Raw genomic sequence first — 112114 nt, forward strand, 5'->3', positions numbered from 1 at the left:
TGATCACGGTCTTCTCCGCCAAGGGCGGCAGCGGCAAGAGCACGCTCGCGACGAACCTCGCGGTGGCGCTGGCGCAGGGTACGAAGGCCGGCGGCCCCCGCCGCGTGTGCCTGATGGACCTCGACCTCGCCTTCGGCGACGTGGCGATCCTGCTCCAGCTGTCGCCCGACCGGACCATCGCCGACGCGGTGCCGGTGGCCGACCGGATCGACGAGACCGGCCTGCGCACGCTGCTCACCCGGTGGGCCGGGGCCAAGGACACCCAGGTGGACGTGCTGCTCGCGCCGGTGCAGCCGGCCCAGGCCGAGGACGTCACCCGGGACCTGGTCACCGAGCTGATCCACCTGGCCCGCGCCGCCTACGACTACGTGGTGGTCGACACCGCCAGCGCCTTCAGCGAGCAGATGCTCGCCGCGCTGGACGCCACCCACCAGTACGTCCTCGTCGGCACGCCCGAGCTGCCCTCGCTGAAGAACCTGCGCGTGGTGCTCGACATGTTCGAGCTGCTCGACTACCGCCGCGAGGCCCGCACGATCGTGCTCAACCGGGCCGACTCGAAGGTCGGGCTGACCCTGGCCGACGTGGAGCGGGTGCTCCGCGTGCCGGTCGGCGCCTTCGTGCCCAGCAGCCGGGACGTGCCGCTGTCGGCCAACCGCGGCGTGCCGCTGGCCGTGTCCCACCCGCAGCACCCGGTCAGCGCCGCGATCCGCGAGCTGGCCGCCGACCGTTTCCTGGGCACCGCGGCGCCGGCCCGGCGCGGACTGTTCGCACGGAAGAAGGGCTGACCGAGATGTCCCTACAGGATCGGCTGGGCCAGCGCGGCAGCGCCGGCACCGGCTCCGGTGTGCTCACCGAGCGCATCGCCGGCGCGAACGAGGCGTCGGGCGCGTCCGCCGGGCACGCGGCACCGGTCTCCGCGGTGCCCGTCAGCGGCATCCAGTTCGCCCGCCGCAGCACGCGCCGGGCCTACGACCCGCTCGCCGCCGTGCGCAAGCGCGCCCACCAGGCGCTGCTGGAGCAGCTCGGCCCGCAGCTGTACGACACCGTCGCCGACGACGTCGAGCTGGAGCGCCGGGTCCGCGAGGCGCTGCCCGAGGTCCTGGCCAAGGAGGAGGGCAACCTCACCGCGGGCGACCGCGCGACGGCGTACCGGCAGATCCTCGACGAGATCCTGGGACACGGGCCGATCGAGCCGCTGCTGCGGGACCCGGAGATCACCGAGATCATGGTGAACGCCTGGGACCGGATCTACGTGGAGCGGTTCGGCCACATCCATCCGGTCGAGGCCGCCTTCATGGACGAGGCGCACCTGCGGCGCGTCATCGACAAGATCGTGTCGCGGATCGGCCGCCGGGTGGACGAGTCGTCCCCGATGGTCGACGCGCGCCTGCCCGACGGGAGCCGGGTCAACGCGGTGGTGCCGCCGATCGCCCTGGACGGCGCGGCGCTGACCGTCCGCAAGTTCGCCGCCGACCCGTACGGCGTCGAGGACCTGATCAAGTTCGGCACCATGAGCGAGCGCGTCGCCGAGCTGCTGCGGGCCTGCGTACAGGGCCGGCTGGACATCCTGATCTCCGGCGGCACCGGCACCGGCAAGACGACGCTGCTCAACGTCGTCTCCTCGTTCCTGCCCGCCGACGAGCGGATCATCACCATCGAGGACTCGGCCGAGCTGCGGCTGGCCCAGGAGCACGTGCTCCGGCTGGAGTACCGCCCGCCCAACATCGAGGGCCGCGGCGAGGTGTCCATCCGGGACCTGGTCCGCAACGCGCTGCGGATGCGGCCCGACCGCATCGTCGTCGGCGAGGTCCGCGACGGGGCGGCCCTGGACATGCTCCAGGCCATGAACACCGGCCACGACGGCTCGCTGACCACCGTGCACGCCAACACGCCCCGCGACTCGCTGGCCCGCCTGGAGACGATGGTGCTGATGGCCGGCATGGACCTGCCCGTACGCGCCATCCGCGAGCAGATCGCCAGCGCCGTGGACGTGGTCGTGCAGCTGGCGCGGCTGCGCGACGGCACCCGTCGGATCACCCACATCACCGAGGTGACCGGGATGGAGGGCGACGTCATCACCATGCAGGACCTGTTCACCTTCGACTTCCGGGCCGGCGTCGACCAGTACGGCCGCCACCAGGGCGCGCTGCTCTCCACCGGCCTGCGCCCGAGGTTCCTGGACCAGCTCGCCGACCACAACATCACGGTCCGGCCCGACGTCTTCGGCAGGAGCGCCTGATGCGCCGCGCCCTCACCGCCGGTATGGCCGCCGTCCTGGCGCTGGCCGCCGCGATCTGCCCGAACGCCGCCTGGGCGGCGGGCGGCGAGCTGACCCTCTCCGGCCTGCGCCAGGAGGCCGGCCTGGTGGAGTTCTACCTGTCGGCGCGCGGCCTGCCCGCCGGCACCCGGCTCGACCGGGTCGAGGTTACGGCCGCCGGCCAGCCGCTCGCGGCGCAGGTGCAGCAGCTCGCGGCGGGGCGCGACGACCGGGTGCCGCGCCGGGCGGTGGTGCTGGTGCTGGACACGTCCGGCTCCATGAACGGCGCGCCGCTGCGGGCGGCCCGGTCGGCGGCCAGCCGCTACCTGCGGGACCTGCCCGCCGATGTCGAGGTCGGCATCGTCGCCGCCGGTGCCCCCGCCGCGCTCGCGCTGGCGCCCACTGCGGACCGGTCCGCCGCCGACCGGGCCCTGGCGGCGCTGGCAGCCAAGGGCGAGACCGCACTGTACGACGGAGTCAAGCTCGCCGGTGGTGCGCTGACCGGCGGCGGCTTCTCGTACCGGCGGATCGTCGCCCTGTCTGACGGCGCCGACACCGCCTCGACCGCCACCGCCGACGCGGCCCGGCAAGGCGCCGGCCAGGCCGGGATCGCGGTCGACACCATCGCGTTCCGCACCCCGGACGACGGCGCGGCCGCCCTGGCGGGCCTGGCGACCGGCACCGGCGGCACCGCGTACCAGGCGGCGGACACGCAGGCGCTGGCCGAGGCGTTCGTACGGGCCTCCTCGTCCCTGTCCATGCAGGTCCTGGTCCGGGTCACCGTGCCCGCGGCGCTGTCGGGCCAGCACGTCAAGCTCGCGGTGGCCGTCGGTGGCGCGGTCACCGAGCTGCCGCTCGACCTGGCCGTGAACACCAGCGTGAGCGAGCCGCTGACCGGCGTCGCCGCCCCGCCCCCCGGCGGGACCTGGCTGCTCGTGCTGCTGGTCCTGGTCTTCCTCGGGCTGCTGGGCCTGGCCCTGCTGGTGATCTCGCCGGTCTTCTCGACCGCCGAGCGCAGGCGGCGCCTGGCCCAGGTGGACCGGTTCGTCGCGCCGCAGCGCCGCGCCGCGCAGGCCGCGACGGACGGGTCGAGCCAGGTGACCGCCGCCGCGCTGGCCCTGTCGGCGCAGGTGGTGAAGTCCACCAAGGCCGAGGGTCGGCTCGCGACCCAGCTGGACCGGGCCGGGCTGCGGCTGCGGCCGCACGAGTGGCTGCTGCTGCGCGCGCTGGCCTGCTTCACGGCGGCGATGCTGCTCACCCTGATGGCGAACCTGGCGGTCGGGCTGTTCTTCGGGCCGGTCCTCGGCTGGGCCGCGACCTCGCTCTACCACCGGCGCCGGTCGGCCGGGCGGATGAACGCGTTCCGCGACGCGCTGCCCGACGCGCTGCAGCTGGTGGTGGGTTCGCTGCGGTCCGGCTTCTCGCTCGCCCAGGCGATCGACGCCATGGTGCGCGAGCTGCCGGACCCGATCTCGACCGAGTTCGGCCGGGCGCTGGGCGAGACCCGGCTCGGGGCCGATCTGGAGGACGCCCTCGACCGGCTGGCGACCCGGATGGGCAGCAAGGACCTCGCCTGGGCGGTGGTCGCCGTCCGGGTGCAGCGGGAGGTCGGCGGCAACCTGGCCGAGGTGCTGGCGAACACGATCGAGTCGATGCGGGAGCGGGAGCAGCTGTACCGGGAGGTGCGGTCGCTGTCGGCCGAGGGCCGGCTCAGCGCCTGGGTGCTGCTGGCGCTGCCGGTCGGGGTGGGCGCGTTCATGCTGCTGATCCGCGGCGAGTACATCCGGCCGCTGTACACCGAGCCGCTCGGGATCATGATGAGCGTCATCGGGGTGGCCCTGGTGGTCGTAGGCGCGTTCTGGCTCAACCGACTCGTCAAGATCGAGGTATGACATGAGCGACCGACTCGTCCTCGGCCTCGGCGCCGGAGCGATCTTCCTGGCGATCGGCCTGGTGGTGGTCACCCTGCTGGCGGGCAGCGTCGGCCGGTCCGGCGTGGCGCGGGCACTGGAGACGATCGACATCCGGTACGCGCCCGGCAGCGCCTCCCCGGCCGACGAGAGCCTGGCCGAGCGGATCGGCCCGACCGTGCGGCAGTTCTCCGCGCTGGGCCGCGCCGTCGCCCCCCGCGGTGCCGCGGCGGCGATGCAGCGCCGCCTCGACCACGCCGGCAACCCGCCCGGCTGGCCGGCCGAGCGGGTCGTCGAGCTGCAGGGCCTGGGCCTGCTGGTGCTCGCCTTCGCGGGCGCGGTGCTGGGCTGGCTGCTCGGGCTGTCGCCCGGCGGCATGGTCGTCGCCGTGCTGCTCGGCGCGGCGCTGGGCTTCGCCGCGCCGTTCCTGGCCGTCTACGACCGGGGGGTACGCCGCCAGCAGCTGATCCGCCGCCAGCTGCCCGACGCGCTGGACCTGCTCACGCTGTCGGTCGAGGCCGGGCTCGGCTTCGACGCGGCCCTGGCCCAGGTGGCCACGGCCATGCCCGGCCCGCTGGCGCGCGAGTTCGCCCGGATGCTGCAGGAGATGCAGATGGGCCAGCGCCGGGCCGAGGCGCTGCGGGCACTGGTCGCCCGGACGACCGTGACCGAGCTGAAGACCATCGGCCTGGCCCTGGTCCAGGCGGGCGAGCTGGGCATCCCGATCGCCGGCGTGCTGCGCGAGCAGGCGCGGCAGATGCGGGTCAAGCGGCGCCAGCGGGCCGAGGAGACCGCCCGCAAGCTGCCGGTGAAGGTCATCTTCCCGCTGGTGCTGTGCCTGTTCCCGGCCCTGTTCATCGTGGTGATCGGGCCGGGGGTGCTGAACGTGATGGCGGCGTTCAGCCGCTGACTCAGCGCCGGGTGGCGGCCAGGGCCTGCTCGCGGCTGTGCACGCCGAGCTTGTCGTACAGGCGGCTGACATAGGTGCGGACCGTCGACTCGGCCAGCCGCATGCGCAGCGCGATCGCGGCCAGGCTGCCCCCGGCGTGCAGCTCCCGCAGGATCTCCTCCTCGCGGGGGCTGAGCTGCTGGGTCGAGCTGCGGCGCCGGGCCAGCACGGCGGCCAGGTCCGGGGCGGTGAACGAGGCCGGGGCGACGGCGGCGTGGCGTACGGCGGCCATCAGCAGCTCGACCGGCCCGGTGCGCGGCAGGTACGCCGACAGCCCCGCCTGCAGCGAGCGCAGCAGCAGGCTGTCCTCGGCCGGGCCGGTGAGCACCACGCCGAGCCGGGGCCGCTCCTCCCGCAGCTCGGCGGCGAGCGGCAGCGCGCCGGGGACCGCCGCGTCGACGGTGACCACGTCCGGCTCGTACCCCCGGACCAGCTCGCGCAGCCTGACTTCGCCGGAGGCCTGGCCGACCAGTTCGATGCCGGGGTCGGCGGCGCAGGCGGCCGCGTATCCGAACTGGACCATGGTCACCGGGTCCACCGTCACCAGCTTGATCGACATCGCCCGCTCCTCGACGCTGAGTTACCTCTTCCTACGTAGCGTCCGACTGCGGTCCGGTGTCACTGCCGCGACAGGCGGGCCACCCCCTCAGGTGACGAACCGGTCCGTTCGTCGCCCGGCGGCGGCCGATCAGATCAGGCGCAGCTGCTGGTCACGGGGTCGGCGCGGGCCCTGCTCGTTGAGCTGCTCGAGCAGCCCGGGGTCGATCGACTGCAGGAACGGGGTCGGCCGGCAGTCGCGCTCGCTGCCGAACCGGGCCCGGCGCGCGGAGTGGCTGACGTACAGCCGGCGCTGCGCGCGGGTCAGGCCGACGAAGAACAGCCGCCGCTCCTCGGCGACGTCGGCCTCGGTCGGGGTGCTGCCGGGCATCCGCAGCGGCAGCAGGCCGTCCTCGCAGCCGGCCAGGAACACCACCGGGAACTCCAGCCCCTTGGCCGCGTGCAGGGTCAGCAGCGTCACCGCCTCGGCCCGCGGGTCGAGCGCGTCGACCTCGGCCCCGGTGGTCACGTCGGCCAGGAACCGGCCCAGGTCCGCGCCGCACCGCTGGGCCAGCGGCATGAGCAGGTCGACGGCCGACCACACCTCGTCCGGCTCGGGCGTGGCCCGGCCGAGCGCCGGGCGCTCGATGAGCACCTTGGCGGTCAGCGTCAGCCGCGCCGCGACCGAGCCGTTCAGGCCGGTGGCCAGGCGCATCTCGGCGACCAGGGCGTTGACCCCGGCGCGGTCGCGCAGCCGGTCGTGCGAGCGCTTCTGCACCGGCACCCCGGCCCGCGACAGCACGTCGACGATCACGGCGGCCTGCGCGTCGGTGCGGTACAGCACCGCGATGTCGTTGAACGACACCGTCGCCCCGGTCATGCCCCGGGTGTCGGCCCGGGTCCGGTGCGACACCCCGCCGACCAGCTCGTCGACCTTGCGCGCGATGAACCCGGCCTCGTCGGCGGGGCTGTCGGCGGCGTACCGGCCGATGAGCGGGGCGTCCGGGTCGACCCGGGCCGGGTCCAGCCGGCGGCCCGGCACCAGCGACGTCGGCGCGATGGCCTGCACCGCCGCCGCCAGGATCGGCGCGGCCGAGCGGTAGTTGCGGGTCAGCCGCACCACCCGCGCGTCCACGAAGTCCCGGGAGAAGTCCATGAAGAACGAGACGTCGGCGCCCCGGAACGAGTAGATCGCCTGGTCGGGGTCGCCGATCGCGCACAGGTTGCCGTCGCTGGGCACCAGCAGCCGCAGCAGCGCGTACTGGTCCGGGTCGACGTCCTGGTACTCGTCCACGAAGACCCACGGCCAGCGCGCGCGCAGCTTGTCGACCAGCGACGGCTGCGCCCGCAGCAGTGCGACGAGTCGCGGCACCAGCTCGTCCAGCAGGATCCCGTCGGGGCAGCCGGGCTCGTCGACCACCATCAGGTTCGGCTCCTGCTCACGCAGGACCGCCAGGGCCAGCGCGTGGAACGTCGACACGGTGACGTCGTCGGCGACCGGGCCGAGCAGCCCGGCGAGCCGGTGGCGCAGCTCGTCGGCGGCCCGGCGGGTGAACGTGATCGCCAGGCACTCCTCCGGGTACACGTTCATCTCGGCGCACAGGTACGCCAGGCGGTGCGTCAGCGTGCGGGTCTTGCCGGTGCCCGGACCGGCCACGATCAGCAGCGGGCCGCCCGGGGCGGAGGCGGCGACGCGCTGCATCGCGTCGAGTCGGTCCAGCAGCCCGGTGCCGACCTCCTCCATCCCGGCCAGCATCGGCTCGAACGGCTCGTGCGGCGACGGCTCCGGCGGCAGCGGCGGCGCGCTGACCGGGCGGCGCGGCGTGGTCCGCCGCACCACCGGCTTGGCCGGGGCGGCCGCCTTCGGCTTGCGCGGCGCGGGCACCGCGGCGACGGGCAGGTCGAACAGGGTGTCCGGGGCGGCGCTGAGTGGGCGCAGCTCGTCGGGCTCGAACAGGCGGATCACGCCGTACTCCCCGTCGTAGCCGGGGACGCGGTGCACGGCACCGGCGCGCAGGCGGCGCACCGACTCGCCGAGCAGCTCGCCCCCGACCGCCGCGACCTCGTCCAGCGGCACCTCGGTGAGGATCGACAGCTCCGGGCCCAGGGCCGCGACCAGGGCATTCACCCTGCCCTCGACGGTACGGGTCTTCGGGCCGACGCCCTCGATCTCGCCCACGAGCTCGGGCAGCTGCACCAGGTGCGTCACCGGCTTGGCGTTGGCGGGGGCGACCCCCTCCGCCCGGTCGGCCAGCGCCTCGACCCGGGCCAGCACGCCGATGGTCAGCGGCCGCGAGCACACCGGGCAGAGGCCGCCGGTCTCGCGCGACTGCGCGGGCGTCCAGTTGACGCCGCAGTCGCGGTGCCCGTCCCCGTGGTACTTGCCCTCTTCCGGGAAGAACTCGATGGTTCCGGCCATGCCCGGGCCCCCGGCCAGGGCGTTCTTGACCGCGTAGTAGTCCAGCGCGCAGTCGAAGCGGGTCGCCTCGCGGGCCAGGGCCTGCGGCGAGTGGGCGTCGGAATTGGACACCAGCGTGTAGGCGTCCAGGCTGGACACCCGGTGGTTCATCGCCGGGTCGCTGGACAGGCCGGTCTCCACCGCCGTGATGTGCCCGGCCAGGTCGGCGTAGCAGTCGGCGATGGCGTCGAAGCCCGATTTAGAACCCAGTGCGGAGAACCAGGGCGTCCAGATGTGCGCGGGCACCAGGTACGCGTCCGGGCTGGCCTCAAGTGTGATCTCCAGCAGGTCGCGGGAGTCCAGGCCGAGGATCGGCCGACCGTCGCTGGCCAGATTGCCCACCCGGCCCAGGCGCTCGCGGAACCGCTGCGCGGCGTCCAGATCGGGCAGGTAGATGAGGTGATGCACCTTTCGGGTGCGGTCGCCCCGCTTGTAGATCGTGGAGATCTCGACGCTCAGCATGAACCGGGCCGGTTCCCCTGATGCCAGGCGCGGCGGCAGCTTCTGCGCCACGTCCCGCTCGGTCTCGGCGTTCAGCCGGTAGAGCCCCGGCTCCGCCTCGCGCAGATGGGTGCGCAGATGCTCGAACCAGGCCGGGTGGGTGACGTCACCGGTGCCCAGCAGCGCGATGCCCTTGCGCCGCGCCCACCAGGCGAGCACGGGCAGCTCAAGGTCCTTGCTGCACGCACGCGAGTACCGCGAGTGGATATGCAGATCAGCAGTCCAGACGGGGGGCACACGGAATCCTGACACGCCCGCTGCCCCCGTCCCCACCCGCCACGCACATCCGTGACAGTTCTAACGGAAATCCCTGACATTTACGGGGCGCGCAACTCCACCAGGGTCACGTCCGGCGGGGCGCCGACCCGGACGGGCGGTCCCCAGTAGCCGGCGCCGTTGGTGACGTACACCTTGGTGCCGTCGACGTCGCCGAGCCCTGAGATCACCGGCTGCTGCAGGGCCGCGATCAGGTTGAACGGCACCAGCTGGCCACCGTGAGTGTGGCCGGACAGCTGCAGGTCGACGCCGTGCTTCGCCGCCTCGTGGGCCTGGACGGGCTGGTGGGCCAGCAGCACCACCGGGCGGCTCAGGTCGCGGCCGTCCAGCGTACGGGCGAAATCAGGCCCCTTGCCCGGTCCCTCGCTCACGCCCGTCACGTCGTTGACCCCGGCCAGGTCCAGCCCGTGGATGGCCAGGCGCTCGTTGCGCAGCGCCCGCAGCCCCAGCCGCTCCACCTCGGCTACCCATTCCTCCGCGCCGGAGAAGTACTCGTGGTTGCCCGTGACGAAGTAGGCGCCGTTGCGCGAGCGCAGGTCACGCAGGGGCGCGGCCTCGTCGGCCAGCTCGGCGACGCTGCCGTCGACCAGGTCGCCGACGATCGCGACGATGTCGGCGTCCAGGCCGTTGAGCGCGTTCACGATGCGGCGGGTGTGGTCGATCCCGGTCAGCGGGCCGAGGTGGATGTCGCTGGCCAGCGCGATCCGGTAGCCGTCCATGCTGCGCGGCAGCTTCGCCAGCGGGATCTGGACCCGCTTGACGACCGGCCCGGACAGGGCGGTCCTCGCACCGTACGCGGTGATCCCGGTCGCGGTGAGCCCGGCGAAGATCGCCGCCCCCCGGGCCAGGAACAACCGCCTGCTCTCCGCGTCCCGCTCCGCCGACGCGTCCCGCTGGGGCCCTGGTTGGGGTTCGGGTTCAGGTTCGGGTGAGCTTGATCGTTCAAGTTGCCCCGCAATCGGGGGAATGACGGGCTCGGTTTCGCCCGATTGCCCGGCAACTTCGCTGATCTTGGGGAGTCCGACGGACTCCGCGACCAGGGTGGGCTGGGCGGGGGCGGGGGCGAAGGCGGCCCGGCGGCGGAGGGCGCGGTTGGCCAGGGCGCGGGGCAGCTCCAGCACCAGCAGGATCAGCAGCAGGTAGAACATGACCGCCAGCCACAGGTACCCGGCCAGCGGAATGATCGTGCTCGTCTTGGCGCCGATCGCGCGGGGCAGGATGAACGCGCCGAGCAGCAGCGCCACCAGCGCGAACATGATGGCGTTGCCGATCTTGCGGGCCCGGCCGGGCCGGGTGGTGTCGCGGACCATCCGCTTCCACAGGTACCAGTGGATCGGTCCGACGACGAGCAGCACGATGCTGAAGAAGACCAGCGCCTGGAGCACGGCAGTCCTTCGGGTTCGGGGGTCAGCCGCCGGCGAACGGCGGAAGGACGTCCACTGTCGCACCGGCGGGGATCGGCGCGTGACGGTCGTGCCACGCTAGCCCGTCAACCAGGAAGCTGGCTGAAAGCAGCACCCGGGCGAGACCGTCGCCACGGTCCGCCCCCAGCTCCTTGATCAGCTGCCCCAGGTCCAGCCCGGCCGGGTACGACCCCTCGGGAACCCCGGCCGCCGCCCGGGCTCCGGCGAAGAAGCGCACAGTGATCACGTCATCCTCCGATGGCGGACATGGGTCGGGTGGGCTGCAGGAAGTCCGGGTTGTCGATGCCGTGGCCGGGCAGCTTGCCCCACATCGCCTCGCGCCAGCGCTGCGCGATCTCCTCGTCCCCGGCCCCGCCGCGCAGCAGACCCCGCAGGTCGGTCTCGCCGCGCGCGAACAGGCAGTTGCGCACCTGCCCGTCGGCGGTCAGCCGGGTCCGGTCGCAGTCGCCGCAGAACGGCCTGGTCACCGAGGCGATCACGCCGACCTTCGCCGGTCCGCCGCCGACCAGCCAGGTCTCGGCGGGGGCGCCCGCGCGCTCGGCCGGGTCGGGCGACAGCTCGAACTCGGCGTGCAGCGCGGCCAGGATCTCCTCGGCGGTGACCATGTCGGTCCGGCTCCAGCCGTGCTGGGCGTCCAGCGGCATCTGCTCGATGAAGCGCAGCTCGTACCCGTGCTTCAGGGCGAAGCGCAGCAGCGCCGGGGCCTCGTCGTCGTTGACGCCCCGCAGCAGCACCGTGTTCAGCTTGACCGGGGTCAGCCCCGCCTGCGCCGCGGCGGCGAGCCCCGCGACGACGTCGTCGAGGCGGCGGCGGTGTGCGATGGTCGCGAAGCGGTCGGGGTCGAGGGTGTCCAGCGAGACGTTGACCCGGTCGAGCCCGGCCTCGCGCAGGGGCGCGGCCAGGCGGTGCAGGCCGATCGCGTTGGTGGTCACCGACAGCTTCGGCCGGGGGCGCAGCGCGGCCGCCCCGGCGACGATGCCGACCAGGCCGGGGCGCAGCAGCGGCTCACCGCCGGTGAAGCGCACCTCGGTGACGCCGAGCCGGGTCACCGCGATCTCGACCAGGCGTAGCACCTCGTCGTCGGTGAGCACGTCGGCGTTGGGCAGCCAGGGCAGCCCTTCCGGTGGCATACAGTACGAACAGCGCAGATTGCACCGATCGGTCAGGGACACCCGCAGATCGACGGCACGCCGCCCGAAGCGGTCGACGAGCGCGGATCGTGTGGAGGTCACGTTCACGACGTTAGCGCGCGTAACCGGAATGCGTGCGCACGGTCTACCTGGCAGGACGCCCGGTCGCCTCCAAGATCGCTATTTCCGGTCGAAAGCTGCAGCCGGGCGGCAGGTCCGGACCGGAAACAGCGATCAACTCGCTCCCGGGGGACGGGAACGTGAGGAGGCGGGCGACCGGTGCGGGTCGGCGGGCGGGATGGGTGTCAGGCGGTCAGGCCGAGGCAGGCGGTGGTCGTTTCGCGTACGCCCGGGGCGAAGGCGGCGCCGAACAGGGCCGTGTGCAGCAGGTACATCGACAGCTGGTGCAGCGGGACGCGCTCGCGCCAGCCCTCGGCCAGCGGCGAGACCTCCGCGTACGCGGCGAGGATGCGGTCCAGGTGCGGCGCCCCGCCCCACAGCCCCAGGTAGGCCAGGTCCGTCTCGCGGTGGCCGCCGTGCGCGGCCGGGTCGACCAGCCAGCAGCGGCCGTCGGCGTCCCACAGCAGGTTGCCGGTCCACAGGTCGCCGTGGATGCGCGCGGGCGGCTCGTCCGCGCCGATCCGGTCCAAGCCCGCCAGCACCCGCTCCACCCGGGCGGTGTCGGCGGCCTCCAGCGCCCCCCGGTCCACCGACAGCTTCAGGTACGCCGCCAGCCGCCGCCGGCCGTACCACTCGTGCCAGGCGCCCTCGACCTGCGTGTTGTCCATCGGCGCCGACCCGTGGAAGCCTGGCCACGGCGCCCCGAACGCCGGTGCCCCGGCCCGGTGCAGCGCCGCGAGCCCGCGCCCGAACTCCTCCGCACCGCGCGCGGTCGGCGAACCGTGCTCGACCCACGCCATGCCCAGCAGCTCCGGCGTCTCCACCAGCACCTCCGGCACCGGCACCGCCTCCGGCTCGGCGAGCCAGCGCAGCCCGTGCGCCTCGGCGGCGAAGAACCCGTCCGGGGCCGCGCCGGTGTTCTCCGGCCACGACTTGGCGAAGACCGATTCGCCGTCGTCGAAGGTCAGCCGACTGGTGTGGCAGATCGAGCCGCCGTCCACCGGCGTCTCCCGGATGCGCTGATGGTGCAGGAACGTCGGCAGCAGATGCGGGTGGGCCCGCAGGTAGGCCAGATCCATGGCACCGATTGTCCGGCCCGCGCAGACCGGCCCACCGACTGGCCCTCGTTGCGGCGCCGACCGGCATCACCTGGCCCGTGACCGCGCCGTTCGCGCCTGAGCCATCCGGCTTGCCCGCGCATCCGGCTTACCCGCGCCGGTGGGGCGGGAGTTCGGCTGCGATAAGAAGGGGCCCTTCTGCTACGGAATGCGATAAGAAGGGTCCCTTCCTTACCGCCGGGGGCGGGTGCGGTGGCGGTGGAGGGGGGCGTTCGGGTCGGCGGGCCAGGGGCTGATGGTGTGCGGGGGCAGTCCCTGGGCGAGCGCGCCGGTCAGCAGGTGGGCGAGGCTGTAGTCGGGGTCGGTCCGCAGGGCCCGCTCCAGGGCCGCCCCGGCGAGCACGCCGTTCCCGCCGCGCCAGGCGCACCAGCCGAGCAGGGTGGCGATCGGGGCGACCAGGCCGGGCTCGCTGCGGCGGGTCAGGTCGAGCCAGAAGTCGAGCTGCCAGTCGGCGTCGTCGGTACGCGACCAGGCGTGGTCCCGGCAGGGCAGGTCGTGCAGCACGAGGCTGAGCCAGGCCGCCTCGTCGTCGTCGAGCCGCCCGCCCGCCGCGAACCCGTCCATCGCCCGGTCGATCGCGGCGGTCCCGGCCGTACGCAGCGCCTCGTGCTCGTCGTCGGCCTCCGCCAGCAGCGTGATCAGCCGCAGCTCGGCCCGGTCCACGGCCTGGGCCATGGCGATCGCGGCCAGGTTGCCGACCGGCTCCACCAGCCGCAGCACCGACTCGCGGTCGGGCAGCACGGTCATGCCCTCGAACGTCGCGGCGGCGGCCGCCGCGGTGGTGCTGAGGTCGAACAGCTCCCCCTCGGGCGGCGTGCAGTCGGCGCAGCGCAGGCAGTGGAAGCGGTCGCCGTCGCGGTGCAGCGCCTCGGCGATGTGGTATCCGCGCTGCTCCAGGCCCTGCGCCAGCTCGCGGGTGCGCTCGGCCGCCGCGGTGTGCGGACCGTACCCGACGAGCATGGCGGTGGTGACCGGGGCGCCCCGGCGCCCGGCACGGGTGAGCAGCCGGGCGAAGTCCCCCAGCGTCTCCGGCGCCGGGGTGGTGACGTCGGCGCGGGCGCCCACGCTGATGCGCCGGCCGCGCAGTCCGATCACGACGACGCTGTCGGCGGGGTGGAAGCCGAGCATGTACGGCACGTACGCGATGAGGTCGGCGCGGTCGGTGAAGGTGTAGGTCGGGATCGAGGCGCTCATACGGCCAGCGTCGTGGCGGCGCCGTGCGGGAGCCAGCGATGATCGTTAACCTGTGGACGACACGCCGGTTCATCCACAGGCGGAAGGGGGAGCACTTGCTGCCGTACGCGGCGTTGGTGCTGGCCGGAGGCGCGGCCCGCCGGATGGGCGGGGCGCCCAAACCGCTGCTGCCCGTCGGCGGCGTACCGCTGCTGGCGCGGGTGCTCGCCGCGGTGCGCGGCGCCGACCCGATCGTGGTCGTCGGCCCGCCCGACCTGGACCCGCTGCTGCCGCCGGGCGTCCTGCGCACCCGCGAGCAGCCGCCCGGCGGCGGACCGGTGGCGGCCGTCGCGGCCGGGCTGGCGCTGTGCCCGCCCACCGGCCGGGTGCTCGTGGCCGGCGCCGACCTGCCGTTCCTGACCGCCGGCGGGATCGCGGACCTGCTCGCCGTCGACGCGCCGGTGGTCATGTACGCCGACGAGCAGGGCCGGGCGCAGCACATGCTCTCGGTGTGGCGGGTGGAGGCGCTGCGCGCGGCAGTGCCGGAGGAGCCCGCCGGGGCCTCCATGCGCGGCCTGCTGCGCGACCTGGCACCCCACCTGGCCGCCTGGACCGGCACCGGACCGCCGCCGTGGTATGACTGCGACACCGTGCCCGACCTGCGCGCGGCGAACGACCTGAGCGAGACGGAGGGGCCCGATGGCCGTCGACCTGCCTGACTTCACCGCCGCTGCCTGCGCCGAACTGGGCCTGCCCGCCGACGCCGTGGACACCGGCCTGGTGCTGGACCTGGCCCGTGAGGTGGCCCACAACGCGGTACGCCCGGGTGCGCCGGTCAGCGCTTATCTGCTGGGCTTGGCCGTGGGCCGGGGTGGCGATGCGGACGAGCTCGCGGCACGTCTCATCGCGCTCGCGCAACGGCTCGGTCAGTCCAATCCCTGACTACGCGAATACCGCTCCGGTCGGTAATGTCTGCGTGACAGGGGACCGGGCTTTCTGACGTATGCCGCGGCAGCGGTGGCTTGCCTGCACGGGGGCCACGCCCCAGGAGGAGGCGAGCGATGACGGAACTGTCGAAACCCGGCCTGGCCGAGGCCGAGCTGCTGGACGAGCCCACCACGGCCGACCTGCACGAGAAGGTCACCGAGGCGTGGCGCGAGTTCGCCCGGGCCCTGGCCGCCGCCCTGCCCGAGCTGCCGCCCGGCAGCGAGCTGGAGCTGGCCCTGGACCCGACCGCGTCGGGCACCGGCAACGCGGTGTACGGCGTGAGCGTGGAGCGCCTGGAGGACGGCGCCCTGCAGGCCCGAGCGGTCAGCAACGCGAACCTGCCCGAGGGCTTCCGGTTGGAGCGCCCCGCGATCGCGGCCATGGTCGCGCTCGGCTGGTCGCCGCCCGGCGTCATCGCCGGGGCGAAGGAGAACTTCGGCCTGTCGGCGCAGCCCGAGGCGCTCGCCACGATCATCACGCGCACCCTGCGCGACGTGTACGGCGCCCCGCACCCGGCCTTCCTCGTATACGAGGCGCACGACGCCCAGGAGGAGCCCGTCACCGTCGCTCCGCTGGGCACCGCTCGGCACGAGTCCACTCTGGACGCCTTCCTGCCCGCGATCGATTCGCTGGACGCCAGCGGGCTCGACCTCGCCGTCCGGGTGCGCATCGTGGTCGCGGCACTGCTGAAGTCCGATCCGGACGAGCTGCAGGTCGACGGCGACGGGGACATCGGCATCCGGGCCGGCTCGGCGATGGTGTTCGTGCGGGTGCGCGAGAACCCGGCGCTGATCGACGTCTTCTCGCCGGTGCTGACCGAGATCGAGCCGACGGAGAAGCTGTTCGCCAAGCTGTCCGACCTGACCAACCGGATGCCGATCGGCCGCCTGTACTGCACCTCCGGCACGGTGTGGGCGTCGATCCCGGTGTTCGGCCGCGACTTCCAGGCCAGCCACCTGGCGCTGGCCATCCAGGTCATGACCGGCCTGGCCGACGAGCTGGACGACCGCCTGCACGGCGAGTTCGGCGGCAAGCGCTTCTTCGGCGAGGGCGACAAGCCGGCCCCGATCGAGGAACCCCGCTTCGGCCAGTACCTCTGACCAGCCCTACCCCGGCCCTGCACCATCTCGGCTCCTGCTCCACCCCCTGTTTCGCATGGACGTTGGCCTATTACATCGAAGACGATCTACGAAAAGTCGATGTAATAGGCCAACGTCTATTTAAAGCGCGGGCGCCGGGCGCCGGGCGCCGAGGGCGGTGGGCGGTGGGGCGGGCCCGGGGCCGTGAGGGGTCAGTCGACCAGGCGGGAGAGGACGATCATGCTGCGGGTCGACGTGATGAAGGGTTCGGCGCGCAGCCGCTCCAGCGCCTGCTCCAGGTGGCTGATGTCGGCGGCGCGCAGGTGGACCAGCGCGTCCGCCTCGCCCGAGACCGTGTAGGCGCCGACCACCTCGGGGTGGCGGCGGGTGACCTGGGTGATCTGGGCCGGGGTGGTGCGGCCGGTGCAGAAGAGTTCGACGAAGGCCTCGGTGCCGCCGCCCACCGCCGCCGGATCGACCACGGCGGTGAAGCCTTTGATCACGCCACCGGAGCGCAGCCGGTCGACGCGACGCTTCACCGCCGGGGCCGACAGCGACACCGCGGTGCCGATCTCGGCGTACGTGGTGCGCGCGTCGGACAGCAGGGCCGCGATTATCCGCTGGTCAACGTCGTCCAACTTCACGCACCGAGCGTAGCGAGGTCGCTGATCAACACGTTCGACGGGATGGGACCGTCCATGGCGACGCGGCGCAGGTACCACTTCTGCTGCGGCGCACGGCCCTGCGTGAACTGCCAGTTGCCGCGCGGGCTGATGATCTGGCCGACGTTGCCGAGCGACTGGTTGATCTTGTCGGGCGTGGGCACGCTCGACCCGGCCAGGGTGAGCGCCTGGTCCAGCACCGCCGCCGCGTCGTACGAGGCGACCGCGTACGCCGTGGGTGTGCGCTGGTGCTGCGCCTGGAACTCCGACGAGAACGTGTGGTTGGACAGGTTGCTCAGGTCGGCCGAGTACTGCATCGCCGTGTACAGGCCCATGGCGTTCTTGCCGAGCTGCTCCAGGGCCGGGCCCTCGGAGGACACGCCGGGGGCGTAGACGGCGCCCTTGTAGCCCGCCTCGGTCAGCGCCGCCATGAACGGGCCGATGTGCGAGGTGGGCAGGTTGCAGAAGATCGCGCCGGGGTTCCGGTTGGCGGCCTGGTCGGCGTACTGCGCGTAGGCGGCGGTGCTGGCCTTGGTGTTGGTGGGGACGCTGATCGGGTCGTTGGCGCCCGAACCGTACTCGCTGATGAAAGCGTCCATCAGCTCGCCGGTGGCGGCGTTGTCGATGCCGACCAGCGCGACCTTGCCCATCACCCGGCGCCGCAGGTACGACGCGACCGCCTTGGCGGGCTCGTCGCTGAGGAACGCGGTGCGCCAGATGTGGATCGCGCTGGGCATCTTGGCGGGCGCGGTGTGCGTCGCCAGCAGCGGGATCTTCGCGGCCTCGACCGTGTCGCGGACGTGCGGCAGCAGATCGGGGTTGGCCACGCCCACGACGGCGAGCACCTGCTTCTCGTGCAGCCGCTTGAGCGCGTCCAGGCCGCTCTTGGGGGTGTCGCCCTCGTCCTCGGTGATGATCTCGACCGGGTGCCCGTCGAGGACGCTGCCGTGCAGCTGGAGGTAGAGCTTGAAGCCGATCTCGAGGTCGACGCCGATGGCCTTGTTGGCGCCCGTCTGCGGCGTCAGCAGGCCGATGCGGACGGCGCTCTTGGGGCTGTCGTCGGGCGTGGTCGTGCAGCCGGAGAGTGCGCCGGTGAGACCCGCGACGCCCGCGCCGGTCAGCAGCCCGAGCAGCCTGCGACGGTCGAGGCCGTCCAATGTGTCCTCCAGAGTGATCCTGCCGACGTTCGTGGAACGCCCTGGCGTCGCCGATGTGCGTTGCAATCATGAGGTCTTTCGACCCACTGTGGCGTTCTACCGCGTCCCGCCACGTACGTCAATGATCAACATCGGTCGGGCTCTCAGGATCTAGGATGGGTGGGTTCCTGACGGAGGAGGTCGGCGTGACCCAGCAGCACCCTGATGAGAAGAGTGTGGTGGTCGTGGGCCCGGACGGGCGCCCGATCGGCACGGTGGAGGTCGGCGGGGACGGATCTGCCGCCGGAATCGGCGAGGAAGACCCGGGACGCCTGATCGAGCAGCCCGCGAAGGTCATGCGGATCGGGAGCATGATCAAGCAGTTGCTGGAGGAGGTGCGCGCCGCGCCGCTGGACGAGGCGGGCCGCCAGCGGCTGGTCGAGATCCACCGCCGGTCGATCATCGAGCTGGAGGACGGGCTGTCGCCCGAGCTGCGCGACGAGCTGGAGCGGATCTCGGTCGACTTCACCGAGGGCGCGACCCCGTCGGAGTCCGAGCTGCGGATCGCCCAGGCCCAGCTGGTCGGCTGGCTGGAGGGCCTGTTCCACGGCATCCAGGCCGCGCTGGTGGCGCAGCAGATGGCCGCCCGCATGCAGCTGGAGCAGATGCGCAACATCCCCGCCCTGCCCCCCGGCGCCACCGGCGCGGACCCGAACAAGCCGGGCCGCGGCGGCCTGGGCCAGTACCTCTGACGTGCTGCGGTTTCGGGGAAACTGCACGAATCACGCCGCGGGTTCCAGCACTTTCCCCGAAACCGCACCATCGCCACCGCCGCGCGGGCGGCCCGCGGTCAGCGGGTGCGTTTGAGGAGTTCGTCGAGGTAGACGGCGACGCCGTCGCGGTCGTTGGAGAGGGTCGTCTCGTCGGCCAGGGCGATCACCTCGGGGTGCGCGTTCGCCACCGCGACCCGGTGCCCGGCCCACTCGAACATCGGGATGTCGTTGGGCATGTCCCCGAAGACCAGCACCTCGGCCGGGTCGATGCCCAGCTCCGCTGCGACGACCGCCAGGCCGCTGGCCTTGTCCACGTTCGGCGGGGTGATCTCCACCCAGCCGAGGCCGGAGTGGGTGAACGCGGCCGTCTCCGGCCCCACCAGACCCCGCGCGGTACGCAGCAGCGCGTCGGAGTCGTCGTCCCCGCCGACCCGGACGAACGCCTTGATGATGTCGTGCGACAGCGACTGCGCCCGGTCCTGGACCTGCACGTCGTCCGGGTACGGCCAGTCCGTCACGTCGTCGCCCCAGATCGGCGAACTCGGCGTGTCCAGCGCCTCGATCAGCAGCTTGACCGGCCCCAGCCGCCGCTCCAGTGCCTCCACCAGCGCGGTCAGCGTCGCGCCGGGCAGCCGGGCGTCGCGCAGGATGCGCGGGGCACCTGGATCGCGCAGGTCGAGCACCCGGCCGCCGCCGCCCAGCACCAGCAGGTCGGCGTGTGGCAGGTCGATGCGGCTCAGCTCCTCCAGCCGCGGGCCGCGGCCGGTGGCGCCGACGATGGGGATCCCGGCCGCACGCACCCGGTCGAAGACCGAGTGCGTGAAGCCGCTGACCGTGGCGTCGGACCGGACGACCGTGCCGTCCAGGTCCGTCGCGACGAGTTTCGGTAGACCTTGCCGCAGCACGCGCTCAGGACCCAGCCTTGACGGGCTCCAGCACGTCACGGCCGCCGACGAAGGGCTGCAGCGCCTTGGGTACGCGCACCGAGCCGTCCGGCTGCTGGTGCTGCTCCAGCAGCGCCACCATCATGCGGGTGGTGGCCAGGGTGCCGTTGAGCGTCGCCACGGTCTGCGGCTTGCCGTCGGCGTCGCGGTAGCGGGTGTTCAGGCGGCGCGCCTGGAACGTGGTGCAGTTCGAGGTCGAGGTGACCTCCATGTAGCGGTTCTGCGTCGGCAGCCAGGCCTCGCAGTCGAACTTGCGCGCGGCCGACGAGCCGAGGTCGCCGGCGGCCACGTCGATGACGCGGTAGGCGAGCTCGAGCTTGCCGAGCATCTCCTCCTCCCACGCCAGCAGCCGCTGGTGCTCCTGCGCGGCCTCCTCCGGCGGGCAGTACGAGAACATCTCGACCTTGTCGAACTGGTGCACCCGGATGATGCCCCGGGTGTCCTTGCCGTACGACCCCGCCTCGCGGCGGAAGCAGCTCGACCAGCCGGCGTACCGCAGCGGCCCGTTCAGCGCCAGGATCTCGTCCTTGTGGTACGCCGCCAGCGGCACCTCGCTGGTGCCCACCAGGTACAGGTCGTCGGCGGGCAGGTGGTAGACCTCGGCGGCGTGCGAGCCGAGGAACCCGGTGCCCTCCATCGACTCCGGCTTCACCAGCACCGGCGGGATGACCGGGGTGAACCCGGCCTCGACCGCCTGCCACAGGCCGAGCTGCAGCAGCCCGAGCTGCAGCAGCGCGCCCACGCCGGTCAGGTAGTAGAACCGGGCACCGGAGACCTTCGCGCCGCGCTCGGTGTCGATCGCGCCGAGCAGCTCGCCGAGGGCCAGGTGGTCGCGGGCGTCGGCCGGCTCGGGGCGGGTGCCGACCTCGCGCAGCACGACGTAGTCGTCCTCGCCGCCGCCGGGCGCGCCGTCCTGCACCACGTTGGCGATGGCGAACTGCGCCGCACGCAGCACCTGCTCGGCTTCGGTCACCGCGGCCTGGGCCGCCTTGACGTCGGCGGCCAGGGTCTTGGTGCGGGCGAGCAGGGCGGCCTTCTCGTCCCCGGCCGCCTTGGGCATGAGCTTGCCGAGCTGGTTCTGCTCCGCTCGCAGCGCCTCGAAGGCGGACACCGCGGAGCGGCGGGCCTCGTCAGCGTGCAGCAGGGCGTCCACAGCTTCGACAGCGTCTCCGCGCAGCCGCTGGCTGGCGCGTACCGCCTCGGGGTCCTCCCGGACCAGGCGCAGATCAATCACGTCGAAAAGCGTACCGGCCGAGGGTCTGGCTTCTCGCGTCAGTATTCCCGCACGAACGGCGCGGCGGTGGCGACCGTCAATTCGATCTCGCCCGGCCCGGTCTGCGTGGGCGGTGTGCTGGCGGCGTCCCGGGCGGCCGGGGTCCGTTCGAGCGCACCGCGCAGGTGCATGCTCACGAAGGCCAGGCCCAGCAGCAGCGGGGCGGCCAGCGCCGCCCACAGGCCCCGCTCGAGCGAGACGGTGACCTTCACCGTCATCTCCTGCGGGAACAGGGCCAGCTGCGGCACGCCGGACAGGTCGGTCATCTTGTACGCGGCGGCCCCGAGCAGCACCAGCAGCACGGCGCACAGCCCCAGCCCGGCCGCCCGCGCCGCCGCGCGGGCCGCCACCGGGCCGGCGAGCACGACCGCGACCAGCGCGCCGAGCAGCCCCAGCGAGACCAGGTAGGTGTCGCCGACCCCGCTGGACCACACGTCGTTGGCCACGGACCCGATGCCGGAGAACGAGGACTCCATCGGCTCCGGCGGCGAGGCGGCGATCTGCCATTCGCCGAACAGGGAGGCCGCGGCGGCCGCCCCGCCCAGCACCAGCAGCGTGTTCGCCGTGCGGGGGTCCGCGACGAGCTGTCGCCAGCCGCGCGGGGGCAGCTCCGGGCCGTCGAAGTCGTCGTCGAACTCCACCACGTCGAGGTGCTCGTCCATGGGCCGCATCATCGCACGTGGACGCATACGCGCGGACCCCCTGCGACGGGAGTGCCGCAAGGGGTCCGCGATCTGGCGGTACGGGGCGGGTCAGCCGCCGAGCAGGCCGCCGAGCAGGCCGCCCTGCTGCTGGTTGCCGCCGGAGCCGCCGGCCACGGCGCCACCGGGGAACTCCTCCGACGGCTGCACGACCACGAAGCCCTGGCCGGCGAAGCTCATCGTGAACGCCTCACCGGTGGTGCGGCCCAGCAGCGTGCCGATGCCGAGCTGGTCGGCGCGGTGGTAGCCGGTCTGCAGGTTGGCCGACCAGCAGATGGCCGCCTGCGGGTCGGCGTAGGTGGGCTGGTCCACCGTCAGCACGACCGGCGTGCCCTTGGTGGTGATGGCCAGACGGCCCTGGCCGCTGAAGACGCAGTTGAACATGCCGGCGGCCGAGAACATGCCCATGCCCTGGACCATCTTGATGTCGTAGTTCAGCGTCGACTCGAACGCCAGCACGTTGGAGCCGTTCACGCTCAGCGAGTCGCCGGGGGCGAGGTCGACCAGGTGCACGTCGGCGGCCCGGTCGGCCAGGAACACGTCGCCGCGGCCGGAGAGCTTCATCAGCGGCACACCCTCACCGGTGAGCTTGCTCTTGAGCCACTTGGCGGCACCGCCCGAGCCCAGCGCCTGGAACTGCACCTGGCCCTGGTAGGCGACCATGGCGCCGGTACGGGCCATGACCTCGCCGTTGAGCTCGATCTTCAGCATCTTGGAGTTCTGCAGCCGCAGACCCGGAGTGGCGGACTCCTTCTCCAGGTTCTCAGCGGCGAAGAGAGCACTCTGCATGTCGTCATCCTTCGGAGGGGGACGGGGCACCTTAAACGCTACGAGCGTAGGTGACCTGCACAAGAATCGGCCGTCAGCTTGCCGACTCAGCCCCAGCCGAGATCGTGCAGGCGGTGGTCGTCGATGCCGAAGTGATGGGCGATCTCGTGTACGACGGTGACGGCGACCTCCTCGACGACGTCGTCCTCGGTGTCGCAGATGCGCAGGATCGGATGCCGGTAGATGGTGATCCGGTCGGGCAGCACCCCGGCGTAGTCCCAGCCCCGGTCGGTGAGGGCGTAGCCCTCGTACAGGCCGAGCAGCTCCGGTTCGCCGGGGGGTGAGTCGTCCTCGACCAGGATGACGACGTTGCGCATCAGGTCGAGCAGTTCCTGCGGCACCTCGTCGAGCGCGTCGGAGACCAGCTCCTCGAACCGCTCGCGGCTCATCTCGACCGGCATGCTCAGGACAGTTCGCCGTGCCGCAGCCGCCCGAGCCAGGCGGCCGAGTCGGCGTAGTCCGGGTCGGACAGCCCCGCCGGCGGCGGCACCGGGCGCTCGGGCATGCCGCCGGGCAGGCCCGCGCGGGGGTACGACCCGAGGAAGCGCACGCCCGCGCAGAGCCGCCGCAGTCCCTGCAGCGCCTCGCCGACCCGCGCCTCGGCGACGTGGCCGGTGCAGTCGAGGAAGAAGACGTAGCGGCCCAGGCGCTCGCCGGTGGGGCGCGACTCGATGCGGGTCAGGTTGACCCCGCGCACCGCCAGCTCGGTGAGCACGGCCAGCAGCGCGCCGACCCGGTCGTGCGAGATCCACACGGCCAGCGAGGTGACGTCGTTGCCGGTGGGCTCGGGCGGCACGCCGGGGCGGGACAGCAGCACGAAGCGGGTGGCCGCGTCGGGGTGGTCGGCGATCTTGTCGGCGAGCTGCTGCAGCCCGAACCGCGGCACGGCGATCGGGGCGCAGATGGCGGCGTCGAACTCGCCGGCGGCCGCGGCGGCGGCGGCGGCGCCGTTGGACAGCACATCGGACACGGTGGCCTCGGCCGCGTACGTCCGCAGCCAGGCGCGGCACTGGGTGGACGCCTGCGGGTGCGCCGCGATGGTGCGCACCCGCGCCAGGGTCGTCTCCTGCCGGGCGGCGAGCACGAACTCGACCGGGATGACCACCTCGCGGGTGATGACCAGCGGTTCGCCGTCGGCGAGCTCGTCGAAGGTGACGCCGACGGCGCCGCCGATCGAGTTCTCCCACGGCACCAGGGCCGCGTCGGCGTCACCGGTGCGCACCGCCTCCAGCGCCTCGGGCACGCTGCGGGCGGGGGTCCGGATGCCCTTGAGCGCGGCGGGCAGGGTCAGCAGCGCCTGCTCGGCGAAGGTGCTCTCCGGGCCCAGGTAGACGAACCGGGTGGGCGGGACTCCAGGCATGTGATCAGCGTACGCCGCGCGCCGGGTCAGCAGCCCGCGGTGAGGCGGATGCCGGCCGGGGCGAAGTTGCGGACCTCGATGGTGCAGATGTCGGTGCCCGCGGTGACCACGGTCAGCTTGTCCGGGGCGCCCTTGGTCACCACCTGCAGCGGCTCGCGGCCGGTCACCGACAGCACCGTGTACTGCCAGGTTCCGGCGCACATCGGCGGCCCGACGACGTTGACCTTGCCTTTCGCGGGCAGGATGCGGCTGGTGCGCCGCAGCGCGGCGATGACCTGGTCGGCGCCGGGCCGCCCGAGGCACTCGGTCGCGGTGATCTCGGGAAAGGCAACGGACGTGGCGGTCGCGGGCGGGGCGGTGGGGGGCGGGCTGAATCCCGGCGGTAGGCCCGCCGAGGTGGCCGGAGTGGACGGACTGGGCACCGGTGCGCCGGGCTTGGGCTGCAACTCGGGCGGCACACCGCAGCCGCCGAGCAGGGCCGTCCCGGTCAGCCCGGCGGCGACGAGCACGGCGAGGATTCGCGTCGGACGCAGGGGCATGGGGATGGAGAGTAGCGCGGATCGGGCCGTTCGGCTCACACCGCGGCGAAGAAGCTGAGCGAACCGACCACGGTGCCGCCCTGCCACAGTGGAGTGGCGACGGCGTCGAGGGTGCGGCTGGCCGCGCCTTCCTCGGTGCGTACGCGCATCAGGCCGCGGGCCGGGCCTTTAGAGGCGAGCGCGAGCAGCGGGGGGATCTGCTCGCGCTCCGCTTCACCGAGCTCCTTGCCGGCCGCGGTGAAATCGATGAGGCACAGCACGCCCGGTTCGAGGATGTGGCGTCCCGTGAGTTCGCTGGGACGCTCGGCGCCCACCAGCCGCGTCCACGCGGTGGAGGTGGCGACGATGAATCCTTCGGAGTTGACGACCAGACACGACTCCTCCGCCGAGGAGACCGGCGCCGACCACGTGGTGAGCGGATCGGCTGCGATCGGCTCCAGGGGGGAGAGCGAGAGCTCGATGTGGGTCATCGCTGCTCACGTTACCCGCGCTGGGTGCCCTTGTCACCGGGTGCGCTGCCCTCGGGGTGCCACGTGTATCCGCTGGCCCCGGGGTAGGGCTGGTTGACCCAGATCGCTGGGTTGCGGGCCACTTGGGACAGTTTGGCGGCGGTGGCGTGGCTGATCCGGCTCCCGGTCGACTCGAGCACCCGGTCCAGCTCGCGGAACGAGGTGACGATGCACTCCTTGGGCAGCCCGTTCACGCTGATGGGTCCACTGCCGAGGAAGGCGAGCACCGCGAAGACCTTGACGTCCTGGCCGATCGCGGCGGAGATCGCCTTGGCCACCCGCTTGGCGTCGCGCCGGGCCTGGGAGATGTAGGGCGGGCGCCGGCCGCCGATCTGCACCACGTCGCCGGCGATGAGCACCCGGCTGCGGCCGTGCTGCGCCAGCGAGACGCTGAAGATGCCGCCGGGGCCGATGGCCATGAAGCCCATCGCGGGCGGCTGCTTGGGCTTGCCGGGCTCACCGCCGCTGGTGCGGGCCAGTTCGGGCAGGTGCGGCCACTCGATGACGTGCCAGTCGCGGCCGAGCCGGTGGATGGCGCGGTCCTCGGTAGCCGACATGAGGCGCAGCGCGCGGTCGGTGCGGCGCTGACGGGCCCAGGCGAGCGGTGAGACGCGTGGCGCGGGGGCGACGTCCGTGGAGGGCGACACCGGCTGAGCGGGACGGCCGAAGGTCGGACGTCCGAGCGGCGCGCGATCGGGGTAGACGGTCATGGTGTGCCTCCGTGAGGGGCGGGACGCCACGCATTGAGTTAGGTGTCCCTTACCGTACGTGTCGAAACGTCGATGCGTTAAGGGGTTGGGACGGGACTGTGCGCGAGTGAATTGATGAATGTCCGGTTCAACTTCATTCCTCGCGCTCCTCCGCGCCGGTACGCGGGACATCCTCGCACGACGCCCCGGCTCCCTTCATCTCCGTCGATGCCGACGTGAATCGGGAGCCGGGGCGGCGGTGCTCAGCGCAGGTTGAGCTGGCGGCCCAGCAGGCCCTGCTTGGCGCGGCGCTGGTCAGCGGTGAGCGGCTCGTCGACCGCCTTCGCGGCGGCGTACCGGGCGGCCGTGGCGGCCAGCGGCTCCTCCCACGCGTCCGCCTCGTCGCCGTGCGGCAGGTCCCACACGGGGACGAGCAGGCCGTGCGCGCGGAACATGCCCGCGAACTTGGTCTGCTCGGTGAGCTTGAGCTCGCCCGCCGCGCTCAGCCGGGCCAGCGCGTTCATCGCCACGTCCTCGGCGTCGGGCAGCACCCAGCGCACGTGCGCCTTCTCCGGCACCCGGCACCAGTACGCCGCCGGTGCCGCGCTCAGCGCGACCGTCGGGTACACCGAGGAGTTGGCCGCCTCCAGCGAGGCGTTGACCTCGGCGTCGCGCTCCTGGTCGGCGTCGAGCCAGAAGTCGAAGCCGTCGTGCACCGTGATCTCCAGCGGCGCGTCGACCAGGATGTCGCCCAGGCGCGGGCCCTCGCCGGGCAGCGGCGGCACCGCCACCGGAGCGCCGGGCTCGGCCTCCAGCGCCGACAGCAGCGCCACCGCGAGGTCGCGGTTGACGTCGCCGGAGCGCTCGTGCCGCTGCAGGCCGAGCAGCACCCGGCCGTCGGTCTTGGTCAGCGCGGGCCAGGCCATGGGCAGGATGGTGGCGAGCGTGATCTGGCGGTCGCCGTACTTCTCCGCGTACTGCGGGGCCAGGGTCAGCGGCGCGGTGGCGGCCGGGACCAGCTCGCGCAGCGCCACCCACTCGGCCTCGTCGGCCAGCCCTTCGAACGGGCGGGCGACGAAGATGTCGCGGACCTTGGGCTGCTTGGGCTCCTTGCGGCTCTCCAGCCGACTCTTCTTACTCACGCGGTCAGCTTAGTTCCGCCCAAACGCTCTGCCCGAGACCGTCCCGCTCGACACCCCACCGGATGGCGAGCGCGTCGACGATGGTCAGGCCGCGCCCGTCCGGGTCCTCGACCCCGGCCACGCGCGGGCGCGGCACCTGGGTCGCCCCGCCGTCGGTGACGCGGACCTCGATCACGGCGTTGCCGTCGATCGAGCGCAGCCGCCAGGCCAGCCGGACCACGCCGCCGGGCAGGGGATCGGCGTGCCGGACCGCGTTGCCGACCAGCTCGGCCGCGACCGAGACCACGTCGTCGAGCAGGCCCGGGGGGACCGCGTCGGCCAGGGCGGCGGCGAGGCGGTGCCGGGCCTGCTGCGCACCCCGGGCATGGTGCGGAACCACCACGCACCAGGCCCGCTCAGCGACAGCCATCGACACGATCATGCCTCCCTGGATGCGGCCGCATCCCTCTTTCCGTCACCTCGCGGCAGCCGTACCTCTGCGACCGTACCTCCCCCATCCCGGGGACGTAAGGACACCCAACCGTTTTGTCGCTCAATAGTCTTTCGGACGAGATAAAGACCCAGTCCGGCACCACCGTACCGCCGACCGTCGCCACTGTCCGCCTGCCAGAAGCGATCGAACACCCGATGGGACTGGTCCGGTGGGATGCCGATGCCTCGATCGAGCACCCGGAAGAGCACGGTGCGCCCCTCCTCGGCCGCGGTGACCACCACCGGTTCGTCGCCGGGCGAGTACTTCTCGGCGTTGGTGACCAGCTCGGTGAGGACGGTCGGGATGGTGGTCCGGTCGCCGTGCGCCGGTGCCAGCGCGGGCGGCAGCTCCAGCCACAGCCGGCGGCGCAGGTCTGCGGGCAGCCCGGCCGCGGCGTGGCGCAGCGCGGCGAGCAGGTCGAACGGGGCGGGCCGCAGCGTGCCGACGGCGGTGCCGGTGCTGGCGGCGAGCAGCCGGTCGACCAGCCGGGCCAGCTCGTCGGTGCGCTGGCCGATGACCCGGGCGGCGTCGTGGCGGGCCTCGTCGTCCAGCTGGTCCCAGTGGTCGCGCAGCGTGTCGGCGTACCCCTTGATCACGGTGACCGGGGTGCGCAGCTCGTGGCTGGTGACCGCGATGAACAGGTCCCGGTCGGCCAGCTCCGGGGCCTCCACCGCGGCCTGCACCGGCAGGCCGGCGCCCTCCCGGTAGAACTGCGCGACCGTCGTGCCGAGCAGCGTCATCACGGCGAGCCGGTCCGGGTCGGCCGCGCCGTCCTCGGTGAAGAACGCCGCCAGCAGCGCCACCGGCGCACCCGCCACGTCGACGCGGTGCACCAGGACCCAGGGCGAGCCCACCTCGGCGAGCTGCTCGGCCGTGTCGGGATCGACCTCGCTGAGTTCCAGCCGGTAGTTGGCCGCGCCGGGGCGGCAGGCGGTGGTGACCACGTGCGGGCGCAGGGGCCGCCCGATGGCCCAGGCGGCGCTCCCGGCTGCCGCGATGATCCGGCCGCCCTCGCCGTGCAGCTCGGCCAGCGCCATCCCGGGCACGCCGAGCGCGTACTGGCCGAGGTGGACCAGGCGGTCGACGGCGGCCAGGCCGCCGGAGCGCGTCCGCGGGTCGTCGAAGAGCGCGGCGATACCCAGCGTCAGCTCGCGGTACGCCACCTCCACAGACAGGAATCCTGCCGGTTGGAAGCAATCCGCGCCAGAGTCCGGTCGTGCCGATAGTTGCGGATTCACCGACCGAGGTGGGACAGCACCTCCGCGGGCCGGTCGGTGATCAGCCCGTCGACGCCCAGCTTCAGCAGCAGATCGACGTCGTCGAGCTCGTTGACGGTCCAGACGTACACCTGGTGGCCACCGGCCTTGAGCCGCCGGACCAGGTCCGGGCGGCGGCGCACCAGCTCCAGGCCCGGCCCGGCGATGCGGGTGCCGAACGGCAGCCGCCGGATGCGCAGACCGGGCGGGAGCAGGTCCATCAGCTGCACCGTGGGCAGCGACGGCAGCAGCTCCCGGGACCGCCGCACCGCCAGCGGCGAGAACGACATCACGGTCACCTTCAGCCGCGGCTGCGCGCCGCTGGTCAGCCCGTGCCGGTTGAGCTGCGCGCGCAGCCGGTACTCGACGGCCTTGCCGTACCGGTTGGGGTGCTTGGTCTCGACCAGCAGGCGCACCGGGCGGCCTGCCTCGCGCAGCGTGTCGAGCAGGTCGTCCAGGGTCAGCACCTCGGCCGGCGACCCGCCCGGGTGCCAGGACCCGAAGTCGTACGCGCGCAGCTGGGCCAGCGTCAACCCGGCCATCGGGCCCCGGCCGTCGCTGACCCGGTCGAGCCGGCGGTCGTGCAGGCAGACCAGGTGGCCGTCGCGGGTCAGCCGCACGTCGCACTCGACCCCGTCGGCCCCGTCCGCCAGCGCCCGCCGGTACGCGGCCAGCGTGTGCTCGGGCAGCGCGAAGGAGGCGCCGCGGTGGGCGAAGACCAGCGGCGCCGGGTCGGGGTAACCGGCCATGCTCAGACGATCTGCGGCCGGCCGCCGTCGGCGACCAGCGGGCGGCCCGCCGCGGCCCAGCCCATCATGCCGCCGTCGAGGTTGGTGACGTTGTCCCAGCCCTGCTGGCGCAGGTACGCCACGACCTGGCCGGACCGGCCGCCCACCCGGCACACCACGACGACCGCGCGGTCCTGCGGGACCTCGGTCATCCGGGCCGGGATCTCCATCATCGGCAGGTGCACGGCACCCGGGGCGTGCCCGGCGTTCCACTCTTCGTCCTCGCGGACGTCGAGCAGGTACGCGTCGGCGGGCACTTCGGCAACGGTCACGGTGGGGATCTGCGCAGCGAACACGCCTGCCAGTGTAGAGGTCAGATCGAATTGACCCAGTGCGGATGCTCCCGGGCCCAGGCGGTGACCGTCCCGTCGCGCATCGCCTGGAACAGGCCGCCCGCCTCGTCGTCCAGCACCACGTACGACACCCCGTCGATGTTGGTGATGTGCGAGGGCACCCGGATGCCCACCAGGCCGTCGGGCCGGATGTTGCGCAGGGCCAGGACCAGCTCGGTGATGCTGGCCGCGCCCGTGTCGACGGTGAGCGACCGGCCGATGCCGCGGATCAGCAGGTCCAGCTTGATCGGGTTGCGGGCCACTCCGCTGGCCAGCGCCTTGTCCAGCACCGCCTTGACGAGCTGCTGCTGGTGGCGCTGGCGGTCGTAGTCGCCGTTGGGCAGGCCGTACCGCTGGCGGGAGAAGTCCAGCGCCTCGGCGCCGGTCATGTCGCGGCAGCCGACGGCGAACACGCGGCCGGTGTGGATCGAGGTGATCGGGGCGTCGACGCACATGTTGATGCCGCCGAGGGTGTCGATCACCTTCACGAACCCGCCGAAGTCGATCACGGCGGCGCCGTCGAACCTGATCCCGGTCAGGTCGGTCAGCGTCGCCGAGAGCAGCTGCACGCCGCCGCTGCCGGCGCCGCCGTACTCGAAGGCGGCGTTGATCTTGTCTTTGGCGCCCCGGTAGCCGGTGATCGGGAACGCGGGTATCTCCACCCGCAGGTCGCGCGGGATGGAGATCAGGTGGGCCTGGGTGAGCGCGGAGTTGACCTGGACGATCAGGATCGTGTCCGAGCGCTGCCCGGCGGCCGGATTGGCGGCCCGCAGATCCGAGCCGATGAGCAGGTAGTTGAGCGGCCCGGCGACGTTGCGCCAGCCGACGGAGGAGTCCAGGTCGCGGGCTCGCTCGTCGAGCAGCACGTCGTGGCCGACGGCCGACTCGTACCGGTGCAGCAGGGCGCGGCCGGCGAGCAGCCCGCCGCCGACCATCAGCACCAGCACCACCATCAGCACCGCGGTGAGCCGGCGCCAGCTCCGGCGCCGCACCGGCGGCGCGGCGGCCGGGCCGGTGCGGCTCGCGACCGGAGGGGGCCCCTGGCGCGGCGGTTCGGGCCAGCCCAGGCCGGACGGGGGCTGGTCGGAGCGGACGGGTGCGGCACCCGGCCAGCCGACACCGCTGGGCCGCGTCCCGCTCGCACCGGCGCCAGGTCGTTCTCGCCGCCATGCGGGCACGGACATGACGCCCTCCTTGGAAGCGAGAAACCCTCACTGCCCAGGGTATGGACGCCAGCCCCCCACTTCCCGGCAATGGAAACTATTTCTCGTTATTGACCAGTTCCGGGTTCATCAGCACGAACTGACCGAGATTGTCAGTTTTAGCGGCCTGGAACATCTGCATCGTGAGCTGGTCCAGCCCTTCGCCGCCCTCGGCGGTGTTGTAGTTGCCGCCGTTGGTCTTGAGCAGCACCAGGTCGGCCCCGGCCAGGTCCTTCATGGTGAACAGGAAGTCGATCGGCTCGCTGGCACCGGTGTCCAGCAGCATCGACTTGCCGACCGCCTTGATCAGGTTGTTCACCTTGCCGAAGTCGCGCAGCATCTCCGCCGACGCCGCCTTCTTGGCCATCGCCTTGATGAGCTGCTGCTGGTGCCGCTGGCGGGCGTAGTCGCCGGTGCCGTCGGCGGCGTGCTTGCGGATCCGGGAGAAGTCCAGCGCCTCCCAGCCCGACATGCTGCGGCAGCCCTTCCGGTGCACGAACTCCTTGCCCAGCAGGCCGCGGTCCTTCTCGACCTTCAGGTTGTCGTTGCCCGAGCCCGCCACATACTGCGGCCTGCCGTCGATCATGAAGTAGTGCGAGGACTTGGTGTCGGCCTCGACGCAGAGGTAGACCGAGCCGAGCGCCTCGATGACCTGCTTGAACCCGGCGAAGTCGATGACCGCGGCGCCGTCGAACTGGATGCCGGTCAGGTTGCGCACCGTCTCGTACGTCAGCTTCAGGCCGCCCGTCCAGCCGCCGCCCTTCTGCGCCCCGAAGAAGAAGGCCGCGTTGGCCTTGTCCTTGTGCCCGCCGTACCCGTTGCCCGCCGCCGGGATGTCCACCAGCGCGTCACGCGGGATGGACATCAGGTACGCCTGGTCGTGGGTGGCCGGGATGTGCAGCAGCATGATGGTGTCGGCTCGGGCGTCGTCGGCCCGCTGGCCGGCCCGGGTGTCGATGCCCAGCAGCAGCATGTCGATCGCGCCCTTGAGCGCCTCGCCCTCGGGCGCGGCCGCGTCGTCGATCACGTTCGCGGTCTGCAGGTTGTCCTCGACGCTGCCCACGAACGACCGGACGCCGACGATCGCCCCGCCCGCTGCCAGCATCAGCAGGGCACCGAAGGTGACGGCGAGCTTGGACCACAGTGGCGCGCGCCCGCGCCTGCCCCGTTTGCGGGAAGCGGCCGTGCCGCCCGCTCCCCCGGGCCGCGTGCGCTGCCTCGGCACGCCGCCCGTCGTCCTCTTGCTGCCCTTCGGTGCCTTCTTCGCCACGTGACCTCCTAGGTCCGTGCGGTGCCGGTCAGCGGGGATGCGCTACTTCTCGTTGTTGACGAACTCCGGGTTGAGCAGGGTGAACTGGCCGAGCGTGTCGGTCTTGGCGGCGTTGAACATCTGCATGGTGCCCTCGTTCAGCGCCTCGCCGCCCGAGCCGGTGCTGTTGAACCAGCCCGCGTTGGTCTTGAGCAGCACCAGGTCCGCGCTGGCGAGGTCCTTCAGCGAGAACAGGAAGTCGATCAGCGGGCGGCCCTTGGTGTCCAGGATCAGCGAGCTGCCGACGGCGCTGGTCAGCGCCGTGATCTTGTTGACGTCGGTCAGCACGCCGCTGCTGGCGGCCTTCTTGGCCATCGCCTTGATGAGCTGCTGCTGGTGCCGCTGGCGGCCGTAGTCGCCGTCGTCCAGCGACTTGCGGATGCGCGAGTAGTCCAGGGCCTCCCAGCCCTGCATCTCGCGGCAGCCCTTCTTGTGCACGTACGCCTTGAGCCCCTGCGAGTGGGCCTTCTGCTCGTTGACGTAGGTCACCTTGCCGTTGACGTGGTAGTAGTGCAGCGACTCCGAGTCGCTCTCCACGCAGATGTTCACGGTGCCCAGCGCGTTGATGATCTTGGAGAAGCCGCCGAAGTCGATGACCGCGGCCCCGTCGAACTGGATGCCGGTCAGCTTGGTGACGGTCTTGGCGGTCAGCGCCATGCCGCCCTCCCAGCCGCCGCCGTTCTGCGCGCCGAAGTAGAAGGCCGCGTTGATGCGGTCGGTGCCGCCGTTGTAGCGGGTCTTGCTGTTGGCCGGGATCTCGACCATCGAGTCGCGCGGGATCGACATCAGGTATGCCTGGTCGTGGCTGGCCGGGATGTGCAGCAGCAGGATCGTGTCGGCGCGGGCGTTGTTGCGCTCCTGGGTGGCGCGCACGTCGATGCCCAGCAGCAGCAGGTCGATCGCGCCGGTCAGGGCGTCGCCCTCGGGGCCGGTGTCCTTGCCCGCCTCGTCGAGCACGTTGACGACCTGGACGCTGTCCTCCAGCTTGCCGACGAACGTCTTCACCCCGACGATGGCGCCGCCGGCGACCATCATCAGCAGCGCGCCGAAGGTGAGCGTCAGCTTGGCCCACAGCGGGCTGCGCTCACGCTTCTTCTTCTTGCCCGAGCCCTTCTTCTTGCCGCTCGGCTTCTTCAGCGAGTGACCGGCGGCGCGGGGCGCAGGGTCGTCGTACTCGTCATACGCGTCGGGGGCCTGCCCCCGGCTGCGCTGCTTGGGAACAGCGTTTTTCGCACCGCCTCGCCGAGCCTTGCTTGCCACCAGATCCCCCGGTCCCTATGCCGTAGACCGGGCCACTGTAATAGGTGCACCTGCGAGGCGGCGAGGGGTGCATAGAGCAATCTGAATCGATTTGCCCTATTTGCGGAGAAAGTCATTGCGTCAGCTTTTGTTCGGCGGCGCAGGTGACGGGCTCGTGTGAGCTGCGACCCATTCCTTCACCTTGTCGTTGGCGACCGCCTGGTAGAGCTCGATCGCCTTGGCGCGGTCGGAGACCACGACGCTCTCCCCGTTGACCATCTGGCTGCCCAGGTGAGGGCTGGTCATGAAGGTCAGGTCCTGGCTGCGGATGCCGCGGAACTGCACCGCCATGTCGACCAGGTGGAAGTCGTTGTCCACGGTGACCGCGCTGGTCATCGCCTCCAGGAAGCCGTGCAGCTTGCTGGGGTTGGTCAGGGTGCCGCCGCTGGCCGCCTTGTCCAGCAGGGCCTTGAGCAGTTGCTGCTGGTGGCGCATCCGGGCGAAGTCGCCGTCGGGGAACTGCTTGCGCTGCCGTGCGTAGTCGAGCGCCTCCTCGCCGTTGAGGTGCATCGTGCCCTTGGTGAAGACGCGCTTCGGCTTGTGGATCGAGGTGATCGTGCGCTCGATGTCCATGTCGACGCCGCCCAGCGCGTCGACCACGTCCTTGAAGCCGCCGAAGTCGATCAGCATGACGTGGTCCATCCGCACCGAGGTGAAGCACTCGACCGTCTTGACCAGCAGCGGCATGCCGCCCCAGGCGTACGCGGCGTTGATCTTCGCCTTGCGGTTGCCGCACTCGGCGTCGGTGGCCTGGTGCGGGATGTACACGTGCAGGTCGCGCGGCATGGAGATGAGGTACGCGCGGTCCTGGCTGGCCGGCACGTGCATCAGGATGATCGTGTCGGTGCGCCACTCGCCGCCCCGGTCGGTGGGCGCGTCCGGGTCGCGCGAGTCGCTGCCCACCAGCAGGATGTTCATCGCCCCGTCGGCCTTCTTGGCCGGGCGGCCGCCGGTCAGCGCCGAGAACGGGTCGGTGCGGGACAGGTCGCCCTCGACACTCTTGGCGTACAGCCACGCCCCGCCCAGGCCGAGGCCGCCGCAGAGCGCCAGCGCGACGAGGGCCACCAGGGCGATCCGGCCCCAGCGCGGCCTGACCTTCTTCTTGGCCGAGCCGTACGTGCTGCCCGCGGCCGCCACCGGCACCCGGGCCGAACCCGACCGCCCGCGCCCGGCCGCCGAGGCACCCGGCCGCGACGGACCGGAGGGCCGCGAAGACGCCGAGCCGCGCGCCGGGACGGAGGCCATGCCGCGCGGGGTCCCCTCGTTCCAGGGCCGCGACGTGCCCTTGCGGTCACTGCCGCCGGTCACGCGCGGAGTGCCCTCGGGCGGGGTCGAGCCGCCCACGGAGGCCCGGCCCACCGAGGCGCGGCCGCTCGGGCGCTGCGGAGGCCGGCCCGCGTCGTCCTGGGGCGCGGCGTCCTCGGGCTGGTCGGGCGTATCCGTAGACATGAGAACCAGCCTACGAGGCGGTTGCGACAACGCCAGGAAGCAGCGGCCTGTGGCGTGCCCAGCTCAGCGGCGGTACGCGCGGGTTTTGCCCCGATGTTGATCGTGAGCAGAATTCACGACAGTGTCGCGTACCTGCCACGGTGGTGCAGCAGCGGCGGGTCGGCCGGGCCGAGCGTGATCTCGACCAGCGTCGCCTCCACCAGCAGCCCCCACCCGAACGGCCGGGCCCCGTCCAGCCGGCACCCGACCCAGGTCGCCGACCCCGCCGGGACCGGCCCGTACGCCGTCTCCTGCCAGGGCTCCTGCCGGAACAGGCCGCCGGGCGCCGGCATCAGCCCGGCGAACCGGTCGGCCAGCTGCCGGTTCGCGGGTCCCAGCGGCGTCACCGCGAACACGCCCGCGGCCTCGATCGCGGGCCACAGCTCCGACTCGTCGTCGACCAGGCCGAGCAGGCGGCCCGGCTCCCCGTCCGCGACCAGGCTGGACGACACCGTCAGCCCGGCCGGGCCGGGCGCCGTCCACAGGCTCACGGTCATCGCGAAGCGACCCCGGAGCCGGCGCACAGGGTTGCGCGCCGACTCCGGGGTCGCGAACGGATCACTGTCGTGGATCACTTGGCTCGCCGGTGACCGCTCAGGTCCAGGCCAGCATGGCCGCCTCGGGGTCGGTGAGGAAGGCGCCGATGTCCCGCAGGAACTTCGAGCCCAGCTCGCCGTCGACGATGCGGTGGTCGAAGGACAGCCCCAGCGTGGTGATCTGGCGCAGCTTCACCTTGCCCTTGTGCGCCCACGGCTGCTCCCGTACGACGCCGAAGGCCAGGATCGCCGTCTCGCCCGGGGGCAGGATCGGCGTGCCGGTGTCGACGCCGAAGACGCCCACGTTCGTGACGGTGAACGTGCCGCCGGTCATCGCCGACGGCGGCGTCTTGCCCGACTTCGCCACGTTGACCAGGTCGGTCATCGCCTCGGCGAGCTCGCGTAGGGACAGCCGGCCCGCGTCGGCGATGTTCGGCACGATCAGGCCGCGCTCGGTCGCCGCTGCGATGCCCAGGTTCACGTAGTCCTTGACCACGATCTCCTGCGCCGCCTCGTCCCAGGTCGAGTTGACCATCGGGTGCCGCTTCGCGGCCAGCAGCACGGCCTTCGCGACCAGCAGCAGCGGCGAGACGCGGACGTCACGCCACTCGCGGTCGGCCTTGAGCCGCTCCAGCGCCTTCATCGACCGGGTCATGTCGACCGTGAGGAACTCGGTCACGTGGGGGGCGGTGAAGGCCGAGGCGACCATGTTGGCCGCGGTCAGCTTCCGTACCCCCTTGATCGGGATCCGGGTCTCGCGCGCACCCGGCACCGACGGCACGGCCGCGACCAGCGCGGGAGCCGACTGCGCGGACTGCACGTCGTCGCGGGTGATCGAGCCCTGCGGCCCGGTGCCCGTGATCGTGGCCAGGTCGACGCCGAGCTGGCGGGCCAGCATCCGCACCGGCGGCTTGGCCAGCACGCCACCGGCCTTGTGCACGCCGTTGACCGGGGCCGGGGCCGCCGGGGCGGGCTTCGGGGCGACCGGAGCCGGGGCGGGCGCGACCGGAGCCGCGGCCGCCGGGGCGGGCGCCGGGGCGTCGGTCTTGCGGGCCCGGCGGGTGGCCGGACCGCTGCGCGGACCGTACCCGACCAGCACCGCGGTACGTCCGCTGGCGGTCGTCTCGCCGATCAGGCCGCCGGTGGCGACCTCCTCGGCCTTGGCGGCCGCGCCCTGGCTCATGTCGTCGGCCGGGGCCGACGGGCCGCCGGTGTCGATGGAGATGATCGGCGAACCGACCTCCACCACGGCACCCTCGGGGTGGAAGATCTTCACGACCGTGCCGGCCCACTTCGCCGGGATCTCGACCGCGGCCTTGGCGGTCTCCACCTCGACGATGGGCTGGTTCAGCTCGATGACGTCGCCCTCGGCGACGAGCCACTTGAGGATCTCGCCCTCGGTCAGACCCTCACCGAGGTCGGGCAGCGGGAACTGGTTGACAGCCATGAGCGCCCCCTCACCAGCCGAACGAGCGGTCGACGGCGTCGAGCACGCGGTCCAGGTCAGGCAGGAACTCCTCCTCCACCCGGGAGGCCGGGTAGGGGATGTCGTAGCCGGTCACCCGCAGCACCGGAGCCTCCAGGGAGTAGAAGCACTCCTCGGAGATGCGGGCCGCGAGCTCGGCGCCCATGCCCAGGTTGCCCGCCGCCTCGTGCACGACCACGGCGCGGCCGGTCCGGCGGACCGAGTCGTATACCGGGGCCATGTCCAGCGGGGACAGCGAGCGCAGGTCGATGACCTCCAGGTTGCGGCCGTCCTCGGCCGCCGCGGTGGCGGCGTCCAGGGCGGTGCGGACCATCGGGCCGTACGCGAGCACGGTGGCGTCGGTGCCCGGGCGCACCACGCGGGAGGCGTGCAGCGGGAACGCCGACGACAGCGTCGCCGAGGTGTCCACCTCGCCCTTCTCCCAGTAGCGCCGCTTGGGCTCGAAGAAGACGATCGGGTCGTCGCTGGCCACGGCCTGCTGGATCATCCAGTACGCGTCGGACGGGTTGCTGCACGCCACGACCTTGAGGCCGGCGGTGTGCGCGAAGTACGCCTCGGGCGACTCGGAGTGGTGCTCGACCGCGCCGATGCCGCCGCCGAACGGGATCCGGATGACCATGGGCAGCTTGACCTTGCCCTGGGACCGGTAGTGCAGCTTGGCCACCTGGCAGACGATCTGGTCGTACGCCGGGTAGACGAAGCCGTCGAACTGGATCTCCACGACGGGGCGGTAGCCGCGCAGGGCCAGGCCGATCGCCGTACCCACGATGCCGGCCTCGGCCAGCGGCGTGTCGATGACCCGCTCGTCGCCGAAGTCCTTCTGCAGGCCGTCGGTGATGCGGAAGACGCCGCCGAGCTTGCCGACGTCCTCGCCCATGATGAGGACCTTGCTGTCGTCCTCCATGGCGCGGCGCAGACCCAGGTTGAGGGCCTTGCCAAGGGTGAGCGTCTCCATGTCAGTGGCTCCCCTCGAACGAGGCGTGGTAGGCCTGGAACTGCTTCTTCTGCGCGTCCACCAGCGGCGAGCCGTTGGGGTAGACGTGGTCGAACATGGTCGCCGGATCCGGGTCGGGCATGGACAGCACCCGCTCGCGCAGCGCCACCGCCTCGACCTTGGCCCGCTCGTCGACCTGGGCGAAGAACGCCTCGTCGGCCAGGCCCTGCTTCTCCAGCAGCAGGCGCATCCGGATGACCGGGTCCTTGGCCTGCCACGCCTCGACCTCGCTGGCCACGCGGTAGCGCGTCGGGTCGTCGGAGGTGGTGTGCGCGCCCATGCGGTACGTGTATGCCTCGATCAGGGTCGGGCCCTGGCCGTGGCGCGCGTTGTCCAGCGCTGCGCGGGTCACCGCGTACGTCGCGAGCACGTCGTTGCCGTCCACCCGGATGCCGGGGAAGCCGAAGCCGGCCGCGCGCTGGTACAGCGGGATGCGGGTCTGGCGCTCCAGCGGCTCGGAGATCGCGTACTGGTTGTTCTGGCAGAAGAACACGATCGGGGCGTGGTAGACGCTGCCGAAGATGAACGCCTCGTTGACGTCGCCCTGGCTGGTCGCGCCGTCGCCGAAGAAGGCGATGACGGCCTCGCTGGTCTCGTCGTCGTCGCCGACCTTGCCGTCCTTGGCGATGCCCATGGCGTAGCCGGTCGCGTGCAGCGTCTGCGCGCCGATCACGATCGTGTACGTGTTGAACCGGTTGGCCACCGGGTCCCAACCGCCCTGGTCCACGCCCCGGAACAGGCCCAGCGGCATGATCGGGTCGATGTTGCGGCAGTAGAGGACGCCGTGCTCCCGGTAGGTCGGGAAGGCCATGTCCTGCGGGCGCAGCGCCCGGCCGGAGCCGACCTGCGCCGCCTCCTGGCCCAGCAGGCTGGCCCAGATGCCGAGCTCACCCTGGCGCTGCAGCGCGGTCGCCTCGGCGTCGAGCTTGCGGACCGTGACCAGGTCGCGGTAGAGACCGCGCAGCTCGTCATCGGTGAAGTCGACGGAGTACTCGGGGTGCTCGACTCGCTCGCCCTCAGGGGTGAGGAGCTGTACGAACTCCGGCTCGGGGGGGCCCGAGCGCTTGCCGCCGCGGCGCGGGGCCGCGCGCTCGACTCTGGTCATCCGTGTCTCCCTGTCAGTGGTGCGTCGGCGGCGGGGTGTGCTGCCGCGCATCGGTCGGCGCCACGTCACGCTCCTCGTGGGGCGAAGACGCCTGGCTACGGCAGATTCACGAGCCCGGGGTACATGGAGACCACGGCCACGCTGCCGCCTGGCCCCCATACTGCCGTATTCGTGGCGGCAGTCACAGGCCGGGCAGGTGATATTGGCAACCCGCAGCTGAAAAACAGGGGCCGGAGAATGCCCCAAATAACCGGATCATGGCTGTCAATCGGTCATTCTGTGCTAATTCCCCCCGTGCCCCGAGGAGCACAGCGATGTCCGACGACAGCTTCCTGGACCGTGTCTTCGGTCCTCCACCGCAGGTGGCGGCCATGAACACGGCCGCACCACCAGCCCCGCCGGAGTCACCGCCCGCGGCACCGCGCCGCCGACGGCGGGCCGCACTCACGTCCCGCCGCTACGCGCTGCTCGTGGCCGCGATGGTCGGGCTGACCGCGCTGCCCACCTGGATCGTGCTGCGCGCCGGAATGGACGGGCTCGACCCCGACTTCGGCGCCCGCCTGGCCGGGCCGGTGCGCGCGTTCACCGTCCCCGGCGAGCCGCAGCGGCTGCTGCCGGAGTACCCCCAGCAGCGGCCGACGCGCCCCGCGCCGCAGTCCGATCCGGTCACCGGACGGCCCGCCGGACCGCTGGTCATCGCGGCGGGGCCGCCGCGCGAGGTCAACGGCGCCGAGCCGGTGCTGGAGCGCCGCCGTACGGCCAAGCCGCCCGCGCCGCGCCCGGTCTGGCACCCCGCCAAGCCCGCCAAGCCCGCGAAACCCGGCCGGCCTACCGGCCCGGTCGGCCGCCCCGGCGGCGACCACGCGGGCCCGCGCAACTGCCCGCCCCACCACCGCCCCGGCTCCCGCCCAGGCCACGGTCACGGCCGTGGCCCAGGCCACGGTCACGGTCACGCCCCGGGCCACGGTCACGGGCACGGACCAGGTCACGGTCGGGGTTCGCGGCCGGGCCACGGGCAGGGTTCCTGGACCCCCGGTGACCCGATCCACCTCAAGCACCCGAAGGTCAAACACCCCGGGGCCGGGCACCTCAAGGTCGAACGGCCGAAGGTCAAGCACCCCAGGGTCAAGCGGCCGCACTCGCGGCACGTCGGCCACGGGCACGGCTGACGCCGCGCAAGGTCAACTGAATTGCCGGGCAATCGGGCGTATCCGAGGTGCTGATACGCCCGATTGCCCGGCAACTTGAACTATCTTGAAACCCCGCCTGGCCCGGTCGGGGTGTGGCGGGTCAGGACAGGGTGGTGCGGGCGCGTTCGTACGACGCCAGCACGCGCCGCACCGGCTCCACGACGTACCGCAGCGCGACCTTGTCGATCTCGGCTCGGCGCAGCGTCTCGCCGCGGGCGTCGGCGCGCTTCTTGCCACCCGGCAGCCACATCCGGCGGGGGCGCTGCGCGTCGGCCGAGGCCAGCGCCTGCCCGAGCGCGGCGGGCAGCTCGGCCAGCCGCGACACCGAGGCCCGGCGCACCGCCTCCGGCCACGGGCCGGACAGCCCCACCGACGCACTCGCCGAGTAGGCCTGGATCGCCTGCTCGATGCGGGCCGCGTCGGTCCCCGCCGACACGAGGCCGCGCACCAGCGGCGCCACCGACGGCGGGCTTGCCGGGGCGCCGACCAGCTTGCCCAGGTCGGCCAGGGCCACGTTCAGGTCGCGGTCGATCGACTCCCGCACGATGGCGCCCGAGGCGATCATCGGCTCCAGCACGGCGCGCAGGTGCGCCACGCCCTGGTGCCCCCCGGCCGCCTGCTCGGTGGTGAACGGGCTGGGCTTCGGCTTGACCGGCTTGTGCTTGGTGACGGGCAGCACCGGCACCGTGGCGGTGGCCGAGGTGGCCACCAGCGGCACTTCGGTGAGGCCGCCCTCGTCGAGCAGCTGGCGCAGGTCGGCGCCGACCTTGGGCAGCTGGGCCGGCTGCAGCCGGTCGGTCTGGTTGAGCGCCACGACCAGGCCGGACCGCTGGCTGGCGAGCTGGCGGAGGTAGCCCTCGTGCACGAGCTGGTCGGCGTACTTCTGCGGGTCGCAGATCCAGACCACCACGTCGACCAGGTGCAGCAGGCGGTCGACCTCGACCCGGTGCCGGGGCTCCATCGAGTCCACGTCCGGCAGGTCGAGCAGGATCATGCCGCGCAGGCCGACCTCGTCGTTGGCGTCCAGCGCCGACTCGCGGGTGAACCGCCGCCGCGCGGAGACGCCGAGCCAGTCGAGCAGCTCGTCGGCCTGGCTGAGGCTGCCCCACACGCAGGCGTACGGCTCGGAGGTGGTGGGTCGCAGGATGCCCGCAGGCGACCGGTCGATGGTCGTGAACGCGTTGAACATGCTGGACTTGCCGCTGCCCGTGGTGCCCGCCAGCGCGATCGTGGTGAAGGCGGTGGGCAGGCGCAGCCGGTCGGCCGACCGCTCGGCCACGGCTCGCGCGTACGCCAGCGCGGGCTCGTCGGGCAGGTGCTCCGAGGCCAGGTCCACGAACTGCTGGAGCCGGTCGAGCCTGGTGCCGACGGACTCACCGCTGGGGGTGGGGCTGGTCACGGATCCCTCCTCACGCTCTCTTCAGCCGACCCGGCGCCGACCCTTGACTCGGCAAGTTTCGCACTCGCTGTCTTGTGGAGGAACTCCCAGATGGGGGTGACGATCCGCTCGGCGAGCATCCCCTGCCTGTCCAGCGTCGACTCGGCGACGACGAACAGCGGCACGGGCTCGCCCAGCAGCTGGGTGAGGTGCGGCAGGATCTCGTCGGCCGAGTGGTGCGGCACCCGGTTGAGCACGACGGCCAGGTCGACCCGGCGGCGCTGCGCGGCGCGCAGGTGCCGCCACGCCTCGGCGTCAGCGTACCGGGCCGCGGTGGTCATGAAGATCCAGAGGTCGGCCTGGTCGAACAGGCTCTCGGTGAGCTCGCGGCTGCCCTGGTCGATGGAGTTGAGGTCGGGGGCGTCCACCAGCGCGAGGTTGGGCGGCAGCGCCGGGGACGCGATCGGGTGCAGGTCGTGCCGGGGCGCGCTGGCCCAGCTGCGGGTATGGCAGACGAGGACGGGACGGCGGGTGGTGGGGCGCAGGAAGCCGGTGGCGCTGACGGGCGCGCGCACCAGGCTGTTCACCAGGGTCGACTTGCCCGCACCGGTGGGGCCGCCGACGATCGCGAGCAGCGGCCCAACCGCCCCAGCGCTCGGGAGGGGGCCGTGGGGGCCCGGTCCGGCGGGCGCAGAGTGGTCATACACAGCAGAAGCCTAAGCGGAAAAGGGACACCTCACCAGGACAGCGTCGAAGTTGAGTGTGACCCACTCAACCACGCGCTTGACACTGCGCGCTCCCGTGTCAGTATTGAGCCATCCGGACTCAACTTGACTCCGGGCAGTGTGGATCTTGGAGGAACACGAACATGGCACGTGCGGTCGGCATCGACCTGGGTACGACCAACTCCTGTATGGCCGTGCTCGAGGGTGGCGAACCCACCGTCATCGCGAACGCCGAGGGCTCCCGCACGACGCCCTCGATCGTGGCGTTCGCCAAGAACGGTGAGGTGCTCGTAGGTGAGGTGGCCAAGCGCCAGGCCGTCACCAACCCGGACCGGACCATCCGCTCGGTGAAGCGCGAGGTCGGCACGAACTGGTCCGTCGACATCGACGGAAAGAAGTACACGCCGCAGGAGATCTCCGCGCGCGTGCTGCAGAAGCTCAAGCGCGACGCCGAGGCCTACCTGGGCGAGACCGTCACCGACGTCGTCATCACCGTCCCGGCGTACTTCAACGACGCCCAGCGGACCGCGACGAAGGAGGCCGGTGAGATCGCCGGCTTCAACGTGCTGCGCATCGTCAACGAGCCCACCGCCGCCGCGCTGGCGTACGGGCTGGACAAGGGCAGCAAGGAGCAGACCGTCCTGGTCTTCGACCTCGGCGGCGGCACCTTCGACGTGTCCCTGCTGGAGCTCGCCGACGGCGTCGTGGAGGTCAAGTCGACCTCCGGCGACAACCACCTCGGTGGCGACGACTGGGACGAGCGCATCATCGAGCACCTGGTGAAGACGTTCCGCGGGCAGTACGGCGTGGACCTGTCCGCCGACAAGATGGCCATGCAGCGCCTCAAGGAGGCCGCCGAGAAGGCCAAGATCGAGCTGTCGGCCGCCAACACCACCGGCATCAACCTGCCCTACATCACCGCCGGCGCCGAGGGCCCGCTGCACCTGGACGTGACCCTGACCCGGGCCGAGTTCCAGCGCATGACCCAGGACCTGCTGGACCGCTGCAAGGGCCCGTTCGAGTCGGCCATCCGCGACGCGGGCATCAAGCTCGCCGACATCGAGCACGTGATCCTGGTCGGCGGCTCCACCCGCATGCCCGCCGTGACCGAGCTGGTCAAGCAGCTCACCGGCAAGGAGCCGAACAAGGGCGTCAACCCGGACGAGGTCGTGGCCGTCGGTGCCGCGCTGCAGGCCGGCGTGCTCAAGGGCGAGGTCAAGGACGTCCTGCTGCTGGACGTGACCCCGCTGAGCCTTGGCATCGAGACCAAGGGCGGCATCATGCACAAGCTGGTCGAGCGCAACACCACCATCCCGACCAAGCGGTCCGAGGTGTACACCACCGCCGACGACAACCAGCCGTCCGTGCTCATCCAGGTTTTCCAGGGCGAGCGCGACATGGCGGCGTACAACAAGAAGCTCGGCACGTTCGAGCTGACCGGCATCGCGCCCGCCCCGCGCGGCGTGCCGAAGATCGAGGTCACCTTCGACATCGACGCCAACGGCATCGTGCACGTCAGCGCGAAGGACCTCGGCACCGGCAAGGAGCAGTCGATGACCATCACCGGCGGCTCGTCGCTGCCGAAGGAGGACATCGAGCGGATGCGCCGCGACGCCGAGGAGCACGCGGAGGAGGACCGCCGCCGCCGCGAGGAGGCCGAGACCCGCAACGTGGCCGAGGCGCTGCAGTGGCAGACGGAGAAGTTCCTCGCCGAGAGCGGCGAGAAGCTGCCCGCCGACGCCCGCGAGAGCATCAACGAGGCCCTGACCGACCTGCGCAGCGCGCTGGCCGGCAGCGACATCGAGCGCATCAAGTCCGCGCACGAGAAGCTGGCCCAGGTCTCGCAGGCGGCCGGCTCCGCCCTGTACGGGCAGGCCGGTGCCGGCAACGCCGCAGGTGCGGGCACCGACGCGCCGACCGGCGCGCGGGCCGGCGATGACGACGTCGTCGATGCGGAGATCATCGACGACGAGGGCAAGAAGTGACCGGAGCACAGGACTCGCCCGCGGCCGACGAGCAGTCGGCCGCGGGCGAGGGCATCGTCATCAGGAACAAGCGCAAGATCACCCCGAGCGGAGCGACCATGTCCGAGCAGCCGGAGACCCCGGCCGCCCCGGCGGCGGCCGACCCCGTGCAGGAAGCCCCTGCCCAGGCCACCACCCCTGAACAGCCCGAGGCGGCAGCCGTGCCCGGCGACGGGCCGGAGGCCGCGGAGACCGTCGACGCCCAGGCGGCCGAGCCCGCCGCGGCCGAGGAGGCCGAGGAGGTGGCGGCGGCCGAGCCGGTCGAGGGCGAGCTGGTCGAACCGGCTGAGCCCGCGGCCGAGCCGGTCGGCGGCCTCGGGGCGGAGCTGGCACAGGTCCGTACCGCGCTCGAGGAGCGCACCGCGGACCTGCAGCGGGTGACCGCCGAGTACGCCAACTACCGCAAGCGGGTGGAGCGCGACCGCACGGTCTCGGCCGAGCTCGCGACCGGCCAGGTGCTGGCGTCGCTGCTGCCGATCCTGGACGACCTGGACCGGGCCCGTGACCACGGTGACCTGTCCGGCCCGTTCGGGGCGGTGGCCGACCAGCTCAACACGGCGGTGGCGAAGTTCGGGCTGGTCGCGTTCGGCGAGAAGGGCGACGCCTTCGACCCCAACCGGCACGAGGCGGTGGCCCACCTGACCTCGGCCGACGTGACCGAGCCGACCTGCATCGACGTGATGCGCCGGGGCTACCTGCTGGGCGAGCGCCTGCTCCGCCCCGCGATGGTGGCCGTAGCCGCGCCGGAGTGACACCATGACGGAGCCCCCGCGCCCCTCCTCTTCCGGAGGCGCCGGGGGCTCCGATCACGACCTGGGGAGGGGGTAACGGATGAGCTCGAAAGACTGGCTGGAGAAGGACTTCTACGCCGTGCTCGGCGTGGCGAAGGACGCCCCCGCCGCCGAGGTGAAGAAGGCCTACCGCAGGCTCGCCCGCGAGCTGCATCCGGACCACAATCCCGGAAACGCCGCCGCGGAGGAGCGCTTCAAGGCGGTGTCGGAGGCGTACGACGTGCTGTCCGACGACAACCGCCGCCGTGAGTACGACGAGATGCGCTCGCTGTTCGAGTCCGGCGCGTTCCGCCGCAGCGCCCGGGGCGGCGCGGGCGGCCAGCACCAGTTCGACGTGTCCGACCTGTTCGGCCAGGGCGGCGGCCGCGACCAGCGGTTCGGCGGCGCCAGCTTCTCCGACCTGTTCGGATCGATCTTCTCGGGCGGGGCGGGCACCGCGCCGCGCGGCCCGGGTCGCGGGCGCGACGTCGAGGCCGAGATCTTCCTGGACTTCGCCGACGCGGTGCAGGGCACCACCCAGCCGCTGACGCTGCGCACCCTCGGCGTCTGCGAGACCTGCCACGGCGACGGCGCCAAGCCCGGCACTCGGCCGCGCACCTGCACGCACTGCAACGGCACCGGTGTGGTCAATCGCAACCAGGGCGCGTTCGGCTTCTCCGAGGCCTGCCGCGACTGCCAGGGCGTGGGCACGGTGGTGGACCAGAAGTGCCCCGAGTGCCACGGCACCGGCGGGGTCACCAAGACCCGCACGCTGACCGTGCGGATCCCGGCCGGGGTCGCCGACGGGCAGCGGATCCGGCTGGCCGGGCGCGGCGAGCCGGGCGAGCGCGGCGGTCCGCCCGGCGACCTGTACGTGCGGGCGATCGTGCGGCCCGACAACATGTTCGGCCGCAGCGGCGACGACCTCACCGTCACCATCCCGGTGACGTACGCGGAGTCGGCGCTGGGTGCCGAGGTGCGGGTGCCCACGTTGGACGGCATGGTCAAGGTGAAGGTGCCGCCGGGCACCCCGAGCGGCCGGCTGCTGCGCGTACGCGGGCGCGGTGTGCCCAAACGTGATGGCGGCACGGGCGATCTGCTGGTTACCGTGGAGATCGTGGTCCCGCAGCAGCTGTCGGAGGAGGCCCGCGAGGCCCTGCTCCGGTTCGCGGAGCTGGCTCCGCCGCTGCGGCGCGACCATCTGGAGCGGAGGTGAACGGCGTGGACGAGCAGGCCAAGGTGTTCCTGATCTCGGTCGCGGCGCAGCTGGCCGGGATGCACCCGCAGACGCTGCGGCAGTACGACCGGATGGGCCTGGTCGAGCCGGGCCGCTCGCCGGGCGGCGGCCGGCGCTACAGCATGCGCGACGTGGAGCTGCTGCGCGAGATCCAGCGGCTGAGCCAGGAGGACGGCGTCAACCTGGCCGGAGTCAAGCGGATCATCGACCTGGAGCGGATGGCGCTGGAGCTGCGCGAGCAGCTGATCCAGGCGCAGGAGCAGCTGGCGTACGCGCAGCAGCGGCTGGCGCAGCTGGAGACCATCTCCGCGTTCCCGCGCACCGAGCTGCTGCCGTCGACGCGCACCTCGACCGCGCTGGTGGTGTGGCGGCCGCGTTCGTCGGAAGGCTGAGCCCGGCCGGGCTCAGCCCGGTATCCTCGTTGTGGGACGAGTCCGATTTATCGGACGTCCCGGAGGGGGTACCGATGGGCATTATGGACAAGGCCAAGGACGCGCTCGGGATCACCGATGACAAGGTCGATCAGCTTGGTGACAAGGCCAAGGGCGCCGTCGACTCCGCTGGCGACAAAGTCGACGACGCTACGGGCGGCAAGTTCAAGGACCAGGTCGACAAGGGCCAGGACACGGCCAAGGACGCGATCGACAAGATGACGTCGTAGCTGCTGCGACGGCATGCGGAATCGTTCGTGCCGCAGTACGGAGAGCTCCCCCGGGCGGTGGCCCAGCGGAGCTCTTCGACGTCTGTGCCGGTGTTACTGCAGGCGGCGCGAGTGCCGCACCAGACCGCCCTCGCACCAGTCGTGGTACTCGAACAGGTGCGGGCGGGCCAGCAGCACCCGCGTGTTGTGCGACCAGGTCGCCATCAGCTCGTCGCCCTCCTCCTCGGCCTCTTCCACCAGCTTGCGCAGCTTGCGGCGGGGGTGGGCCTTGAAGCCGGTGCGGATCGCGTCGGCGGCGTAGATGTACAGGCAGTGCAGGGCGAAGCGGCGGGCCGGGCAGCTGGTGTCCATGGCCACGTCGAACAGCGTGCCGACGAGGCGGTCGCCGGAGACCAGCAGGTCCCAGTCCGGCGGCAGGGAGCTCAGCGGAACCGAATCAGGCGAGTACGCCCAGGTCCGAAGCTCGTTCGCAGTCGGGTCGACCGGGTTGGCGAAACCGCGGAAGACAGCCGGGGGAGCGCTCATCTTGTCCTCCGGTGAGTGAAGGGCGCGGCAGATTGCCAGCGGCGCTGCTGCGGCGACACGCTAGCCTGCCTGCCCAGGTCAAGGGAAGGTTCACGCAGACACTTTCATCAACCTGTTACTCACCGCTACGTCGACGACGCGGTACGGGAACCGCGCCCGAACCCGGTGACTCGTCTGGGCATGACCACCATCCCGCGCGCGCTGCTGCTCGCCGCCGCCGTCCTCACGGCGGCCGCGGCCTGCACTCCTGCCGGCTCCGCCACGCCCGGTCCCACCTCGTCGGGCTCCCCACCGGTCGCCGCCGCCCCCGGCGCGGTCCGCGTCGTCGACGTCACCGCCAAGGTCGCCATTCCGGACCGGTTCGACACCCCCTGGTTCGAGTTCAGCGACGCCCAGCACGGATACGCCCTGGTCACCTGGTGCCAGACCGACGGGTACGACTGCGCCGCGCGCCTGCTGGCCACCGCCGACGGCGGCCGGTCCTGGCAGCAGCGGCGGCTGCCGGTCGACCGGGCCAAGAACATCCAGCTGTACGAGAGCACCCCGCAGCGGGTGATCGTGTGGACCGACCCCGAGGGCTACCGCGCCTCCGCCGACGGCGGCCTGACCTACGGCCCGGCCACCCCGACCGTGCCCCGCGACCACGCGGGCGCCCGGGCCCGCTACGGACTGGAGTACCCGGCCAACGGCGACGCGGTGCTGCTGGAGTACCGCACCGGTCGGCAGCTCAAGGTGCCGAGCGGCTTCCCGCCCGGCACCGCCCGGGTCGCCCCCGACGACACGATCTGGGTGACCAACCTGGTGAGCAAGCCCCGGACCACCGCACGCAGCACGGACGGCGGCGCCACCTGGCAGACCCTGCCCGTGCCGGACCAGCCCGGCCGCCCGCTGTTCATGCTGCAGGTGCTCGTCTCGGCCGACGGCCGCGACACCTGGCTGGTCGGCGACCAGGAGCCGCCGGACCTCGGCGGCGGCACCGCGCTGCTGCGCGGCTCGGTGCTCAAGCAGACCGGCCTGCCGCTGGTGTGGCGCCTGGACGGCGCGGACTGGGTGCCGGTGCCGATCACCGGCGTCGACGAGCAGCTGAGCCAGTCCTACGCGGTGGCCCCGGCCGGGGCCGGGCTGCTGGCCCTCGGCGGCCCGGAGGCCGGGCTCTACCTGGGGCGGGACGGAATCGTCCGGGTGCCGGGCACGCCCCGGCTGGACTGGGTGAGCACCCTGCCGGACGGAACCCTGCGCGGTTCCAGCGGCTCGGGCGGGGTCCTGCTCGGCGTCGGCAGCGGCGCGAACCGGGAGTGGCGCGTGCTCTCGATCATCGCCGGAGGTTGATGCGCGCTGGTGGCGCCGGGGTGACCGGCGCCACCCCAGGCATGTGCTCCCGCCACGCTGGCAACAATAAGTTGAGCGCGCTAGGCTCAACTTTGTTCGCCGAAGAGGGAGCGTATGGACACTCAGCGCCTGACCACCAAGAGCCGCGAGGTCATCACCGACGCCGCGGCCACCGCCCAGCAGCGCGGCCACGCCACCGTGGAGCCGTGGCACCTGCTGCTGTCCCTGCTGGACACCGGCGGCTCCACCGCCCAGGGCCTGCTGCGCGCCGTCGGGGCCAACCCGGCCGACGTGCGCCGCGCCGCCGCCCGCGCGGTCGAGCAGCTGCCCAGCGCCCGCGGCACCTCGGTGGCCGAGCCGAGCCTGGCCCGCGAACTCGTCAACGCCATCAACTCGGCCGAGCAGATCGCCCGCCCGCTCGGCGACGAGTACGTCTCCACCGAGCACCTGCTCGCCGGACTGGCCCGGGTCGGCGGCGCCGTCGGCATCGCCCTCAAGCAGGCCGGGGCCACCGAGGAGGCGCTGGTCGCGGCGTTCCCGCAGATCCGCGGCGGCGACCGCCGGGTGACCACCCCCGACCCCGAGCAGCAGTACCAGGCCCTGGAGAAGTACGGCGTGGACCTGACCGCGCGGGCGCGCGACGGCAAGGTCGACCCCGTGATCGGCCGCGACGCCGAGATCCGCCGCGTGATTCAGGTGCTCAGCCGCCGTACCAAGAACAATCCGGTGCTGATCGGCGAGCCCGGTGTCGGCAAGACCGCGATCGTCGAGGGCCTGGCCCAGCGCATCGTGGCCGGCGACGTGCCCGAGTCGCTGCGCGACAAGAAGCTGGTCAGCCTGGACCTCGGCGCGATGGTCGCCGGCGCGCAGTACCGGGGCCAGTTCGAGGAGCGGCTCAAGAGCGTGCTGGAGGAGATCAAGTCCAGCGACGGCCAGGTCATCACGTTCCTGGACGAGCTGCACACGGTCGTCGGCGCGGGCAAGGGCGAGGGCTCGATGGACGCGGGCAACATGCTCAAGCCCATGCTGGCCCGCGGCGAGCTGCGCATGGTCGGCGCCACCACGCTGGACGAGTACCGCGAGCACATCGAGAAGGACCCGGCGCTGGAGCGGCGCTTCCAGCCGGTGGTGGTCGGCGAGCCGACCGTCACCGACACGATCGGCATCCTGCGCGGGCTCAAGGAGCGCTACGAGGTGCACCACGGCGTGCGCATCACCGACGGCGCCCTGGTCGCCGCCGCCGCGCTGTCCGACCGGTACATCGCCGACCGGTTCCTGCCCGACAAGGCGATCGACCTGGTGGACGAGGCCGCCTCGCGGCTGCGCATGGAGATCGACTCCCGGCCGACCGAGGTCGACGAGATCGAGCGGCAGGTGCGGCGCCTGGAGATCGAGGAGATGGCGCTGGCCAAGGAGCCCGACCCGGCCTCGGCCGAGCGGCTGGAGAAGCTGCGCGCCGAGCTGGCCGACAAGCGCGAGCACCTGGCCGCCCTGTCCGACCGGTGGCGCAACGAGAAGCAGCACATCCAGGCCATCTCCGACGCCAAGGAGCAGCTGGAGGAGCTGCGCACGCAGGCCGACCGGGCCGAGCGCGACGGCGACCTCGGCCGCGCCTCCGAGCTGCGCTACGGCCGCATCCCGGGCCTGGAGCGCGAGGTCGAGCGCGCCCAGGGCGAGCTGGCCGCGCTGCAGACCAACGGCGCCATGCTCAAGGAGGAGGTCGGCGCCGACGACATCGCCGAGGTCGTGGCCGCCTGGACCGGCATCCCGGCCGGGCGCCTGATGGAGGGCGAGACCGCCAAGCTGCTGCGGATGGAGGAGTCGCTGGGCTCCCGGGTGATCGGGCAGGCCGAGGCGGTCGCCGCGGTCTCCGACGCGGTCCGCCGGGCCCGCGCGGGCGTGGCCGACCCGGACCGCCCCACCGGCTCGTTCCTGTTCCTCGGCCCGACCGGCGTCGGCAAGACCGAGCTGGGCAAGGCGCTGGCCGAGTTCCTCTTCGACGACGAGCGCGCCATGGTCCGCATCGACATGAGCGAGTACGCCGAGAAGCACTCCGTGGCCCGGCTCGTCGGCGCCCCGCCAGGCTACGTCGGGTACGAGGAGGGCGGGCAGCTGACCGAGGCGGTGCGGCGGCGGCCGTACTCGGTGGTGCTGCTGGACGAGGTGGAGAAGGCGCACCCGGACGTCTTCGACGTGCTGCTGCAGGTGCTCGACGACGGCCGCCTCACCGACGGCCAGGGCCGCACGGTCGACTTCCGCAACGCGATCCTGATCCTGACCTCGAACCTCGGCTCGCACATCATCGCCGACCCGACCCTCGGCGAGGAGCAGCGCCGCGACGCGGTGATGGCCGTGGTCCGCACCCACTTCAAGCCGGAGTTCCTGAACCGGCTCGACGACATCGTGGTCTTCCACGCCCTCACCCAGGAGGAGCTGACCTACATCGTCGACATCCAGCTGGGCCGGCTGCGCCGCCGCCTGGCCGACCGGCGGTTGGCGCTGGAGGTCTCCGACGCCGCCCGCCAGTGGCTGGCCGGCCACGGCTACGACCCGATCTACGGCGCCCGTCCGCTGCGCCGCCTGGTCCAGTCCGCCATCGGCGACAAGCTGGCCAAGGCGCTGCTCTCCGGCGAGATCCGCGACGGCGACACCGTGCGCATCGACCGCTCCGGCGACACGCTCACCCTCGCCTGACCGCAAGGAAGGGCCCCTTCTTATCGCATTGCGAGGTAGAAGGGGCCCTTCTTATCGGGGCTCATCCTGCGGGTGGAGGCGGGATCGGCCCAGGGGAGCAGGCACGGGTGGTCGCGGGCCGTTACGGTGGCGGGCATGTCGTACACGCCAACCCCTCCGAGCGGCTACACCGTCCCGCCCGCGCCCGGCGCGCGGCCCGGCTCGGTCACGGTCTCCGCCATGCTGCTCCATCTCGTCGCCGCCCTGCTCGTGATCAACGCGGCGATCCAGGTCTATGCCGCCACCCAGATTCCCACCGGCCTGATCGAGGACATCTACCGGGACGCCGGTGCGGACGCGGAGATGGCGTCGTCGTTCGGCAGCATCGTCGCGGTCTTCTCCTACCTCGGCGCCGCCGTCTACGTGCTGGTCGCGATCACGTTCGTGGTGCTGGGCCTGTTCACGGGCAAGGGCAAGCAGTGGGCCCGGATCACCGCGTGGGTCTTCAGCGGCCTGGGCATCTGCTGCTACGGCTGCAACATCGCCAGCGCCGGGGCCAACGGCATGCTCTCCGGCATGAGCGGGCAGAACACCAGCGGCATCGACCAGGCCGAGATCACCAGCCGGCTCGCCGAGGTCACCCCGGCCTGGGTGACGCCGGTGTCGACGGTGCTGGCCGTGGTCGGCCTGCTGGCGCTGATCGCCGTGGCGGTGCTGCTCGCGCTGCCGCCGTCGAACGGCTTCTTCCGCAAGCCCGCCCCGGAGTGGGTCCCGCCGACCTACCCGACGGTCTGACCTCGCGGCACACGGGAGGCGCGCGCCGCCTCCCGTGTACGCGGTATCGCCATTCAAGCCCCAAAAACCCTCGAAGCCGGTAATTTCCGATCTGGAGCGGCAGTCCGGTCGCCGGTATCGGGGGTTTGTCCATGTCCACAGCAGCGCCCACGCCCGAGCAACCCGCCAACCCCGTGCCTCCGGCACACCCGGCGCACGTCCACCCGTCGCGCGTACGCCCGCTGGTCGTGCAGATCGCCGCGGCCATCCTCGCCCTGCTCGGCCTGCTGGCCCTGGCCACGGGCATCATCCAGCTCGCCGCCATCCCCGGTGTGATCAACCGGTTCAAGGTACGGGCGGCGGTGGAAGGCGTCTCGGGGCAGAACGTCCTGAGCCTGTCCAACGGCATCAAGGGCACCCTGATCGGCACCGCGCTGCTGTACTTCATCGTGGCGCTGGTGCTGTTCGCCCTGGCCTGGGGGGTGTGGCAGGGCAACCGGGTCGCCCGCATCCTGACCTGGGTGGTGTGCGGGCTCGGCATCATCGTCGCCTGCTGCAGCCTCTCCAGCGCCGCCAGCCTCGGCACGAACAACGTCACGCTGCAGGGCGGCGACCCGGAGATGGCCCAGGCGGCGCAGTCGCTGCTGAAATCCTTCCCGGCTTGGTGGGCCGGGCTCACCGGGGTCTCCTCAGTGGCGCAGGCGCTGGGCTACATTGCCACTGCGGTGCTGCTGGCGCTGCCCGCGGCGAACGTCTTCTTCAACCGGGACCGGCCCGCGACGCTGCCGCCGGCCGCCACGCCCCCTCCCGTGTCACCGCCGACCAACGCCTGAGGTGAGCGCCGATGTCCTCCGCCAACAGCACCGCCGAGCTGCCCGTGACCGAGGCCGAACCGGCCCCTGAGCCGCAGGCCGCGGGCGGGCCCCGCACCGCGGTCGTCACCGGCGCCACCGCTGGGATCGGGCGCGCGTTCGCGGTGCGCCTGGCCTCCGACGGCTGGGATCTGGTGCTCGTGGCCCGGGACGAGGTCCGGCTGGCGGAATTCACCGAGGCGCTCACCCGCACCTACGGCATCCGGGCCGGTTTCATCGCGGCGGATCTGGCCACCGCGGCCGGATGCGAGCTGGTGGAGGCGCGTCTGCGGGACACCTCGAAGCCGGTGGAACTGCTGGTCAACAACGCCGGGCTGTCGCTGAACACACCGTTCCTGCAATCCACTGTGGAGAAGGAACTGCATCTGCTCGCGGTCAACGTCGAGGCGGTGATGCGGCTGACGCTCGCGGTGCTGCCGGGAATGGTGGCGCGCCGCCGCGGGGATGTCATCAACGTCTCATCCGTGGCCGGGTTCGGCGCGGCGATGCCCGGCAGCACCTATCCGGCGAGTAAGGCTTGGGTCACCAATTTCAGTGAATCGGTGGCCCTTTCGGTGGCGCATCACGGCGTCCGGGTGTTGGCGCTGTGCCCCGGTTTCACGCGTACGGAATTCCACGACCGGGCCGGTATCAACATGACGAAGACCCCGGACTGGATGTGGCTGCAAGCGCCTGAAGTCGTCTCGGACGCGCTGCGTGACCTGCGGCGGGGCCGCACTGTGAGCGTGCCGAACTGGAAGTACAAAGTCGTGGTGAGCTTCATGCGGCACAGCCCGACTCGCCTACTGCGCCGCCTTGCCCGAGGTGCCCGGGTGCGTACCGGACGCGACACGGAAGGGCGATAGTTGCCGCAGCAAGTACACCCCCGGATCACGCTCCCAGGATCGGGAGGTAGTGTGCCACCCATGTCCGACCGCGACGACTTGCGTAAATTCATCACTGATCTCGCGGTGGTGCGAGGAAAGGTCACTCTTTCCTCGGGCCTCGAAGCGGATTACTACGTGGACCTGCGCCGGATCACGCTGCACCATGCCGCTGCGCCCCTGGTCGGGCGGGTGCTCAATGAGCTCACCGCCGACTGGGATTACGACGCGGTGGGTGGGCTGACCCTGGGTGCGGATCCGGTCGCCGCCGCCATGCTGCACACCTCGGCGCGTCCGCTGGACGCTTTCGTGGTGCGCAAGGCGGGTAAGGCGCACGGGTTGCAGCGCCGTATCGAAGGGCCGGACGTATCCGGTCGCCGGGTGCTCGCTGTCGAGGACACTTCGACTACAGGCAGTAGTGTTCTCGCCGCGATTGATGCACTGCGGGAGGCGGGTGCCGAGGTCATCGGTGTTGCGGTTATTGTCGATCGAGGCGCGGGCGATACGGTGCGTGCTGCCGGACTGTCGTACCGGGCCGCCTATACGTTGGCGGACCTTGGCCTGTCGGCCTAACGGAACTCCGATCCGTACCTGCTAATATGTAGGTGGATCGATGCTGGTTTGGAAGGAAGATACACGTGGGTACAGCTCTGGTGGAAACCCCGCTGCCTCAGATCTCGCCGCTCGCCGGCGAGCCGATTGAACGTGCCGACGCCGAGCGACTCGCCGGTGTGCTCAAGGCGCTCGCTGACCCGGCCCGGCTCCGGCTGCTCAGCCTCATCCAGTCCGCCCCCGAGGGCGAGGCGTGCGTCTGTGACCTGACCGCTCCGCTGGGCCTGTCCCAGCCCACGGTCAGCCACCACCTGCGCATCCTCACCGAGGCGGGCCTGCTGAACCGTGACAAGCGTGGTGTGTGGGCCTACTACAGCCTGGTGCCGTCGGCCATCGCCACGGTCGCCGAGCTGCTGACCCCGCCCCGCAAGCGAGCCACCAAGAAGGCTCGCTGACGCTGGGCCCGACGGCCTGCTCGCGCCGCGAGGTGCGCTCTCCATCGCGGAGAGTGCGCCCCGCGGCGCTTTGCGTATGCCCGAATCACCGTCGATATATCGCAATGCACCTGGCCGACTACCTTCGGTCAAACTTGCCGTCAGCACGTTACAGCAGGCCGCAGTACCTCTAAGCTGACGCGAAGTTTCGGCGTGCTGCCGCCGCGGTAACCCCCGCCGCCGGCCCGGCGCCGCCGCATCCACTGGGAGTAACCCATGTCTGGACGTCATATCCGTCGTGGCTGGGGTGAACCTGAGGCACCCCCGCGCCGCCGCGGCCTGTTCGCGCGCCGCGCCGTACGGATACCAGTGATCATCATCGGTGCGCTGTCGCTCTGCGGTGTCGCCACGGTAGTGCTCAAGTCGGTCAGCGCCGACGCCGACGGCTGCGGCAGCGGGGGTATCAACCTCACCGTCGCCGCCGACCCCTCCGTCGCCCCCGCCGTCACCGAGATCGCGGCGCGCTGGGCCACCACCAACCCCGTCGTCGGCCAGGACTGCGTCCGGGTCGACGTCATCTCCAAGCCCGCCTACGACCTGGCCAACTCGCTGGGCACGTGGGCCGGCGGGCAGGTCGATGTGGCCGACCAGCCCGCGCCGACCCCCGAGGACGACGACCTGCCCGTGGTCTGGATCCCCGACTCGTCGTACTGGCTGGGCCGGGTGCGCGCGGTCGACCGCGACATCTTCGAGGCCGAGGCGCCCTCGCTGGCGACCAGCCCGATCGTGCTGGCCGTGCCGGAGACCGCGGCCCGCCAGCTCTCCGCGCAGCTGGCCAAGGGGGTCGACCCGGCCATGCTCAAGGGCCTGCTCTTCGGCGAGCACTCGGCGCTGAAGCTGGGCGTCGTCGAGCCGCGCCGCGACACCGCCGGGATGGTCGGCGCGATGATGCTGGCCCAGGCCGTGGTCGCCTCGGAAGCCGACCTGCCCGCGCTGGTGCAGGCGTTCCGCGGCGTCGGCGGGCCGGTCGCCGACACCGGCGAGCTGTGGAAGCAGTTCGGGAAGGGCATGAACGGGGCGCCGGTCAGCGAGCAGGCCGTGGTGGCCTTCAACGCGACCGGCCCGTCCGCGCCGATGGCGGCCGTGAACCTCGCCGGCGCGCCGACGCTCGACTTCCCGTACGCCGTGCGTGCCCGCCAGCCGCGGCCGGTGGTGGCCGCGGCGGCCCTGTTCCGGGCGGCGCTGACCAGCGGCGACTACGCGGGGATCTTCGCCAAGCGGGGGCTGCGCAAGCCGGACGGCACCGCCTCGACCGGTTTCCCGGTCGGCCACGGCGTCACCTCCTCCAGCGTGTTCGTGCAGCCGCTCACCGACATGAACCAGGTCCGCAGCGTGCTGACGGTCTGGATCGCGGCCAAGACGCCGTCGCGGGTCATCGCGCTGGTCGACGTGACCTCCTCGATGAACCGGACCATGACCGGCAACGGCAACACCGCCCCGCGGATGCAGGTGATGCGCTCGGCGGCCGCCGACGGCCTGAAGCTGTTCACCGACGACAGCGAGGTCGGCCTGTGGGCCTTCGCGGGCCCCGGGCACCAGCCGGTGGTGCCCCTGGCCAAGCTGTCGAAGTCGCAGCGGGACCTGCTCAACGGCGCCGTGAACACGGCGCAGCCGACGTTCACCGACGCGTGCCCGCTGTACAAGGCGATCATCGACGGCTACCGGGCGATGGTGCAGGGCTACGACCCGATGCGCAGCAACACGCTGGTGATCTTCACCGATGGCAAGGACAACACCGGGATGCAGCTGCGGGCCATGCAGAAGGAGCTGGAGAAGCTGGCCGACGTGACCCGTCCGGTGCGGGTGGTGCTGCTGGGTCTCGGCCCGGACGTGAAGCTGTCCGACCTCCAGGCGATCGCCTCCACCACCGGTGGCGCCGCGTTCCAGGTCAGCGACCCGAAGCAGATGCGGGCCATCTTCCTCAAGGCGCTGCTGGCCTGAGGTCGTACCCGCGAAAAAAGATCGCCGTCCCGGACCTGCCCGGGACGGCGATCTTTTTTCGCTCCGATCAGAGGGCGGAGACCTTCTCGGCGTGGTTCGGGGTCTCGCCGCCGCGGCGCTTGGCGCGGCGCTCGCGGATGACCTCGACGGCGATCGGGATCAGCGAGATCGCGACGATGAGCAGCACCAGCGGGATGATGTACCGGTCGATCTTGTCGGCGCCGCCGATCAGGTCGATGATCCGGTTGGCCAGCAGGTAGCCCAGCAGCAGGATGCCGTCCACCCACAGGATCGCGCCGACGACGTTCCAGAGCAGGAACTGGCGCGCCGGCATGCCGAGCACGCCCGCGACCGGGTTCATGAAGGTGCGCACGATCGGCATGAAGCGGGCCAGCACGATGGCGCGGCGGGGGCCGAACTTCTGGAAGTAGTGCTCCGCCTTGGCCACGTACTCCTGCTTGAACAGGCGGGAGTCGGGCTTGTTGAACATGCGGCGGCCGTACTTCGCGCCGAGCCAGTGGCCGAGCTGCGCACCGATGATCGCGCACAGCGGGCCCAGCACGAGCAGCCACCCGATCGGCAGCGAGAGGTCGTACTCGGTCATCACGCCGGCGGCGATCATGCCGGCGACGAAGAGGAGCGAGTCGCCCGGGAGGAAGAAGCCGACCATCAGGCCGGTCTCGGCGAAGAGGATGAAGCACACCCCGAACAGCGCGGCCGGGCCGAACAAGCGCAGCCAGTCGGTCGGGTCAAGCACGTCGAAGGTGGCGGACGCGAGGGGGTCCCCGGCCAGGGTCTGCAGAGTGTCGACTACGGTCACGCCGCTAAAGACTACCGGGCAATGTTCCCGACGCCTGGACACGTCCTTGGAGTCGAGGGGGTGACTGTGACCTACGAGGAGTTCGCCACCGCCCGGCTGGCCGCGCTGTCGCGATACGCGGTCATGCTCACGGGTGACCAGCATCTCGCGCAGGACCTGGTGCAGGAGACGATGGTGCGGGCGCAGCTGCATTGGCGCAAGGTGTCGCGGGCCGAGTCGCCCGAGCGCTACGTGAAGCGCATGATGATCAACCAGTACCTGGACTGGCGCCGCGGTTCCTGGTTCCGCCGGGTGTTCCTGCGCGCCGAACCGGACGAAACGGTCGCCGTGCCGCACGACCTGGCCGAGCGCAGCGCCCAGCGCGACGCGATCTGGTCCGTGCTGGCCACGCTGCCTCGCCAGCAGCGCGCCGCGCTGGTGCTGCGCTACTACGAAGACCTCGCCGACGCGGAGATCGCCGACATGCTCGGCTGCACCGTCGGCACCGCCCGCGGCTACATCTCCAAGGCGCTCACCCGGCTGCGCGAGTCGGCCGGGGCGCAGCTCAGCATGGGAGCGATGCGATGATCGAGGAAGAGCTGCGGGCGGTGTTCCGGGCCCACGAGGCGCAGGCGCCCGAGCCGGAGCCGCTGCGGCGGGCCATCGACACCGAGACCGGGCGGCGGCGCCGACGCCGGACCGCGGTCCGGACCAGCCTGGCCGGGGTGCTCGCGGCGCTCGTCATCGCGGTGCCGGCCACCCTGTGGCGCGGGGCCGACGTGCTGCCCGGCCCGGTCACCGGCCTGACCGGCTTCGCCCGGCCGTCGCCCGAGCCGGTGCCCTCCGGCGCGCTCAACCTGCTCCTGCTCGGGCTCGACCAGATCGGCGTGATGCCCGACGCGCGCGCCGACACCGTCGCGCTGCTGCACCTGCCCGCCGACGGGCACGCGGCGTACCTGGTGGCGCTGCCGCGCGACCTGGCGGTGGACATCCCGGAGCACGGGCGGCACCGGCTCAACGCCGCGTACACGTACGGCGGGGTCGCGCTGGCCCGGCGGACCGTCGAGCAGGCCACCGGCGTGCGCGTGGACGCCGTCGCGACGGTCAAGCTCAGCTCGGTGCGCAGCATCGTCGACGACCTCGGCGGGGTGCCGGTGTGCCTGCCCGCGAGCGTGAAGTCGCGCCACACCGGGCACGTCTACCCGGCGGGCTGCCGTGACCTGGCCGGGGCCGAGGCGGCCGACCTGCTGCGGCAGCGGGGCAACGGCGTGCCCGACGGCGCCTACGGCCGCGACCGCAACGGCCAGCGGGTGCTGCTCGGCCTGGCCCAGCGCGCCGCCGAGCTGAACCTGCTACTGGACGCGGGCAAGCTGCACCGGCTGCTCGGCACCCCGGGGGTCAGCCTGGACACCGGCGGGATGAGCCTGCTGGGCCTGGCGATGCGGCTCAACCGGGTCGACCGCGCCGAGATCACCGGCATCACCCAGCCCGGCTTCCGCGCCGACGGCCACGGCCGGGAGCTGCTCGACGAGCAGGTGGGGCCGCAGCTGCTGGCGGCACTGCGCCAGGACGGCATGGCGTCCTTCGCCGCCACGCATCCGGACTGGCTGCTTCACACGTAGTCGTCCTCGGCGGGCACGGCCACGACCCGCTGCTCGACCTGATCCCACTCCGAGGCCGGGGGCAGCGACGCCTCCGGCGCTCCGATGGGCTGGTCGGGCAGCGCGTTGAGGAGGTCCTCGTCGGCGAGGGGATCGGCCAGGGCGGCCTGCTCGAGCGCGTCGGCCTCGGGCACGCCTGCCGCGTTCTCGGTCATTGCTTCACGGTACGACCGCACTTGCCGGTTCGCCAGCAGATGTTGCTATCGGCGTACAAGATGACCATATGGGGTTTCTGATCCGTTGGGTGATCAATGCCGTGGCATTGGCGGTCACCGTCTGGGTGGTGAAGGGCATCGACGTGTACGGCTCGACGACCGTGCGCAACGTCCTCACCCTGATCGCCGTGGCGCTGATCTTCGGCGTGGTGAACGCGGTGCTCAAACCGATCATCCACGTGCTGGGCTGCGTCTTCTACGTGCTCACCCTCGGCCTGTTCGCGCTGCTGGTCAACGCGCTGCTGTTCATGCTGGTCGGCTGGCTGTCGAACCTGCTGCGGCTGCCGTTCCACGTCGAGGGCTTCTGGCCCGCGTTCTGGGGTGCGATCGTGATGGCCGTGGTGAGCTGGGCGCTGAGCCTGCTGGTCCCGGACCGGATCGAGCAGCCCGCCTGAGGCGATCGCGCGCCGGACACCAGGGGTGAATTCGCCAGGTCAAGTGACGTAGGCAATACTCCTGTAACGAGGACAGCGCGGTCTTCCCGCAGCCGCCACGGCAGGCGACACCACCGCCGCGGTCATCCGCGAACACGCTAGGAGCGTTCACAGATGCCTATCGCATCCCCTGAGGTCTACGCCGAGATGCTCGACCGCGCCAAGGCCGGCGCGTTCGCCTACCCCGCGATCAACGTCTCCTCCTCGCAGACGCTGCACGCCGCCCTGCAGGGCTTCGCGGAGGCCGAGAGCGACGGGATCATCCAGATCTCCACCGGCGGTGCCGAGTACGCCTCCGGCCCGACCATCAAGAACATGGTCACCGGTTCGGTCGCCTTCGCCGCGTTCGCGCACGAGGTCGCCAAGAACTACCCGGTCAACGTGGCGCTGCACACCGACCACTGCCCCAAGGACAAGCTGGAGAAGTTCGTCCGCCCGCTGCTGGCCATCTCGGCCGAGCGCGTGGCCAAGGGCGAGAACCCGCTGTTCCAGTCGCACATGTGGGACGGCTCCGCGGTCCCGCTGGACGAGAACCTGCGCATCGCCGAGGAGCTGCTCGCGCTGACCTCCGCCGCCAAGATCATCCTTGAGATCGAGGTCGGCGTCGTCGGCGGCGAGGAGGACGGCGTCGTCGGCGCCATCGATGAGAAGCTGTACTCCACGGTCGAGGACGCGCTGGCCACCGCCGCCGCGCTGGGCCTGGGCGAGCGCGGCCGCTACATGACCGCGCTGACCTTCGGCAACGTGCACGGCGTGTACAAGCCGGGCAACGTCAAGCTCCGCCCCGAGATCCTCAAGGAGATCCAGGAGGCGGTCGGCTCGAAGTACGGCAAGGACAAGCCGTTCGACCTGGTGTTCCACGGCGGCTCGGGCTCGCTGCTGTCGGAGATCCGCGACTCGCTCGACTTCGGCGTGGTCAAGATGAACGTCGACACCGACACGCAGTACGCGTTCACCCGCCCCGTGGTCGACCACATGATGCGCAACTACGACGGCGTGCTGAAGATCGACGGCGAGGTCGGCAACAAGAAGGCGTACGACCCGCGCGCCTGGGGCAAGGCCGCCGAGGCCGGCATGGCCAAGCGCGTCATCGAGGCCTGCAACGACCTGCGCTCGACCGGCACCAAGCTCAAGTAGTCCACCCGGATCGCCACGGCGGTCCCGGCCCGCGTTCGCGCCGGCCGGGGCCGCCGTTCGCGTCCGCGGAAGACGTGAGTCCGACAACACCGGCGCCGCACGCGCCGCGCTGCACCCAAGCGCTGACGGGAATCGGTACGATCGTCCGGATCCGCGTCTAGACAAGGAGACCCGCCGTGCTGGGCATCGAGGGGTACGAGCCAATGTGGCACCACGATGCGAACGCGCTGGCCGGGGCGCACCGTCATCGGTTCGCGCGCATCATCGGACAGCCGCTGGTCGGCTCCTGGCTCATGTGGGACCTCGACTCGCAGTGCTGGTTCACCGGCGGACCCGTCGTCCTGGGCTTCCCCGACGCCAACATCGAGATCACCCACCGCAAGTTCGACGAGTGCGCCATCAGCTGGGACACCATCGACATGCAGGCCTCGCTGGACTGGCCCGGCCTGCGCCTGGACTGGTGGGCCGACACCCACCCGGCCATCCTGTCGGCGCGCGGGCGGCCGCTCACCCGCGTCAACATCATCGAGCGGATCAGCCCCAACTCCTGGCGCCCCCAGGTCCTGCACGCCGTCGAGTTCTTCTTCGGCGACCAGCGCCTCGCCCTCTTCAACGCCATGGACGAGAACGGCCTCTCCGGCGACCCGGAGGTCTCCCTCCCCGTCGGCTTCTGGCGCCGCATCCCCATCGCCTGACCCGCGCCCCGCGCCGCGCCCGCGCCAAGATCGGGTGCAGTTTCGGGGAAAGTGCAGGAATCTTGGCGCGAATTCCAGCACTTTCCCCGAAACTGCATGATCAACTGGGTGCGGCGCGCGCGGCGGTACGCCAGCTGCTCGGCGTCCACCCGACAGGGCGCGGGCGCGTGGCCGGACGGGTGGTCAGGGCGGCCGGGTCAGGGTGTCGGCGGGCAGAGGATCGCCAGTGCCTCGTCGACGTCGTCGGTCACGTGGACCAGGTCGGCCGCGCCGGCGCCGGACAGCAGGGTGCGGAGCAGGGCCGGGGCCGGGATGTCCTCGGTCCAGAAGCGGCGGCCGAGGAAGACGAAGGGGCCGCTGTCGCCGTCGCTGGCGTAGTAGGTCTTCGTGGCGGCCTGGAAGACCTCCTGCACCGTGCCCGCCCGGCCGGGGGCGAAGACGATGCCGCCACGGGACACGCGCAGGATCACGTCCTCGCGGATCGCGTTGGAGAAGTACTTGGCGATCTGGCCCGCGAAGACGTTGGCGGGTTCGTGGCCGTACAGCCAGGTGGGGACGGACAGGCCGCCCGCCCACGGGTCGTCGGTCGGGTGCGCGGCCTGCAGCTTCAGCGCGGCCCGGGTGTACGTGTCGTGCTGGCGGAAGTCCGGCGCCCGCTCCAGCTCGCCGATCGCCCCGGTGAGGGTCGCGGCGTCGTACCCGGCCAGTGCGGAGCCCAGGTTCGCGGCCTCCATCACGCCCGGCCCGCCGCCCGTGACGACCAGCCGCCCGGCTCTGGCCAGCCCGTGCCCCAACGCCGCCGCCAGCCGGTACGCCGCAGAGCCGCGCGGCTCGGCGTGCCCGCCCATCACCCCGATCCGGTGCGAGCTCGGCACGTCGGCCAGCGCGTCCGACAGCGCGTTGTCGATGCCGTGGTCGTGCAGCCGCTGCGCCAGCGCCTCGCGCACCCCGGCGTTCGGCCCGCCCTCGGCCACGAAGTGCCGGTAGACGCGGGTGTCGTACATGTTCTCGAAGCCGCCGTCGGCGAAGCCGGCCACCAGGTCGGCCGAGGTGTACAGCCGGGCCGGGTGCGTCGGGTACGGCGCCCAGTCGGCGGCCGGCACCACGTGCGCGCCCCGGCGTACCAGCGCGGCCTCGGCGGCCAGGGTCGGGAAGGTGCAGCCGATGAAGACGGCGTCCTTCACCTTCACGTGCGACAGGTCGGCGGCGACGGTGAGGCCCTGCACGGTCAGCCCGGCCAGACTGTGCCTGGCCAGGTGCTCGGCGAGCTCCTCCTGGGATTCGATCTCGAGCGGGGTGGTGGACGGCATCAGCCGAGTATGCCCGTGACGAATCGCTCAACCGCGTCGAGGGACATCCCGTCGGGTTTTCGGTTGAATGACCGTATGCGCAACCTGATGCCCGAGCCGCCCGCCACGCTGCTGCCCGCCGACGAGGCGGCCGAAGCGGCCCTGGCCGCCGCCGCCGACCCCATGCCCGTGGCCGCCGCGCACCCGACGTTCAGCGGCGCGTGGGCCGCGCTGGCCCAGGGCGCGCTCGCCGCCGACCAGCCCGTCACCGCGTACGCCTACGCCCGCACCGGCTACCACCGGGGCCTGGACCAGCTGCGCCGCAGCGGCTGGAAAGGCCACGGGCCGGTGCCGTGGTCGCACGAGCCCAACCAGGGCTTCCTGCGCTGCCTGCACGCGCTGTCGGTCGCCGCCGCGGAGATCGGCGAGGCCGACGAGGCAGCCCGCTGCGCCCAGTTCCTCCGCGACTGCGACCCCGCCGCCTTCGACGCCCTCAACAGCTGAGCTGAGTTGCCGGCGCCCGCCTTCGCGGGCGCGGGCTTCCGTCCCTACCGTGATTCGGGCCCACCTCCGGTGGGCGGCGATGGCAGCCGCGCGTCGCTGCATCGCTGCGCGATGTCACGCTCCTTCGCGGCAACCATCGGCGGACGGAATCCGGTCGGTGGTCGGTGTCCTTGGTGGGCGAGCTACAACCCCTCGGCTACTGCTGCTGCGATGCGGAGCCAGGCGTCCTGGGACTCGTCGGACAGGCGGCCGTAGTCGATGGGCTCGCCCGAGTCGAGCATGCGCTCGTACGGGGCGATGAGGACGGCTCGGGTGCGGGCCGCGAAGTGGCGCTCGATCGCCGGGATGTCCAGCTCCTTGCGGCTGGGCGGCAGCGACACGATGGTGACCGCCTGGCGGACCAGACGGCTGCGGCCGGTCTGCTCCAGGTGGTCGAGCATCCGGGCGGCGGTCTCGGCCGAGTCGTTGCGGGCCGACATGGTCACCACGAGCTGGTCGGTCGCGTCGATCGCGGCCTGCCAGTTCTCCGCGCGTACGTTGTTGCCGGTGTCCACCATGATCAGCTTGTAGAAGCGGCTGACCACCTCGCGGATCTCCGAGAAGGCGTGCGCGGTCAGCATCTCGCCCGCGGTCGCCGACTCGTCGCTGGCCAGCACCTCGAACATGCCGTCGCCCTGCGCGCGCACGTACTGCGACAGGTCGCCGACGCGGCTCTGCGCCCCGGTGAACTGGCCCAGGTCGCGCATCAGGTCGCGCACCGTACGCGAGTGGAAGTCCTGCTGCGAGCGCATGCCCAGGGTGCCCTGGGTCTCGTTGTTGTCCCACGCCAGCACGTACCCGCCGCGCTTGCGGCCGAAGGTCATCGCCAGCAGCAGCACCGCCACGGTCTTGCCCGCGCCGCCCTTGGGGTTGACCACGGTGATCTGGCGCAGGCCGCCGAAGTTGCGGCGGACCAGATCGGTGGCGCGGCGGACCTCCTGCTCACGCTGGCCCGGGTTCAGGTTCACCAGCCCGAACGTCGCGCTGCGCAGCGCGGCCTGGATGCCCATCCGGGCCACCGGGTCGGCCGGGCGCTGGGCCCGCCGCCGCGCGAACTCCTCGGCCGTGGGCAGGTAGACCTCGCCCGCGCCCGGGACGGCCGGGGCGCCGGGGATGACCGGGGGCACCGGCTGGCCCGGCGGCGGGGCGGGGACCGGACCGCTCGACTGCGGCACGGGCCATACCCCCGGCTGGGTCTGCTGGGGCGGCACGGCCGTGACCGGCGGGCGCTGCACGGGTGGCACCGCCGGGGCCCGGCCGGACGGCGCGGAACCCGGCTGTCCCTGACCGGCGTGGCCCGGCCCGCCCTGGGTCTGCACCACCGGCTGCGCCTGCACCACCGGCTGCGCCTGCACCGCCGGTTGGACCTGCGCGAACGGCTGCGGCTGCGCTGAGGGCTGGGCCTGCACCAGCGGCTGCGCTGGGGGCTGCGGCTCCGTGGGGGGCGTCTGCGCCGGAGCCTGGTTGATGCCGCTGGCCTGGGGCTGCCGGACCGGCAACTGGGGCGGCCGGGACTGCCCAGCCGGGCCCCGGTCCGCGAACTCCGACCAGGAGTCCGGGTCGTCGGGCCGGGCAGCCGGGGCGTCCGGGCCGATCAGGGGCAGCGCCGGGTCGCGGCGGTCCAGGGGATGCGACACGGGCTCGTCGTATACGGGCACCGGGATGGGGCCGGGCGGCAGGTGCGGCGGGGGCACCGGCGGCGGGCCGAACGGTGACGCCGGTCCGGCCTGGTCCGCCCCGGCCAGCGGCAGCCGCGGCGTGGCTCCGGGCGCGGCACCCGCCTGCGGCTGGGGCTGCGCGGTGGCGGGCTGGTGCGGCTGGACCGGGATCGGGGCGGCATGCGGCTGCACCGGGATCGCGTTCGTCTGCAGCGGCACCGGCGCGGCGCCCTGCGGCCGCGCGGGCGGCAGCGGGAACGCCGCGGTCTGGTCCAGCGGCACCGACTGCGGGCCCGCCAGCGGGATGCCCGCCTGCGGCGCGGACACCGGCATCGGTACGCCGGCGACCGGCTGCTCGCCCGGACGGCGGACCGGTGCCGAGGCGCGCGCACCGGCCGGCCGGTTGGCCTCCTCCGCCGGGCCGCTGATCTCGTCCGGCGGCCACTCCCACTCGGTCATGCCAGTCTCCCCAGGTCAGTCCGTGCCACCCGGGTTCCCTCCCGCCTTCGGCGGGGACGACCCGGGTCCGCGTTTCCCGGGGCTCAGCCTAACCAGTGCGCGCAGCCTTGAAACCCACCCATTTCAACCTGTGTACACCGCCCACGCGCCCGGCTCGATCCACCAGGAACGCTTGCGCGCCAACGACCCCGCGACCGAGTCGTCCACCAGCGGGACCTCGGCGTCGCGCGGCGTCACCGACACCGCGCGGCCGCGCGCCCGGCGAACCTCGATGCGCAGCCGGGCGCGGCCGAACATCGGCTTGTGTGTGACCGGGACCGCTACTGCGACCTCGATCACACCGTCGGCCGGGTCGGCGGAGTTCAGCAGCGGCAGGCCGCCCGCGCGGGCCACCCCGGCCGCGTTGGCCACCGCCACCGCGAGCAGCGGGTCCGCCCCGTCGGTGAGCAGCAGGTCGTCCACCTCGACCCGGCCCAGCCACTGGGCCGGGCGGCCGTCGCCATCGGCCCCGCCGACCAGTACGCCGTCCAGGGTCACCGAGCCCCCGTCGTGGCGCAGCAGGTCCAGGCGCCGGACCCCGTCCCCGAGCACCGCGGCGGCCACCTCGGCGGGCTGCCGGGGCAGGCCCAGCTGCCCGGCCAGGTCCTTGGCGGCGGCGTCCAGCGGCAGCACCGCGACCGCGGGCAGATCCGGCACGGTACGGCCCGTGACCAGGTCCTCCGGCCGCTTCGACGGCGGCGGGGCGTACCGGCGCACCATCCGGCGCAGCACGTGCCGCAGCTGCCCGTCCCCGGTCACCGCGACCACCAGCCGCGTCTTGCCGTCGGGGTCCGGCCAGGTCAGGCCGTCGGCGCGCGGCGGGCCGTCCAGCCGCGCCAGCACCCCGTCCACCTCGGCGTCCGAGCAGGCCACGACCGTCTCCACCCGGGCACCGGCGGCCCGCAGCGCGTCGGCGCAGTGCAGCACCGGCGTACGCGGGGCGGGCGACTGCTTGGTGTGACCGTCGCCGCAGCTGTCGTCGCCGCAGCAGCCGTCATCGGGCTCGACCATGCTGAGCAGCACCACGTCGTACAACGGACGTCCTTCCTTCGGCCTTGCCCGGGCATCCCCGCCCGATCAAGCTGTTAGCCTGGCACCCCGGGGTCACCACAGCCGTGCGTGGCCGCGCGGCTCGCCTAGGAGGCGAAGGAAAGATGCCAGCGATCGTGCTTCTCGGCGCCCAGTGGGGCGACGAGGGCAAAGGCAAGGTTACCGACCTGCTCGGATCACGCGTCGACTACGTGGTCCGCTTCTCCGGCGGCAACAACGCCGGGCACACCGTGGTCACACCGGACGGGCAGAAGTTCGCGCTGCACCTGATGCCCAGCGGCGCCCTGCACCCGAACGCCGAGATCGTCCTCGGCAACGGCGTCGTCATCGACCCGAAGGTGCTGCTCGCCGAGATCGACGGCCTGGCCGAGCGCGGCGTCGACGTCTCGCGCCTGCTCATCTCGGCCGACGCGCACCTGGTCATGCCGCACCACCGCGCGCTGGACCGCGTCGTGGAGCGCTACCTGGGCAACGCCCGCATCGGCACCACCGGCCGCGGCATCGGCCCCGCGTACGGCGACAAGGTCGCCCGCATGGGCATCCGGGTGCAGGACCTGCTCGACCCGGGCATCCTCCGGCAGAAGCTGGAGCTGGTGCTGCGCGAGAAGAACCAGATCCTGTTCAAGGTGTACAACCGCAAGGGCTTCGACGTCGACGCCGTCGTCGAGGAGTACCTGACGTACGCGGAGCGGCTCAAGCCGTACATCGCCGACACGCGGCTGATCCTTAACAAGGCCCTGGAAGAGGGCAAGACCGTGTTCATGGAGGGCGCCCAGGCGACCCTGCTCGACCTCGACCACGGCACCTACCCGTTCGTGACCTCGTCGAACCCGACCGCGGGCGGCGCCTGCGTCGGCAGCGGCATCCCGCCGACCCGGATCACCTCGGTCATCGGCGTCATCAAGGCGTACACCACGCGCGTCGGCGCCGGCCCGTTCCCCACGGAGCTGAACGACGAGATGGGCGAGCACCTCCGCAAGACCGGCGGCGAGTACGGCACCACCACCGGCCGCCCCCGCCGCTGCGGCTGGTTCGACGCCGTCATCGGCCGCTACGCCGTCCGCGTCAACGGCCTCACCGACCTGGTCCTCACCAAACTCGACATCCTCAGCGGCCTCGACCAGGTCGCCATCTGCGTCGGCTACGACGTCGACGGTGAGCGCTACGACGAGATGCCCATGACCCAGACCGCCTTCCACCACGCCAAACCCATCTACGAGTGGATGCCCGGCTGGTGGGAGGACATCTCCAAGATCCGCGACTTCAACGAGCTCCCAGAGAACACCCAGCGCTACATCGAACGCCTGGAAACCCTCTGCGGCACCCGCATCAGCATGATCGGCGTAGGCCCCGGCCGCGAAGAAAACGTCCTCCGCCACCCCCTCCTCTAACCCCCACCCGCCCTGCCCCACCCCACCCCCGCTATAGCCCGTTGATCATGAACTTATGGCACGGCTCGACGGCGTGTCCTGTGCACAGGTTCCTGATCAACGGGCGGGTTATCCACAGGGTTTTGCACAGGGGTTGAGCGGGCCGCTCGCTGTGGGCGAGGTTGTTCGTCATGCTCGCAGTGCAACGACTGGTGGAACGGCAGGACGGGCTGATCACCGCGGCTCAGTGTCGTGAGTTGCGGTTGTCGACCGGGCAGGTCAAGTGGTACCTGCGCCATGGGCTGTGGCGGGTGATCAGTCGTGGCGTCTACCTGGTGGACGCGGACATCAAGGGTGATGCGCCACCGGGCGCCAGGGCGATGGTCCGGGCCGCGGTACTGACCGGCGGTCCGCACGCGGTCGCCGTGCTGGAAAGCGCCGCAGTCATCCACGGTCTGCACGGTCTGCGGCTTGACGGCCGGTTGCATGTCAGCCTGCCCGGGAAGCTGGCGGTGCCCAGGCGGCTCGGCGATACCAGCGTCGTGCCGCACCAGCTCACGCTGGCCGAGGGCGAGGTGATGACCGTGGACGGAATCGCCGTCACCACGCCGCTGCGTACCGTCGCTGATCTGATGCTCAAGGTCGATCGGCTGGCGGCGGTGTCCGTGCTCGACTCGGCCCTCCATCAGGGACTGTTCACCGAGGACGATTTCCCGCGACTGCACGGTGCGCTCGACGGTCGGCGCGGGGCTGTCCGCGCCCGCACCTGGGTCGATCTTGCCGACGGCCTCGCCGAATCGCCGTTGGAGACCCGGTCTCGGCTGCGTTGCGTCGACGGCAAGGTGCCGCCCGACGAACTGCAGGCGGTGATAGTCGACTCCGTCGGCGTGGCGATCGCACGGGTGGACCTCCTGTGGCGCTCGGCGCGGCTCATCGGTGAAGCCGACGGCGGCGAGGTCCACGAGCGGCCCGAGGCGGTGTTCCGTGACCGGGAACGGCAGAACGCGTTGGTGAACGCCGGTTACCGCGTGATCCGGTTCACGTGGCGGGACACCCTCGATGCTCGGACCATCCCGGCGATCGTGCGCCGTGCCCTCGCCTGGCCGACATGAGCGAAGTCGATCAGGAAGCTGTGCACGGGACACACCGTCGAGCCGTGCCATAAGTTCATGATCAACGGGAAAGGTAGGGTGGGGGGGTGCGGGTATTGGTGGTTGGTGGGGGTGGGCGGGAGCACGCCCTGGTGTTGGGGTTGGTGCGGGATCCGCAGGTGACGGCCGTTATCGCGGCGCCGGGGAATCCGGGGATCGCGGAGGTGGCGCAGGTTCGGGCCATCGACCCGATGCGGGTTGAGGAAGTGGCTCGGCTTGCCGTCGAGGTCGAGGCGGATCTTGTCGTGGTGGGGCCGGAGGCGCCGTTGGTGGCGGGGGCGGCTGACGCGGTACGGGCCAAGGGGATCCCGGTGTTCGGGCCCTCGGCCGCGGCGGCGCGGATCGAGGGGTCGAAGGACTTCGCCAAGCAGATCATGGTGCGGGCAGGGGTGCCGACCGCCCGCGCGTACACCTGCACCACGGCCGACGAGGTCGCGCACGCGCTGGACACGTTCGGGGCGCCGTACGTCGTCAAGGATGACGGGCTGGCCGCGGGCAAGGGTGTCGTGGTGACCGAGGACCGCGACGCGGCGCTGCGGCACGCGGCAGGCTGCGCCCGCGTGGTCGTCGAGGAGTTCCTCGACGGGCCCGAGGTGTCGCTGTTCGTGGTGACCGACGGCGAGAACGCCCGCCCGCTGCTGCCCGCGCAGGACTTCAAGCGGATCGGCGACGGCGACACCGGCCCGAACACGGGCGGCATGGGCGCGTACGCGCCGCTGCCGTGGGCGCCGCCGGAGCTGGTCGACCACGTCATGGAGACGGTGGTGCACCCGACGCTGCGGCAGATGCGCGCCGAGGGGTACCGGTTCGAGGGCCTGCTCTACGTCGGACTGGCCATCACCAAGGCCGGCCCGAAGGTGATCGAGTTCAACTGCCGCTTCGGCGACCCGGAGACGCAGTCGGTGCTGGCGCTGCTGGAGACGCCGCTGGGCGGCCTGCTGCACGCCGCCGCCACGCACACCCTGGCCGAGCACCCGGAGCTGCACTGGGCCGACGGCTCGGCGGTGACGGTCGTGGTGGCCGGTGCGGGGTATCCGGAGCAGGCGCGTACCGGCGACGCGATCAGCGGGGCCGAGGGACTGATCCACGCGGGCACCGTCCGCGACGGGCACGGGGTGCTGCGCTCGTCCGGCGGCCGGGTGCTGTGCGCGACCGCGACCGGCCACGACCTGGCCGCGGCCCGCGCCGCCGCGTACGAGCTGGCGGCGCAGGTCGACCTGCCGGGCGGGCAGTACCGCACCGACATCGCGCTGGCGGCCCAGGAGGGCCGGGTCGTCTCCCCCTGGTCCTGACCGGACCCGCAGGTCACCCCCGCAGCAGGCGGGGGATGACCTTGCCGGTGGCGGTACGGGGCAGTTCGCTCAGGAAGTGCACGTCCCGGGGCACGCTGAACCGGGCCAGGTAGTGGCGCACGTACTCGCGTACCTCGTCGCCGCTGAGCTCCTGGCCCGGGTGCAGCACCAGGTACGCGGCCAGGCGCTGGCCGTACTGCGCGTCGGGGACGCCGACGACGGCGACCTCGCGCACCTGCGGCAGCCGGGACAGCAGCTCCTCGACCGGGCGCGGGAACACGTTCTCGCCGCCGGAGACGACCATGTCGTCGGCGCGGCCGTCGACGTAGAGCAGGCCGGTGGAGTCGAGGTGGCCCAGGTCGCCGGTGGCCAGCAGCCCGTCGCGCAGGTCCTCGGCGCCGGAGGTGTGCGTGTACCCCTCGAACAGCATCTCGTTGCCGACGTGGATCTGCCCGACCTCGCCGGTCGGCACGGGGCGGCCGAACGGGTCCAGGACCGCGACCCGGGTGCCGTGCGGCGGCCGCCCGGCGGTCCCCGGATCGGTACGCAGGTCGGCGGGGGTGGCGATGGAGGCCCAGGAGGCCTCGGTGGAGCCGTACAGGTTGTAGAGGCAGTCGCCCCACTCGTCCATGAACCGCTTGGCCAGGCTGCCCGGCATCGCCGAACCGCTGACGGCGACGATGCGCGGCGGGTGCTGCGGCACGGCCCCGGCCTCCATCAGGCGCTGCAGCATCACCGGCACGGCGAACAGGGCGGTGCAGCCGTACTCGTCGATCGCGGCCGCCGTGGCGGCGGGGTCGAAGCGGCGCTGGAGCACCACCGTGGCGCGCATGGCCAGGGCGAGCTGCAGCGCCGCGTACCCCCAGGTGTGGAACAGGGGCGCGGCGATCAGCACCCGCTCGCCGCCGAAGTCGCGCCCGCGCGGCGAGGCGTGCAGCGGGATCCGGTCGATGATCGAGACCAGCGGGCCGAAACCCCGGGGGATCGGCCGCCGCGCACCCTTGGGCGCGCCGGTGGTCCCTGAGGTGAGCACGATGGTACGGCCGGAGCGGCTGACCTCGCCCCACCGGTCCTGCGGCGGCGTGTGCGCGATCAGCGCCTCCAGCGCGGCCTCGTCCAGGCGCTCGCACCCGGCCGTGGCCGCGACCGGCGCGAACTCGCGGTCGTGCACCAGCAGGCGCAGCTCCTGCTGCTGCGTGACCGCCGCGAGCTGCGGCGCGGACAGCGCGACGTTGACCAGCACCGCGTCGGCGCCGATCAGGGAGCAGGCGACCATCGTCTCGATCAGCCCGGCGTGGTTGCGGCACAGCAGCCCGACCCGGTCGCCGGGGCGGATGCCGCGGGTGGCGGACAGGGCGTGGGCGAGGCGCTGCGAGCGGTGCAGCAGCTGGCGGTAGGTGACGGGGCCGCGCTGCTCGTCGAGTACGGCGACGCGCTGGGGGTCGCGGGCCTCGGCGGCGCGCAGCTCGCCGGCGAGGGTGAAGCCCCAGCGGCGCAGGGTGTTGAGCTGGTCGGCGACCCGGTTGGGGGAACCGGGGCGCAGCAGGCCGCGCCGGGCCAGGGTTCGGACGATGAAGAGCAGGTCCACCGTTGGCCGCCTCTCCTGGGACCGTCTGGGTTGCCCGTGACATTACCCGCCGGTAACTAGTGTGTGAAGCCGCCCCGGCTGTGATTTAAATCGACGCTGGCCTATCCAGTAGACGGAAATCCGAAAACCGTCTTCTGGATAGGCCAGCGTCAATAAAAGGGGCAGGGGGTGGGGCGTGGTCAGCGGAGGGAGGCACCGGTGATGGCGCGGGCGATGACCAGGCGCTGGATCTCGCTCGTACCCTCGAAGATGGTGTAGATCTTCGCGTCGCGGTACCACCGCTCCACCGGGTGTTCACGCAGGTAGCCGGCGCCGCCCAGGATCTGCAGCGCCTTCTCGGTGACCGACACCGCCGTCTCGCCCGCCTTGAGCTTGGACATCGAGCCCTCGCCCGCCTCGAACGGCCGGTTGTTGCGGCCCATCCACGCCGCCCGCCAGACCAGCAGCCGGGCCGCGTCGATCTCCATCTTCATGTCGGCCAGCGCGAACGCGACCGCCTGGTTCTCCACGATCGGCTTGCCGAACTGGACCCGGCCCTTGGCGTACTCCAGCGCGTACTCGTACGCCGCCCGCGCGATGCCCAGGGCCTGGGCGCCGACGGCGGGGCGGGACAGCTCGAAGGTGCGCATCGAGGCCTGGCCGGAGGAGCGCTTGCCGGAGCGGGCGCGGTCGAGGCGGGCGTCGAGGGCGTCCTTGCCGCCGAGCAGGCAGCGGCCGGGCACGCGTACCTCGTCGAGGAAGACGTCGGCGGTGTGCGAGGCGCGGATGCCGAGCTTGCGCAGCTTGCGGGCGGTGCTCAGGCCCTTGGTGCCCGGCGGGATGACGAAGCCGGCCTGGCCGCGCGAGCCGAGCGTCGGGTCGACCACGGCGGTGACGACGTGGACGTTGGCGATGCCGCCGTTGGTGGCGTACGCCTTCTGACCCGTGATGATCCACTCGTCGGCGGCCTCGTCGTACACGGCGCGGGTGCGCATGGCGCCCACGTCGGAACCGGCCTCGGGCTCGGTGGAGCAGAACGCGGCGACCTTCGGGTCGTCGGCGGTGCCGAAGCACTGCGGCACCCACTCGGCCATCTGGTCCGGCGTACCGCTGCCGAAGATGCCCGCGACCGCCAGCGACGTGCCCATGATGGCCAGCCCGATGCCCGCGTCACCCCAGAACAATTCCTCGCTGGCGATGCACATGGACAGGCCGCTCGGGTCGGCCCACAGGTTCGCCAGGAACTCGAAGTCGTATAGGCCGATCTTGGCGGCCTCCTGGATGACGGGCCAGGGGGTCTCTTCCCGCTCATCCCACTCGGCCGCGGCCGGGCGCACGACCTCGCTGGCGAAGCCGTGCACCCAGTCCCGCAGCTCCCGCTGCTCCTCGCTGAGGTCGAGGGAAAACTCGAGCGAGGACATGTCCTAGGCCTTCGGGATGTTGAAGAGGTTCGCGATGTTGGCGGCGAGCGCCAGGTCGCCCTTGGCCTTGAGCTTGCCGGTCATGAACATCATGACGGGGTTGCCGTTGCCCGAGACGACCTTGAGGAAGTCCGCGGGGCCGACGGTGATGGCGAGCTTGGGCTCCTTGACCGGGGACGGCGACAGCACGCAGGTGCCGTCGGCGATGGTCAGCTCGTACGTGTCCGAGCCGCCGCCCGCTCCGCCGGTGATGATCCAGTGGATCACGGCGTTGGTGTTCCCGGCCCGCTCCGGGCGGAACAGGGCGGGCATCCGGCCGAAGATCTCGTCGAGGATCTTGCCGCGCAGCTCGCCGCTGAGCACCTCGTTGAGCTGCGCGTCCGACGCCGACTTCACCATCTGGGCGAAGGCCTGGGGGTCGAGGTTGCTGTAGTCGGACAGGTCGATCTCGGACATGATGTGTCCTCCGATACCTCAGGAGCCAATAAACTTACGCGTGCGTAACCTTACGTAACAGTAGATAGGCTGGCAAGGTGCAGAGCAGACGAGTCCCCCGAGGCGGCAGAGTCCCGCGCGCCGAGCGTGAGCAGCAGATGCTCGACGCGGCGGTGCAGGTCTTCTCCCGCCGCGGCTTCCACGCGGCCAACATGGACGAGATCGCCGAGCTGTCGGGCGTGTCCAAGCCGATGGTCTACGCGTACCTCGGCACGAAGGAAGAACTGTTCGTCGCCTGCCTGCAGCGCGAGTCGATGCGGCTGGTCGACAACCTCCAGGCGGCCGCCGATCCCACGCTGCCGCCCGACCAGCAGCTGTGGCAGGGCATGCGGGGGTTCTTCGAGTTCGTCGGGGCGCACCGCGACGGCTGGTCGGTCCTCTACCGCCAGGCGCGCAACCAGCACCCGTTCTCCGTGGTGGTCAACGCGATGCGGGAGACCGTGCTGGAGGTGATCACCGACCGGCTCGACGCCGCCGTACGCGCGGAGGGGCGCCAGGCGAAATCAGAGGACATCACCGCGATGGCGCTGACGCTGGTCGGCGCGAGCGAGTCACTGGCGGACTGGCTCGCCGACCATCCCGAGGAGGACGCCGGCCGCACCGCGACCCGCCTCATGAACGCGGTCTGGCTCGGTGCTGAGCAGCTGCTGCGCGGCGAGCTGTGGCGCCCTGGTCAGGAGTAGTCCGCCATCGCGCCCCAGCGCGTTGAGAAGGGGCCCTTCTACCACGTAAAGCGATAAGAAGGGTCCCTTCCTTGCGCCTGAACGGCGGGTCAGCTGGCCGCGGGGCTGGCGCTGGGGCGCAGCACCGCGCAGGCCTCCATCGCCTTGACCACGGCCGGGTCGGCGGTGGACAGCTGCTGGCCCTGCTGGAATTGCACGCCGTGCTCGGCCAGGCAGTTGCGGTACGCCGCGTTGGCGCCGTTGTCGCGCCCGCCGTTGCGGAAGCCGTTGCCGCCGGGGCCGAACGAGGGCCGTACCGAGGCGCATGCCTCCTGTGCCTTCTGCCAGGCCTCCTGGGTGACGCCCTCGGGCAGGAAGTTCCCGCCGGGGAAGCCGCCGCCGGGCTGGCCGCTGGGGCGTACGCGGTCGGTCGGGAACGCGGTCGGGAAGCCGGTCGGTCGCGCGGTCGGCCGCCCGCTGGCGTTGCCCCGGCCGCCGAAGCCGCCGCCGAAGTTGTCCGGCAGCGTGATCCCCTGCTGCTTCAAGCAGTCGGTGTACGCCGCCATCGGGTTGCCGCCGGTGTCGCCGCTCGCGGCCGGCTCGTCGCTCGAACCGCAGGCGGACAGGCCCACCAGCGCGGTCGCGGCCGCGGCGAACACCGCCACGCCGAGACGCGGACGTGTCATCAGCTTCATCACGCCCCACACCTTCGGCCATCCGCCTCGACACTCCCTCGACCGAACCTCAGAGCACCCTCGGAGTCGCGAGTTCTGAGCTGACTCCGAGGTCGGGTGGAGGGATCACCGAGCGGGGCCCTGGACACTGCCCGACCATGACGTTCGTTGTGCGCAAGAAGCGGCGCGGCCTGCTCGTCGCGGCCGGACTGGTCGCGGTGGCCGCGGTCGCGGCGGGTGCGGTGCTGCTGCTCGACACCGATGACGCCGCCTCCACACCGCCCGCGACGGTCCAGGTCAAGCGCGGCGACGTCACGGCATCCGTGGCCGCCTCGGGCAAGGTCGCCCCGGTAGCCACGCGCGAGCTCGGCTTCACCCTGTCCGGCACGCTGACCTCGGTGACCGTCAAGCCCGGTGACGAGGTGACGCCCGGCGAGGTGCTCGCCGCGATCGACCCTGCCGACGCCCAGGCCGCCGTCGCCGACGCGACCAACGCGCTCAGCCAGGCCCGGCAGGCGCTGACTGACGCCGAGGACGCCGCCGACGCCTCGGCCGCGGCGAAGGCGTCGGCCGCCGCGTGCGCCTCGGCGGCCGCGAAGGCCGCCGCCCTGTCCACCAGGACCAGCCCCAGCCCGAGCCCGAGCCCGAGTACGTCGGCGACCGTCGCGCCGTCGGCGTCGGCCTCTCCCCGCGCGTCGTCCGCTCCACGCCCGTCGGCGAGCTCCGGCGGCGGCTGCGGCACCACCGGCGGGTCCAGCGGCGGCGGCTCGACCGGCGGCGGTCGCGGCAGCGGCGGCGACGCCATCTACAGCGCCCAGGTCTCGGTGAACAAGGCCGAGCAGACGCTGGCCCGGGCCGAGCGCGAGCTGGCCGGTACGGAGATCACCGCGCCGGTCGCGGCCAAGGTGCTCACCGTCTCCGGCCGGGCCGGCGACGAGGTGCGCTCGGGCACGTTCATCACCCTGGGGGTGGTCGAGCAGATGATGGTCCAGGCGCAGTTCGCCGAGGCCGACGCGGTGACCCTGGCGGTCGGCCAGCAGGCCACGGTCACGCTCGCCAACCGCCCCGGCGAGACGCTGCCGATGACCGTGAGCCAGACGGCGGCGACCAGCACCTCCTCCGGCTCGTTGGTGCGGTACGAGGTGCTGCTGTCCTTCGACGGCTCGCCCGAGGGCCTGCTCATCGGCCAGAGCGCCACCGCCGCAGTGGTGCTGAACAGGGCCGAGAGCGTGCTCTACCTGCCCCAGTCGGCGGTCCGGGTGACCGGCAGCGGCACCGGCGAGGTCAAGCTCGTCGACGGCCAGGTGCGCCCGGTGACCGTGGGCCTGCGCGGCGACGGCAACGTCGAGATCGTCGCCGGGCTCGACGCGGGCGACACGGTACGGCTGAACGCCCGCTCATAGACCACTCCCACGCTGCTCCCAGGGTTCTCCGAGGTGGCGGGCGTACATCTGGTTCCCAGGTAGCGTGGACAGAACGTGGAGGCCGCAGTGACACAGCCGGAACGCACCCGGACCAAGGTGCTGGTCGTCGATGACGAGACCAACATCTGCGCCCTCCTGTCGGCCACGCTCCGGCTGGTGGAGTTCGACGTCCGGGTCGCGCACAACGGGCGGGACGCGCTCATCACGGCCGAGGACTTCGACCCCGACCTGGTCGTCCTCGACGTGATGCTGCCGGACCTGGACGGCTTCGAGGTGGCCCGGCGGCTGCGCTCGGAGGCCCGCGCCCAGGACGGCAACCTGGTCCCGGTGCTGTTCCTGACCGCCCGCCACTCGGTCGAGGACCGCATCTCCGGCCTGACCATCGGTGCCGACGACTACGTCACCAAGCCGTTCAGCCTGGAGGAGGTCGTGCTGCGGATCCGCGCCATCCTGCGCCGCAGCCGCCCCGGCGGCGAGCAGGCCGACAGCGGGGTGCTGCGCTACGCCGACCTGGAGCTGCACGAGGACGCGCACGAGGTGCGCCGCGGCGGCAAGCTCATCGACCTGTCCCCGACCGAGTTCAACCTGCTCCGCTACCTGCTGGTCAACGCGGGCCGGGTGGTGTCCAAGGCGCAGATCCTGGACCGGGTGTGGAGCTACGACTTCGGCGGCGACGGCCGCATCGTCGAGTCGTACGTCTACTACCTGCGTAAGAAGGTCGACAAGTGGGATCCGCCGCTGATCCACACCGTCCGCGGCGTCGGGTACGCCCTGCGGCTGCCCCGGGGTGCGCAGGAGTGATCCGCTCGCTGGCCCGGCCGCCGTGGCGCCGGTGGACGCTGCGTACCCGGATGGTCGTCGCGGTCGTCGGCCTGGCCGCCCTCGCCCTGGTCGTCACCAACCTCGCCGCCACCACCACGCTCAAGCACTACCTGGTCCAGCAGCTCGACAACGACATCCGGCGGTTCGGCGGCGCGCCCGGCTTCGGCGGGTTCGGCAGCGGCAACCGTCCCCAACCGACGGCGACACCCAGCACCTCGACGGAGACCGGCCGGGGCGGGCCCGGCGGTTACAGCGACCGCTTCCCGCCGGGCCTGTCGGACGTCGCCCTGTGGACCTTCGACCGCAACGGCGAATCGCCCCGCTACGAGTCGTTCACCGGGCTCCTCCAGTCCGAGGCTCCGCAGTTCGGCAGAGGCGACGAGATCAAGCAGCTGCGCCAGAACACGCCGTTCACCGTCTCCAGCCCCTCCGGTGACGAGTTCCGGGCCATCGTCCGGCAGTCCCCCGACGGCAACTACCGCATCGCCGTCGGCTCGCTGAGCCGGGTCGAGGGCACCACCGACCTGCTGCTGTTCGGCGGGCTCGCGGTCAGCGCGCTGGTGCTGCTGCTGCTCGGCTTCGGCGCGCACCGGCTGGTGCGCATCGGTCTGCGCCCGCTCACCGAGATGGAGGAGGCGGCGGCGCACATCGCGGGCGGCGACCTGACCGCCCGGGTGCCCAGCCCCGATCCGCACACCGAGCCGGGGCGCCTCGGACTCGCGCTGAACACCATGCTGGGCCGGATCGAGTCCGCGGTGACCGCGCGTACCGAGTCCGAGCAGCGGCTGCGGCAGTTCCTCGCCGACGCCTCGCACGAGCTGCGCACCCCGCTGACCTCGATCCGGGGCTTCGCCGAGCTGTACCGGCGCGGCGGCGCCCCGCCCGGCCCGGAGCTGGACGAGACGATGTCCCGCATCGAGCAGGAGGCGTCCCGGATGGGCCTGCTCGTGGAGGACCTGCTGCTGCTCGCGGCGCTGGACGAGGAGCGCCCGCTGCAGCGCGGCCGGGTCGACCTGCTCGTCGTCGGCGCCGACACGGTCCGCGACGCGCACGTACGCAGCCCGCAGCGCAACGTCGAACTGGACGGCTTCGAGCCGGTGACCGTGCTCGGCGACGAGCACCGGCTGCGGCAGGTGGCCACGAACCTGGTCGCCAACGCGCTCCAGCACACCCCGCAGAGTGCCCGGATCACACTGCACGTGTCGCGGCGCGATGACGACGACGACCGGGAGCGGTTCGAGCTGCCGGTGCACCGCGACCCGCTGCCCGTGGTGGCGGCAGTCGGCGCCGACCTGCCCGAGGGCATGCCGCTGGCCGTGGTCGAGGTGACCGACACCGGGCCCGGGGTGCCGCTGGAGCACGCCGAGCGCATCTTCGAACGCCTCTACCGGGCCGATCCGCACCGGGCCCGCAGCCACGGCGGGGCCGGACTCGGCCTGGCCATCGCGACGGCGATCGTGCAGTCGCACGGTGGCCGGATCGAACTCGCCACCGCCCCGGGCGCCGGCTCGACCTTCCGCGTCCTGCTCCCGCTTGCTACTTGACGCGCATCAGCGGCCTCGTTTGATACCTACAGGGCCTGTAGGTATCAAACGAGGCTCCGTTTGCTACTTAACGCGCATCAGATGTATGTCACCGAGTCGGCCGCTTCAGGCCGCGACTGCGGTGTACGGCCGGAACGCGATGTCCAGTTCGGCGTTCAACGCGGCGGCGAGCCGAGCCAGCAGTGGCACCGTGGGCGTCGCACCGCCCGACTCCAGGCGGGAGAGCTGCGGCTGCGTCATACCCGCACGCTCGGCCAGCTCTGCCTGCGTCAAACCTAGTTCGATCCGCCGGTCGTGATCGACAAAGGTGCCGGACCGGAGCGGCTGGGATTCCGAGGTGGCTCCGAGGTTCGTGGGAGGTGGCGCTCAGAGGGTGCCGCGACGATGCTCGCCATGCGATTCTGGCGAGCTGTCCCGCTCGGGCGGACCGCGCTGCTCAACAGCGCTCTGGTGCTGGTGCTGGTAGGCGGCGGCGTCTGGGCCTATTTCATGATCAATGGCGACGGTACGCCGGCCGCGGCGACGACCGTACGCACGGTGGCCGTGGCGCAGGGCAAGGTGACCGCGACGGTGACCGCCGACGGCACCGTGGCCTCGGCCAACACCATGTCGGCCGACTTCACCACGGCCGGCACCGTCACCGCGATCAAGGTGAAGGTCGGCGACCGGGTCGCCAAGGGCGCCACGCTGGCGACGGTCGACGCGACCGAGGTGACCGAGAACCTGGCCACCGCCAGGCGCAACCGCAGCGCGGCCGCCGAGGCGCTGGACCGGGCCGAGGACGGCGGCGACGACAGCTCGATCGCCAACGCCGAGAACCAGCTCGACCAGGCCGACGCCGCCGTGAAGTCGGCGCAGCGGGCCGTGGACGGCACGGTGCTCAAGGCCCCGATGGCCGGGACCGTGGTCGCGATCAGCGGCGCGGTCGGCGGCTCGTCGGGCGGCTCCGGCGGCGGCAGCGGTTCGAGCAGCGGCTCCTCCTCAGGGTTCGTGCAGCTGGCGGACCTGACGAAGCTGAAGGTGTCGGCCAGCGTGGCCGAGGCCGACGCCACCCGGCTCAAGCTGGACCAGGCCGCCACGGTCGCCTGGAACGCGCTCAGCGGCGTGACCGCCACCGGCCGGGTCACCGCGATCTCGCCGACGGCGAGCTCCGGCAACACGGTGGCGTACCCGATCGAGGTGGCGCTGGACAGCATCCCGGAGGGGACCCGGCTCGGGCAGACGGTGAGCCTGACCGTGACCGTCGACGAGGTCGACGGCGCGGTGTACGTGCCCGCGGCTGCGGTCAAGACGGCTGGTGGCCGTACCACGGTGACGGTGGTGGCCAACGGGGTGCAGGAGACGCGGGCGGTGCAGATCGGGCTCAAGGGCGACTCGTACACGGTGATCGTGTCGGGGCTGGAGGTCGGTGAGCAGGTCGTGCTCGCGACCGTCACCAGCACGACCAACAACCAGCAGTTCCCCGGCGGCGGTCCGGGCGGGTTCACCGGCGGTGGCTTCGGCGGCGGTCCGGGCACCGGCGGCACCGGTACGAACCGGGGCACCCGATGAGCCGCCCGGTCCTGGAGGTGCAGGACATCGTCAAGACCTACGGCGAGGGCGAGGCCACCGTGCACGCCCTGGCCGGGGTCACCCTCACTGTCGAGCGCGGCGAGTACCTGGCCATCATGGGCTCGTCCGGCTCCGGCAAGTCCACGCTGATGAACATCCTCGGCTGCCTGGACGTGCCCAGCTCGGGCACGTACCGGCTGGACGGGGTGGACGTCAGCGAGCTGAACGAGGCGCAGCTGGCGCTGGTGCGCAACCGGCGCATCGGGTTCGTGTTCCAGTCGTTCAACCTGATCCCGCGTACGAGTGCGCTGGCCAACGTGGAGCTGCCGCTGGCGTACCAGGGCGTGAAGCCCGCGGCCCGCCGCGAACGGGCCCTGGCCGCACTCGACCTGGTCGGCCTGGCGAACCGGGCCGAGCACGACCCGAACCAGCTCTCCGGCGGCCAGCAGCAGCGCGTCGCCGTGGCGCGGGCGCTGGTCAGCGAGCCGGCGCTGCTGCTGGCCGACGAGCCCACCGGCAACCTGGACAGCAAGTCGACCCGGGACGTGCTCGCGATCCTCGACTCGCTCAACAACGAGGGCCGCACCGTCGTGCTGATCACGCACGAGGACGAGGTGGCCGCGCACGCCCGGCGGGTGATCCGGCTGGTCGACGGCCAGATCGTCCAGGACGTGCGCAACCGGCCGCTGGACGCGGCCCGGATTCGAGAGGAGGTCGGAGCGTGAGCTTCTGGGAGGTGTTCAAGTTCGCGGTGCGGGGCGTGTCCGCCAACAAGCTGCGCTCCGGCCTGACCGTGCTCGGCATCCTGATCGGCGTCGCGGCGGTGATCCTGCTGGTCGCGGTCGGCAACGGCTCGGCCAAGTCGGTCGAGGACAGCCTCAAGGCGCTGGGCACCAACACGCTGCAGGTGCAGGGCGGGCGCGGCGGCGCGACCGGCTACCGCACCGACCTGACCCTCGACATCGTCAAGGCGCTGCAGGACAAGGAGTCCGCGCCGGACGTCAAGAGCGTCTCGCCGGTCGTCAGCAGCTCGCAGACGGTCACCTTCGGCGACACCTCGTACGACGTGAACCAGGTGATCGGCACGTACCCGTCGTACTTCGAGGCCTCCAACAGCAAGGTGGGGACCGGGGGCGGGTTCACCGATGAGGACGTGGACCAGGCGTCCCGGGTGGCCGTGATCGGGGCGACCACCGCGTCGGAGGTGTTCGGCACGGTCGACCCGGTCGGGCAGCAGATCGGCATCGGCGGGCAGATCTTCTCCGTGGTCGGCGTACTGGAGAAGAAGGGCTCGACCGGCTTCAACGACCCCGACGACGTGGTGATCGCGCCGCTGTCGGCGGTGCAGCGGGCGCTCACCGGCTACGGACCGGTCTCGTCGATCACCGTCGAGGCGGTGAACGCGGACGCGGTCGCCTCGGCCAAGGCTGAGATCACGTCGATCCTGAACGCGAAGATGCACGTGGCGGAAGGGGCGCGCAGTACGCCGTACCAGATCCGGGACGCCTCCCAGCTGCTGGCGACCCGGACCGAGACCGCCGAGACCTTCACCGTGCTGCTGGGGGCGGTCGCCGGGATCAGCCTCGTGGTCGGCGGCATCGGCATCACCAACATCATGATGGTGTCGGTGACCGAACGTACCCGCGAGATCGGTATCCGCAAGGCGCTCGGCGCACCGCGCCGGGTGATCCTGACCCAGTTCCTCATCGAGGCGACGCTGCTCAGTCTCGCGGGCGGCGGATTGGGCGTCGGCGCCGCCCTGATCGGCGGCAACTTCAAGATCGTGGGCATCCAGCCCGTCATCGTGCCCAGCTCGGTGCTGCTGGCACTGGGCGTGTGCGTGGCGATCGGCCTGTTCTTCGGCAGCTACCCGGCCAGCCGCGCGGCCGGCCTGCGGCCCATCGACGCACTCCGGTACGAGTAAGGGAGCACCTGAGATGAAGCACGCGATCCGCGACGAAGCGCGGACGGAGCCGGTGGACGGGCGGACCGAGCCGATGGACGACCTGATGGTCGGCCTGGCCCGGGCCAGGCGCGGGCCGCTGCTCACCCGCGGCACCGGGGCACTGCTCGGGCTGGTGCTGATGTGCGGCGGCTTCCTGGCCGGCGTACAGGTGCAGCAGCACTTCGGCACCTCGGCCGGGTCGGCCGCATCGGCCGGCGGAGCCGGAGCCAACCGGGCGGGGGCCCGGGGCGGGTTCACCGGGCAGGGCCTGCCCGGCGGGTTCCCGGGCGCGGGGCAGAACGGCGGCCAGACCGGCACCGGGAACGGGCAGGCGGCGGGCAGCTCGGTCACCGGGAAGATCAAGCTGATCGACGGGAGCACGGTGTACGTGGAGACCGCCGACGGCCAGATCGTCACCATCAAGACCAGCGGCACCACCACGGTGCAGAACGCCACCAAGGTCGACCTGACCAAGCTGAAGGCCGGCACCCAGGTCACCATCCAGGGCACCACCCAGAACGACACCCTCACGGCGACCTCGATCACCGCCACGAAGTGACGTTAGGAAGGGCCCCTTTTACATCGGATTCCGATAATAAGGGGCCCTTCCTTATCCCGGGTCAGAGGCGGGCGAGGGCCTTGCGGAGGGGGTCCAGGCCGAGGGCGCCCAGATCGAGCGCGTCGGAGTGGAACTGCCGCAGGTCGAACGCCGCACCCTTGCGCGCCCTCGCGTCATCCCGCGCCTGCAGCCAGATCCGCTCGCCGACCTTGTACGACGGCGCCTGCCCCGGCCAGCCCAGGTACCGGTTCAGCTCGAACCGCAGCTGCTCGTCCCCGATGCGGCAGTGCGCGCGCAGGAACTCCCAGCCCAGCTCGGGCGTCCAGCGCTCGCCCGGGTGGAACCCGAACGGGTTGTCGCGCGGGATCTCCAGCTCCAGGTGCATGCCGATGTCGACGATGACGCGCGCGGCGCGGAACGCCTGCCCGTCGAGCATGCCGAGCTTGTCGGCCGGGTCGGCCAGGTAGCCCAGGTCGTCCATGAGCCGCTCGGAGTACAGCGCCCAGCCCTCGCCGTGGCCGGAGCACCAGCACAGCAGCCGCTGCCAGCGGTTGAGCTTCTCCGCGTTGTAGACGGCCTGGCCCACCTGCAGGTGGTGGCCGGGCGCGCCCTCGTGGTAGACCGTGGTCACCTCACGCCAGGTGGAGAACTCGTCCACGCCCGCGGGCACCGCCCACCACATCCGGCCGGGGCGCGTGAAGTCCTCGCTCGGGCCGGTGTAGTAGATGCCGCCGTCGCTGGTCGGGGCGATGCGGCACTCGATGCGCTGGATCGCCTCCGGGATGTCGAAGTGGGTGCCGTTGAGGTCGGAGACGGCCTTCTCCGCCAGCTGCTGCATCCACTCGCGGAACTTCTCCTTGCCCTGGATCAGGTACCTGGGGTCCTGGTCCAGCTTCGCCACGGCCTCGTCGATCGAGGCACCCGGCCCGACGATGCGCGCCGACACCCCGCGCATCTCGTTCTCCAGCCGGTGCAGCTCCTCGAAGCCCCACGCGTACGTCTCGTCCAGGTCGACCTTCGCGCCGAGGAAGAACTGCGAGGCCAGCTCGTAGCGCTCGCGCCCGGCCGCCTCCTTCTCCCGGCCGTAGGGCGCCAGCTCCTCGCGCAGGAACCGGCCGAAGGCGGCGGTGGCCTCGTTGGCGGCGGCCGCGCTGCGGTCGAGTTCGGTACGCAGCGCGCCCGTGGCCTCGATCCGGCCCGCGAGCCCCAGGTAGAAGTCGTCCCCGGTGGCGCTGGTCCACACGTCGCACTGCCCGGCGACCTCGATGAGCTGCTTGCGCGCGCTGACCCGCCCGGCCTTCGCGTCGGCCAGCAGGGTCTGCCGGTACTGCGCCAGGGCGTGCGGGAAGCCCGCGAGCCGCTTGGCGATGTCCGACGCCGCCTCCTCGCCCTCGGTCGGCATCAGGTCCAGCACGCCGCGCATGCTGTGCAGGGCGCTGGCGATGACATTGATGTCGCTGGTCACCTCGCCGGCGTCGTAGCGCGCGAGGGCCAGGCCCAGCCGCTCGACCATCGCCTCCTTGGCCACGAACTCGCGCTGGTCCTGCGGTTCGAGCGCGTTCAGCTCCGTCAGGGTGCGCCGGTCGAGGTCGGCCTGTGCCGCGAACCCGTCGAGGGAGAGGTCATCCAGCTTGTCGTCATATCCGCTGATACCGACGTAGGTGGCGCCCGTGGGGCTCAGCGGCGCCCACTCGTCCACATACCGCTCGGCCAGGTCATCAACACGTCCCATGGGAGGAACCTAGCCGACGGGGCCGCGCTGTCGCAGGCGAGTTAGGCGTGGCGGGAATTCGCGGTACGGCGTCCGTAACCCGCTGGCGACGGTGCGCCGATCTCTGGCAGTGTGTCAGGGGTGAACACCGCCATCGCTCCTGACACTTCGACGTCGGCCACTGCTGCCTCTGCCTGGGTGCCGGCGTTCGCGGCCAACGCCGTGATCTGGGGCTCCAGCTTCATCTTCATCAAGATGGGCGTCGCCGAACTGCACCCGACCTGGGTGGCGGCCGGCCGCATCACCATCGGCGCGCTGACCCTGCTCGCGATCATGCTGGTCACCGGGGCGCGGCTGCCGCGCGACCGCGGGCTGTGGGCGCACATGCTGGTCCCGGGCGTGGTGGGCGTCGCGCTGCCGTTCACCCTGTTCGGGTACGGCGAGGAGCGGGTCGACAGCCTCGTGGCGGGTATCTGGAACGCCACCACCGCACTGTGGGTGCTCCCCTTCGCGGTGCTGGTGTTCCGCACCGAGAAGTTCACCACCCGGGCCGCGGTCGGGCTCGGACTCGGCTTCGCCGGTGTGCTGACGGTGCTCGGCTTCTGGCACTCCGACGGCTCGTCCTCGCTGGTGGGGCAGCTCATGTGCGGCGCGGCGGCGATGTGCTACGGCGTGTCCATCCCGTACCTGAAGCGCTTCGTCACCGGGCGGGGCACCGCCTCGGGCGTGTCGCTGGCCGCCGCACAGACCATCGTCGCCTCGGTCGCCTCGGTGCTCGCCGCCCTGCTGATCTCGGGCGCCCCGACAGCGCCGGCCGACCTGTCCTGGCAGGCCATCGGCGCGGTGGCGGCGCTGGGCGTGTTCGGCAGCGGCATCGCGTTCGCGCTGAACATGCGGGTCATCTCCACCAAGGGCGCCTCCACCGCCGCGTACGTGACGTACCTGGTGCCGGTGGTCGCCACGCTGCTCGGCATCGTCGTACTGGACGAGTCCCTGCACTGGAACCAGCCCGTCGGCGCCCTCATCGTCCTGCTCGGCGTCGCCATCGCCCAGGGCGCCTTCTCCGCTCTCCGCGCCCGCCGACCCGCCCCCGGCGTATCCCGTTCGTGATCGTTCGTGACCCGCGGCAGCAGGCCACGTGCCTGAGCTGACCCCACACAGCGGGCCAGGGCCTCGATGATCGCGGTTTGGGGTCGCTTTCTCAGTTCCAGGTCGAGTTGATGACCTGGGACAACGATCACGGGTCGAATCGGTGCCAAGATCGCCACTAGTGGTCATTTCGCTGCGCGCGTCAGGGACCGAAGCTGCGGTTTTGCCCGCTGACAGCGGTCAACTGCAACAGCAGTCGCTGAAGATCGCGACCTGCGTGCACCCGCCGGGCAAGGGTCAGCGGGAGCGGGTCCAGGCGAGTAGGGCGTCGGCAGGGAGCGTGTTGACGACGCGGTCGGGCGTGATGCCGGCGGCGGTGGCGCGGGCGCAGCCGTTGGGTAGCCAGTCGAGCTGGGCCGTCGCGTGGGCGTCGGTGTTGACGGCGAAGCGGAGGCCGTCGACCTGGGCGGCCTTGCGCAGCAGGTTCGACGGCGGGTCGAGGCGGTCCGGGCGGCAGTTGATCTCGATGGCCTTGCCGTGTACGGCGGCGGCGGCGAACACCGCGTCGGCGTCGAAGCTGCTCGGGGCGCGGCGGCGCGGTGTCGCCCGGCCGCCGGAGTGCCGGGCGTCGGTGACCACGGGCAGCTTGCGTCCGGTGCAGTGGCCCAGGATGTCGAGGTTCGGGTCGGCCAGGGCGCGCAGCATGCGGCGGGTCATCCTGGCACGGTCCAGCTTCAGCTCGCTGTGCACCGAGCCGACCACGACGTCGAGCCGCGCCAGGAGTTCGGCCTCCTGGTCCAGTGAGCCGTCGGGCAGGATGTCCACCTCGATCCCGGTGAGCACCCGGAAGCCGGTGCCCGCCAGGGCGGCGTTCACCGCGGCCACGGCGTCGAGCTGGCGGGCCAGCCGCTGCGGGGTCAGCCCGTTGGCGATGGTCAGCCGGGGCGAGTGGTCGGTCAGCACCACGTAGTCGTGGCCGAGCGCGGCCGCGGCCGCCACCATCGCCTCGATCGGATCGGCGCCGTCGGACCAGTCGGTGTGCACGTGGCAGTCGCCCTTCAGCGCCGCCCGCAGCTCCTCCACCGGTGCAGGTTAGCCCAGGCCGCGGGGCTGGCGCTGGTCGCGGCCCACATTGGAGGATTGTCGGTGTCTCCGGCGGCGCGGTAGTGTCCGCAGGCCGCGCGGTGGTCGGCGCGGCATGGGGAGGAAGACATGCCGGTTGAACCCATGCCGACGGGAGAGTATCGAGTGATCCAGCAGCGTACGGCCGCCCCGACGGAGGCGTCGGCGGTCGCCGCCACGGTCGACTACAGCGCACCGGAGCAGTCCGAGACGCTGACCGTGGGCGACTTCCGGCTGCTCGCCATGGTGGTCGGCGCCGCCGGTGCGGGTGCCATCGCGGCTACCAGCGATGACCACACGATGGTGTTCCTGCTGCTGGCGGCGCTGCTCGGCGCCGCGGCCGGGGAGGCGTTCGGCTTCGGGCTGTCCCGGTGGGCGGAGGTGGTCCGGCTGCACCGGGTGGTGCGCTGGCGGGTGTGGCTGTCGGTGCTGACCGTGCTGGTGATCGCCTGCACGCTGGTGGCGCTGACGCCGGTGCTGGTGCCGGGCACCCCCGGCACGAACAACCTCACCGAGCGCGGCATCGGCCTGTCGGCGGTGGCGATCGGCGGCGGCCTCAGCTCGGCGGCGACCCTGGCGGCGGTGAAGCAGGTGGCGTCGTTCCGGTTGGCGGGCACCCCGGGGCAGCAGCTCGACGCGCTGCTGCGGCTGCGCACGATGTGCACCCGCATGCTCAGCCAGCTCGGCATCCTGGTGCTGCTGGTGATGGGCGTGAACGCGGCCGCGACCGGCTTCGGGGCCAAGCTCGACACCGGCGTGGTGCTCTTCTCCGGCGTCGTGGCCTCGTTCGTGGTGGGCACCATGTACACCCCGACGGCGGCGATGCTGCGCCGCCGCGGCGCGCTGTTCATGGCCGAGCACTTCTCGCTGGCCGACGTGCCCGCCGCCGAGCTGGTCGACGCCGCCGAGAACAAGGCGAAGCTGGAGAAGATGCTCGGGCTGGACCAGACGACCATCGGTGAGCTCAAGGCGGCGCTGGTGGTGCTGTCGCCGATCGTGGTCGGCCTGATCGCCACGACCCTGCAGCAGTACATCAAATAGCGAACGGTCGCCGGGCCCACCGGGCTCGGCGACCGTTTCACGTACCGCTACCAGCTGATGCCCAGCCCCTGCGGGGACACCAGGTTGAACAGGGCGAACCGCCGCTGGGTGCTGCCGTTCACCGCCGTGTACGCGCCACCGGCGACGACCTGCCCCAGCTGCTCGCTGGCCCGCAGCGCGATGACCCCGACCGAGCCGTTGCCGTTGGCGGTCCAGTCGAGCAGGTTCCCGCTCCCCGCGCTGACCGCGGCCAGCTTGACCCGCCGGATGGACCCGTCGATGCAGACGCCCTTGGGCCCGGTCGCGGCGCTGCGGCACACGTTGTCGTAGTGGCCGCCGAGGTAGACCACGTCGTCGAGCACCGCGATCGCCTGTACGTCGCCGTCGGTGGTCACGGTCCAGCGGACGTTACCGGCGGTGTCCATGGCGCTGGCGCGGCCGCCGGTGCCGTCGATCCCGGCGTAGACGCTGCTGCCGCTGACCGTGATGTCGTGCACCATCGCGCTGATGTGCGACCAGAAGCCGAGGTCGACCGCGCCGGTAGCCGGGTCGAGCGCGGCCATCTTCGCGGTGCCGCGCAGGCCGTTGACCGAGCTGAACTTGCCGCCGAGGTAGACCCGGCCGGGTGTGTACAGCACGGCGCGCACGACGTCGTTGAGCTTCGGGTTCCAGTTCAGGTCGAGCGCCCCGGTGTTCAGGTCGAAGGCCGCCACTCCGCGCCGGGTGTGCCCGTCCACCACGGCGAAGGAGCCGCCGAGGTAGAGCCGTCCGCCGCCGACGGAGACGTCGTACGGCCGGCCGCTGGAGATGCTGTGTTTGAAGGTGGACTGCAGCACGCCGGAGTGGTTGACCTTGGCGAGGCTGTCCCGGCTGGACCCGTTGACGGACTGGAAGTCCCCGGCCAGGTACACGCCGTCGCTGTCGGTGGCGATGGCCCGGACCATGCCGTCGACCTTGGGGTTCCACGGCAGCAGGGCGCCCGTGCGGGCGTTGACCGCCGCGACCCGCGACCGGCTGACGGTGCTGCCGCCGACCGTCGCGGCGGTGAAGTCGCCGCCGACGTAGATGGTGTCGCCCCAGTAGGTGGTGGCGTGAACCTCCCCGTTGAAGGTCACCGACGGGCTGGGCTTGGGGTTGACCGGGGCGGCGAGTGTGGCCGCGCCGGTGAGCGGGGCGAGCAGTGCGCCGAGCACTGCCGTCACCGCGATACTACGCAAAGTAGGGCGTTTGAGCACGTCATGCCCAACGAGGCAGGCACCGGGCCGACGCTGGCTGCGCGGTGTGGCAGGCTGCCCACGTGAACATCGCCGTCATCGGACTCGGTCTCATCGGCGGGTCGCTGCTGCGGGCCCTGGCCGCCGCCGGGCACCACGTGCTCGGTTTCGACGCCGACCCGGCCGTGCGGGCCACCGCGCGTACCGCGGCGGCCCGGGTGCCCGCCGACCAGCGGTGGCAGGTCACCGCGACGATCCGCGACGCGGCGGCCGACGCCGACCTGGTGGTGCTCGCCGTGCCGCTGCCCGCGCTGGACGACGTGCTGGACGCGCTGGTCGCCAGCGGCTTCCACGGCCTGATCACGGACGTGACCTCGGTGAAGGGCCCGGTACGGGAGGCGGTGGCGCGGCGGCTGCGCATGGCCGCGAACCCGCTCGCCGGGTTCGTCGGCGGCCACCCGATGGCGGGCCGGGAGACGTCCGGCTTCGCCGCGGCCGACCCGGCCCTGTTCACCGGCTGCGCCTGGGTGCTGTGCCTGGACGAGGCGTCGGCGGTGGACGACTGGCTGACCCTGGCCGGGCTGCTCACCGAGCTCGGCGCCCGGGTGGTGCCCTCGACCAGCGCCGAGCACGACCGCGCCGTGGCCGTGATCAGCCACGTGCCGCACCTGCTGGCGCTGGCGCTGGCCGCCGCCGCGGCGACCGATCCGCTGGCGCTGACGCTGGGCGCGGGCTCGTTCCGGGACGGCAGCCGGGTGGCGGGGGCGCCGCCGGAGCTGACCGCGGCGATGTGCAGCGGCAACACCGAGGCGGTGCAGCACGCGCTGGCCGACGTGCAGCGGCGGCTGGACGAGGCGGCCAAGGCGATGGAGGCCCGCGACCCGTTCCGGGCGGTACGTGACTGGGCGCTGGAGGGCCACTCGGCCCGTACGGCGTGGCCGCCCGCGCCCGGTCGGCCCGAGCAGCTGCCGGTGCGGGCGGAGACCCTGCTGCGGCTGGGGCAGGCCGGGGGCTGGATCACCGCGGTGGCGGCCGATCGCCGTACCGTGACGGCGTTTCTGCCGGTTGAAGGGGCGTGACCCAGCCTCGGACGCGCCCTGTCCTGCGTGAGCCCCATCCCGTGCGGCCGTGGGCCGTGGTCGTCGGCGCGCTGGCCACCGGGGTGTGGCTGCTGGCGTTCGGCCTGTTCGGGATCACCATCAGCGGATACGTGGGCTGGACGGTGGCGGCCGGGATGGCCGCCTGGCTGGTCTCGTACGCCCTGCTCAGGTTCGGTGATCGGGGCGTGGCGGTCGGCGTGGCCGCCGCGGTCGGCGTCGGCTGGACGGCGGCGGCGCTGTCCGTGGTCTTCGAGTGGATCCGCCGCGGCGCCTGGCCACTCTGAGTGAGCTTTCGTTAAGACCTCGCTACGGCGCCGACGGCGGCACGGGCCTGAGATGCACAGGTCACGGTGTGTCGTGGAGCAACCGCGTTGGCGGACTTGACGGAGGTCACACTCGCGCGGCACGCTCGCCTGTATGTGGACGCTGCAGCAGCTCGACCCCGACCGTAGCCGCCGTCGGCTACAGCTGCTCGCCGCGCTGTCCGGAGGCGGAGCGGCGCGCGAGCGGGTGCTGCCGTCGACCGGGCGCCGGATTCCGTCCGGCGCGGCCCGCGGCCGGATGCCGAAAGCCTCGGCCGACCGGGTCCGCGAGCTGATCGCGATGCGTCGGCGACTGGCGGGCTGACTGGTCGTTGTCAGAACAGGGCCGTCGACGGCCCTCGGCCGGCTCCGCCGCCAGCTGACGACAGCCTCGCCGAGGTCGGGTGACTCGGCTGATGCACATATCGACACCATTTGGGGGGACCGTGTCGTATTTCGCCGCCGCGGTGGTCCGCGGCCGGTCCGGATGGGCCGCCAGTGAACTCGATCTGCACGACGCCGCCGATGTGGACGAGGTCGCGGACCTGCTCCGCGAGGCCGAGCCCAACGCGGCCGTGCACCTGATGTTCGTCGAGTCCGACGACGCATACCTGGTGATCATGCGGTTGGACGAGGGCGAGGACCTGCGCATCTTCGGCTCCGACTCCGCGTTCGCCGACGAGTCCCGCCTCGGGAAGCTGCTGCTCGGCGAGGTCGAGACGCCGGTGGTGGAGATCGAGGAGAGCGGCTCGGGCGACGCCGACGATGACGACCGCCCTGCCGCCGACCCCGTCGCCGACCCGGTCGGCGACGCCGACCTGCTTGCCGACCTGGGCGTCTCCGCGCACAAGCTGCTGGCCCTGTGCGCGACCGACGGGCTGATGCCCGCCGACGTGACCGCCGAGGTCTGCCAGGCGATCGGCTGCGGGGACGAGGTCGAGGAGCTGCGCGAGTCTTGATCGCCCGGGCCGGGCACGAGGCGTGGATGCGGCGTGCCCTGGAGGTCGCCGCAGGCTGCGCCGATACCGCCGACGTGCCGGTCGGCGCGGTGGTCTACGCGCCGGACGGCACCGAGCTGGCGATCGGCCGCAACGAACGCGAGGCGGCCCACGATCCGACCGCGCACGCCGAGATCCTGGCGCTGCGCGCGGCCGCCGCGCGCCGGGGCGAGTGGCGCCTGGACGGCTGCACCCTGGTCGTGACGCTGGAGCCGTGCACCATGTGCGCGGGGGCGATCGTGCTCGCCCGCATCGCCACGGTGGTGTTCGGCGCCTGGGAGCCGAAGACCGGCGCCGCCGGATCGCTCTGGGACGTGCTGCGCGACCGGCGCCTCAACCACCGCCCCGAGGTCTACTCCGGCGTACTGGCCGACGAGTCCGCCACCCTCCTCCGCTCCTTCTTCACCCCGGACCGCGGCCTTGCTTCGCCGCCGGTCCAGCGCCGTCTTCAATAGACGTTGGCCTATGACGTTGAAGATGATCTTCGAAAATCCGACGCAATGGGCCAGCGTCTATGCGAGGCGCGGGCGCGCCGGCGCCGTCCTCAGGTGCGCGGGGTGATGGTGCCCGCGAGGTAGGGCTTGGCGGACTTCGCGTCGCGGAGGGTGAAGGCGCGGCCGGTGTAGGTGAAGCCGACCGTGGCCGGGAGCAGGATCGGGAGCTTGAAGGAGACTTCCGCGGCGTACGCCTGCGGCAGGCGCCCCGCCAGCGCGGCCAGGCAGCGCGCCTTGCTCCACATCCCGTGCGCGATCGGCCGGGGGAACCCGAACACCTTCGCCCCCAGCCACGACGTGTGGATCGGGTTGTGGTCCCCGGACACGGCCGCGTACGCCCCGCCGATCGACGCCGGCACCCGCCATACCGCGTGCGGCGCCGCCACCGATCCGTCCTCGCGCGGCGGCCTCGCCTCCCGGGCCGCCCCGTCCGACGGCCCGCGCCGCAGGTACGTCGACACGTCCCGCCAGACCTCCACGCCGTCCACGGACGCCGTCGTGATCACGTCGTACTGCCTGCCGCGGGGGTGTTCACGCAGGTCGGCGGCGTGCACCGTGAGGTCGAGCCGGTCGTCGGCGGTCAGCGGCCGGGTCTGCTCGATCCGGTTGGCCACGTGCACCCCGCCGACCACCGGGAACGGGAAGTCGCGCCGGGTCATCAGGTCGAGCTGCAGCGGGAAGCCGAGCACGTGCGGGTATGTCAGCGGCAGCTCGTCGCCCAGCCGGAACCCGCACACCCGCTGGTAGCGGGCCAGGTGGTCGCGGTCGACCGAGACCGAGGCGCCGACGGTGTCCTCGGGCAGCGTGCTCGGGCGCGGGAACGGTGCCAGCGACAGCGCGGCGCGCAGCATGCTCGGCATGTCAGGCCCCCAGCAGCGACTGGCCGCAGACGCGGACCACGTTGCCGGTGACGTTCGCGGAGCCGGGCGCGGCGAACCAGGCGACCGTCTCGGCGACGTCGACCGGCAGGCCGCCCTGGGAAAGGCTGTTCATGCGCCGTCCGGCCTCGCGGATCACCATCGGCATCTTCGCGGTCATCGCGGTCTCGATGAAGCCCGGTGCGACGGCGTTGACGGTGATGCCCTGCTCGGCGAGGGCCGGGGCCAGCGCCCGTACCCACCCGATGACCCCGGCCTTGCTGGCGGCGTAGTTGGTCTGGCCCCGGTTGCCGGCCACGCCCGCGATCGAGGCGACGCCGACGATCCGCCCGCCCGCCGGGATGAGCCCCTCGGCCAGCAGCACGTCGGTGACGTGCGTGGGCGCGATCAGGTTGACCCGCAGCACGCTGTCCCAGCGGGTGCGGTCCATGTTCGCCAGCGTCTTGTCCCGGGTGATGCCCGCGTTGTGCACCACGACGTCGATCCGGCCGTGCCGCTCGCGCAGGTGGTCGGCGAGCTTGCGCGCCGCGTCGGCCCCGGTCAGGTCCAGCTGGTACGCCTCACCGCGCACCTCGTTGGCGACCTTGGCCAGGTCCTCGCCCGCCGCGGGCACGTCCAGGCAGACCACGTGCGCGCCGTCGCGGGCCAGCACCCGGGCCATCGCGGCGCCGATGCCCCGCGCGGCACCCGTGACCAGGGCGATCTTCCCGGTGAGGTCACCGCCGACCGGGGCCGGGGTGGCGTCCACGGTCACCGTCTGCCCGCTCACGTACGCCGACTTGGCCGACAGCAGGAACTCCAGCGTCGCGCGCAGCGCGGCGGTGTCGGCGGCCGGGTGCACCCGGACCAGCTGGGCGGTGGTGCCGCGGCCGAACTCCTTGCCGACGCTGCGCACGAACCCGTCGAGGGCCTGCTGCGCGGCGGCGCGCGCCGGGTCGGTGAGCAGCTGCGGCGGCAGCCCGAGCACGATGACCCGCCCGGCGGGGGTGAGGCTGCGCGCGACCGGGTGGAAGAAGTCGTACAGCGCCTGCAGGCCGGCCGGGGAGGTGATGCCGGTCGCGTCGAAGACGAGGCCGTGGTACTTCTCCGCCTCGGCGGCGCCGAGCAGCTTGCCCAGGCCCTCGGCGCGCGGGCCGTCGGACGGGCCGACCAGCACCGGTCCGGGGATGAGCGCGTCCCCGGCCTTGAACCGCGGCAGCTTCGGCGGATTCGGCAGGCCGAGCCGCTTGACTATCGCCCGACCCGCGCCTGACCTTGCGAAGCTTGTGTAACGATCGCTCATGCGGTAGACCTTACTCGCGAGTAAGGTTAGACACCAGGAGGCTGTTGTGACTGATCAGGTGCGCCGGGTAGCCGTCATCGGCGGTAACCGCATCCCGTTCGCCCGCTCCAACAGCCGCTACGCCAAGGCCTCCAACCAGGACATGCTCACCGCGGCGCTGGACGGGCTGATCGCCCGGTTCGGGCTGGCCGGGCAGCGGGTCGGCGAGGTCGCCGCGGGCGCGGTGCTCAAGCACTCACGCGACTTCAACCTGACCCGCGAATCGGTGCTGGGCACGGGCCTCGACCCGGCTACGCCCGCCGTCGACCTGCAGCAGGCCTGCGGGACGGGGCTGCAGGCGATCACGTACATCGCCAACAAGATCGCGCTGGGGCAGCTGGAGTCGGGGATCGGCGGCGGCGTCGACACCACCTCCGACGCGCCGCTGGCGCTCAACGAGCAGTTCCGGCGGGTGCTGCTGCGGCTCAACAACGCGCGTACCACCGGCGAGCGGTTGAAGGCGGCGATGATGCTGCGGCCGCTGCAGCCGTTCCAGCCGGAGATCCCGCGCAACTCCGAGCCGCGTACCGGGCTGTCGATGGGCGAGCACGCCGCGCTCACCGCCGAGCGGTGGCAGATCAGCCGGGCCGACCAGGACGAGCTGGCGCTGGACTCACACCGCAAGCTGGCCGCCGCGTACGAGGCGGGCTTCTTCGACGACCTGCTCACGCCGTACCTCGGCCTCACCCGCGACCAGAACCTGCGGCCGGACAGTTCCCTGGAGAAGCTCGGCACCCTCAAGCCCGTGTACGGCCTGCGCGGCGCCAACCCGACCATGACCGCCGGCAACTCCACCCCGCTCACCGACGGCGCGGCGGTCGTGCTGCTCGGCACCGAGGAGTGGGCCCGCGAGCGCAACCTGCCGGTGCTGGCGCACTTCGTCACCGCGCAGACCGCCGCCGTCGACTTCGTGCACGGCGATCCCGAGCCGGAGGGCCTGCTCATGGCCCCGGTCTACGCCGTGCCCCAGCTGCTGGGCCGCCTCGGCCTGAAACTGCAGGACTTCGACCTGTACGAGATCCACGAGGCGTTCGCCTCGCAGGTCCTGGCCACCCTCGCCGCCTGGGAGGCCAACGGCCTCGGCGCCGTCGACCGCGCCAAGCTCAACGTCAACGGCTCGTCGCTGGCGGCCGGCCACCCGTTCGCCGCCACCGGCGGCCGCATCGTCGCCACGGCCGCGAAGCTGCTCGCCCAGCGCGGCGGCGGCCGCGCCCTCATCTCCATCTGCGCCGCCGGCGGCCAGGGCGTAGCAGCCGTCCTCGAACGCTGACCCCCGCCCCCGGGCCGGGCCGTGGGCCAAGATCGCGCAAGTTGCCGGGCAATCGGGGGTATGACGGTGCGAGATAAGCCTGATCGCCCGGCAACTTCGATGATCTAGCGTGCGTGCGAGAATGAGGTACGTGACGAAGCCCCAGGTGCCGAACGTTCTTGCCACCCGATACGCCTCTGCTGAACTGGTCTCGCTGTGGTCGCCCGAGGAGAAGGTGCGCGCCGAGCGGCGCCTGTGGCTGGCGGTGCTGCGGGCCCAGCGCGACCTCGGCATCGCGCTGCCCGACGGCGTGATCGAGTCGTACGAGCGGGTGCTGGACACCGTCGACCTGGACTCGATCGCCGCCCGCGAGCGGGTCACCCGCCATGACGTGAAGGCCCGCATCGAGGAGTTCAGCGAGCTGGCCGGGCACGAGCACATCCACAAGGGAATGACCTCGCGCGACCTCACCGAGAACGTCGAGCAGCTGCAGATCCGCGACTCGCTGCTGCTGGTCCGCGACCGGATGGTGTCGGCGCTGACCCGCCTGGCCGCCCGCGCGACCGAGTACGACGCGTTGATCATGACCGGCCGCTCGCACAATGTCGCGGCGCAGGCCACCACGCTGGGCAAGCGGTTCGCCTCGGCGGCGCAGGAGCTGCTCATCGCGTACGAGCGCATCGAGGAGCTGATCGCCCGCTACCCCCTGCGCGGCATCAAGGGCCCGGTCGGCACCGCCGCCGACCAGCTCGACCTGTTCGACGGCGACGCCGCCAAGGTCGCCGAGCTGGAGCGCCGCGTCGCCGGGCACCTGGGCTTCCAGCGGGTGCTGGACAGCGTGGGCCAGGTCTACCCGCGCTCGCTCGACTTCGACGTGCTCAGCGCGCTGGCGCAGGCGGCGGCGGCGCCGTCGAGCCTGGCTACGACGATCCGGCTGATGGTGGGCCAGGAGCTGGCCACCGAGGGCTTCAAGGCGGGCCAGGTCGGCTCGTCGGCGATGCCGCACAAGATGAACACGCGCTCCAGCGAGCGGATCAACGGCCTGGCCGTGATCGTGCGGGGGTATGTGGGTATGGCCGGTGAACTGGCCGGCGACCAGTGGAACGAGGGCGACGTCTCCTGCTCGGTGGTGCGCCGGGTGGCCCTGCCGGACGCGTTCTTCGCCCTGGACGGCCTGTTCCAGACGTTCCTGACCGTGCTCGACGAGTTCGGCGCGTACCCGGCCGTGATCAACCGGGAGCTGGACCGCTACCTGCCGTTCCTGGCCACCACGAAGGTGCTGGTCGGCGCGGTCAAGAAGGGCGTCGGCCGGGAGACCGCGCACGAGGCGATCAAGGAGCACGCGGTGGGCGTGGCGCTGGCCATGCGCGAACGGGGCCAGGCCGACAACGACCTGTTCGAGCGGCTCGCCGCCGACGTGCGGCTGGGCCTGAGCCGGGCCGAGATCGACGCGCTGACCGCCGACCGGGCCGCCTTCGTGGGCGCGGCGTCGGCGCAGGTGGCAGCCGTGGTGGCGCAGGTGGAGAAGATCGCGGCACAGCACCCGGCGGCCGCGGCGTACGTGCCGGGCGCGATCCTCTGACGAACCCGCGGTCCGCGCCCGCCGTCGCGGCAGGCGCGGACCGGTGCCGTCAGGGCCGCAGGGGACGGCCCTGGCCGTCGACCGGGTTGCCCGCGAGCATGATGATGCCGTCGATGACGAACCACAGCCAGATGGCGCCATAGATCAGGAACGGGATGAACAGCACGAAGATGTTCAGGAAGATCCCGCACCAGAACGAGATCCAGCCGACGACCGACGCGCAGATCTGCAGGATGCCGATGGTGTTGTGCCCGGCGTAGAGGCGGCCGATCCCGCCCAGGCCCATGAAGAAGCCGGGCAGCAGCTGGAGCAGGCCCGCGGCGACCTTGCTCTTGTCGGAGACCCCCGGTCCGCCCGGGTAGCCCGAGGTCGCGTAGCCCCCCACCGAGGCCGGGGCGATGGCGTACGGCTGGTAGGGGTCGGGCTGGTACGCCTCGAGCTGGTGCGGGGTCGGCTGGTACGGGTCTGCTTGAGCCGGTTCCTGGTGGTACGGGGTCGGCTGGTACGGGTCCGGCTGAGGTGGCGGATACGTCATGTGCTGACCGTATCGAGCTCGCTCCAGCCGCGCCTCCACCCGTATGGCTGAGAAGATCGGCCTGTGGAGTTCCTTACCGCACTTTTAGTGGCATTCGTGGCCATCTTCCCGGTCGAGCTGCCGGACAAGACCTTCGTGGCGACGCTGGTGCTGAGCACCCGCTACCCGCCGCTGCCCACCTGGCTGGGGGTGGTGGCGGCGTTCGGGGTGCAGTGTGTGATCGCGGTGCTGGCCGGGGCCCTGCTGACGAAGCTGCCGACGCGGCCGGTGCAGTTCGTCGCGGCCGCGCTGTTCCTGGTCGGGGCGGTGGTCCTGGCCCGCGGCGCGCGCAACGCCGACGCCGAGGAGAAGGCGCAGGAGGAGGAGTTCGGCGCGAAGGTCGTCGAGCCCAAGCGGGGCTGGCGGGCGGCGGTGGCGAGCTTCCTGGTGCTGTTCACGGCCGAGTGGGGCGATCTGTCCCAGTTCCTCATCGCGGGCCTGGTCGCCCGGGGCAACCCGGCGCTGCCCACGTTCCTGGGCGGCTGGGCGGGGCTGGCGGCCGTCTCGGGCCTGGCGGTGCTGCTCGGCCGCTGGTTGCTGAAACGGGTGCGGCTGGCCGTCATCCGTTACATCGGCGCCTCGGTCTGCGCCGTTCTCGCCGTCGTGACCTTGGTCTCAGCGCTGTGACGTGAGTGAAAACGTGAGGTCATTGCGGGTGCCCGGAATTCGTCGTGGATCCGACGACCGGTAATCTGTGGGTGCCCGTGGCGGACAGGCAGACTACCGCGTCGGAGTCAGGTGCAGCCTGCGACACCGTGCGAATTGCGGCGTCGGAATAGGGCCATTGCCTGCGACGCCGTGTGTGTCACCGAAATAGTCAGGAGTTTCCCCGTGGCTCGCGTCGTGGTGGACGTCATGCTAAAGCCCGAGATCCTCGACCCGCAGGGGCAGGCTGTCGCGAACGCGCTGCCCCGACTTGGCGTCAACGACGTCGCCTCGGTGCGGATCGGTCGACGTGTCGAGATCGACTTCGCCGGTGAGGTGGACCTGGAGCGTGCCCGCGAGATCGCGGACAAGCTGCTGGCCAACCCGGTGATCGAGGACTACGAGATCAGGGTCGTCGAAGCGGTATGAAGATCGGTGTGGTGACCTTCCCCGGTTCGCTGGACGACGGGGACGCGGCGCGCGCCGCACGCATCGCCGGTGCCGAGGTGGTTCGGCTCTGGCACGCCGACCCGGACCTGCACGGCGTCGACGCCGTGGTGCTCCCGGGCGGCTTCTCCTACGGTGACTACCTGCGCTGCGGCGCCATCGCCCGGTTCGCCCCGGTGATGGAGACGATCTCCGCGGCCGCCCGCGACGGCATGCCGGTCATGGGCATCTGCAACGGCTTCCAGATCCTGTGTGAGGCCCACCTGCTGCCCGGCGCGCTGACCCGCAACCAGCACCTGCACTTCCGCAACCGGGACCAGTGGCTGCGCATCGAGAACAGCGACACCGCGTGGACCAACCACTTCACCCCGGGCCAGGAGATCCTGATCCCGGTGAAGAACGGTGAGGGCTGCTACGTCGCCGACCAGCGCACGCTGGACGAGCTGGAGGCCAACGGCCAGATCGTCGCGCGCTACATCCAGGGCAACCCGAACGGCTCGACCCGCGACATCGCGGCCGTCCGCAACACGGCCGGCAACGTGCTGGGCATCATGCCCCATCCGGAGCACGCCGTCGAAGCGCTGACCGGCCCGTCGCTGGACGGCCTCGGATTCTTCTCCTCGGTGCTCAAGCACCTGGCCGGCGTGGGGGTGCCCGCATGACCGAGATGCTCGACCAGACCGTGGCCGCCGTCGACACGGTGCGCCTGGCCGAGGTCACGCCCGACGAGCTGCAGCCGTACCTGGAGCTGGGGCTCAAGGACGACGAGTACCAGCGCATCCGGCAGATCCTGGGCCGCCGCCCGACCCAGTCCGAGCTCGCCATGTACTCGATCATGTGGAGCGAGCACTGCTCGTACAAGTCGAGCAAGGTGCACCTGCGGCAGTTCGGCGAGAAGGCCCCGCCGTCGGACCGGCTGCTGGCCGGCATGGGTGAGAACGCGGGCGTGATCGCGATCAACGACCGCATCGCGGTCACCTTCAAGGTGGAGTCGCACAACCACCCCTCCTTCGTCGAGCCGTACCAGGGTGCGGCCACCGGCGTCGGCGGCATCGTGCGCGACATCCTCGCCATGGGCGCCCGCCCGATCCTGGTGATGGACTCGCTGCGCTTCGGCGCGGCCGACCACCCGGACACCCAGCGGGTGCTGCCGGGCGTCGTCGGCGGCGTCGGCGGCTACGGCAACTGCCTGGGCCTGCCCAACATCGGCGGCGAGGTCGTCTTCGACGAGTGCTACCAGGGCAACCCGCTGGTCAACGCGCTGAGCCTGGGGGTGCTGCCGGTCGACGGCCTGCAGCGCAAGGAGGCCGACGGCCCCGGCAACATCGTGGTGCTGATGGGCGCCAAGACCGGCCGCGACGGCATCGGCGGCGTGTCGGTGCTGGCCAGCGCGACCTTCGACGAGGCGTCGCAGGCGCGGCGGCCCGCCGTCCAGGTCGGCGACCCGTTCACCGAGAAGCTGCTGATCGAGTCGTGCCTGGAGCTGTACCAGGCCAACCTGATCGTCGGCGTGCAGGACCTCGGCGGCGCGGGCCTGACCTGCGCCCTGACCGAGACCGCCGCCGCGGCGGGCACCGGCATGGACGTGCAGCTGGAGAAGGTGCACCTGCGTGAGGCTTCGATGGAGCCGCACGAGATCCTGGCCAGCGAGTCGCAGGAGCGGATGCTGTTCATCGTCGAGCCGGCCAAGCTCGACGCGGTGCTCGGCATCGCCCAGCTGTGGGGCGTCATCGCGACCCCGATCGGCGTCGTCACCGACAGCGGCCGCGTGCGCATCACCTGGCACGGCGAGACCGTGGTGGACGTGCCGCCGGGCAGCCTGGCCGACGACGGCCCGGTGTACGCCCGCCCGCTGCGCGAGCCCGCCGACCTGATCCTGCTGCAGGCCGACCGGGCCGAGACCCTGCCGCGCCCGCACCACGACCACGAGCTGCGCGAGACGGTGCTGCGCATGGCCGCCTCGCCGAACCTGTGCGACCGGTCCTGGATCACCGAGCAGTACGACCGCTACGTGCTCGGCAACACCGTGCTGGCCCAGCCGGAGGACTCCGGCGTGGTCCGCCTCGACGAGGAGACCGGCCTGGGCGTCGCGCTGGCGCTCGACTGCAACTCCCGCTTCGCCCGCCTCGACCCGTACGAGGGCGCGAAGCTGGCGCTGGCCGAGGCGTACCGCAACGTGGCCGTCACCGGCGCGGACCCGGTCGCCGTCACCGACTGCCTCAACTTCGGCTCGCCGGAGGACCCGGCCGTCATGTGGCAGTTCGCCGAGGCCGTGCGCGGCATCGCCGACGGCTGCCAGGAGCTGGGCATCCCGGTCACGGGCGGCAACGTCAGCTTCTACAACCAGACCGGCGCGGTGGCGATCCACCCGACCCCGGTGGTGGGCGTGCTCGGCGTGTTCGACAACGTCGCGCAGCGCATCCCGATGGGCTTCAGCCACACCGGCGACGTGCTGTTCCTGATCGGCGAGACCCGCCTGGAGCTGTCCGGTTCCGAGTGGGCCTGGGTCACGCACCAGCACCTGGGCGGTCGCCCGCCGAAGGTGGACCTGGCGCGGGAGCAGGCGATCGGTGCGTTCATGGCGCAGGCGGCGCAGTCCGGCCTGGTCCGGTCCGCGCACGACCTGTCCGACGGCGGTCTGGCCCAGGCGCTGGTCGAGTCGACCCTGCGCAAGGGCTTCGGCGCCAGCGTGCACCTGCCCGAGCAGCTGGAGGCGTTCACGGCGCTGTTCAGCGAGTCGGCGGGCCGGGTGCTGGTGGCCGTGCCGGCCGGGCACCGCCAGGCGTTCGAGGCGCTGATCGCCGAGCACGAGCTGCCGGTGACCGAGCTGGGCCTGGTCGAGGGCGAGGGCGCCGACCTGACCGTGGTCGCCGCCGACGCGCACACGGGGCAGTTCTCGATTCCGCTGGCCGAGCTGCGCGCAGCGTTCTCCGGCACGCTGCCGAAGCTCTTCGGCGGCGCGACCGAGCAGCCCGCGCCGTACGCGGCGCCCGCCGCCGTGGCGATCGAGACCGTCGAGATCATGTCGGCCGAGTTGGGCACCGCGGACGCGGTGGCCGAGGAGCCGCCCGCCGCGGTGGCCGAGGAGGACACCGAGGGGCGCTGATCCCGCGAGTGGTTCGAGGACCCGGGCCACACCGCATGGGGTGTACGTACACCCGATGAGGTGTGGCCCGTGTTCCGTTTCAGGCGGGGCGGCCGGTCGGGTCGGGGTTGAAGAACCCCAGCGCGTGGGCCTCGGCGTCGGTCAGCCAGCCGTGCTGGACCATGCGCTGCACGATCTCGCCCTTGCGCTGGGCCGCCTCCTGCTCGCCGATCGCCGCCCCGCCCAGCGGCGACAGGCGCCCGGCCAGCAGCACCGCCTCCGCCGTGGTCAGCGTCGCCGGCTCATGGTCGGTGAGGTCGTGCACCGCCGACGCCACGCCGACCACGCCGGGTGCGAACTCGGCCGAGTTCAGATAGCAGCCCAGGATCTCGTTGCGGCTGTACCGCGCCTCCAGCTTGTCGGCCATGATGCGCCCGCGCCAGCTGCCGTCGGAGTCCACCGAGCGGTCGCGGATCATCGCCGCGAGGCAGCCGAGCGTGATCGGCGAGGCGTGCAGCGGCGAGCGCTGCTCGTAGAAGTCCCCGTCGACCGCGGCGACGAACGCCAGCCGTGCCTGGGGCGACATCAGCGCTATGTTCACCTGCGGATTCGCCGGCCGGAAGTCCTCCAGGTGCGGGACGGGCACGGAGTCGTAGTAGAAGCTGGCCGCGACGGCACCCGCACCGGTCAGCGCCAGCACCCCCAGCAGGCCGCCCGCGATCGCCCGGCGCTTGACGTAGCGCCGGGGCAGAGGTGGTTGCTCCAGCTCGATATCGGTCACTACGCCACGGTACGGGCAGCCGTCACGTCCCGATCTCAGCGATATGGACGAATCCGATCGGCCCCGTGACCGGCGTCAACGCAGCAGGGCGCGGGGTCCGGGGCCCTCACCGGACCGGACGTCGCCGGGGTTGTGCAGCTTGCAGCTCTGCAGCGACAGGCAGCCGCAGCCGATGCAGCCGTCCAGGGTGTCCCGCAGCCGCTCCAGCAGGGCGATCTTGCCGTCCAGTTCGGTACGCCAGTGCGCCGACAGCCGGGCCCAGTCGGCCTTGGTCGGGGTGCGGCCCTCGGGCAGGTCGGCCAGGGCGGTGCTGATGCGCTCCAGCGACACGCCCACCTGCTGCGCGATCCGGATGAAGGAGACCCGGCGCAGCTCGCTGCGCTCGTACCGGCGCTGGTTGCCGCCGGTGCGCACGGAGTGGATCAGGCCGCGCTGCTCGTAGAAGCGCAGCGCCGAGGGGGCGACGCCGCTGCGGGCGGACAGCTCGCCGATGGTCAGCATCACAGTCGAAGGCACCCCGTACCGCCCTTGAGTTCAAGTGCACTTTAACTTGCACTCTACTCGTATGGCTGTTGCTGATGTCGAACCGCTGCTCAAGCGGCTGACGGGGGACGAGAAGCACGCGCCGAGCGCGTTCTCGACCCTGGACGTGATCTGGGTGCTCTACGACCGGGTGCTGCGGGTCGACCCGGCGCGACCGGACGACCCCGACCGGGACCGCTTCCTGCTCTCCAAGGGCCACGGCCCGGCCGCATATTACGCAGTACTGGCCGCCAAGGGGTTCGTTCCGCACGAGTGGCTCGACGATCTGGCCGGGCCGGACAGCCCGCTCGGGCACCACCCGGACCGGCTGCGCGTGCCCGGCGTCGAGATCAGCTCCGGCTCACTCGGCCACGGCCTCGGGCTCGGCGTCGGCACCGCACTCGGCCTGCGCGCCCAGGGCCGCCTCGACCCGCGCGTCTACGTCCTGCTCGGCGACGCCGAACTCGACGAGGGCAGCAACCACGAGGCCATCGCGTACGCCGGGGCGACCGGCCTGGACGCGGTCACCGCCGTCGTCGTCGACAACGACTCCGCCTCGCTGGGCTGGCCCGGCGGCATAGCCTCGCGGTTCCAGGTGCACGGCTGGTCGGCGGTGACCGTCGACGGCCGCGACCACGACGCCATCCACGCCGGCCTGCGGGCCGCCCGCCCCCGCCGACCGCACGCGGTCGTCGCCCGGGTCGAGCCGAAGGGGAGCTGAGAGATGCGCCAGGCATTCACCGACACCATGACCGACCTGCTGAACGAAGACCCGCGTACGGCGCTGGTGCTGGCCGACATCTCGGCGGCCGCGTTCGAGCCGATGCGGCGCGCCCACCCCGACCGGGTGCTCAACGTCGGCATCCGCGAGCAGCTCATGATCGGCATCGCGGGCGGGCTCGCCCTGACCGGGCTGCGGCCGGTCGCGCACAGCTACGCCACCTTCGTCGTCGACCGGGCGTACGAGCAGATCAAGCTCGACCTGGGCCACCAGGGTGTCGGAGCGGTGCTGGTCAGCGTCGGCGCCTCCTACGACGGGGCGGAGATGGGCTACACGCACATGTCGCCGATGGACGTGTCACTGATCGACACGCTGCCCGGCTGGACCGTGCGCGTACCCGGGCACCCCGGCGAGGTCGGACCGCTGCTGCGCGCCGCCGCCGCCACCGACGACCCGGTTTACCTGCGCCTGTCCACCCAGGTCAACGACATCGCGTACGCCGAGGCGGAGCTGCTGCGGCCGGTGCGCCGGGGCGGCGGGCCGCTGGTCGTCGCGGTCGGGCCGATGCTCGCGCCGGTGCTCGCGGCCACCGCGGGGCTCGACGTGACTGTGGCGTACACGCACACCGTCCGGCCGTTCGACACGAACGGGCTGCGCGCCCTGGCCGCGACCGGCGAAGTGGTGCTCGTCGAGCCGTATCTGGCGGGGACGTCGGCGCACGTCGTCAGCGCCGCGCTGGCCGACCGGCCGCACCGGCTGCTCAGCCTGGGTGTGGGGCGGCGGGATCTGCACGCGTACGGCAGCCCGGCCGACCACGCGCGCTGGCACGGCCTCGACCCTGCCGCGCTGCGCGCGGCCGTCGCCGCCTGGGCTTAGCGCGGAAAGGAAGGGCCCCTTCTTATCGCTTTGCGAAGTAGAAGGGCCCCTTCCTAACGCGAAGCAGCCCCGGTCCGCGAGGACCGGGGCTGCTGGTCGCAGCGGAACTAGCCGCGGGTGTACGAGCCGTGCATCTGGACCACGCCGGAGCCCTCGATGACCTCGCCGACCTGCCAGCACTCGACGCCGCGGCCGGTGAGCAGGGCCATCGCGCGGTCGGCGTCCTCGGGCGAGACCACTGTGAACATGCCGACGCCCATGTTGAACGTCGACTCCATGTCGTGGCCCTCGATCCGGCCCTTGCGCTGGATCAGGTCGAAGATCGGCTGCGGCGCCCACGAGGACCGGTCGCAGGTGGCGTCCATGTTCTTGGGCAGCACCCGGTTCAGGTTGCCGGGGATGCCGCCGCCAGTGACGTGCGCGAACGCGCGGACGTCGCACTCGGCGATCAGGCTCAGGCAGTCCTTGGCGTAGATCTTGGTGGGGGTGAGCAGCTCCTCACCGAGGGTCCGCTGGTCGCCCAGGTCCTCGATGACGCTGTCGAGCTTGAGCCGCGCCTGGCCCAGCAGCACGTGCCGCACCAGCGAGTAGCCGTTGGAGTGCAGGCCGGACGAGCGCATCGCGATCACCACGTCGCCGAGCTGGACCCGGTCGGGGCCGAGGATCTGGTCCTCCTCGACTACGCCGACGCCGTTGGCGGAGAGGTCGTACTCGTCCGGGCGCATCAGGCCGGGGTGCTCGGCCGTCTCGCCGCCCAGCAGCGCGCAGCCCGCGTAGCGGCAGCCGTCGGCGATACCGGCGCCGATCTCGGCGATCCGGTCCGGCACGACCTCGCCGCAGGCGATGTAGTCGAGCAGGAACAGCGGCTCCGCGCCACAGGCGACCAGGTCGTCGACGACCATCGCGACCAGGTCGATGCCGACCGTGTCGTGGATGTTCATCTGCTGCGCGATGGCGAGCTTCGTACCGACGCCGTCGGTCGAGGAGGCCAGCACCGGATTGCGGTACTTGGAGGTGTCCAGCTTGAACAGACCGGAGAAGCCGCCCAGGCCGCCCAGCACCTCGGGCCGGTGGGTGCGCTGCACCTTGTCCTTGAGCAGCTCGACCGCGCGGTCACCGGCGTCGATCGACACGCCCGCGTCGGCGTACGACGAGCCCGTGCGTCGGCGGTTGCTGCTGCTGGCTGCCGTCCAGAGCTGACGGTCCCCGTCGGAGCCCTGCCCGGAGACTGGGCGCTCGGTCACGTGCGTCACGGTCTTCTCTCCCCTTTGTTGCCGCGGCACCGCGCGCGTCGACGCGCGCGGCTCCGTGTCGATCGGCCGGTCCGCCCCGGCCGGGTGTCACTGAGACCGGCTCAGCTGCTCCGTCGACGGCGCCGCCGACTGTGCCTGGGCCTGGTCTGCGCGCTCGTCGGTGCCGACCCGCCGGCCGACGCCTTCGAGCACATGCTTGCCGATCAGGTTGCTCGCGGGCAGCGCGATCGGGTATTCGCCGTCGAAGCAGGCCCGGCACAACCGGTTCTTCGGCTGCTCGGACGCCGCGATGAGGCCTTCAAGCGACACGTAGCCCAGCGAGTCGGCACCGATGGAGCGGCGGATGCCCTCCATGTCCATGCCGTTCGCGAGCAGTTCGGCGCCGGTGGCGAAGTCGATGCCGTAGAAGCAGGGCCACTTGACCGGCGGGGAGGAGATGCGTACGTGGACCTCCAGCGCGCCCGCCTCGCGCAGCATGCGCACGATGGCGCGCTGCGTGTTGCCGCGCACGATGGAGTCGTCGACCACGACGAGGCGCTTGCCCCGCACGTTGTCGCGCAGCGGGTTCAGCTTGAGCCGGATGCCCAGCTGCCGGATCGTCTGCGAGGGCTGGATGAAGGTCCGGCCCACGTAGGCGTTCTTCATCAGGCCCTGGCCGTACGGGATGCCGGAGGCCTCGGCGTAGCCGATCGCCGCCGGGGTGCCCGACTCGGGCACCGGGATGACCAGGTCGGCCTCGACCGGGTGCTCCGCCGCGAGGCGGCGGCCGATCTCGACCCGGGTGGAGTAGATGTTGCGGCCGGAGATGGTCGCGTCCGGGCGGGCCAGGTACACGTACTCGAACAGGCAGCCCTTGGGGTCGGGCGCGGCGAAGCGGGAGGAGCGCAGCCCGTACTCGTCGATGGCGATGAGCTCGCCCGGCTCGACCTCGCGGACCACCGAGGCGCCGCAGATGTCGAGCGCGGCCTGCTCGCTGGCGATGACCCAGCCGCGCTCCAGGCGGCCGAGCATCAGCGGGCGGACGCCGTGCGGGTCGCGAGCCGCGTACAGCGTGTTCTCGTCCATGAAGACGAAGCTGAACGCGCCCTCGACGGTCGGCAGCACCTCCAGCGCGGCGGCCTCGACCGACAGGTCGGGGCGGCCCGCCAGCAGCATGGTGACCAGGCCGGTGTCGTTGGTCGAGCCCCGGCTGTCCATGCCGAGCTCGGCGGCGCGGCGGGCCAGGTCGGCCGTGTTCACCAGGTTGCCGTTGTGGGCCAGCGCGATCGTGGTGCCCGCGGTGGTCGACTGGAGCGTCGGCTGGGAGTTCTCCCAGGTCGAGTCGCCGGTGGTCGAGTAGCGGGCGTGCCCGATCGCGATGTGGCCGCGCAGGCTGGCCAGGGTCGGCTCGTCGAAGACCTGGGCGACCAGGCCGACGTCCTTGTAGACCACCACGCCGGATCCGTCGCTGACCGCGATGCCCGCCGCCTCCTGGCCGCGGTGCTGCAGTGCGTACAGGCCGAAGTAGGTGAGCTTGGCAACCTCTTCACCAGGGGCCCAGACACCGAAGACGCCACACGCGTCTTGCGGGCCTGGCCGGTGGGGGTCGAGTTCGTGGCTCAACCGGCCGTCGCCTCGGGGCACCCTGCTGCTCCTTGCGCTTGTCGCTTCAGTAGCTGTCACGCCCGGCGGACTTCGGCCGGCGTTCGATGGAGTGAGTCGGCAATGAGTCGGTGTCTGGGCGGCACTGACCGCCGCAGCTCAGTGTACGTGACTCGGCGGGGTCGCCGGACCGGCGGCCGCTGCACGAAAGGCGTGACTGAACGACGGGTGTGACCGGAGTGACCGGATTAGCAGATGGGGAAGAGAGCGGAGATATCCGCCCGAATGCCGCTGGCCCGGATCCGGCCGTCGGCTACCGCTGTGTCCCATTCCACTCGTCCGGCCGCGAGTTGGAGAAAAGTGACCGGATCGGTCTCGACCAGGTTCGGCGGCGTGCCCCGGGTGTGTCTCGGCCCGTCGACGCACTGAATCGCACCGTATGGAGGAACCCGCACCTCCACCGAACGGCCAGGGGCTGACGTCGCAAGTCGGGCCAGGAGTGCCCTGACCGCATCGCGGAGTGTCAAACGGTCCGGCGCGACCCCGTTGGCCAGGCTCTCTAAGGCCTCGGCTATGGCTGGGAACTTTTCCGACGAGGGGGACATAAACGGACGATACAACGTGACATCGGTTCGCTTCGGGGCGGCCCTGGGTCGCGCAACCCTTCCTTCGCAAGGCATAGTTGCGAGCGGTGTATTCCCGCAGCCCCCCAACCCCCCACCGCTGCGGGACATTGAGGAGCCTGGAAGGCGGTGGCCGTGACTACCCAGCGACGGTCCTGGTTGGCGCGCGTCGGAGTGGTAGCGCTGGTGTCGCTCGGCACTCTGGTGGGCGTCGCAGCCCCCGCGAGTGCCGCACCACAGTTGGACAGTGCGAGCCTCAGTGACGGCACGATCGACGTCGGCGCGACGACGACGCTGACCTTCAAGATCAAGAACCCGGACGCCTCCGATGTGACGCTGACCATCGGCATCACCACCAGCGGCGGTGCGGCGACCTGCCAGACCGGGTGCGCGGTCACCAAGACGATCACGGCCGGTGGCGACACCGGCAACATGACCGCGAAGATCAAGGGCTCCCAGGCCGGCAACGTCAACGTCATGATCAAGGTCATGACCGGCGGCGCCGAGACCCAGCTCGGGACCTACCCGCTGACGGTCGAGCAGGGCCAGCCCGCGGCGGAGACCGTGAGCAAGGTGTCGGGCAAGGTGGTCGACATCCTGACCGGCAAGCCGATCAGCGGCGCGATCGTGATCCTGTCCGACGGCAACGGCAAGGACATGCCGTCGAAGCAGACCGGCACCGCGGGCACGTTCACCTTCACGGGTTCGCAGCAGGCCCCGATCGCGCCCGGTCTGCTGGTCATCGCGGTCCAGAAGGACCCCTACGAGACTTTCTCGCAGTCGTACCAGGTCGGGGCGAACGCGTCGAAGACCGATATCCAGATCTCGCTGACGAACCCGGCGGCCATCGCCAGCGCGTCGGCGGCGGCGGCGCTGCCGAGTGCGAGCGAGGCGCTGCCGAGCGACGCGGCGTCGGAGGAGCCGGGCGGCGAGCAGACCGAGCCGACCACCGCTCCCGACGAGGGCGGCCTCGACGGCATGACCTGGATCATGATCATCGTCGGCGGTCTGCTGGTGGCGCTCGGTATCGGCGCGATCGTGCTGCTCGTCGTGCGGCGCAACAACGATGACGACGACGATGAAGACGACGAGGACGACGAGGACGACGACGAGCCGGTGCGCGGCCGTCCGCGCGGCGGTGCCGGCCAGCCGGTCCGCGCCGCGGCGGGCGGGTACGCCGGTGCCGGTGCGGGTGCCGCCGGCGGCACCTACGGCCGTCCCGCCGACCCGACCATGGTGGCCCGGCCCGGTGCCGACGCGGCCACGATGATGCACCGCCCCGGTGACTACGGCGTCCCGGCCCAGCGCGCCCCGCAGCAGTACGGTCAGCAGGGTCCGCAGCAGGGCCAGCAGCCGCCGTGGGGCCAGCAGCAGCAGGGCGGCTACGGCCAGCAGCAGGGGTACGGCCAGCAGCAGGGCGGCGCCTACGGCAGCCCCGCCGGCGGCTACGCGGGCGGCTCTCCGGTCGCGCCGACCAGCGGTTACGCGGGCGGCTCCCCGGTCGCCCCGACCAGCGGCTACGGCGGCCAGCAGGGCTACGGCGACTCCGGCTACGGCCAGCAGGGCTACGGTCAGCAGCAGCAGGGCGGCTACGGCCAGCAGGGCGGCTACGGGCAGCAGCAGGGCGGGTACGGGCAGGGCCAGTACGACGAGCCGACCAGCTACGCCGGTCCGACCTCGGGCGCGGGCGGCGGCTACGGCGGCCAGCAGCCGGGGTACGGCCAGCAGCAGGGCGGGTACGGGCAGCAGGGCTACGGCCAGCAGGACCCGTACGGTCAGCAGGGTCAGCAGCCGGGCTACGGCCAGCAGCAGGGCTACGGTCAGGACCCCTACGGCAACGGCCAGCAGCAGGGCGGCGGCTACGACCCGTACGGTCAGCAGGGCCAGCAGCCGGGCTACGGCCAGCAGCAGGGCTACGGCCAGGACCCGTACGGCAGCCAGCAGGAGAACGGCTACGACGACCGCCGTGGCCGCGACGGCCGCCGGCTCGACTGGCTCGACGACTGATTCCAAGCAATGGGAAGGCGCCGACCCGCTCGCATCAGCGACGGGGTCGGCGCCTTCTTTCATGTACGCGGTGAAGACAAACTCCAGCGCGTTTGCTGCAATGGTCGCGTGGCCCTCGTCAACGGCATGCGAGGCCTCTCGCGGGTCCCCTCATACGTCGTCATGCAGCCCACGACCCTGTGCAACCTGGACTGCGCCTACTGCTACCTGCCACTGCGGTCGGCCGACCGCCGGATGAGCGTGGCCGTGGCCCGCGCGGTCGCCGCCGACGGCAACGAGTGGGCCCGGCACGGCCGGTTCTCGGTGGTCTGGCACGCGGGCGAGCCGACGGCGGCCGGGCGTGAGCACCTGGCGGCGCTGATGGCGCCGTTCTCGGCCGGGGTGGAGCAGCACATCCAGACCAACGCCACGCTGATCGACGACGCCTGGTGCGAGTTCTTCGCCGCGCGGCGGCTGCGGGTGAGTGTGAGCGTCGACGGCCCGCCCGACTGCAACGACGACCGGGTCGACCGGGCCGGGCGTGCCGCGTACCCCCGGATCGAGCGCGGCATCGCGGCCCTGCGCCGCCACGGCCTGCCCTTCGCCGCCCTGTGCGTCGTCGCCGACCCGCGGCCGGGCCTGGCCGCCCGCCTCTACGACTACTTCCTCGACCTGGGCTGCGACACCCTCGGCATCAACGTGGAGGAGCGGGAGGGGGTCAACGGGCGCGACAACCGGCACGACGCGGCGGCCGTGCGGGCGTTCTGGGCCGAGCTGGCCGCGGCCTGGCGCGCCCGTCCCCGGCTGCACCTGCGCGAGCTGGAGTGGAGTCTGCGCTACCTGGACGCGGTGCTGAGCGGCACCGCCGACGACCTGCTGCCGCGTCAGCTGGACCCGATCCCGACCGTGGGCTGGGACGGCGCCGTGGTGCTGCTGTCGCCGGAGCTGGCCGGCTTCACCGACGCCGGGTACGGCGACTTCAGCAGCGGAAACGTCCTCGACCGGGGCCTGTCGGAGCTGCTGGCGCAGCCGACGGGAACCCGCTGGGTCGGTGAGTTCGTCCAGGGGGTGGAGGCGTGCCGGGCGAGCTGCCCGTACTTCGGCTTCTGCGGCGGCGGGCACGCGGCCAACCGCTACTTCGAGCACGGGCGGTTCGACGGGACAGAGACCGAGCACTGCCGCAACAGCAAGATCCACTTACTGGAGGGAGTGCTCGATCATGTCCGATCCACTCGACCTGGTGGTAGCCCAGATCCGCGACGTGCGTGACGAACTCGTTCCCCTGCTGGAGGAGGCGAGAGCAGCACGACTGGCGCGTTCCGAAGAACCAGGCGCCGACAGCGGTGCTGTCTGCGCCTGGAACCACTTCGAGAACATCCCGACTTTCTTCAACTGGAACAATCGCCCGCGCTAGCGGGCGATACGGCCAGGAAGATCAGCGGCGGGGGGTCCAGTCCTTGCCGTCGTCATCGTCGTCATCATCATCGACGGCGTAGGCATCGTACGGGTCGTACGGATCCGGCTCGTCGTCGTGATCATCGGCTTTGCCGCTGCTGCCGCTGTCGCTGCTGAGATCGCTTCCCGCGAGCTCACGCTGCAAGGCGGCGAGGTCGGTGTTCGGGGAGTGGTACTTCAACTCCCGGGCCACCTTAGTCTGCTTGGCCTTAGCTCGGCCGCGCCCCATGGCCGACCCCCTCGCACATGAATGACGGG

General features: G+C 72.0%; 112 protein-coding genes and 1 pseudogene (1 of these 113 only partly in view). 57 read left to right on the forward strand and 56 right to left on the reverse strand.

The window, feature by feature from the left end; all coding sequences use genetic code 11:
- The 4 genes in view from QEZ54_RS12060 to QEZ54_RS12075 are tightly spaced (at most 5 nt apart) and all read left to right on the forward strand, a layout consistent with a single transcriptional unit that may run on beyond the window.
- Positions 1 to 785 carry the 3' portion of a P-loop NTPase gene (locus QEZ54_RS12060; protein ID WP_281304648.1) on the forward strand. 463 nt of this gene lie to the left of the window's left edge, so only the last 785 of its 1248 coding nucleotides appear in the window; its start codon lies beyond the left edge, outside the window; it ends in the stop codon at positions 783 to 785.
- 5 nt (positions 786 to 790) lie between these two features.
- Positions 791 to 2239, forward strand: coding sequence for a CpaF family protein (locus QEZ54_RS12065; RefSeq protein ID WP_281304649.1), 1449 nt, complete (start codon positions 791 to 793; stop codon positions 2237 to 2239).
- A complete protein-coding gene (locus QEZ54_RS12070; RefSeq protein ID WP_281304650.1) occupies positions 2239 to 4149 on the forward strand; it encodes a type II secretion system F family protein in 1911 nt (636 codons plus the stop codon). Before QEZ54_RS12065 ends, QEZ54_RS12070 begins: the two co-directional genes overlap by 1 nt.
- A gap of 1 nt (position 4150) precedes the next feature.
- Complete coding sequence (locus QEZ54_RS12075; RefSeq protein ID WP_281304651.1) at positions 4151 to 5077, forward strand: type II secretion system F family protein; 927 nt, start codon at positions 4151 to 4153, stop codon at positions 5075 to 5077.
- 1 nt (position 5078) lies between these two features.
- Here QEZ54_RS12075 and QEZ54_RS12080 read toward each other — a convergent pair whose 3' ends face one another.
- The 7 genes from QEZ54_RS12080 to QEZ54_RS12110 form a co-directional block, all read right to left on the reverse strand.
- Entirely contained in the window at positions 5079 to 5675 is a 597-nt protein-coding gene (locus QEZ54_RS12080; protein ID WP_281304652.1) for a response regulator transcription factor, read from the reverse strand.
- Positions 5676 to 5804: 129 nt separating this feature from the next.
- Entirely contained in the window at positions 5805 to 8864 is a 3060-nt protein-coding gene (locus QEZ54_RS12085; RefSeq protein ID WP_281304653.1) for a UvrD-helicase domain-containing protein, read from the reverse strand.
- Positions 8865 to 8929: 65 nt separating this feature from the next.
- Positions 8930 to 10273, reverse strand: coding sequence for a metallophosphoesterase (locus QEZ54_RS12090; protein WP_281304654.1), 1344 nt, complete (start codon positions 10271 to 10273; stop codon positions 8930 to 8932).
- A 22-nt stretch (positions 10274 to 10295) separates the two neighbouring features.
- On the reverse strand, positions 10296 to 10538 hold the full coding sequence (locus QEZ54_RS12095) for a MoaD/ThiS family protein (RefSeq protein WP_281304655.1): 243 nt from the start codon (positions 10536 to 10538) through the stop codon (positions 10296 to 10298).
- Position 10539: 1 nt separating this feature from the next.
- Positions 10540 to 11544, reverse strand: coding sequence for a GTP 3',8-cyclase MoaA (gene moaA, locus QEZ54_RS12100; RefSeq protein ID WP_281304656.1), 1005 nt, complete (start codon positions 11542 to 11544; stop codon positions 10540 to 10542).
- A gap of 203 nt (positions 11545 to 11747) precedes the next feature.
- Positions 11748 to 12641, reverse strand: a complete 894-nt coding sequence (locus QEZ54_RS12105; RefSeq protein ID WP_281304657.1) for a fructosamine kinase family protein — start codon at positions 12639 to 12641, stop codon at positions 11748 to 11750.
- Between the two features lie 210 nt (positions 12642 to 12851).
- Positions 12852 to 13874, reverse strand: coding sequence for a DUF4192 domain-containing protein (locus QEZ54_RS12110; protein ID WP_281304658.1), 1023 nt, complete (start codon positions 13872 to 13874; stop codon positions 12852 to 12854).
- A 113-nt stretch (positions 13875 to 13987) separates the two neighbouring features.
- On the opposite strand from QEZ54_RS12110, the gene QEZ54_RS12115 reads away from it, so the two are divergent.
- The 3 genes from QEZ54_RS12115 to QEZ54_RS12125 all read left to right on the forward strand — a co-directional run bounded on the left by QEZ54_RS12115 (position 13988) and on the right by QEZ54_RS12125 (position 15940).
- Positions 13988 to 14572, forward strand: a complete 585-nt coding sequence (locus tag QEZ54_RS12115) for an NTP transferase domain-containing protein (protein ID WP_281304889.1) — start codon at positions 13988 to 13990, stop codon at positions 14570 to 14572.
- The gene (locus tag QEZ54_RS12120; RefSeq protein WP_281304659.1) at positions 14553 to 14795 is read left to right on the forward strand and encodes a DUF6457 domain-containing protein; all 243 of its coding nucleotides are present in this window, start codon (positions 14553 to 14555) and stop codon (positions 14793 to 14795) included. The genes QEZ54_RS12115 and QEZ54_RS12120 overlap by 20 nt, the downstream gene beginning before the upstream one ends.
- Positions 14796 to 14914: 119 nt before the next feature.
- Positions 14915 to 15940, forward strand: a complete 1026-nt coding sequence (locus tag QEZ54_RS12125; protein ID WP_281304660.1) for a hypothetical protein — start codon at positions 14915 to 14917, stop codon at positions 15938 to 15940.
- Positions 15941 to 16131: 191 nt separating this feature from the next.
- On the opposite strand, the gene QEZ54_RS12130 is transcribed toward QEZ54_RS12125, so the two are convergent.
- Both QEZ54_RS12130 and QEZ54_RS12135 read right to left on the reverse strand, forming a co-directional pair.
- A complete protein-coding gene (locus QEZ54_RS12130) occupies positions 16132 to 16563 on the reverse strand; it encodes an Lrp/AsnC family transcriptional regulator (RefSeq protein ID WP_212828626.1) in 432 nt (143 codons plus the stop codon).
- Entirely contained in the window at positions 16560 to 17738 is a 1179-nt protein-coding gene (locus QEZ54_RS12135; RefSeq protein WP_281304661.1) for an ABC transporter substrate-binding protein, read from the reverse strand. The genes QEZ54_RS12130 and QEZ54_RS12135 overlap by 4 nt, the downstream gene beginning before the upstream one ends.
- 155 nt (positions 17739 to 17893) lie before the next feature.
- Between QEZ54_RS12135 and QEZ54_RS12140 the strand changes: the two genes are divergently transcribed.
- Positions 17894 to 18469 carry a bacterial proteasome activator family protein gene (locus QEZ54_RS12140; protein ID WP_281304662.1) on the forward strand — a complete coding sequence of 192 codons (576 nt, stop codon included), beginning with the start codon at positions 17894 to 17896 and terminating at the stop codon, positions 18467 to 18469.
- A gap of 98 nt (positions 18470 to 18567) precedes the next feature.
- Here QEZ54_RS12140 and QEZ54_RS12145 read toward each other — a convergent pair whose 3' ends face one another.
- The 22 genes from QEZ54_RS12145 to pdhA all read right to left on the reverse strand — a co-directional run bounded on the left by QEZ54_RS12145 (position 18568) and on the right by pdhA (position 38742).
- Entirely contained in the window at positions 18568 to 19395 is an 828-nt protein-coding gene (locus tag QEZ54_RS12145) for an HAD family hydrolase (RefSeq protein WP_281304663.1), read from the reverse strand.
- A gap of 4 nt (positions 19396 to 19399) precedes the next feature.
- On the reverse strand, positions 19400 to 20668 hold the full coding sequence (gene serS / locus QEZ54_RS12150; RefSeq protein WP_281304664.1) for a serine--tRNA ligase: 1269 nt from the start codon (positions 20666 to 20668) through the stop codon (positions 19400 to 19402).
- A 38-nt stretch (positions 20669 to 20706) separates the two neighbouring features.
- Positions 20707 to 21369, reverse strand: coding sequence for a hypothetical protein (locus tag QEZ54_RS12155; protein WP_281304665.1), 663 nt, complete (start codon positions 21367 to 21369; stop codon positions 20707 to 20709).
- Positions 21370 to 21459: 90 nt separating this feature from the next.
- Positions 21460 to 22197, reverse strand: a complete 738-nt coding sequence (locus tag QEZ54_RS12160) for an AIM24 family protein (RefSeq protein WP_212828633.1) — start codon at positions 22195 to 22197, stop codon at positions 21460 to 21462.
- Positions 22198 to 22283: 86 nt separating this feature from the next.
- Positions 22284 to 22637, reverse strand: coding sequence for a metallopeptidase family protein (locus QEZ54_RS12165; RefSeq protein ID WP_281304666.1), 354 nt, complete (start codon positions 22635 to 22637; stop codon positions 22284 to 22286).
- A gap of 2 nt (positions 22638 to 22639) precedes the next feature.
- Positions 22640 to 23596 carry a prephenate dehydratase gene (gene pheA, locus QEZ54_RS12170; RefSeq protein WP_281304667.1) on the reverse strand — a complete coding sequence of 319 codons (957 nt, stop codon included), beginning with the start codon at positions 23594 to 23596 and terminating at the stop codon, positions 22640 to 22642.
- A gap of 26 nt (positions 23597 to 23622) precedes the next feature.
- Positions 23623 to 24135, reverse strand: a complete 513-nt coding sequence (locus QEZ54_RS12175) for a hypothetical protein (RefSeq protein WP_281304668.1) — start codon at positions 24133 to 24135, stop codon at positions 23623 to 23625.
- A gap of 35 nt (positions 24136 to 24170) precedes the next feature.
- Positions 24171 to 24605, reverse strand: coding sequence for a hypothetical protein (locus QEZ54_RS12180; RefSeq protein ID WP_281304669.1), 435 nt, complete (start codon positions 24603 to 24605; stop codon positions 24171 to 24173).
- An 11-nt stretch (positions 24606 to 24616) separates the two neighbouring features.
- On the reverse strand, positions 24617 to 25354 hold the full coding sequence (locus tag QEZ54_RS12185) for an NERD domain-containing protein (RefSeq protein ID WP_281304670.1): 738 nt from the start codon (positions 25352 to 25354) through the stop codon (positions 24617 to 24619).
- A 242-nt stretch (positions 25355 to 25596) separates the two neighbouring features.
- Complete coding sequence (locus QEZ54_RS12190) at positions 25597 to 26475, reverse strand: DUF5926 family protein (protein WP_281304671.1); 879 nt, start codon at positions 26473 to 26475, stop codon at positions 25597 to 25599.
- A gap of 4 nt (positions 26476 to 26479) precedes the next feature.
- Positions 26480 to 26896, reverse strand: a complete 417-nt coding sequence (locus tag QEZ54_RS12195) for an ATP-binding protein (RefSeq protein ID WP_281304672.1) — start codon at positions 26894 to 26896, stop codon at positions 26480 to 26482.
- Positions 26893 to 28116: a HAMP domain-containing sensor histidine kinase gene (locus QEZ54_RS12200; protein ID WP_281304673.1), complete on the reverse strand. Its 1224-nt coding sequence runs from the start codon at positions 28114 to 28116 to the stop codon at positions 26893 to 26895. The genes QEZ54_RS12195 and QEZ54_RS12200 overlap by 4 nt, the downstream gene beginning before the upstream one ends.
- Positions 28117 to 28181: 65 nt before the next feature.
- Positions 28182 to 28952, reverse strand: a complete 771-nt coding sequence (locus QEZ54_RS12205) for a glycerophosphodiester phosphodiesterase family protein (protein WP_281304674.1) — start codon at positions 28950 to 28952, stop codon at positions 28182 to 28184.
- A gap of 2 nt (positions 28953 to 28954) precedes the next feature.
- A complete protein-coding gene (locus QEZ54_RS12210) occupies positions 28955 to 29287 on the reverse strand; it encodes a rhodanese-like domain-containing protein (RefSeq protein ID WP_281304675.1) in 333 nt (110 codons plus the stop codon).
- Between the two features lie 17 nt (positions 29288 to 29304).
- Positions 29305 to 30264 (reverse strand): LCP family protein, encoded by a 960-nt coding sequence (locus tag QEZ54_RS12215; RefSeq protein ID WP_281304890.1) that lies wholly within the window; start codon positions 30262 to 30264, stop codon positions 29305 to 29307.
- A 319-nt stretch (positions 30265 to 30583) separates the two neighbouring features.
- Complete coding sequence (locus tag QEZ54_RS12220) at positions 30584 to 31795, reverse strand: LCP family protein (protein WP_281304676.1); 1212 nt, start codon at positions 31793 to 31795, stop codon at positions 30584 to 30586.
- Between the two features lie 42 nt (positions 31796 to 31837).
- Positions 31838 to 33094: an LCP family protein gene (locus QEZ54_RS12225; RefSeq protein WP_281304677.1), complete on the reverse strand. Its 1257-nt coding sequence runs from the start codon at positions 33092 to 33094 to the stop codon at positions 31838 to 31840.
- A 120-nt stretch (positions 33095 to 33214) separates the two neighbouring features.
- Entirely contained in the window at positions 33215 to 34582 is a 1368-nt protein-coding gene (locus QEZ54_RS12230; RefSeq protein ID WP_281304678.1) for an LCP family protein, read from the reverse strand.
- Between the two features lie 113 nt (positions 34583 to 34695).
- A complete protein-coding gene (locus QEZ54_RS12235; RefSeq protein ID WP_281304679.1) occupies positions 34696 to 35196 on the reverse strand; it encodes a flavin reductase family protein in 501 nt (166 codons plus the stop codon).
- Positions 35197 to 35215: 19 nt separating this feature from the next.
- Positions 35216 to 36604 carry a dihydrolipoamide acetyltransferase family protein gene (locus tag QEZ54_RS12240; RefSeq protein ID WP_281304680.1) on the reverse strand — a complete coding sequence of 463 codons (1389 nt, stop codon included), beginning with the start codon at positions 36602 to 36604 and terminating at the stop codon, positions 35216 to 35218.
- Between the two features lie 10 nt (positions 36605 to 36614).
- Positions 36615 to 37598: an alpha-ketoacid dehydrogenase subunit beta gene (locus tag QEZ54_RS12245; RefSeq protein WP_281304681.1), complete on the reverse strand. Its 984-nt coding sequence runs from the start codon at positions 37596 to 37598 to the stop codon at positions 36615 to 36617.
- A gap of 1 nt (position 37599) precedes the next feature.
- Complete coding sequence (gene pdhA, locus QEZ54_RS12250) at positions 37600 to 38742, reverse strand: pyruvate dehydrogenase (acetyl-transferring) E1 component subunit alpha (RefSeq protein WP_281304682.1); 1143 nt, start codon at positions 38740 to 38742, stop codon at positions 37600 to 37602.
- Between the two features lie 314 nt (positions 38743 to 39056).
- Here pdhA and QEZ54_RS12255 point away from each other — a divergent pair, with 314 nt between their 5' ends.
- Positions 39057 to 39911: a hypothetical protein gene (locus QEZ54_RS12255; RefSeq protein ID WP_281304683.1), complete on the forward strand. Its 855-nt coding sequence runs from the start codon at positions 39057 to 39059 to the stop codon at positions 39909 to 39911.
- A 121-nt stretch (positions 39912 to 40032) separates the two neighbouring features.
- Here the strand turns inward: QEZ54_RS12255 and QEZ54_RS12260 are convergent, their stop codons facing one another.
- Together QEZ54_RS12260 and QEZ54_RS12265 are read right to left on the reverse strand one after the other, a co-directional pair.
- Positions 40033 to 41331, reverse strand: a complete 1299-nt coding sequence (locus QEZ54_RS12260; protein WP_281304684.1) for a hypothetical protein — start codon at positions 41329 to 41331, stop codon at positions 40033 to 40035.
- Positions 41328 to 42017 carry a GTPase domain-containing protein gene (locus QEZ54_RS12265; protein WP_281304685.1) on the reverse strand — a complete coding sequence of 230 codons (690 nt, stop codon included), beginning with the start codon at positions 42015 to 42017 and terminating at the stop codon, positions 41328 to 41330. The genes QEZ54_RS12260 and QEZ54_RS12265 overlap by 4 nt, the downstream gene beginning before the upstream one ends.
- Before the next feature lie 161 nt (positions 42018 to 42178).
- On the opposite strand from QEZ54_RS12265, the gene dnaK reads away from it, so the two are divergent.
- From dnaK to QEZ54_RS12290, 5 genes are all read left to right on the forward strand, one after another.
- Positions 42179 to 44020, forward strand: coding sequence for a molecular chaperone DnaK (dnaK, locus tag QEZ54_RS12270; RefSeq protein WP_281304686.1), 1842 nt, complete (start codon positions 42179 to 42181; stop codon positions 44018 to 44020).
- 98 nt (positions 44021 to 44118) lie between these two features.
- Complete coding sequence (gene grpE, locus QEZ54_RS12275; protein ID WP_281304891.1) at positions 44119 to 44811, forward strand: nucleotide exchange factor GrpE; 693 nt, start codon at positions 44119 to 44121, stop codon at positions 44809 to 44811.
- Between the two features lie 79 nt (positions 44812 to 44890).
- Positions 44891 to 46045, forward strand: a complete 1155-nt coding sequence (dnaJ, locus tag QEZ54_RS12280; RefSeq protein ID WP_281304687.1) for a molecular chaperone DnaJ — start codon at positions 44891 to 44893, stop codon at positions 46043 to 46045.
- 5 nt (positions 46046 to 46050) lie between these two features.
- Entirely contained in the window at positions 46051 to 46458 is a 408-nt protein-coding gene (locus QEZ54_RS12285) for a helix-turn-helix transcriptional regulator (protein WP_281304892.1), read from the forward strand.
- 74 nt (positions 46459 to 46532) lie between these two features.
- Positions 46533 to 46727, forward strand: a complete 195-nt coding sequence (locus tag QEZ54_RS12290; protein WP_281304688.1) for an antitoxin — start codon at positions 46533 to 46535, stop codon at positions 46725 to 46727.
- A 93-nt stretch (positions 46728 to 46820) separates the two neighbouring features.
- Here the strand turns inward: QEZ54_RS12290 and QEZ54_RS12295 are convergent, their stop codons facing one another.
- Positions 46821 to 47252, reverse strand: a complete 432-nt coding sequence (locus QEZ54_RS12295; RefSeq protein ID WP_281304689.1) for a hypothetical protein — start codon at positions 47250 to 47252, stop codon at positions 46821 to 46823.
- A 180-nt stretch (positions 47253 to 47432) separates the two neighbouring features.
- Here QEZ54_RS12295 and QEZ54_RS12300 point away from each other — a divergent pair, with 180 nt between their 5' ends.
- From QEZ54_RS12300 to QEZ54_RS12335, 8 genes are all read left to right on the forward strand, one after another.
- Complete coding sequence (locus tag QEZ54_RS12300) at positions 47433 to 48581, forward strand: hypothetical protein (protein WP_281304690.1); 1149 nt, start codon at positions 47433 to 47435, stop codon at positions 48579 to 48581.
- Between the two features lie 114 nt (positions 48582 to 48695).
- On the forward strand, positions 48696 to 51275 hold the full coding sequence (gene clpB / locus QEZ54_RS12305) for an ATP-dependent chaperone ClpB (protein WP_281304691.1): 2580 nt from the start codon (positions 48696 to 48698) through the stop codon (positions 51273 to 51275).
- 135 nt (positions 51276 to 51410) lie between these two features.
- Complete coding sequence (locus QEZ54_RS12310) at positions 51411 to 52049, forward strand: hypothetical protein (RefSeq protein WP_281304692.1); 639 nt, start codon at positions 51411 to 51413, stop codon at positions 52047 to 52049.
- A 131-nt stretch (positions 52050 to 52180) separates the two neighbouring features.
- Complete coding sequence (locus tag QEZ54_RS12315) at positions 52181 to 52861, forward strand: hypothetical protein (RefSeq protein ID WP_281304693.1); 681 nt, start codon at positions 52181 to 52183, stop codon at positions 52859 to 52861.
- 11 nt (positions 52862 to 52872) lie between these two features.
- The gene (locus QEZ54_RS12320) at positions 52873 to 53745 is read left to right on the forward strand and encodes an SDR family oxidoreductase (RefSeq protein ID WP_281304694.1); all 873 of its coding nucleotides are present in this window, start codon (positions 52873 to 52875) and stop codon (positions 53743 to 53745) included.
- Positions 53746 to 53805: 60 nt separating this feature from the next.
- Complete coding sequence (gene pyrE / locus QEZ54_RS12325; protein WP_281304695.1) at positions 53806 to 54336, forward strand: orotate phosphoribosyltransferase; 531 nt, start codon at positions 53806 to 53808, stop codon at positions 54334 to 54336.
- Between the two features lie 92 nt (positions 54337 to 54428).
- The gene (locus QEZ54_RS12330) at positions 54429 to 54770 is read left to right on the forward strand and encodes a metalloregulator ArsR/SmtB family transcription factor (protein ID WP_217397374.1); all 342 of its coding nucleotides are present in this window, start codon (positions 54429 to 54431) and stop codon (positions 54768 to 54770) included.
- Between the two features lie 348 nt (positions 54771 to 55118).
- Positions 55119 to 56750, forward strand: coding sequence for a substrate-binding domain-containing protein (locus QEZ54_RS12335; protein WP_281304696.1), 1632 nt, complete (start codon positions 55119 to 55121; stop codon positions 56748 to 56750).
- A 67-nt stretch (positions 56751 to 56817) separates the two neighbouring features.
- On the opposite strand, the gene QEZ54_RS12340 is transcribed toward QEZ54_RS12335, so the two are convergent.
- Positions 56818 to 57570, reverse strand: a complete 753-nt coding sequence (locus QEZ54_RS12340) for a VTT domain-containing protein (protein WP_281304697.1) — start codon at positions 57568 to 57570, stop codon at positions 56818 to 56820.
- 60 nt (positions 57571 to 57630) lie between these two features.
- Between QEZ54_RS12340 and QEZ54_RS12345 the strand changes: the two genes are divergently transcribed.
- A complete protein-coding gene (locus QEZ54_RS12345; RefSeq protein ID WP_348650536.1) occupies positions 57631 to 58137 on the forward strand; it encodes a SigE family RNA polymerase sigma factor in 507 nt (168 codons plus the stop codon).
- Positions 58134 to 59171 carry an LCP family protein gene (locus tag QEZ54_RS12350; protein ID WP_281304698.1) on the forward strand — a complete coding sequence of 346 codons (1038 nt, stop codon included), beginning with the start codon at positions 58134 to 58136 and terminating at the stop codon, positions 59169 to 59171. The genes QEZ54_RS12345 and QEZ54_RS12350 overlap by 4 nt, the downstream gene beginning before the upstream one ends.
- On the opposite strand, the gene QEZ54_RS12355 is transcribed toward QEZ54_RS12350, so the two are convergent.
- The gene (locus tag QEZ54_RS12355; protein ID WP_281304699.1) at positions 59162 to 59365 is read right to left on the reverse strand and encodes a hypothetical protein; all 204 of its coding nucleotides are present in this window, start codon (positions 59363 to 59365) and stop codon (positions 59162 to 59164) included. The genes QEZ54_RS12350 and QEZ54_RS12355 overlap by 10 nt on opposite strands.
- 68 nt (positions 59366 to 59433) lie before the next feature.
- On the opposite strand from QEZ54_RS12355, the gene QEZ54_RS12360 reads away from it, so the two are divergent.
- The 3 genes from QEZ54_RS12360 (at position 59434) to QEZ54_RS12370 (ending at position 61691) form a co-directional block, all read left to right on the forward strand.
- Positions 59434 to 59820, forward strand: coding sequence for a phage holin family protein (locus QEZ54_RS12360; RefSeq protein WP_281304700.1), 387 nt, complete (start codon positions 59434 to 59436; stop codon positions 59818 to 59820).
- 153 nt (positions 59821 to 59973) lie between these two features.
- Positions 59974 to 60996: a class II fructose-bisphosphate aldolase gene (fbaA, locus tag QEZ54_RS12365; protein ID WP_281304701.1), complete on the forward strand. Its 1023-nt coding sequence runs from the start codon at positions 59974 to 59976 to the stop codon at positions 60994 to 60996.
- 176 nt (positions 60997 to 61172) lie between these two features.
- The gene (locus QEZ54_RS12370; RefSeq protein ID WP_281304702.1) at positions 61173 to 61691 is read left to right on the forward strand and encodes a hypothetical protein; all 519 of its coding nucleotides are present in this window, start codon (positions 61173 to 61175) and stop codon (positions 61689 to 61691) included.
- Between the two features lie 197 nt (positions 61692 to 61888).
- On the opposite strand, the gene QEZ54_RS12375 is transcribed toward QEZ54_RS12370, so the two are convergent.
- A complete protein-coding gene (locus tag QEZ54_RS12375; RefSeq protein ID WP_281304703.1) occupies positions 61889 to 63001 on the reverse strand; it encodes a hypothetical protein in 1113 nt (370 codons plus the stop codon).
- Positions 63002 to 63076: 75 nt separating this feature from the next.
- Between QEZ54_RS12375 and QEZ54_RS12380 the strand changes: the two genes are divergently transcribed.
- Entirely contained in the window at positions 63077 to 63484 is a 408-nt protein-coding gene (locus QEZ54_RS12380; RefSeq protein WP_281304704.1) for a DUF3151 domain-containing protein, read from the forward strand.
- Positions 63485 to 63666: 182 nt separating this feature from the next.
- Here the strand turns inward: QEZ54_RS12380 and QEZ54_RS12385 are convergent, their stop codons facing one another.
- Both QEZ54_RS12385 and QEZ54_RS12390 read right to left on the reverse strand, forming a co-directional pair.
- Positions 63667 to 65514: a chromosome partitioning protein gene (locus QEZ54_RS12385; RefSeq protein ID WP_281304894.1), complete on the reverse strand. Its 1848-nt coding sequence runs from the start codon at positions 65512 to 65514 to the stop codon at positions 63667 to 63669.
- Positions 65515 to 65763: 249 nt separating this feature from the next.
- On the reverse strand, positions 65764 to 66690 hold the full coding sequence (locus QEZ54_RS12390; RefSeq protein ID WP_281304895.1) for a diacylglycerol kinase family protein: 927 nt from the start codon (positions 66688 to 66690) through the stop codon (positions 65764 to 65766).
- 143 nt (positions 66691 to 66833) lie between these two features.
- Here QEZ54_RS12390 and QEZ54_RS12395 point away from each other — a divergent pair, with 143 nt between their 5' ends.
- From QEZ54_RS12395 to purD, 3 genes are all read left to right on the forward strand, one after another.
- Complete coding sequence (locus QEZ54_RS12395; protein ID WP_281304705.1) at positions 66834 to 68120, forward strand: adenylosuccinate synthase; 1287 nt, start codon at positions 66834 to 66836, stop codon at positions 68118 to 68120.
- 170 nt (positions 68121 to 68290) lie between these two features.
- Positions 68291 to 69211 carry a type IV toxin-antitoxin system AbiEi family antitoxin domain-containing protein gene (locus QEZ54_RS12400; RefSeq protein ID WP_281304706.1) on the forward strand — a complete coding sequence of 307 codons (921 nt, stop codon included), beginning with the start codon at positions 68291 to 68293 and terminating at the stop codon, positions 69209 to 69211.
- A gap of 86 nt (positions 69212 to 69297) precedes the next feature.
- Positions 69298 to 70542: a phosphoribosylamine--glycine ligase gene (purD, locus tag QEZ54_RS12405; RefSeq protein WP_281304707.1), complete on the forward strand. Its 1245-nt coding sequence runs from the start codon at positions 69298 to 69300 to the stop codon at positions 70540 to 70542.
- A gap of 13 nt (positions 70543 to 70555) precedes the next feature.
- Here purD and QEZ54_RS12410 read toward each other — a convergent pair whose 3' ends face one another.
- The 3 genes from QEZ54_RS12410 to QEZ54_RS12420 all read right to left on the reverse strand — a co-directional run bounded on the left by QEZ54_RS12410 (position 70556) and on the right by QEZ54_RS12420 (position 73986).
- Positions 70556 to 72130, reverse strand: coding sequence for an AMP-binding protein (locus tag QEZ54_RS12410; RefSeq protein ID WP_281304708.1), 1575 nt, complete (start codon positions 72128 to 72130; stop codon positions 70556 to 70558).
- Between the two features lie 179 nt (positions 72131 to 72309).
- The gene (locus QEZ54_RS12415) at positions 72310 to 73530 is read right to left on the reverse strand and encodes an acyl-CoA dehydrogenase family protein (RefSeq protein ID WP_281304709.1); all 1221 of its coding nucleotides are present in this window, start codon (positions 73528 to 73530) and stop codon (positions 72310 to 72312) included.
- 3 nt (positions 73531 to 73533) lie between these two features.
- Complete coding sequence (locus QEZ54_RS12420) at positions 73534 to 73986, reverse strand: SCP2 sterol-binding domain-containing protein (protein WP_281304710.1); 453 nt, start codon at positions 73984 to 73986, stop codon at positions 73534 to 73536.
- Positions 73987 to 74123: 137 nt separating this feature from the next.
- Between QEZ54_RS12420 and QEZ54_RS12425 the strand changes: the two genes are divergently transcribed.
- Positions 74124 to 74708, forward strand: a complete 585-nt coding sequence (locus tag QEZ54_RS12425; RefSeq protein WP_281304896.1) for a TetR/AcrR family transcriptional regulator — start codon at positions 74124 to 74126, stop codon at positions 74706 to 74708.
- Between the two features lie 89 nt (positions 74709 to 74797).
- Here QEZ54_RS12425 and QEZ54_RS12430 read toward each other — a convergent pair whose 3' ends face one another.
- Entirely contained in the window at positions 74798 to 75373 is a 576-nt protein-coding gene (locus QEZ54_RS12430) for a hypothetical protein (protein ID WP_281304711.1), read from the reverse strand.
- 146 nt (positions 75374 to 75519) lie between these two features.
- Between QEZ54_RS12430 and QEZ54_RS12435 the strand changes: the two genes are divergently transcribed.
- From QEZ54_RS12435 to QEZ54_RS12445, 3 genes are all read left to right on the forward strand, one after another.
- Positions 75520 to 76764, forward strand: a complete 1245-nt coding sequence (locus QEZ54_RS12435) for a biotin/lipoyl-binding protein (RefSeq protein ID WP_281304712.1) — start codon at positions 75520 to 75522, stop codon at positions 76762 to 76764.
- An 87-nt stretch (positions 76765 to 76851) separates the two neighbouring features.
- Positions 76852 to 77586, forward strand: coding sequence for a response regulator transcription factor (locus tag QEZ54_RS12440; RefSeq protein ID WP_281304713.1), 735 nt, complete (start codon positions 76852 to 76854; stop codon positions 77584 to 77586).
- Complete coding sequence (locus QEZ54_RS12445; RefSeq protein WP_281304714.1) at positions 77583 to 79151, forward strand: HAMP domain-containing sensor histidine kinase; 1569 nt, start codon at positions 77583 to 77585, stop codon at positions 79149 to 79151. The genes QEZ54_RS12440 and QEZ54_RS12445 overlap by 4 nt, the downstream gene beginning before the upstream one ends.
- Before the next feature lie 105 nt (positions 79152 to 79256).
- Here the strand turns inward: QEZ54_RS12445 and QEZ54_RS12450 are convergent, their stop codons facing one another.
- The gene (locus tag QEZ54_RS12450) at positions 79257 to 79436 is read right to left on the reverse strand and encodes a helix-turn-helix transcriptional regulator (protein WP_281304897.1); all 180 of its coding nucleotides are present in this window, start codon (positions 79434 to 79436) and stop codon (positions 79257 to 79259) included.
- Positions 79437 to 79544: 108 nt separating this feature from the next.
- Between QEZ54_RS12450 and QEZ54_RS12455 the strand changes: the two genes are divergently transcribed.
- The 4 genes from QEZ54_RS12455 to QEZ54_RS12470 are packed head-to-tail and all read left to right on the forward strand — an operon-like array spanning position 79545 to position 83206.
- Positions 79545 to 80702 (forward strand): efflux RND transporter periplasmic adaptor subunit, encoded by a 1158-nt coding sequence (locus QEZ54_RS12455; protein WP_281304715.1) that lies wholly within the window; start codon positions 79545 to 79547, stop codon positions 80700 to 80702.
- Positions 80699 to 81427 (forward strand): ABC transporter ATP-binding protein, encoded by a 729-nt coding sequence (locus QEZ54_RS12460; protein ID WP_281304716.1) that lies wholly within the window; start codon positions 80699 to 80701, stop codon positions 81425 to 81427. The genes QEZ54_RS12455 and QEZ54_RS12460 overlap by 4 nt, the downstream gene beginning before the upstream one ends.
- On the forward strand, positions 81424 to 82626 hold the full coding sequence (locus QEZ54_RS12465; RefSeq protein WP_281304717.1) for an ABC transporter permease: 1203 nt from the start codon (positions 81424 to 81426) through the stop codon (positions 82624 to 82626). The genes QEZ54_RS12460 and QEZ54_RS12465 overlap by 4 nt, the downstream gene beginning before the upstream one ends.
- 13 nt (positions 82627 to 82639) lie before the next feature.
- Positions 82640 to 83206, forward strand: a complete 567-nt coding sequence (locus tag QEZ54_RS12470; protein WP_281304718.1) for a hypothetical protein — start codon at positions 82640 to 82642, stop codon at positions 83204 to 83206.
- A 61-nt stretch (positions 83207 to 83267) separates the two neighbouring features.
- Here QEZ54_RS12470 and QEZ54_RS12475 read toward each other — a convergent pair whose 3' ends face one another.
- Positions 83268 to 84938, reverse strand: a complete 1671-nt coding sequence (locus QEZ54_RS12475) for a DUF885 domain-containing protein (RefSeq protein ID WP_281304719.1) — start codon at positions 84936 to 84938, stop codon at positions 83268 to 83270.
- 177 nt (positions 84939 to 85115) lie between these two features.
- Between QEZ54_RS12475 and QEZ54_RS12480 the strand changes: the two genes are divergently transcribed.
- The gene (locus QEZ54_RS12480; protein WP_281304720.1) at positions 85116 to 86027 is read left to right on the forward strand and encodes a DMT family transporter; all 912 of its coding nucleotides are present in this window, start codon (positions 85116 to 85118) and stop codon (positions 86025 to 86027) included.
- A 276-nt stretch (positions 86028 to 86303) separates the two neighbouring features.
- On the opposite strand, the pseudogene QEZ54_RS12485 reads toward QEZ54_RS12480, so the two are convergent.
- Positions 86304 to 87080 (reverse strand): annotated as a pseudogene (locus QEZ54_RS12485) (PHP domain-containing protein); the annotation flags it as partial.
- A 138-nt stretch (positions 87081 to 87218) separates the two neighbouring features.
- Here QEZ54_RS12485 and QEZ54_RS12490 point away from each other — a divergent pair.
- Positions 87219 to 88169 (forward strand): hypothetical protein, encoded by a 951-nt coding sequence (locus tag QEZ54_RS12490; RefSeq protein WP_281304721.1) that lies wholly within the window; start codon positions 87219 to 87221, stop codon positions 88167 to 88169.
- 47 nt (positions 88170 to 88216) lie between these two features.
- Here the strand turns inward: QEZ54_RS12490 and QEZ54_RS12495 are convergent, their stop codons facing one another.
- Positions 88217 to 89371, reverse strand: a complete 1155-nt coding sequence (locus QEZ54_RS12495; protein ID WP_281304722.1) for a hypothetical protein — start codon at positions 89369 to 89371, stop codon at positions 88217 to 88219.
- A 95-nt stretch (positions 89372 to 89466) separates the two neighbouring features.
- On the opposite strand from QEZ54_RS12495, the gene QEZ54_RS12500 reads away from it, so the two are divergent.
- The 5 genes from QEZ54_RS12500 to tadA all read left to right on the forward strand — a co-directional run bounded on the left by QEZ54_RS12500 (position 89467) and on the right by tadA (position 92238).
- The gene (locus QEZ54_RS12500) at positions 89467 to 90462 is read left to right on the forward strand and encodes a prephenate dehydrogenase/arogenate dehydrogenase family protein (RefSeq protein ID WP_281304723.1); all 996 of its coding nucleotides are present in this window, start codon (positions 89467 to 89469) and stop codon (positions 90460 to 90462) included.
- Between the two features lie 41 nt (positions 90463 to 90503).
- Entirely contained in the window at positions 90504 to 90767 is a 264-nt protein-coding gene (locus tag QEZ54_RS12505) for a hypothetical protein (RefSeq protein WP_281304724.1), read from the forward strand.
- A 133-nt stretch (positions 90768 to 90900) separates the two neighbouring features.
- The gene (locus QEZ54_RS12510; RefSeq protein WP_281304725.1) at positions 90901 to 91110 is read left to right on the forward strand and encodes a hypothetical protein; all 210 of its coding nucleotides are present in this window, start codon (positions 90901 to 90903) and stop codon (positions 91108 to 91110) included.
- Positions 91111 to 91231: 121 nt separating this feature from the next.
- Complete coding sequence (locus QEZ54_RS12515; RefSeq protein ID WP_281304726.1) at positions 91232 to 91744, forward strand: tRNA adenosine deaminase-associated protein; 513 nt, start codon at positions 91232 to 91234, stop codon at positions 91742 to 91744.
- Positions 91741 to 92238 (forward strand): tRNA adenosine(34) deaminase TadA, encoded by a 498-nt coding sequence (gene tadA / locus QEZ54_RS12520; RefSeq protein ID WP_281304727.1) that lies wholly within the window; start codon positions 91741 to 91743, stop codon positions 92236 to 92238. The genes QEZ54_RS12515 and tadA overlap by 4 nt, the downstream gene beginning before the upstream one ends.
- A gap of 89 nt (positions 92239 to 92327) precedes the next feature.
- On the opposite strand, the gene QEZ54_RS12525 is transcribed toward tadA, so the two are convergent.
- Entirely contained in the window at positions 92328 to 93137 is an 810-nt protein-coding gene (locus QEZ54_RS12525) for a MaoC/PaaZ C-terminal domain-containing protein (protein ID WP_281304728.1), read from the reverse strand.
- Between the two features lies 1 nt (position 93138).
- Positions 93139 to 94437 carry a 3-oxoacyl-ACP reductase gene (locus QEZ54_RS12530; RefSeq protein WP_281304729.1) on the reverse strand — a complete coding sequence of 433 codons (1299 nt, stop codon included), beginning with the start codon at positions 94435 to 94437 and terminating at the stop codon, positions 93139 to 93141.
- A 46-nt stretch (positions 94438 to 94483) separates the two neighbouring features.
- On the opposite strand from QEZ54_RS12530, the gene QEZ54_RS12535 reads away from it, so the two are divergent.
- Together QEZ54_RS12535 and purB are read left to right on the forward strand one after the other, a co-directional pair.
- Complete coding sequence (locus QEZ54_RS12535) at positions 94484 to 95746, forward strand: acetyl-CoA C-acetyltransferase (protein ID WP_281304730.1); 1263 nt, start codon at positions 94484 to 94486, stop codon at positions 95744 to 95746.
- Between the two features lie 121 nt (positions 95747 to 95867).
- Positions 95868 to 97307 (forward strand): adenylosuccinate lyase, encoded by a 1440-nt coding sequence (purB, locus tag QEZ54_RS12540; RefSeq protein WP_281304731.1) that lies wholly within the window; start codon positions 95868 to 95870, stop codon positions 97305 to 97307.
- Positions 97308 to 97356: 49 nt separating this feature from the next.
- Here purB and QEZ54_RS12545 read toward each other — a convergent pair whose 3' ends face one another.
- A complete protein-coding gene (locus QEZ54_RS12545) occupies positions 97357 to 97842 on the reverse strand; it encodes a TM2 domain-containing protein (protein ID WP_281304732.1) in 486 nt (161 codons plus the stop codon).
- A gap of 96 nt (positions 97843 to 97938) precedes the next feature.
- On the opposite strand from QEZ54_RS12545, the gene QEZ54_RS12550 reads away from it, so the two are divergent.
- The 4 genes from QEZ54_RS12550 to purL all read left to right on the forward strand — a co-directional run bounded on the left by QEZ54_RS12550 (position 97939) and on the right by purL (position 102079).
- Complete coding sequence (locus tag QEZ54_RS12550; protein ID WP_281304733.1) at positions 97939 to 98508, forward strand: TMEM165/GDT1 family protein; 570 nt, start codon at positions 97939 to 97941, stop codon at positions 98506 to 98508.
- A gap of 204 nt (positions 98509 to 98712) precedes the next feature.
- Positions 98713 to 98955, forward strand: a complete 243-nt coding sequence (purS, locus tag QEZ54_RS12555; RefSeq protein WP_212834353.1) for a phosphoribosylformylglycinamidine synthase subunit PurS — start codon at positions 98713 to 98715, stop codon at positions 98953 to 98955.
- Positions 98952 to 99635: a phosphoribosylformylglycinamidine synthase subunit PurQ gene (gene purQ / locus QEZ54_RS12560; protein ID WP_281304734.1), complete on the forward strand. Its 684-nt coding sequence runs from the start codon at positions 98952 to 98954 to the stop codon at positions 99633 to 99635. Before purS ends, purQ begins: the two co-directional genes overlap by 4 nt.
- Positions 99632 to 102079, forward strand: a complete 2448-nt coding sequence (gene purL / locus QEZ54_RS12565; RefSeq protein WP_281304735.1) for a phosphoribosylformylglycinamidine synthase subunit PurL — start codon at positions 99632 to 99634, stop codon at positions 102077 to 102079. Before purQ ends, purL begins: the two co-directional genes overlap by 4 nt.
- 79 nt (positions 102080 to 102158) lie before the next feature.
- Here purL and QEZ54_RS12570 read toward each other — a convergent pair whose 3' ends face one another.
- A complete protein-coding gene (locus QEZ54_RS12570; RefSeq protein WP_281304736.1) occupies positions 102159 to 102839 on the reverse strand; it encodes a transglycosylase domain-containing protein in 681 nt (226 codons plus the stop codon).
- A 75-nt stretch (positions 102840 to 102914) separates the two neighbouring features.
- Positions 102915 to 103340: a redox-sensitive transcriptional activator SoxR gene (gene soxR, locus QEZ54_RS12575; protein WP_281304898.1), complete on the reverse strand. Its 426-nt coding sequence runs from the start codon at positions 103338 to 103340 to the stop codon at positions 102915 to 102917.
- A gap of 64 nt (positions 103341 to 103404) precedes the next feature.
- On the opposite strand from soxR, the gene QEZ54_RS12580 reads away from it, so the two are divergent.
- Both QEZ54_RS12580 and QEZ54_RS12585 read left to right on the forward strand, forming a co-directional pair.
- Positions 103405 to 104082, forward strand: coding sequence for a transketolase (locus tag QEZ54_RS12580; RefSeq protein ID WP_281304737.1), 678 nt, complete (start codon positions 103405 to 103407; stop codon positions 104080 to 104082).
- Between the two features lie 3 nt (positions 104083 to 104085).
- Positions 104086 to 104958 carry a transketolase gene (locus QEZ54_RS12585; RefSeq protein ID WP_281304738.1) on the forward strand — a complete coding sequence of 291 codons (873 nt, stop codon included), beginning with the start codon at positions 104086 to 104088 and terminating at the stop codon, positions 104956 to 104958.
- A gap of 107 nt (positions 104959 to 105065) precedes the next feature.
- On the opposite strand, the gene purM is transcribed toward QEZ54_RS12585, so the two are convergent.
- The 3 genes from purM to QEZ54_RS12600 form a co-directional block, all read right to left on the reverse strand.
- Entirely contained in the window at positions 105066 to 106211 is a 1146-nt protein-coding gene (gene purM / locus QEZ54_RS12590) for a phosphoribosylformylglycinamidine cyclo-ligase (RefSeq protein ID WP_281304739.1), read from the reverse strand.
- Positions 106212 to 106298: 87 nt separating this feature from the next.
- Positions 106299 to 107834: an amidophosphoribosyltransferase gene (gene purF / locus QEZ54_RS12595; RefSeq protein ID WP_281304740.1), complete on the reverse strand. Its 1536-nt coding sequence runs from the start codon at positions 107832 to 107834 to the stop codon at positions 106299 to 106301.
- Between the two features lie 206 nt (positions 107835 to 108040).
- Positions 108041 to 108397 (reverse strand): sterol carrier family protein, encoded by a 357-nt coding sequence (locus QEZ54_RS12600; protein WP_281304741.1) that lies wholly within the window; start codon positions 108395 to 108397, stop codon positions 108041 to 108043.
- 258 nt (positions 108398 to 108655) lie between these two features.
- Between QEZ54_RS12600 and QEZ54_RS12605 the strand changes: the two genes are divergently transcribed.
- The 3 genes from QEZ54_RS12605 to amcA all read left to right on the forward strand — a co-directional run bounded on the left by QEZ54_RS12605 (position 108656) and on the right by amcA (position 111815).
- On the forward strand, positions 108656 to 110422 hold the full coding sequence (locus QEZ54_RS12605; RefSeq protein ID WP_281304742.1) for a carboxypeptidase regulatory-like domain-containing protein: 1767 nt from the start codon (positions 108656 to 108658) through the stop codon (positions 110420 to 110422).
- 126 nt (positions 110423 to 110548) lie between these two features.
- Positions 110549 to 111670, forward strand: a complete 1122-nt coding sequence (gene amcB / locus QEZ54_RS12610; protein WP_281304899.1) for a cyclophane-forming radical SAM peptide maturase AmcB — start codon at positions 110549 to 110551, stop codon at positions 111668 to 111670.
- Positions 111621 to 111815, forward strand: a complete 195-nt coding sequence (gene amcA / locus QEZ54_RS12615; protein WP_281304743.1) for a multiple cyclophane-containing RiPP AmcA — start codon at positions 111621 to 111623, stop codon at positions 111813 to 111815. The genes amcB and amcA overlap by 50 nt, the downstream gene beginning before the upstream one ends.
- Positions 111816 to 111836: 21 nt before the next feature.
- Here the strand turns inward: amcA and QEZ54_RS12620 are convergent, their stop codons facing one another.
- Entirely contained in the window at positions 111837 to 112085 is a 249-nt protein-coding gene (locus tag QEZ54_RS12620) for a DUF3073 domain-containing protein (protein WP_281304744.1), read from the reverse strand.
- Between the last annotated feature and the right edge of the window lie 29 nt (positions 112086 to 112114).

The sequence above is a fragment of the Catellatospora sp. KI3 genome (assembly GCF_029948125.1).
GTDB lineage: Bacteria > Actinomycetota > Actinomycetes > Mycobacteriales > Micromonosporaceae > Catellatospora.

Coding starts and splice junctions, on each gene's coding strand:
- QEZ54_RS12065 (WP_281304649.1), top strand. CDS start 791: ATGTCCCTACAGGATCGGCTGGGCCAGCGCGGCAGCGCCGGCACCGGC.
- QEZ54_RS12070 (WP_281304650.1), top strand. CDS start 2,239: ATGCGCCGCGCCCTCACCGCCGGTATGGCCGCCGTCCTGGCGCTGGCC.
- QEZ54_RS12075 (WP_281304651.1), top strand. CDS start 4,151: ATGAGCGACCGACTCGTCCTCGGCCTCGGCGCCGGAGCGATCTTCCTG.
- QEZ54_RS12080 (WP_281304652.1), bottom strand. CDS start 5,675: ATGTCGATCAAGCTGGTGACGGTGGACCCGGTGACCATGGTCCAGTTC.
- QEZ54_RS12105 (WP_281304657.1), bottom strand. CDS start 12,641: ATGGATCTGGCCTACCTGCGGGCCCACCCGCATCTGCTGCCGACGTTC.
- QEZ54_RS12110 (WP_281304658.1), bottom strand. CDS start 13,874: ATGAGCGCCTCGATCCCGACCTACACCTTCACCGACCGCGCCGACCTC.
- QEZ54_RS12120 (WP_281304659.1), top strand. CDS start 14,553: ATGGCCGTCGACCTGCCTGACTTCACCGCCGCTGCCTGCGCCGAACTG.
- QEZ54_RS12125 (WP_281304660.1), top strand. CDS start 14,915: ATGACGGAACTGTCGAAACCCGGCCTGGCCGAGGCCGAGCTGCTGGAC.
- QEZ54_RS12140 (WP_281304662.1), top strand. CDS start 17,894: ATGGGTGGGTTCCTGACGGAGGAGGTCGGCGTGACCCAGCAGCACCCT.
- QEZ54_RS12155 (WP_281304665.1), bottom strand. CDS start 21,369: ATGGACGAGCACCTCGACGTGGTGGAGTTCGACGACGACTTCGACGGC.
- QEZ54_RS12160 (WP_212828633.1), bottom strand. CDS start 22,197: ATGCAGAGTGCTCTCTTCGCCGCTGAGAACCTGGAGAAGGAGTCCGCC.
- QEZ54_RS12165 (WP_281304666.1), bottom strand. CDS start 22,637: ATGCCGGTCGAGATGAGCCGCGAGCGGTTCGAGGAGCTGGTCTCCGAC.
- pheA (WP_281304667.1), bottom strand. CDS start 23,596: ATGCCTGGAGTCCCGCCCACCCGGTTCGTCTACCTGGGCCCGGAGAGC.
- QEZ54_RS12175 (WP_281304668.1), bottom strand. CDS start 24,135: ATGCCCCTGCGTCCGACGCGAATCCTCGCCGTGCTCGTCGCCGCCGGG.
- QEZ54_RS12180 (WP_281304669.1), bottom strand. CDS start 24,605: ATGACCCACATCGAGCTCTCGCTCTCCCCCCTGGAGCCGATCGCAGCC.
- QEZ54_RS12185 (WP_281304670.1), bottom strand. CDS start 25,354: ATGACCGTCTACCCCGATCGCGCGCCGCTCGGACGTCCGACCTTCGGC.
- QEZ54_RS12195 (WP_281304672.1), bottom strand. CDS start 26,896: ATGATCGTGTCGATGGCTGTCGCTGAGCGGGCCTGGTGCGTGGTGGTT.
- QEZ54_RS12205 (WP_281304674.1), bottom strand. CDS start 28,952: ATGGCCGGTTACCCCGACCCGGCGCCGCTGGTCTTCGCCCACCGCGGC.
- QEZ54_RS12230 (WP_281304678.1), bottom strand. CDS start 34,582: ATGTCTACGGATACGCCCGACCAGCCCGAGGACGCCGCGCCCCAGGAC.
- QEZ54_RS12240 (WP_281304680.1), bottom strand. CDS start 36,604: ATGGCTGTCAACCAGTTCCCGCTGCCCGACCTCGGTGAGGGTCTGACC.
- QEZ54_RS12245 (WP_281304681.1), bottom strand. CDS start 37,598: ATGGAGACGCTCACCCTTGGCAAGGCCCTCAACCTGGGTCTGCGCCGC.
- pdhA (WP_281304682.1), bottom strand. CDS start 38,742: ATGACCAGAGTCGAGCGCGCGGCCCCGCGCCGCGGCGGCAAGCGCTCG.
- QEZ54_RS12255 (WP_281304683.1), top strand. CDS start 39,057: ATGTCCGACGACAGCTTCCTGGACCGTGTCTTCGGTCCTCCACCGCAG.
- dnaK (WP_281304686.1), top strand. CDS start 42,179: ATGGCACGTGCGGTCGGCATCGACCTGGGTACGACCAACTCCTGTATG.
- grpE (WP_281304891.1), top strand. CDS start 44,119: ATGTCCGAGCAGCCGGAGACCCCGGCCGCCCCGGCGGCGGCCGACCCC.
- dnaJ (WP_281304687.1), top strand. CDS start 44,891: ATGAGCTCGAAAGACTGGCTGGAGAAGGACTTCTACGCCGTGCTCGGC.
- QEZ54_RS12290 (WP_281304688.1), top strand. CDS start 46,533: ATGGGCATTATGGACAAGGCCAAGGACGCGCTCGGGATCACCGATGAC.
- QEZ54_RS12295 (WP_281304689.1), bottom strand. CDS start 47,252: ATGAGCGCTCCCCCGGCTGTCTTCCGCGGTTTCGCCAACCCGGTCGAC.
- QEZ54_RS12300 (WP_281304690.1), top strand. CDS start 47,433: ATGACCACCATCCCGCGCGCGCTGCTGCTCGCCGCCGCCGTCCTCACG.
- clpB (WP_281304691.1), top strand. CDS start 48,696: ATGGACACTCAGCGCCTGACCACCAAGAGCCGCGAGGTCATCACCGAC.
- QEZ54_RS12310 (WP_281304692.1), top strand. CDS start 51,411: ATGTCGTACACGCCAACCCCTCCGAGCGGCTACACCGTCCCGCCCGCG.
- QEZ54_RS12315 (WP_281304693.1), top strand. CDS start 52,181: ATGTCCACAGCAGCGCCCACGCCCGAGCAACCCGCCAACCCCGTGCCT.
- QEZ54_RS12320 (WP_281304694.1), top strand. CDS start 52,873: ATGTCCTCCGCCAACAGCACCGCCGAGCTGCCCGTGACCGAGGCCGAA.
- pyrE (WP_281304695.1), top strand. CDS start 53,806: ATGTCCGACCGCGACGACTTGCGTAAATTCATCACTGATCTCGCGGTG.
- QEZ54_RS12350 (WP_281304698.1), top strand. CDS start 58,134: ATGATCGAGGAAGAGCTGCGGGCGGTGTTCCGGGCCCACGAGGCGCAG.
- QEZ54_RS12355 (WP_281304699.1), bottom strand. CDS start 59,365: ATGACCGAGAACGCGGCAGGCGTGCCCGAGGCCGACGCGCTCGAGCAG.
- QEZ54_RS12360 (WP_281304700.1), top strand. CDS start 59,434: ATGGGGTTTCTGATCCGTTGGGTGATCAATGCCGTGGCATTGGCGGTC.
- fbaA (WP_281304701.1), top strand. CDS start 59,974: ATGCCTATCGCATCCCCTGAGGTCTACGCCGAGATGCTCGACCGCGCC.
- QEZ54_RS12375 (WP_281304703.1), bottom strand. CDS start 63,001: ATGCCGTCCACCACCCCGCTCGAGATCGAATCCCAGGAGGAGCTCGCC.
- QEZ54_RS12380 (WP_281304704.1), top strand. CDS start 63,077: ATGCGCAACCTGATGCCCGAGCCGCCCGCCACGCTGCTGCCCGCCGAC.
- QEZ54_RS12385 (WP_281304894.1), bottom strand. CDS start 65,514: ATGCCGGTGTCCGCGCCGCAGGCGGGCATCCCGCTGGCGGGCCCGCAG.
- QEZ54_RS12390 (WP_281304895.1), bottom strand. CDS start 66,690: ATGGTCGAGCCCGATGACGGCTGCTGCGGCGACGACAGCTGCGGCGAC.
- QEZ54_RS12395 (WP_281304705.1), top strand. CDS start 66,834: ATGCCAGCGATCGTGCTTCTCGGCGCCCAGTGGGGCGACGAGGGCAAA.
- QEZ54_RS12400 (WP_281304706.1), top strand. CDS start 68,291: ATGCTCGCAGTGCAACGACTGGTGGAACGGCAGGACGGGCTGATCACC.
- QEZ54_RS12415 (WP_281304709.1), bottom strand. CDS start 73,530: ATGTCCTCGCTCGAGTTTTCCCTCGACCTCAGCGAGGAGCAGCGGGAG.
- QEZ54_RS12420 (WP_281304710.1), bottom strand. CDS start 73,986: ATGTCCGAGATCGACCTGTCCGACTACAGCAACCTCGACCCCCAGGCC.
- QEZ54_RS12425 (WP_281304896.1), top strand. CDS start 74,124: ATGCTCGACGCGGCGGTGCAGGTCTTCTCCCGCCGCGGCTTCCACGCG.
- QEZ54_RS12430 (WP_281304711.1), bottom strand. CDS start 75,373: ATGACACGTCCGCGTCTCGGCGTGGCGGTGTTCGCCGCGGCCGCGACC.
- QEZ54_RS12435 (WP_281304712.1), top strand. CDS start 75,520: ATGACGTTCGTTGTGCGCAAGAAGCGGCGCGGCCTGCTCGTCGCGGCC.
- QEZ54_RS12455 (WP_281304715.1), top strand. CDS start 79,545: ATGCGATTCTGGCGAGCTGTCCCGCTCGGGCGGACCGCGCTGCTCAAC.
- QEZ54_RS12460 (WP_281304716.1), top strand. CDS start 80,699: ATGAGCCGCCCGGTCCTGGAGGTGCAGGACATCGTCAAGACCTACGGC.
- QEZ54_RS12470 (WP_281304718.1), top strand. CDS start 82,640: ATGAAGCACGCGATCCGCGACGAAGCGCGGACGGAGCCGGTGGACGGG.
- QEZ54_RS12475 (WP_281304719.1), bottom strand. CDS start 84,938: ATGGGACGTGTTGATGACCTGGCCGAGCGGTATGTGGACGAGTGGGCG.
- QEZ54_RS12490 (WP_281304721.1), top strand. CDS start 87,219: ATGCCGGTTGAACCCATGCCGACGGGAGAGTATCGAGTGATCCAGCAG.
- QEZ54_RS12510 (WP_281304725.1), top strand. CDS start 90,901: ATGTGGACGCTGCAGCAGCTCGACCCCGACCGTAGCCGCCGTCGGCTA.
- QEZ54_RS12525 (WP_281304728.1), bottom strand. CDS start 93,137: ATGCCGAGCATGCTGCGCGCCGCGCTGTCGCTGGCACCGTTCCCGCGC.
- QEZ54_RS12530 (WP_281304729.1), bottom strand. CDS start 94,437: ATGAGCGATCGTTACACAAGCTTCGCAAGGTCAGGCGCGGGTCGGGCG.
- purB (WP_281304731.1), top strand. CDS start 95,868: ATGAGGTACGTGACGAAGCCCCAGGTGCCGAACGTTCTTGCCACCCGA.
- QEZ54_RS12545 (WP_281304732.1), bottom strand. CDS start 97,842: ATGACGTATCCGCCACCTCAGCCGGACCCGTACCAGCCGACCCCGTAC.
- purQ (WP_281304734.1), top strand. CDS start 98,952: ATGAAGATCGGTGTGGTGACCTTCCCCGGTTCGCTGGACGACGGGGAC.
- purL (WP_281304735.1), top strand. CDS start 99,632: ATGACCGAGATGCTCGACCAGACCGTGGCCGCCGTCGACACGGTGCGC.
- soxR (WP_281304898.1), bottom strand. CDS start 103,340: ATGCTGACCATCGGCGAGCTGTCCGCCCGCAGCGGCGTCGCCCCCTCG.
- QEZ54_RS12580 (WP_281304737.1), top strand. CDS start 103,405: ATGGCTGTTGCTGATGTCGAACCGCTGCTCAAGCGGCTGACGGGGGAC.
- QEZ54_RS12585 (WP_281304738.1), top strand. CDS start 104,086: ATGCGCCAGGCATTCACCGACACCATGACCGACCTGCTGAACGAAGAC.
- QEZ54_RS12600 (WP_281304741.1), bottom strand. CDS start 108,397: ATGTCCCCCTCGTCGGAAAAGTTCCCAGCCATAGCCGAGGCCTTAGAG.
- amcB (WP_281304899.1), top strand. CDS start 110,549: ATGCGAGGCCTCTCGCGGGTCCCCTCATACGTCGTCATGCAGCCCACG.
- amcA (WP_281304743.1), top strand. CDS start 111,621: ATGTCCGATCCACTCGACCTGGTGGTAGCCCAGATCCGCGACGTGCGT.
- QEZ54_RS12620 (WP_281304744.1), bottom strand. CDS start 112,085: ATGGGGCGCGGCCGAGCTAAGGCCAAGCAGACTAAGGTGGCCCGGGAG.